Origin of the sequence: Kaistella yonginensis (assembly GCF_030409525.1) — a bacterium.
Classification (GTDB): domain Bacteria; phylum Bacteroidota; class Bacteroidia; order Flavobacteriales; family Weeksellaceae; genus Kaistella; species Kaistella yonginensis.
On record NZ_JAUFQB010000011.1, the window covers coordinates 57672 to 173014 of the forward strand.

The following is a 115343-nucleotide window of genomic DNA, read 5'->3' on the forward strand; positions in this document are numbered from 1 at the left end:
ATGGATCCTGCAGCTTTTGGAGTGAATGGCGGTTGGGGTGGTCTTAGAACGACCAAAGCTTTCGTGCAAAAATTTGAAGCTAGCGATTTAAGAGGCCGTTTCTATACCAGTGGCCAATCTTTAGAAATCAATGATTTAGGGAACTTTAATGATGGATATGCTTTTATCAAGTATAAAAACATAAAAAGTACCGGAGCAGTTGGTGCACATGATAACTGGGTAGAAGCCGATATGCCAATCTACCGTTTAGCAGATATCTACTTAATGTATGCCGAGGCAGTCCTTAGAGGCGGTGGCGGTAGCATGACTACAGCAGTTGGATACATCAATGCGTTGAGAACCAGAGCAAATGCCTCTACCGTTTCATTTATTGATCTTAACTTTATCTTAGACGAAAGGTCTAGAGAATTGTCTTGGGAGAATACAAGAAGAACGGATCTAATTCGTTTTGGGAAATTCACTTCAGCTACTTATTTATGGCCTTGGAAAGGAAATGCAAAAGATGGTATTGCCGTGGGCGAGCACCGTAATTTGTTCCCAATCCCTAATAATGATTTGGTCGTAAACAAGAATCTGAAACAAAATCCTGGTTATTAATTATTAATAAAGAAACAATGAAAAATAATATATTTAAACATCTATTTTTGGCGGTTACCCTGATTTTAGGTTTGGCATCGTGCGAAGATCGCGATATCGTAACCATTGATAATCTAGCAGCGCCAATCGTGATGGATCTTTCTGCGAATAGTTTGGTCTTAGACAAAAACTTTCCAGGCAATCCTGCACTTACCGTAACATGGCAATCTGCAGCCTATTCTGTGCCAACAGAAATTACCTACCAAATTGAAATCGCTCAAGACAAAGATTTCACCACACCCTACAAATTGGCAACCGTTGGTGGCTCACAAAGAGCAACTGCTTTTACCATGTTGCAAATGAATGATGCAGCGGCAGGAATTGGTTTACCACCAAGTGTTGCCAGTAAAATGTATATGAGAGTGATTTCCTATTTAGGAGTTGGCGAATCATTGGCAGCAACGTCTAATGTGACTTCGTTGATGATTACTCCGTACGTTTTAACGTATCCTAGTTTTTACATCGTAGGTGCCGCTTCTTATGTGGGGTGGTCTCCAGACAAAGCACAACTTTTATATAAAAAAGATAACCTGTCTTATATCTACACCAATTTGCAAAGTGGCGAAAACTTTAGATTCCTGGGGCAATTGGCTTGGGATGGTAAAAACTATGCTTTGAATACGGATGGTACAAAACCAGAAAATCAGTATTTCAAACAATGGAGTGATGTTTTGGTTAAACCAGATGGCGATAATGAAAACATTAAATTCACGGGTGAAACTGGAGTGTATAAAATTACCATCAATGCTACGCTTGGTGTGCAAACCATCGAAGCAAAAAAATCACCCATTACAATGTATGATTTCCCTGAAATTTATCTTGTAGGAAATATCGCAGGCAACGGCTGGTCTCCAGAAAATGCCGTAGCAATGACCACCCTTGGTAATGGTGAATATGAATTTACTTCTTCACTTGCGGGTGATACCGAATTCAAAATTATAGGACAAAAATCTTGGGGTGACCTCGATTGGGGAAATATCTCTGCAGATGGAAATACCGGTTATGTTGGTCCTAAAGGAGATAACGGAAACATTAAATTTGCGGGTGATGGTGGTACGTACAAAATCACCGTGAACCTTAAAGCTGGAACTTATAAAATTGTAAAGTTATAATTTTTAAAGACCAAACTTTTTAATTTTTAATTAAAACAAAATGAAAAATATTTTAAAATTATTGATGGTATTTCTTTTGCCATTGCTTGTATTCAATGCGTGTAGAGACGACGCCGATCGAGACTGGACGACACCAGAGCCTTCTTTCAAACTCTACGATACTACATTGGGAGCCAACGTTCTTTATCCTACCATGGCCGCGAATCCATTTATTCTTAATTGGGACAATGCCGTAGGTGGCTCAGGAGCTTATTCAATTATGGTTTCTGCAACTCCAGATTTTCAAACGAAAGTAGAATTAGCGAAATCAGAAACTAACACGGTGAAAACAACAGTAGGTGCTTTGAATACGGCGATGCTTCAAGCAGGCTTAAATCCCTATTCCTCGCAAACTGCTTACTTAAGAATCGAAAGAGGGACTGAAGTGTCTAACACTATTTCTTTCGCAGTTACTGTTTATCCCGCAAATGGCCCTGTAATTACAAACCCAACTGCAGGTTCAAGCTTGGTTTTAGATGCGGCAAATCCAACCGTAACAGCAACCACAATCTCGTGGACTGACTACAGTTACGCTGGCGATGTGAACTATAATATAGAAATTGCAGCTTCAGGATCTTCTACTTTTTATTCCTTAGGAACAGTCAAGAATGTTAAAATGCTTGCAGTAACTAACGTAGCATTTGATCAGGCAGTTTTGAAAACAGGAGCAGTAGCAAATGTGGCCAGCAATATCGACCTTAAAGTAACTGCAACTTCCGAATCTGCGGGTGGTGTACTTGTGAAAACTTCTGATTTGGTGATGATAAAAGTAACCCCGTATCAGTTAGAATCGTTCTTGTACGCACCAGGTGCATACCAAGGGTGGAATCCACCAACAGCAGAAGCATTGCGTTCGGCTACCAGTAATGGAATTTACTTAGGGTATATTAATTTTACTGACCCAAATTCTGAATTTAAAATTACACCAGCCAGAACCTGGGACAACAGTTATGGTTCAACCGGTGGCAATAATATTACTTACAATGGCGGTGGTAATTTGGTGGCACCAAATACAGGTTACCAAAAATTAACCGTGGATACCAATGCACTTACCTACGCCTTAGAAGCCTACTCTTGGGGTGTAATTGGTAGTGCAAGTCCGGGCGGTTGGGCTGATGATACCGATATGGTTTGGAACAGTACAACCCAAGTATGGGAAATAAATATCACCCTTTCGGTGGGCGAAATTAAATTCCGATTAAACAATGGCTGGGACACCAACTTTGGTGATAATGGAAACAACGGAAGCTTAGAAGCTGGCGGTGCAAACATTCCAATTGATGAAGCTGGTAATTATAAAATTACGTTCGACGAAGAAAATCTCGTGTGGACTAAAACAAAATTATAATTCCAATTCTCTATTAATACTGAAACTGTTGCTTTTTAGCAACAGTTTTTTGTTTTTTACAGATAAATGTGAATGAAATAATTGTTTGGTACTCGCATTTTCTTTAAATTTATTGATTGTAAAAAATCATAATGAAATTGCGATTAACAAACTTTGCAACGATGCAATAATCAAGTTAGCCAATCCATATGAGCTTTGTAAAATTAATTATCAATCTATGAAAAATTTAAAAATATCCGCCCTTTTCCTTCTGATGGGAAGTTTCGTACTCAACGCTCAATCGCTTAAATCACCCGATGGAAAATTCGAAATGAACTTTCAATTAAAAGCAGGTATTCCTCACTACGACCTTAGATATCAAGGAAAACCAGTCGTCGAAAATTCTAAATTGGGTTTAAGACTTCTGCGCGATGGCAATATTCAGTTCGCGTCCGAAATTGAAAACAAAGATCAAAAGGGAAAAGATTTAGACAATGGTTTTACCAAAACAGCCGAAAAATATGATGCTAAAAACGAAAGCTGGGAGCCAATTATGGGCGAGAAGAAATCGTATCTCAATCATTATAACGAGTTGGCAGTTACTTTAAACCAAGAACAAAACGACCGATATATCATTATTAAGTTTCGTTTATTTAACGATGGTTTGGGTTTTCGATATGAATTTCCCGAGCAGAAAAATCTCAATTATTTCATTATTAAAGAAGAAGATACCGAAATTGATTTACCAACCGATATGAAAGCTTGGTGGATTGCCGGAGATTACGATTCTCAGGAATATCAAACCCAAACGACCAATCTTTCGCAAATTCCTGCAAAATGGCCCACTTCTTATGATGGAAATGCATCGCAAACTTTAATCAAAAATGCAGTGCAAACTCCGTTAATGTTAAAAAAAGAAGGAAAAGATCAATTGTATATTAATATTTCCGAAGCTGCTGTAATCAATTACCCTGCTTCTCATTTGGAGTTAGATGCAACGCATTTTAAATTTAAAACACACCTAACTCCCGATGCACAAGGAGCCAAAGGGTACATCCAAACTCCCGCAGTTTCTCCGTGGCGAACCATTATCGTTTCCCCAAAAGCGGAAGAAGTTTTGGCTTCAAAAATGATTTTTAACCTCAATGAACCTACGCGATATAAAGACACTTCTTACATCAAACCTACAAAATACATGGGCGTTTGGTGGGAAATGATTATCGGAAAATCACAATGGGCCTATTCTACCGCGAATAATGTTCACATCGGGAAAACAGATTTCACCAAATTAACGCCGAACGGAAAACATGCCGCCAACAATACCAAAGTAAAAGAATACATCGATTTCGCTTCTGCAAACGGTTTCGATGTCTTGCTCATCGAAGGTTGGAACACCGGCTGGGAAGATTGGTTCGGACACAGCAAAGAATTTGTATTCGATTTCATCACGCCGTATCCAGATTTTGATATTAAAATGCTGAACGATTATGCACATTCAAAAAATATGAAATTGATGATGCACCACGAAACTTCCGGTTCTGCTACGAATTACGAAAGATGGGCCGATGAAGCATTTAAATTGATGAACAAATATGATTATCCTTCCGTGAAAACAGGTTATGTTGGGAATATTATTCCACGCGGCGAACACCATTATTCCCAATGGACAATCAATCATTATTTAAGAATTGCCGAAAAAGCCAATAAATATAAAATTATGGTGAACTCTCACGAATCGGTTCGTCCGACAGGTTTAAGCAGAACGTATCCTAACTGGATCGCAGCCGAGGCTGCTCGTGGAACAGAATTCGAAGCATTCGGCGGAAACAATCCCGATCATCAAACCATTTTACCTTTTACCAGATTTATCGGTGGACCGATGGATTATACGCCGGGAATTTTCCAAACCAAACTCGATTATTATTTTCCAGGAGATACTAGATTTGTGAAAACCACCTTGGCAAAACAGTTGGCATTGTATGTTGTGATGTATTCCCCACTTCAAATGGCCGCTGATTTACCGGAAAATTACGCCAAACACATGGATGCTTTTCAATTCATCAAAGATGTTGCCCTGGATTGGGATGACACGGTAATTCTGGCTGCAGAACCTGGCGATTACATTCACACCGCACGTAAAACCAAAGGAAAAGACGAGTGGTTTGTCGGCGGAATCACCGATGAAAATGCCAGAAATTATACTGTAGATTTTTCTTTCTTACCTAAAGGTAAAAAATACGAAGCCACGATTTATGCTGATGGCGATGATGCCGATTATATCAACAATCCGCAGTCGTATAAAATTTACAAGAAAACCGTAACCAATAAATCCAAACTCCCTATGAAATTGGTGAGAAGTGGTGGCTACGCAATTTCTGTAACTGCTTTATAATAGGATCGAAAAGAAACAAAATGAAAGTAAATGCTTCGCAAAATTAGAATCCTTAATCAACAGAATGTTTTTCTATTTTTGCTTTTGTTGATGGTTATTTTGGGTAAAATTTTACCTTACCAAGAATCGTATCAGCAGGTTTTTAACTTGGATGCTTTTATCAATTGGGGAATTGTAGGAATCTTTTTTCTCTATGGTTTAAAACTGAATTTTAAAAGAGTCATCCAAGATATTTCCAACTGGCGCTTGCATCTTTTGGTGCAGGGTGCAACTTTCGTGTTGTTTCCTTTTTTTGTTTTTCTTTTTTACGGATTTGCAAGCAACACTCAATATTACGCAATTTGGCTTTCCGTTTTTTTTCTGGCGAGTTTACCTTCCACGGTTTCTTCTTCTGTGGTGATGGTGTCCATCGCCAAAGGAAATATTCCGTCGGCTATATTTAATGCCTCAATTTCTGGCTTGGTAGGAATTGTGATGACCCCTTTGTTGATGGGATTTTTTCTAAGACAAAGTGGGGAATCTACCTTAGATCAGTCAGAAATTGTCATGCAATTATTGCTAAAGGTTTTATTGCCCATAATTTTGGGATTATTGCTGCACCGTTTCTTTATAAAACTGGTCACCAAACACAGTAAACTCATCGCGCAATTTGATAAATTGATTATTTTGCTCATTGTATACGAAAGTTTTTCAGCGGCATTTGTACAGAATGCTTTTTCCACCGTGTCCCTACAAGTTTTCGTTGTATTGATTTTAAGCTTAATGGTGCTCTTTTTTCTAATCTATTTTATTTTAAAATTCGTTTCCAGAAAAATGAATTTTTCTCGTGAAGACACCATCACTGCTACTTTTTGTGGCTCAAAAAAATCACTTGTTCACGGCAGTTTATTTGTGTTAATATTAGGAATTCCGGCAGATCAAAAAGTTATTTTTCTTTTGCCCATTATGTTGTATCACAGTTTTCAACTTTTTTATGTGAGTTGGCTAGCGAATAAATTAGCAAAAACCGCATAAATGAAATTAAAAAATAAAATGATTTTTTTTAGAAGCTTTATCCCGTTTTGCACACTATCTTTCTTTCTCAACCTAAGTCCCGCTCCAAAGGAGACGGACTTGCAGCCGCAAAAAAAGGATGCCGTTGTAAACGTGGCTTGGGAGAAAGCACCATTGAAAATATAGATTTTTTGAAAATATTAAATGTAAAATCAGGAAAATTGGCGCTCGCTTCGCTCGCGCCACCCCATTAAAAATAGTAGAATGAAAAAATTACCGGTCTTATTTCTGTTGATTTCGATCATCAGTTTCGCTCAAATCCAAAAAGTAGAACCCGCTTTCTGGTGGAAAAATATGAAAAATCCCGACCTTCAAATCATGGTCTATGGAAATGATATTTCAAAATATGAAGTTGAAATTTCCGATCAAATTAAAATTATAGATTTAACCAAAACAGAAAACCCAAACTACGTTTTCATCACCATAAATACCGATGAGGTGAAGAATTCTTCGTTCAAAATCAATTTTAAAATTAATAAGAAAATAGTTGATTCTTATGCTTATGAACTCAAAAATAGAAATCCCAATTCTGCGAATAGAAATTCATTTTCGTCTAAAGATGTGATGTATTTAATTATGCCCGATCGTTTTGCAAACGGTGATATTTCCAATGATTCTCAACCCAATTTAATAGAAAAAGCAAACCGAAATTTACCCAGCGGAAGACACGGGGGCGATTTGCGTGGAATCATCAACAATTTAGATTATTTGCAAAACCTTGGCGTTACTGCACTTTGGCTCACACCGGCAAATGAGGATAATGAAAAACAAACTTCTTATCACGGTTATGCTCAAACCGATTTGTACAAAATCGACGGAAGATATGGAACCAACGACGAATATGTAGAACTTTCTCGTGAACTCCAAAAACGTGGAATGATGCTTATACAGGATTATGTCACCAATCATTGGGGAATATCCCATTGGCTGATTCAAGATTTGCCGACCAAAGATTGGATTCATCAATTTCCAGATGGTGAAGCAAAATATGGTTTCAAAAGATCCAATTACAGAACAACTTCCCAGTTCGACACCAATGTTTCTGAAGTGGATAAAAAGGAAGCCTTAAACGGTTGGTTCGATACTACGATGCCCGATCTTAATCAAAGCAATCCTTTGGTTTTAAAATATCTTACACAAAATGCAATTTGGTGGATCGAATATGCAGAACTCGGTGGTTTGCGCGTAGATACGTATCCGTACAATGATAAAATTGCGATGGCAAAATGGGCAAAAGCGATTACTGATGAATATCCGAAGTTCAATATTGTCGGTGAAGCTTGGATGTACAATCCGGCTCATATTTCTTATTGGCAAAAAAATTCTAAGATTGGAGCGATTGATCATTACAATTCTAATCTTCCTTCTGTGATGGATTTTACGCTGTTTACCGATTTACCAAATGCGCTAAAAGAAGAGGAAAGTTGGGATAAAGGAATGATCAAAATTTACAATTCCTTTGGCAATGATTTTCTTTATCCAGACATCAATAATATTTTGGTTTTTTTCGAAAACCACGATACAGAAAGGTTTAATGAGATTTTCAAAGGAGATGTTCGGTATTACAAAATGGCATTAACCTTAATTTCAACCGTTCGTGGGATTCCACAAATTTACTACGGCTCCGAAATCGGGATGCAGGGAAACAAACCAGAAGGCGGAGATGCCGATATTCGCAGAGATTTTCCTGGAGGTTGGAAAGGTGATAAACAAAATGCGTTTAATCCCAAAACACAAACTTCCGAACAGAAAGAATTTTACGATTTTACGCAGAAATTACTGAATTGGCGAAAAGGGAAAGAGGTTATTCATTCTGGAAAAACCAAACATTATATGCCGAAAGAAAAGGTTTATGTTTATTTCAGGTATAATGGCAATGAAAAAATAATGGTCGTCATTAATAATAATGAAAAAGAACAAACCTTTGATTTAAGTCGGTTTACAGAAGCTTTAAATGGCGTTTCAAAAGGGAAAGACGTTATTTCGGGAAAAGATTTTTCTATTTCTAATGAAAATAAAATCACGATTTCTGAAAAATCTTCGTTAATTTTAGAACTTGAATAATTTAATTTTTAAACATGAAAAAAAATATTATTTTTGCTTTTCTTACCTTGATTTTTTTCTGTTCGAACTCTCTTTATTCTCAAAAGAAAGGATTTTATGAAAATGTACAGAAAAAGCACGTTTCCAAAGTTTTAGATGATCTAAATACTTTCGCCGCAACTGCCGATTTCAAAAATTATTTCGCCCTTTACGCAGAAGAATCTACTTTCGTAGGAACCGATGCCAATGAAGTTTGGAATAAAAAAGAATTCATGGATTACGCAAAACCTCATTTCGACAAAGGAAAAGCGTGGAGTTTCACTTCATTAAAAAGAAATATCACTTTCAGTTCCGATGGAAAATACGCCTGGTTCGATGAACTGCTCGAAACGCAAATGAAACTTTGTCGGGGTAGTGGCGTTCTAGAAAAAATAGGAAACCAATGGAAAATCAGACAATATGTGCTTTCGATGACCATTCCCAATGACAACAGCAACGAAGTCATCAAAATAAAATCACCGATTGAGGACGCAATAATTTTAAATTTAAAGAAGAAATAATCAGTTTTTTAGTACTCAAATACTCAAATACTCAAACACTTAAAATAGATGGCTCAAAAAATAAAACCTAATCTTTCCCTCGCTCAAATTATCAACATGAGTATGGGATTTCTCGGTATTCAAATGGCGTTCGGTTTGCAGAACGGAAATGCAAGTAGAATTTTACAGAATTTGGGTGCCGATGTGCATGAATTATCTTGGTTCTGGCTTGTTGCTCCAATCACTGGGTTAATCGTACAACCGATTATCGGTCATATGGGCGACAATACCTGGAGTCCTTTGGGCCGAAGAAAACCCTACTTCCTTATCGGTGCGGTTCTTTGCGCTATCGGTTTGGTTCTTCTTCCAAATGCTGCTTCCATAACGCACTTAATTGCTGCCAATGTTTTATTATTAGCAGTTATTTTCTTAGCGATGATGGATGCCTCCATAAATGTTGCCATGGAACCTTTTCGAGCCTTGGTTGGGGATATGTTGCCGAAGAAGCAGGCGACTATTGGTTTTTCAGTACAAACAATTCTCATTGGAATTGGTGCGGTGATTGGTTCGAATATGCCGAGTTGGCTCACGAAATTGGGCATTTCTAATGTAGCTCCAGAAGGCTATGTAGCAGATAATGTAATTTATTCTTTCTATGTTGGTGCAGCAGTTTTGGTAATTTCAATTCTATATACAATGATTACCACAAGAGAATATTCGCCCAGTGAGTTTGCAGAGTTTGAAAACGAAAAAGACGTGGTTATTGAGCCTTCTAAGTTTACTGATATGTTCAAGGATTTTGCAAAAATTCCTGCTTTAATGAAAAAACTTGGGATGGTACAGTTCTTTTCTTGGTTTGCTTTATTTACGATGTGGGTATTCACTACGAGTGCTTTAGCTACGCATCATTTCGGACTTTCTCCAGAAGACACCAAATCATTAAAATTCAATGAAGCCGGGGATTTAACAGGCTATTTATTTGGACTTTATAATTTATTTGCTATCCCATTTGCTTTTCTTCTAACACCAATTGCCAAATCGATTGGAAAAAAGCAAACCCATGCTTTAGCCTTGTTTTGTGGGGGTTTAGGGTTGATTTCTATGTACTTTATTAAAGATATTGAAATGTTATGGATATCGATGGTCGGCTTAGGATTTGCCTGGGCCAGTATTTTGGCGATGCCATATGCGATGCTAATTGATGCAATTCCTCAAAGAAAAATGGGTGTTTACATGGGAATTTTTAATTTCTTCATCGTTATGCCACAAATTGTGAATGGTGTTTTTGGAGGACCAATTGTGAAAAATTTGTTTGGAAATATGGCGATTGATTATGTCGTCGTTGGTGGGGCCTGTATGTTAATCGCTTCTTTAATCACTATGTTTTTGATTAAGAATCAAGAAGGTGAAACACCTCAAGAATTACAACAAGATATTAAGCAAGTTCATTTTTGAAATGACCTTTTTCTTAAATTTTATCCGCCCTCGTTGGCGGATTTTTTGTTAGTAAATACAATCTTCTCTGGCAGAAAGTAGGTGGGTGTTTCTTATCTTAAATCAATGGAAGTTTCACCCGTTGTTGGTATTTTTGTAAAGTTATTAATGAGATAGCAAACTAAATTAAATCCCAAAAATATGAAAACAGTTTATCACAAATCAGATTCTAGAGGTTACGCCGATCACGGTTGGTTAAAATCCCACCATACCTTTAGTTTTGCAAATTATTACAACCCAGAGCGGATGAACTTCGGAGTTCTTAGAGTACTGAATGATGACCAGGTCTCTTCAGGAATGGGCTTCGGAACGCATCCACACCGAAATATGGAAATTGTATCAATTCCCTTAGCTGGCGATTTAGAACATAAAGATTCTATGGGAACCGTAGCGGTGATTAAAAAAGGAGAAATACAGGTCATGAGTGCGGGCACGGGTGTACAGCATAGTGAGTACAACAAGAATAAAGATGAACTCGTCAAGTTTTTGCAAATTTGGATTATTCCTAATAAAATGGATGTAGAACCCCGGTATGATCAAATCAGTATCAAAGAAGGCGAAAAATTAAACGATTTTCAACAAATTCTTTCTCCAAAAGCCGATGATGAAGGGGTTTGGATTCACCAAAATGCCTGGTTTAATATGGCCAAATTCGATCAAGGAAATTCGAAAGAATACCAATTAAATGATCCCAAAAACGGGGTATATGTCTTTGTTTTGAAAGGTTCTGCAAAAGTAGGTGATCAAACCTTAGAGACCAGAGATGGTTTTGGGATTTGGGAAACTGATAAATTTACGCTGGAAGCACTAGAAGATTCAGAAATATTACTGATGGAAGTTCCTATGGATTTGCCGCAGTAAAAATAAAATCAAGAAAGTAAAAAAAAACGGGTCGAAATCCGTTTTTTTTTATTGTATAGAATCTATCTTCTCAGAAGATTCCAAACTTTTTTGCCACCAAAAATAATAGCTATCATCATCAATCCTGCAATCATCCCATACAAAAATTGTTTTGCCATGTCTGGAACACCGGGCAATAAATGATGAACCTGGTCAATATTATGATCGAAAATACCACCTGAAACTAAAATCAAAGCGATAGTCCCGATCACTCCCAGTGATTTGATGACGATGGGTAAAGCCTTCACCAAGGTCTTTCCAACCGCATTTAAAAATCCTTTATGATTGGAATGTTTAATTAAACGATGCCCCGCATCATCCATCCTCACGATCAATGCCACGATCCCATAAACCCCGATCGTTGCAAGGATTGCCACCACGGAAACCGTTAAGATTTGAATGGTTAAAGATCTATCTAAAACCGAACCTAACGCAATAATTACAATTTCAATCGATAATATAAAATCGGTCATCACGGCTGATTTTACTTTTGTTTTTTCTTCATCTTCACCATCTTTAATTTCTGCGACAACTTCTTTGCTTTTTTTCTGTCGGTGAAAGAGGTATTCGATGATTTTTTCTACCCCCTCAAATGCTAAATATAGTCCTCCCAAAACCAGAATTACTTTAATCGCGGGCGGAAAAAGAAATTGCAATAAAAAAGCAATCGGCACAATAATTAATTTATTAATAAAGGAACCTTTCATAATAGCCAACAGCACAGGAACTTCGCGAGATGCTAGAAAACCGGTCGCTTTTTCAGCATTTACCGCTAAGTCATCACCCAGAATACCAGCAGTTTGTTTGGTTGCTACCTTTGATGCCAAAGCCACATCATCCATTAAAGCGGCGATATCATCTAGTATTGCAAAAATGCCTGAAGCCATAAGTTTATATTTTTTAAGTGGTACAAAAGTAAATATTTAAGTTTTAATTTTAGCGTTTCTTTTTTTAATCAAATTTTATGAAGAAGCATTTTCTAATTTCATTTTTAAATCCTATTTTCGCAGAACAAAATTTTTTAAAGTGAAAACGCTGAAATTACATGCACCACAAAAAAAGTTCCAAAACTTTGGAAATGTAATCGACGCTGAAAAATAAAGAAAAAGCCGACGGTCAGAATGATTGTCGGCTTTTTTGTTTTTAGTAATTAATTTTTTTAAGAATCATAATTTTAAAGAAACAAAAATGAGCAATACTTATAAATCCGCCGGAGTTGATAAAGAAGAAGGTTATAAAACCGTCGATAAAATAAAAGCTGCCGTGGCAGAAACTCATAATTCAAATGTTTTAAATAATCTAGGTAGTTTCGGTGCTTTTTATGAAATTGCGGGTTATAAAAATCCTGTTTTGGTTAGTGGAACCGATGGGGTAGGTACGAAGCTTAAAGTCGCTTTAGATGCCAAAAAGTACGATTCTATTGGCGTAGATTGTTTTGCAATGTGCGCTAATGATATCATTTGTCACGGTGCGAAACCCTTATTTTTCCTCGATTATTTAGCATGTGGAAAATTAGATTCCGAAATCGCAGCAGAAATTGTGATGGGAATGGTAAAAGCGTGCAAAGACAATAATTGTGCGCTTATTGGCGGTGAAACCGCAGAAATGCCCGGAATGTACAAACCTGGTGATTATGATGTAGCCGGTTTCTGCGTCGGCATTGTAGAGAAAGATCAAATCATTGATGGGTCGAAAATTAAGCCGGGCTGTAAAATTATTGCCTTGTCAAGTTCAGGTTTTCACTCGAATGGTTTTTCATTGGTGAGAAAAATTTTCACTGATTTTAATGAAGAGTTTGAAGGAAAACCATTATACGAAACGCTGCTTGTTCCAACAAGATTGTATTATCAACCGATCCACCAGATTTTAGAAGAAGTGGCTTTGTGTGGAATTGCGCATATTACAGGCGGTGGAATTATCGAAAATATTCCGAGAATTATTCCAGAAAATCTTTGTGCATCGATTGATGTAACTAAAATTAAAATCCCTTCTGTAATGTTGGAACTGGAAAAACGCGGAAATATTGACCGTATGGAAATGTATGGAACATTTAATATGGGAATCGGAATGGTGGTTGTTATTGATGAGGAACACGCTGAAAAAGTATTAAATCTTATTCCAGATACCTACGAAATTGGAGTGATCACCGAAGGTGCAGAGAAAATACAATTAATCTAACAATTAATCGAGGTACCAGTTTACAAACAAATAGACGTTGAATTGTTACATTTTCAAATTGTTACCTTAAAAAGAAAATGAAGAATATTGTCGTTTTAGTTTCCGGTGGTGGAACCAATTTACAACGAATTATTGACTGCATTCGCGATGGAGCAATACCCAATGCTTTAATTTCGTTGGTGGTTGCAGACAGAGACTGTTATGGATTGGAGCGGGCGAAAAATCATCAGCTACCGACGCAAATGATTTCAAAAGGGTCAACTTTTTCAACTGATTTAAAACAAATTCTTCCTGAAAATACAGATTTAATAGTTCTTGCCGGTTTTTTATCGATTTTAAATAAAGAATTCTGTGACTCTTTTACCGGAAAAATCATCAATATTCATCCTTCTTTACTGCCAAAATTTGGTGGAAAAGGAATGTGGGGTCAGCACATACATGAAGCTGTTTTGGCTGCGGGAGAAAGAGAAACTGGGGTCACTGTTCATTACGTAACTTCGAGAATTGACGAAGGTAAAATAATTCTTCAAAAGTCGTTTGAAATTTCTCCTGATGAAACCCTGCAAAGTTTGGCGGAAAAAATCCATACGATAGAATTTGAAATTCTTCCTAAAGCGATTAATGAAGTTTTGGGAATTCCCCTCTAGTAAGAGGGGTGTCCGAAGGACGGGGTGTGTACTTATTGTTATGGAAAAAAGAACATTAACTTATATTGACGGAGTTGAAATCTTTCGAAGAAAGATAGAAGTGCTTCCCAAAAATAAGGAACTTTTAAGCAGATCAAGAAGTTTAAGAAAAGGTTATGTATTGTCTGAAGTACTATTTTGGAAACAGGTTCGAAATAATGAGTTTCATAGAATTGATTTTGACAGACAAAGAATTATTGGAAATTACATTGTCGATTTTTACATTAAATCTTTGGGGGTTGTTGTAGAAATAGATGGTTTAAGTAATGATAATAAAGAAGAATATGATGAAAGAAGACAACAGTTTTTAGAGTCGTTAAATTTGATGGTTTATAGAATTCCTGATTCTAGAGTTAAGAATGATTTAAAAAATGTTATGAAAGAACTGGAAGATTTTATTATTAAACATTTTTCATAAGTAAATAAATCTAACACCCCGCCTTCGGCACCCCTCTTTCAAAAAGAGGGGAAGCACAAAAGAAATTGAAGTAAATCTAATTAAAAGTAAAAAGAAAGAAAATGTTAAAAAAAAGAGCGCTTATTTCCGTTTCCGATAAATCTGGTCTCGTAGATTTTGCAAAGTTTTTAGAAGCCAACAGTTATGAACTCATTTCCACGGGTGGCACATTTAAACATTTAAAAGAATCTGGTTTAAGTCCTATTCAAATTGATGCAGTCACCGATTTCCCCGAAATGTTGGATGGCCGGGTCAAAACATTGCACCCAAAAGTTCACGGAGGATTACTTGCGGTGCGGTCGAATGAACAACATATGAACACGGTAAAGGAACACGAAATTGGTTTAATTGACTTGGTTATTGTGAATTTGTATCCTTTTTTTGCACATGCAAATACCGATATTTCTTTAGAAGATAAAGTAGAATTTATTGATATTGGTGGTCCTTCGATGTTGCGTTCGGGAGCTAAGAATTTTCAATCTGTTGCGGTAATTACCAATGTGGAGGATTATGCTTTGGTTCAAAATGAAATCGAAGAATTGGGCAATACCACTTTAGAAACACGTAAAAAATTAGCTGGCAAAGTATTTAATCTTACCTCCGCTTACGATGCAGCAATTGCACAAATGCTCATAGAATATGATTATCCACACTATTTAAATGCTTCGTATCAAAAAGTTTCTGATCTTAGATATGGTGAAAATCCACATCAAACTGCGGCGTATTATACTTCCACAACAGGAAACGGTGCGATGAAAGATTTTGAAATTTTGGGTGGCAAAGAATTGTCATTTAATAATCTTCGTGATATGGATTTATGTTGGAAGGTGGTCAATGAATTCAAAGATGAAATGGCTTGCTGCGCGGTAAAACATTCTACCCCGTGTGGAGTTGCCATCGGAACAACGGCTGTAGAAACGTATAAAAAAACATTTGAATGTGATCCTGTATCCATTTTCGGCGGAATTATCGGCATGAACTTTAAAGTAGATTTAGCCACGGCTGAAGAACTCAACAAAACGTTTTTAGAAATTGTCATGGCTCCGGATTTTGATGATGATGCTGTAGAATTTTTAAAAAAGAAAAAAAACCTCCGCATTATTAAAATTAAAAACCCTGTTTCCGACCAGCAAACATGGGTAAAAATCGATGGCGGTATGTTGGTTCAGGATAATGACAATCAATTTTCTGATGATATCAAAACCGTAACGGTATTTAAACCGAATGCCGAGCAGGAAAAAGCTTTACTATTTGCACAAAGGGTGGTAAAATATGTAAAATCAAATGCAATTGTCGTAAGCAATGGCTTCCAGGCCTTAGGAATTGGCGGCGGTCAGGTGAATAGAATTTGGGCAACCGAACATGCCGTAGAACGCGCAAAAGAAAAATTTCAGGGAGATTTGGTTTTAGCTTCTGATGCATTTTTCCCTTTCCGTGATGTTGTAGATTTCTGTGCGAAAGAAGGCATCAAAGCCATTATACAGCCTGGTGGCAGCCTGCGTGATGAAGAAAGCATTGAGGCGGCCAATGAGCACGGAATTCCGATGATGTTTTCAGGAATGAGACACTTTTTGCATTGATTTTGCTCAGGTAAATTTAGCAGGATTTTTATCCGACTCCATTTGAAATGTATTTTCAATTGAGTATTTTTGTAAAACGCAAACAAACAAATAAATATGAAATCGCTCAATTGAACAAGCGATGGCATGGAACATAAAAAATAAGTAAATCACTACAAATGAAAATATTAATCGTAGGAAACGGTGCCAGAGAATCTGCAATCGCCCTGAAATTAAACAGCGACAAAAGAATTTCTAAAATGTATTTCGCCAAAGGAAATGCAACCACAGAAGTGCTGGGACAAAACATTTATGAAGACAGTATTGAAGGATTACGCGATTTCGTCATCAAAGAAAGAATAGACTTGACCATCGTAGGTCCAGAAGCTCCTTTGGTAGCAGGGATTGTAGATGAATTTAAGAAATATAACCTCAAGATTTTTGGACCAAGAAAAAGAACCGCAGAATTGGAAGGTAGCAAAGCCTTTTCGAAAAAATTCATGCAAACGCATAATATCAAAACTGCAAAAGCAGTGGTTTTTGAGGCGTATCAGGAGGCCATTGATTATGTAAGAACGCAGGAATTTCCTTTGGTGATAAAGGCCAGTGGCTTAGCCGGTGGAAAAGGAGTGGTCATTGCCGATGATTTGGCAGAAGCAGAAACTACCATTCACCAATTTATGATCGACCGAATTTTTGGAGATGCCGGAATTCAACTCGTGATTGAAGAATACTTGAGCGGATTTGAAGCCTCCATTATCGCTTTTTCTAACGGTGAAAAATTGTTCCCGTGTATCCCCGTAAAAGATTATAAAAAAGCCGGAAATGGCGATACAGGACCAAATACTGGCGGAATGGGTACCGCTGCACCAAGCCCAGAATTTACAGAAGCGCACCAAAAAGATTTCGAAGAAAACATTTTGAAACCGACCTTAGAAGGACTTCACTCCTCGAATATTCGTTTCAAAGGATTTATATTTTTTGGACTGATGGTTACGAATGATGGCACCTATCTGCTGGAATATAACATGAGGCTCGGCGATCCAGAAACGCAAGTAATTATGGCGTTGTTAGAAAATAATCTGTATGATGTCATCATGGATTGTTTGGAAGGTAATGAAATTGAGCTCAAATTCAGCGACCAAAAAGCGGTTTGCTTGGTGATGTGTTCTGGTGGCTATCCGCGTCAGATCGAAACAGGTTTTGAAATCAGAAATATCGATAAAGTAAAAGACAGTCAGGTCTTATTTGCAGGTGCCAAAATGAAAGGCAATCAGATTTTTACCACTGGCGGCCGGGTACTTAGCTTGGTTGCCACGGGCGACACCTTCGAAGAGGCTCGCGAAAAAGTGTACCAAGGAGCAGATGTGATTCATTACGATTACGAATATTACAGAGACGATATCGCGAAGTTTTAACTCTTAAGGCGTGGTTTTTCCACGTCTTTTTCCCTTTTTTTTAGAAGCTTTTTCCTGCTCTCCGTTACAATTCCTCATTTCGGCGCTCTCCGCCAAGGCGGCTCGCACCTCATTCCGGGATTTTCACTGCGATCAGGGCTAGGGATCAGGCATAAAAGAAAAATTTGTCTACCAAAGAAATGTTGTGAAAGAGTAAAGAGCTACGTAAAAAGTACCCCTTCAATATTAATAAAACCCAGCACCTAACACCTAAACCAAAAAATGCAAAACGGAATCATCATCCTCGACTTTGGATCACAATACAATCAACTTATCGGACGAAGAATTCGAGAAATGGGCGTGTATTCAGAAGTCCTTCCCTTCAATACGCCTTTAGCAGAGATTTTAGAACGGGCACCCTCCGGAATTATCCTTTCCGGTGGACCAAGCTCTGTGAATGCAGAACATGCACACCTGGTAGAAAAAGAACTATTTAACCAAAAAATTCCCGTGCTAGGTATTTGCTACGGAATGCAGTTAACCACTCATTTATTGGGCGGTAAAGTAAAAAAAGGAGCCAAAGGCGAATATGGCAAAGCAAAACTTGAAATCCAAAAATCAAATCAATTACTTGCCGGTGTAAGTCGTTTCTCTACCGTTTGGATGAGCCATTTTGATGAGGTAGAAACCCTGCCGGAAGGTTTTGCCATTAATGCAATGACCGATGTGATTTCCGCGATTTCTAATGAAGCCAAGAAAATCTATTGCGTACAATTTCATCCTGAGGTTTCCCATACCGACGAGGGCTCACGCATGATGGAGAACTTTGTATTCAATGTTTGTAACGCACCCAAAAACTGGAAACTCACCAATTATATCGATGAAACCATTGCAGATATCAAAGAAAAAGTGGGCGCTCAAAAAGTAATCCTCGGTCTTTCCGGTGGGGTAGATTCCTCCGTAGCAGCCGTTTTAATTCACAAAGCTATTGGCGATCAGCTGCAATGTATTTTTGTAGACACCGGACTTTTAAGAAAAGACGAAGGTAAAAAAGTCATGGAAAATTACGGCGAACATTTCAATTTAAAAATTAAAATGATCAATGCTTCCGAAAGATTCTTATCTAAGTTGGCAGGGGTTTCTGATCCCGAAGAAAAAAGAAAAGCAATTGGGAATGAATTTGTAGCTGTGTTTGATGAAGAATCTCATAAAATCGAGGGAGCCAAATTTTTAGCCCAAGGAACCATTTACCCTGATGTGATCGAAAGTCAATCGGTAAAAGGGCCTTCTTCGGTTATCAAATCCCACCATAATGTGGGCGGACTTCCCGAAGAAATGGATTTCGAATTGCTTGAGCCTTTGCGCGAACTCTTCAAAGATGAGGTTCGTAAAGTTGGAGAGGAACTCGGTATTCCTCATCATTTGGTTCACCGCCATCCGTTCCCAGGGCCAGGATTAGGTATCCGAATTTTGGGTGCAGTCGATGAAGAGAAAATCAGAATTTTACAAGAAGCAGATGATATATTTATCGAAGAATTGTACAAAAATGATTTGTATGATAAGGTTTCGCAAGCATTTGTTGTTTTACTTCCGGTGAAGTCTGTAGGCGTAATGGGCGATGAAAGAACCTACGAATACACTGCTGTGGTTCGGTCAGCCAATACCACCGATTTTATGACCGCTACTTGGAGCAGACTGCCTTACGAATTTCTAGATACGATCTCAAACAGAATCATCAATGAAGTTCGTGGAATAAACCGTGTGACTTATGATATTTCTAGCAAACCACCGGCGACGATCGAGTGGGAGTAAAAAATTAATACTGATTATTTGTAGTTTCTGCAATTAGAAAATAGGATCAATTTTAAGAATAGAGACTTCAATCCTTTTTTTGATTTTTTTAAAGGAAGTGGTTTTTTAAAGACCGAATAATCTAAATCCTCATCAACATCATCAAAATATTGCAGAGCCTTCAATGCAAGTAAAGAACTGCTTCTTGAATAAGAGAGAAAGTTTTTGGCTCAATTAGTAAAGAATCTTTATTAAAAATCAAAATAATCTGATTTTATAAATAAGAAAGCGAATTTTTTATCTTCAACTTTCAATTGTTTAAACCAGTTGAGGGTTTCCTTTACGGGAAATTATAGTGGGGTGGTTCGTAATTTTTTAAATTATTTAGCTCCGCCTTCGCTCTTTTCGACATTTGTTTTCGTGTTGTCTTTTACTTTCTGATTTCCAAAACGCTTCACCAAACTAAAGGCAACGCCATACCAATCAAATGCCGAGACATTTCGAAAACTTCCAATCGGTGCGTAAGTGGTGCGATCCGAGGATGGTTTTACGAATATATTATTAATTCGTACGGTTGCTTCCATTTGTAAAGGTTCGAAAATTTTGGTTACCGAAAAAGTATGGAAAACATTGGCCTTATTGCCAACTGAGTTCCCACTGTCCTGACTATAATATCCTACCCAAGCATTTAAATTGATGTTTTTACTAAGCAGATTGGTGTAAGATATATTTGAAGAACCGCCGATATTGCTGATGTAGTTTTTAGCTTGGAGGTTATTGCGGGTATTGAAATCACTATTGTCGGTATAATTTCCGCTTACATTTAGATTAATACTGAGCTTATTTTTAAAGAAAGATTGGTTCGTATTGAAGTTTAAGGAATATCGTTCAACCCGGCCATCAAAATTGGTCGGTTCACTGATGGTTTTTCCATCTTCTACAACGTAGGAAGTCCAGTAGTCATGGTTGCTGAAATAATAGTTGGCGGAAATAAAATACTTTTTTCGTATTCCAAACTTCAATGAAACGCGATCGCTGGGATTTGCTTGTAAGTCCATATTGCCGCGGTAGTACGTTCCATCATCACTTGGCAGAAGAAAAGGATTAAACTCTGAGTAATAAGGCCGCCAAATATTGTGGTTGTAAGTCGCACTCAAATCAAATTTATCCGAAAATGAATATTTTAAAAGCAAATCTGGTAAAAGAGTATTGTAGTTTTTAGACATTTCTACATCGCCAACATCTTGTTTTATCGTGTAAGAAAGATTCTCGAAGCGTAGTCCAATTCGGGTTTCTAGTTTCTTGAAAAACGTTTTTGAAAAATTGGCATATAACGAATTTAGCTGATCGGTGTACTGAAAATTATTGCTTCGTGAGGCATCCGGAACTAATACGCCCGAGGTTAATAGGAAATAATCAGACGGAATACTATTATTTGTAAAATTCATTTTTCCACCAAATTCCAACTGGCTCCCATCGGTGCCTATCGGTTGCGAGTAATCAAGTTTCAAATAATATTCTCTTTCCTGCGTTTTTCCCAAAATCCTGCCTCCAACCGGAATTGCAGTCGTATTAAAATGTGTTACAAAATTATTTTCATTATCAGAACCGCTGTAATTGACCCCCGCATTGAGATCTACAATTCTGTTTTTTTCTTTATCATAATATTTATAAAACAGGTTACTGCCCATGTTTTCATACTTTCCATTCGTATCCTGTTTTCTAATAAATGACTTTTCAAATTCATCCCCAATAAAATCTCGACCCTTGACCTCAGATTCTTGGTTCTGTTTAGAAGTAGCATATTCTATGATTAGTCCGATCGTGTTTTTATCAGAAAGCTCAAACTCAGAAGTTGATGAGACAGACGGGCTTCGATAGCGGCTGGTGTTTTCGGAATATATAAAACTGCGCGCTTGAGTAGCATAATAAAAATTTTCTTGATCATTTGAATATACGTTCGTATTGTCACGATAACTACCCGTAAGATTTTGTGTAAAATTGTTTTTGTGATAATTTAAATTAGAATTTACGTACTGCGAATTTTTACTGCTTTGATTATTGTTAAAGGTTGCACTTCCTTTAACACCCTCATTTTCATTTTTCTTTAAAACAATATTAATGACTTGCCCGCTTGTTTCATATTTCGCAGATGGACTTGTTATGACCTCAATTTTCATCAGGTTTTCTGCCGGAATAGTTTGTAGATACTCCTTTAATTCTTTGCCAGTAAACACCGATTTCCGATCATTTACGTAGACTGTAACACTTTCGCCTTCTGCTTTAATTACATCATTATTATCAATACTGACCAAAGGCGTCATTCGCAACACTTCCCAGGTGGTATTTCCTGCCAAAATTGAACTGTTGGCGACATTGAATACCGTGCGGTCTGCTTTGCTTTCCACTGTGGGTTTTCTTGCAATTACCGTAACTTCTTCGATGTCTTTTTGCTTAATAGTATCTTGTTTCGATTGTGCCGTAAAAATTGCTGAGCAAAAAAGAGTAGAGATATAGAGTATAGATTTCATTCAATAGTTTATATTTTTATAGACAACCCGCAGTAGAGTTTTGTTACACGGCTTTTATTTTATTTAATAAGTTAGTGTGCGGAAAAATCTAAATGTTACTTAAATGAGAATGTATATTTATTTAATTACTCCACTTTTATCCCCTTATTACTTAAGCGGAATTTTGAATAAGGCGTTTTTATTTTTAAAGTATCTGGATATTGATAATGCTGAACTTGGTTTTTATTAAAGTTAAACTCCATTTTGAAAGGAATTTTTTCATAAGAATTGCCGAGTAAAACAGCGATAGAATCTCCCTTCCAATAGGCTTCTTCCACCCAGTATGAAGGTCCAAAAAATGCAATTTGTTGGGCTTCTTTCTTTTTTAAGTCGACTAAAACGACCTGCTGATCAGGCTCAAAACCCGCACTACCATCGGGCAGTAAAGTCCATTGATAACTGTCGAAATCAAGGTATTGCGTCTTACTTTCATTAAAAATGAGAAAAGGTTTGTAGATCTCATTGAACCCTTTTTTATTAAGAACAATAACAGGTGTCTGCTGATAATTAATGCGATTTGATTCGGTAAATCGAAAGGACTTATTTTTAAAATTAGGGTTTTCTTTTTGGTAGTATTGAAACCAAGAATAGGAATCTACAGGATCTTTACGTTCTGAAACCGCAGTATTATTCGTTTTTTTTATTTCCACGGCAGCCGTTGAAACTATTTTTGTCTTTTGCTCACAGGAGAAAAAGAACAGTATAACGGGAAGAAAATAATATTTCATCCTTCCAAAATACAAAATATTCTAATCCTGTCAAAAAAACTATCTTTGCAAAATGGAAAAAATGACTTTTGCCGATTTCGATCTCCCAGAAAAAATTCTTGATGTTCTTGCTGATTCTAATTTATTTGAACCCACACCGATTCAACACAAAACACTCAGTCCCATTCTTTCAGGACGAGATGTGATGGGAATAGCCCAAACAGGAACCGGAAAAACATTGGCCTACTTGCTGCCCGTTCTTAAAACATGGAAATACAATAAAAGTGGAAACCCTACCGTGCTCATTCTTGTTCCTACCCGCGAATTGGTGGTACAGGTTGCAGGAATTGTAGAGAATTTAACACAAAATATTACCGCGAGAGTGATCGGTATTTATGGTGGAAAAAATATAAAAACCCAGAAATTATTATTTGCAAACGGCTGCGATATCTTGGTGGGAACACCGGGAAGAGTAATGGACTTGGCAATTGATAACGCGATTTCATTAAAAGAAGTTCAGAAATTAATCATCGATGAGTTTGATGAAATGCTGAATTTGGGTTTTAAAGCACAGCTCACACATATTTTTCAAATGATGAAAGAGAAAAGACAAAATATTCTTTTTTCTGCAACCATGACCGAAGCGGTTGATGCCTTATTGTTCGAGTATTTTGCAAATCCAGTGGAAATTTCCTTAGCAAAATCGGGAACTCCTCTTGAAAAAATTGAACAAATTGGTTATAAGGTAGAAAACTTTAATACGAAAATAAACCTCCTTGAAAACCTATTAAAAACAGATGCAGACTTTTCTAAAGTTCTTATTTTCTGTAATAATAAAAAACACGCAGATTTACTTTATACTAAAATTGAAGAACTTTTCCCTGATCAGTTTGATGTTATTCACTCCAATAAATCGCAGAACTATCGTTTGAATGCGATGCGAAGTTTTGAAAAAAAGGAAGTTCGCGGTTTGATTACCACCGATATTATGGCGCGTGGATTAGATATTTCAGATATTACCCATGTTATTAATTTTGAAATACCAGAAGTTCCAGAACAGTATATTCACCGAATCGGTAGAACAGGTCGTGCTGATAAAAATGGTATTGCCGTTTCTTTTGTATCTAAAAATGAAGAAAGCCAGTTGTTGGATATCGAAATTTTAATGGACAAATCCGTAATCATCAAAGAATTCCCAGCAGAAGTTAAAATTAATCCCGTAAAAATAGCCTCAGAAAAAGACGAGGTCGTGATGAAAAATGCACACACGGTTAAACTTGAAGAGGGCGGTGGCGCGTTTCATGAGAAGAAAGATAAAAATAAAAAAGAAAACTGGGGCGGTCCACATGCGAGAAAAATTCCTAAAAAAATTGGCGCGAATCGTGCGCAGGAAAAAGCAAAATCAAAAGCAAAAAGAAAAAAATAATTCTTTCGGTTCTCAACTCAGCAATTTGGCTTTAAAATAGCGTGCATTCATTTCTGCAATATTACTGATGGAGATTTCTGCGGGACATTCTACTTCACAAGCTCCCGTAAAAGTACAACTCCCGAATTGCTCCAAATCCATTTGAAAGATCATATCTAAAGTTCGCCGGTGCTCTTCTGGTTTGCCTTGTGGCAATTTATTCAGGTGATTAATTTTTGCTGAGGTAAACAAAGCAGCTGAAGCATTTTTACACGTAGCCACACAAGCTCCACATCCAATACATGCAGCAGCATCCATGGCGCTGTCGGAAATATCTTTTGGGACTAGTATAGCGTTGGCCTCTGCGGCAGTTCCAGTTTTTGCAGTGATATAACCGCCTTGCTCGATGATCCGATCAAATGCAGAGCGGTCAACAACCAAATCTTTCACCACCGGAAAAGCACCTGCTCTAAAGGGTTCTACCACAATAGTATCACCTTCTTTAAAACTGCGCATGTGAAGCTGGCAAGTAGTGGTATTGTCATGGGGCCCATGCGCCCTGCCATTAATAAAAACTCCACATTGACCGCATATTCCTTCTCTACAATCATGGTCAAAGGCGATTACTTTTTCATTTTTTAGAACGAGTGTTTCGTTTAAATGATCCAAAGCTTCTAAAAAAGACATTTCTTCACTTAGGCCTTCGCTCTCATAAGTTCGTAGCGCACCTGTTGAGTCGTGGTTCTCTTGTCTCCAAATTTTAAATGTTACTTTCATCGATATTTTATTTTTAGATGAGAAAGTTTTAGGATACGATTTATCTTTTTTTAAAACTTTCAACCTTGCAGTCTAATTATTTATAATTTCTAACAGTTGGTTTTTCAAACTCAAAAACCAAATTTTCTTTGTGAAGGAAAAAGTCGCCATCCTTATATTCCCACGCTGAAACGTAGGCAAACTCCTCATCATTTCTTAATGCTTCTCCCTCTTCCGTTTGATATTCTTCCCGAAAATGAGCACCGCAGGATTCATTGCGTTGTAAGGCATCCACACACATCAACTCTGCCAATTCTATAAAATCTGCCAAGCGCAACGCTTTTTCCAGTTCGGGGTTCAGCTCATTTTGGTTTCCGGTAACTTTTACGTCGCTCCAATACTGTTCTTTTATCGTTTTGATTTCAACAATGGCTTTTTCCAAGCCATTTCTATTTCGGCTCATGGCACATTCTTGCCACATTACTTTTCCTAATTCACGATGGAAATCATCGACTGTTCGGGTTCCATTGATATTTAATATTTTTGTGATTTGTGCTTTAACTTCATTTTCAATTATTTTAAATTCAGAATGATCAATCCCTGGACGTTTATTTTTTAGTTCTCCAGCCAAATAATTATTAATGGTATTAGGCAAGATAAAATATCCGTCGATGCTGGCTTGCAGTAATGAATTCGCCCCGAGTCGATTCGCCCCATGATCAGAATAATTACATTCGCCAATGGCATATAAACCTGGGATCGTGGTCATTAATTCATAGTCAACCCATAGGCCACCCATAGAAAAGTGTGCAGCGGGAGAGATTTTCATTGGTTCATCGTATGCATTGATACCTGTAATTTTTTTATACATTGAAAATAGATTTCCGTATCGGTCTTCAATGACCTCTTTTCCGAGCGTTTTGATGGCATGTTTAAAATCTAAATACACCGCATTTTTCAATGGTCCAACGCCATGTCCTGCATCGATTCTTTCTTTGGCCGCACGGGAGGAAATATCTCTTGGTGCCAGGTTTCCAAAACTCGGATACCGTCTTTCCAAATAATAGTCGCGTTCTTCTTCAGGAATAGCTATGGGTTTTCGGTCATCATTTTTTTTCTTGGGCACCCAAATTCGGCCATCATTGCGTAAGGACTCAGACATTAAAGTCAATTTCGATTGTGCCTCGCTGGATTGTGGCAGAGCAGTGGGATGAATTTGTGTAAAACTGGGTGCTGCAAAATAAGCACCACGCTTATGTGCTTTCCAGATGGCACTTCCGTTGCAACCAATCGCAAGTGTTGATAATCTAAAGACGCGCGAATATCCACCAGTTGCAAGTACAACCGCATCAGCGGCGAAGCGTCTAATTTCGCCAGTTTGTAAATCTCGTACCACAACACCTTTTGCTTTACCCTCTATTACTACAATATCTAGAATTTCATGATGAGGTAGCATTTCAACTTTTTTTGCCCTGATCATTTTGGATAACTGCGCATAAGCCGCGATTAATAATTGTTGGCCGGTTTGTCCTCTGGCGTAGAAAGTTCGTTGGACCTGTACGCCACCAAAACTTCGGTTAACCAAAACGCCACCATATTCTCTGGCAAAGGGAACACCTTGCTGAACAAAATGATCGATTAATGGAGCCGACAGTTCAGCCAAACGATAGGTATTGGCTTCGCGAGATCTGAAATCTCCACCTTTTAGCGTGTCATAAAACATGCGATAAACACTGTCGCCATCGTGTTGGTAATTTTTTGCAGCGTTAATTCCACCTTGTGCAGCAACGGAATGGGCGCGCCTGGCAGAATCCTGATAGCAAAAACATTGAACCTCGTAGCCAAGTTCTGCTAAGGTTGCAGCCGCACCAGCGCCAGCTAATCCTGATCCTACGACGATTATATTTAATTTTTTTCGATTTGCTGGATTGATTAACTGAACTTTCGCCTGATAATTTTTCCATTTATCTTCTAACTTCCCTTCCGGAACTTTTGAATGTAATTTCATAGCTTTATATCATAAATTAGGTCGAAATAATACGCATCATCTCACCCCAAGCCGAGATTTAACCGTTCACGTATTATTAATCTTAAAGATAGGAAACAATTTTCGATAAGCTCTTTCAAAAGCTAATGATAAGTAGCATGAATGATTCTTATTTTCTTTGGAAGATGTTTTATTCTTTACTTATAAAAAAGTTGGAAGGTGCTGAAAAATAGTAGGTATTTTTTTATTGAGATACGACCAGTGTCTTCTAAGTTTATCAGCTAGTAATTACATTTGAAGATATGAAAAAGGTGGGCAAATATTCCCACCTTTTATTAGTTTATCAAAAATTGATATTTCTATGGTTGGGAGCCAATTTTTTCTCCCATTTTCACCGTCGTTTCAAAACCTTTGGAAGTATTCAAAAGTAGATCTTTATCAATTTCAATTTTACCTTTTTCAAATAATAAAACCACTGTGGAGCCTCCGAATTTAAAGTAGCCCTTCTCTTCACCTTTGATGGCTGAATTTCCTTTGAAAGTTTGGATCATACTTCCAACCATTGTTGCTCCCACTTCTGCCATTGTTACCTCACCAAAAATTGGATTTGAAATGAGGGCGTACTCACGCTTATTGAGCCAGAATATTTCCGCTTTTTTGCGCAATGCCAAAGGATTAACCGAGTAATAATCACCTTCAATTTTTTTATTTGGAGAGGTATTCCCGCTTACTGGAAAATGATACCGATGATAATCGGGTGGTGCGAGTCGAATAATGAGCAGTGACCCATTCTGATACTTTTTTGCAAGCTCTGGTTGATCCAAAAATGAGGTAACATCAAAGCGGTATCCTTTTATGAAAAAATCGGAATTAGAAATATTCGCGTAAGCTAAAATTTTACCATCGGCGGGTGAAACTGCAACGGTAGAATCCGGATCAATTGGTCGTACGCCTTTTTTTAATTTGCGGGTGAAAAAATCATTGAAGTTGTTGAATGTATGCTCTTGCGCAATACTCATGTCGATATTAAAGTCTTGAATAAAAGGTTCTATTTTTTCTGCTGATGAAGCGTTGTCCATCGCATTACCATAGATGGAAGAAACGATTTTTCTTTTTGCTAACGCCCATAAAGTAGCTTCACCCACAGGATTGTTGTAAAGCCAAACTAACCATTGCTCCCCAGCGACCTTTTCCGTTTTTAGTTGCCCATTGTCTCGATCGTAAAATTGAATAGGCTTTTGAGAGGGTAGCGGATAAAAGATTAGAGCAATTAACATAGCGACCAGTAATACGGTTATACGCCATCTTTTGCGTGATTTTTTTATATTCATTACTTCTTTTTCATTGAAAAGCAAATATAGCTTAAGTTCTCATATTTTTACGAATGATGACTTGTAAATAAATCATAAAAGTTCTGGTTTGTCACCATCTAATTCTTTAATTGAAAATAAAAATTACATACTCAAAATTTACATTTTTTTAAAAAAAACCGCTTATTTTTTTCTTGATCAACTCATGATCAGCAGAAACGCACCTCAGTGGGTGCGTTTTTAAATTATAATATTTTATAAAATATTTACTTCACGATTTTCATTTCGTTCAATAACCATTTTGCATCGGCATATTTATCAACAATGAAAAGAATATATTTGGTGTCTACCATGATATTTCTACTAAAACGTGGATCGAAATTAATATCGCTCATCGTTCCTTCCCATTGTCTATCGAAATTCAGACCGATTAAATTCCCATACGCATCCAGAGCTGGGCTTCCAGAATTGCCACCTGTTGTGTGGTTGGTTGCCGTAAAGTTTACAGGGACATCACCGGTTTTATCTTTGTAAATTCCGTAATCTTTGGTGTTGTATAGGTTGACAAGTTTTGCAGGCACATCAAATTCATAATCACCAGGCACGTATTTTTCCATCACGCCTTCCAGGTGTGTTTGATAGCCGTACGAAACAGCATCTCTTGGGTTTGAACCTTTAACCTGGCCATATGTTACACGAAGCGTCGAATTGGCATCTGGGAAAAATTTACGGTCTTTATCTGTTTCCATTTGTTGCGCCATAAATTTCTTTTGAAGCACATCAATTTGGTTTTGAAGTTCTGTATATTTTCCTTCTGTAGTCGTCATATACGAATTTTTCATCGCAGAAGCCCATTGCATGATAGGATCGCTTTTTAGTGTTTTTATTAACTCAGCTGGATTTTCAAATACTTTATCTATATCAGTGAGAACAGTTGCCCCATTATACATTCCTCTCCCCGTAATGACTGAAGCTTTAGACCAACCTTCTACCAGGTCGATGTTTCTATTCACCTCTTTCAGTTGATCGAAATTTGCAGGAAGAAATTGCGCCGGCGTTTTTTCTGCATAAAGTGCTAGCAATTGTGCGGTTACTTTTGCATCCAATTCACCGTTGTAATTTTGGTAAATTCCAGCTAATCTGTTTTTAAAAGCAGTTAATGTTTGATCATTAATTTTCCCCGCTTCATAACTTTGCATAAAATTCAAATACTGATTTGCCAATGACAAAGTTTCTGCATTTCTCACTACTTCTGAATAATAAGAACGGTTTAAAGAGTACGGAGATTGCTCATTATACAGATTATTCAATTGATCAATTGTTGGTTTGATCTGCGGATTTTTTGCAATTAAAGTTTGCTCATATTTTTTCTTTTTACCAACGGCATCAGATTTTTTTAAACCTTCAACTTCACCAATCCACTTTTTCCAGTAATTGGCTACCGATGCATATTTAGAAGCATATTTGATTCTGGTTTCAGCATCAGTACGCATTTTTTCATTTAATGTTTTCAATGCAACCTCTCGCACGCTAATCATTGCAGGATCAATTTCTGTCATTACTTTTTCAACAGCAATAGCAGGTAAATATTCGGTCGTTCTTCCAGGGAAGCCAAAGACGAACGTGAAATCATTTTCTTTTTTATCTTTAATGGAAACTGGCAAGAAATATTTCGGGGTGTAAGGAATATTGTCTTTTGAATATTCTGCAGGTTTATTGTTTTTATCCGCATAAATACGGAACATCGAAAAATCTCCCGTATGTCTCGGCCAAACCCAGTTATCAGTATCAGATCCGAATTTGCCGATGGAACTTGGTGGTGCGCCGACCAACCGAATATCTTTGTAGGTTTCGATGATGTAGGCGTAATATTTGTTGCCGTAATACACCGGTTTAATCACTACTTTTTGCCATGGCTCCAGCTTAAAACCAGCCTTTACCGTTTCCATATTTTTTGCGATAAGTGCTTCTGATGCTTTTGTATCTAAGCTTTGCGTTCCCGCCAAGATTGGGCCGGTAACTTCTTTAATATCTGCGATGAAATCTACCGTTACGCCAGGATTAGGTAATTCACCATTCAGGTCTTTAGCCCAAAAACCATCCGTTAAATAATCGTTTTGAACAGAAGAATGTTTCTGAATCTGACCGTAACCACAGTGATGATTGGTTAATAGTAAACCTTGTGGCGAAATGATTTCTGCCGTACAACCACCGTTGAATTGAACCACCGCGTCTTTTATACTCGGTTTTGAAGGATCGAAAATCTGTTTTGCAGAAATTTTCATTCCCAAATCTTTCATTTCCTTTTCATTGAGTTCTGTGGGAATCCACATTCCACCGTATTGTTGAGCAAATGCCATCACCGCTGGAAAAAGTATTGCAGACAGCAATATATTTTTTCTTGTCATTTTTAAAAATTTGCCTTAAAAATAAGAAAATTTTAATTGATGAAGCCGTGTTGTTTTAATTAAAGTGATGGCAGCCTTAAATTTCAGTGATTTCGTTTTTAACCAAAGCTGCTTTTTTGGCCAATTCTTTCGGATCTTCTTGTGTGTCATAATACAGCCATTCAATTGCGCGGGGGAATTCTTGCGACCAATAAAATTCCTGATGCTTTCCTTCGTGATTAATGCTGGTTTTGAATTCAAATTGCATCGAGGTAGCATCTTCCCAACCTTCCATGGTTTTCTCAAATAGCTGAATTCTTTCCGTCATTTCCGAACCTTCTTGTTCGCCACCGTAGAGATACACTTTGATGTCGTACGGGTTTTTAAAATTCATCTGAGGAAAATTATTCTCCGGATTGAGCCACAATGAGGGCGAGAAAATCAATAATTTAGAATACACTTCTGGATAAAGAAAACCACTGTAAATACTGATTAATCCACCCAATGAGCTCCCGCCAATTCCAGTGAATTCCCGTTCGGGTTTTGTACGGTAAACAGAGTCAACATAGGGCTTTAACGTGTCTGCCAAAAAGCGAACGTATTTTTTCCCTTCTGCATTTTCAGTGATCGAATTATAGTCTAAAACGTATTCTTTAATTCGGTCTTCACTGCCGTTTTCAATGGCGATGATGATTACATCGCCGCGACCATATTCTGCGAGAATCGACATTTTTTTATCGATTTCCCAATTGCCGAAAGTTGAACCCTCATTAAAAAGATTTTGGGCATCCTGCAAATAAAGAACAGGATATGTTTTGTTTGTTTGGTTATAATTGAAAGGCAAAAGTGCCCAAATTTTACGCGTCTTGTTGAGTTGCGGGATGAAGAATTTTTCAGAAATAATTTCAACAATGGGAAAGAATTCCTGCTTGAATGGACCCCAATTAATTCGCCAACGTTCCACTTCATCTGCAGTTTCTAATTTCTCTTTATCAATTTTTCGATTCGGGGTAATATTTCCAAATCGGTCGATTTCAACATTTCCCCAACCACCTCTTGTAAATTTATATTCAATAGCATCCGAAAGTTTTTCATCGGCAATGTCAATGAAATATTTATTGTCTGAAATCTTTACCAATTCAAATGCTAAATCTCTTGGATTCCATTTGTTGAAATTTCCTGTGATATAAACGGGCCTGTCATCGTTTTCCTTCGATTTTAACGTAAATTTCATGCAGCGGTTTCTATTTTTAAAAAGCTAAAAGTAGGAAATTTATTTAAATGGTTTGAGCTTAAATTTTCCGAGCTAGAATTTTTGTAGTAAGTTCATATTGATCAGCGTCAAACATTCCTCCATGAATCAAACATTTACAGGATATATTCCTCATTTTACCTTTATTTTAAATATATTTGATGGAGGAAATACAAAATGTAGATTTCGTATTTTTTGTTCAATTTATTCACTCGAAAATTCTATTGACATGGCAAATGTGCTTTCTCATTCTTTGTTTACCGACCATGATATTTATCTTTTTAAGGAAGGAAATCATTATCAACTCTATGAGAAGTTCGGCGCTCATTCCATGGTGCTCAATGGAGTAGAAGGCGTGTATTTTGCCGTTTGGGCACCTTTTGCCAAAGAAGTCTCTGTTATTGGGAATTTCAATCAATGGCATTCTGAAACCCACAAACTCTTACCAAGATGGGATGAGTCTGGAATTTGGGAAGGATTTATCGCTGGAATGAAATGGGGTGATGTGTACAAATACGGAATCCGAACCAATGCAGGAATTTTACTCGAAAAAGGAGATCCCTTTGCGTTGAGCTGGGAACAAAGTCTGCAAGCTGGCTCATTGGTTTCTACCACTTGGTTTGAGTGGAATGACAAAGAATGGATGTCTCAAAGAATCCATAAAAACACCATCAAAGCTCCCATTTCTGTCTACGAAATGCATTTAGGCTCGTGGATGCGCGGCCTTGATGATCCCGAACGATTCTTTAATTATAGAGAAATAGCAGAACGACTGGTGCCCTATATAAAAGAAATGGGTTTTACCCATGTGGAATTTATGCCGGTGATGGAGTATCCGTATGATCCAAGTTGGGGATACCAGGTAACTGGCTTTTTTGCAGCAACCTCTCGTTTTGGGTCACCCCAGGATTTAATGTTTTTAATTAATGAATTGCACACCAATGAAATCGGCGTTATTTTAGATTGGGTGCCGTCTCATTTTCCCGGCGATGCTAATGGTTTGCATTTTTTTGATGGAACCTATTTGTACGAACATGAAGATCCTCGAAAAGGTTTTCACCCAGAATGGAAATCCCATATTTTCAATTATGGCAGACCGGAAGTGAAATCATTTTTGATTAGTAATGCCCTGTTTTGGCTCGATCGATACCATGCCGATGGACTTCGCGTAGATGCCGTAACCTCAATGCTACATTTGGATTATGCCAGAAATGAAGGCGAATGGGAGTCCAATGTTGAGGGTGGAAATGTAAATTTAGAAGCCAAGAAATTTTTGCAGGATTTTAATAAGGCCGTTTATAAAAATTTTCCAGATACCATGACCATTGCTGAAGAAAGTTCAGACTTTCCGATGATTACCAAACCCGTTTACGACGGCGGAATCGGTTTCGGCATGAAATGGATGATGGGTTGGATGCACGATACGTTGAAATATTTTAAAGAAGATCCAATTCATCGAAAATACCATCATAACAAATTAACTTTCGGGTCGATGTACGTGTTTAATGAAAACTATATGATGCCCCTTTCCCATGACGAAGTCGTGCATGGAAAAGCCAGTATGATTTACAAAATGCCGGGTGACGAATGGCAGAAGTTTGCAAATCTTCGAGCGCTGTATTTGTACATGTTTACCCACCCAGGTGCAAAATTATTATTTATGGGCAATGAATTTGCACAAACACACGAGTGGGATTTTACCCAAAGTCTAGATTGGCATTTGCTCGAATATCCTGTTCATAAAGGAATGCAGGAATTCGTAAAAAAATTAAATCATTTATATCGAACCGAAACAGCCCTTTTTGAAAACAATTTTTCTCCCGACGGAATGGAATGGGTAGAAGCTAATGATATTAAAAATTCCATCTATATTTATCTCAGAAAAGGAAAAAGTGAAAAGGAGGTGTTAATGGTTGTTTTAAATTTAACACCCAATGTTTTTGATTATAAAATTGGTGTTGACGAAGGAACAAATTGGGAAGTAATTCTGAACTCAGACAATCATGAATTTGCTGGGAGTGGCGTTCAGGCAGAGATTATTGATGAAGAAGACGATGAATGGATGTACAAACCCAACGCAATTATTCTGAAATTACCCCCACTTGCTGGAGTGATTTTAAGGCAGAAAAAAAAGATAAAGAAAACAACTGTCATTAAAAAAACAACTGTTACAGAGAAATCAAATGCTGGAAAAACAATTGTAAGAAAGCCGAAAACCGCCAAAAAAAGTTCAGCAGTCAAAAAAAGTACGAAAAAGTAATATCCCATAAAATCAGAATTTTACCATGAAAATTTTCAACCTTTCGATCGAATGTTATCCTGTCGCTAAAGTGGGCGGACTTGCCGATGTGGTAGGAGCATTGCCCAAATATCTGAACAAAATTGAAGGCGTTGAAGCCAGTGTAATTATGCCTTGGTACAATAAACCATTTGTGCACGATCACAGCTTCGAATTGGTTTTTGATGGGTGGATTCATCAGCATGATCAAACATTTCAGGTGATGGTTATGAAAGAAAGATCGAAAATTTTGGGATTCGATTTGTATTTGGTAAAAATTCCCGGACTGCTAGATCGCGAAAATCCTTATGGTTATTGGGATGAAAGTCAACAGTTCTTAGCTTTTCAACATGGAGTTTTACATTGGTTGACCGCCATGAAGATTCGCCCGGATATTTTACACTGCCATGATTACCACACCGGTTTAGTTCCTTTTATGATCGAAAATTGTCCGGAGTTTAATTTTTTAAAAGGCGTAAAAACGATTGGAACTATTCATAATGGAGAATATCAAGGACAGATGAGATGGGAAATGGCCAAGTATTTCCCTTGGTTTTATGGCGAAAATTGGGGCTTACTCGATTGGAACGGTTACATCAATCCCTTAGCCACCATGATTAAATGCTGCCATGCATTCAACGCTGTTTCTGGGGGTTATATGGATGAGCTTTTTGAAAATTTCAGGGGCTTAGAAATATTAGTCCGACAAGAACATGCCAAAGCAAATGGTATTATTAATGGAATTGATACCGAAATCTGGGATCCAAAAATTGATCCTTTTCTCGACTTTAATTACGGAAAAGAAGATGCTGGCATTGGAAAATGGAACAATAAAAAAGAATTGTGTAGTACATATGGTCTAAATCCCGACTTGCCACTTTTTAGTTTTATCGGTAGGTTTGCTGGTGAAAAAGGAGCTGATTTCTTACCGGAGATCGTTGAAAAAAGCATACAAGAAACCCGTGGCTCGTTGAATATTATTATTCTTGGCTCAGGAGATAAAAATATTGAAAATCAGTTAAGTACGCTTTCTTCCAAGTACTCCAACTTTGCAGTTGATTTGGGATATAAAGAATATTTATCTCATCAAATCTATGCATCGTCTGATTTTTTGTTAATGCCGTCAAGAGTTGAACCTTGCGGATTAAATCAAATGTACGCCATGCGTTATGGTACGATTCCCATCGTGCGTTATACGGGTGGTTTGCGCGATACGGTAGAAGATATTTCCACCGGTGGAAGTGGCCTTAACTTTGGGGAAGCCAGTGCCAATGGAGCCGTTCATGCCGTTCACCGTGCTTTATCGATCTATCATGAAGAGGGTTTAATGGATCAATTGGTTCAGTCGAATATGAATTATGATTTTTCATGGGAGAAATCTGCACAGAAATATTGGGATTTATATAAAAAATAATACGATAAAACTTTTTATAAACTCCTTTATTGATGGCACTTTTATTGCAAAGAATCAGCCTACTTAAAATAAACCATGCTTACAATTTTTCAAAAAAAAACACTCCGTTTCATGGCGTTTCTATTGATGATTTCCCTTGTTGTTCAATGTGAAAAGGGAAAAGCGAGCAATCAAAAGGAGATTCAAATCAAAAAGAATGACTCTTTGGCTGTGGTCAAAAAAGACTCCTTAATTCAAGATTCTATAAAGCGAAATACCATAATCTATCAATCCTTTATTTTCCCTAAAAAAAAGAAAGATTCTGCCATGTCTGTTTTTAATAAAGAGTTTACCAAAGATGAGCAAGCGGTTATTTTAGCGTTAAACCGTTTGGATATGAAAAATAAGTGGCGCGCAGATACCTTGATGATTCCCGATAAAATGGATGCTAGTTTAATGTCTTATACGCCATTTCCAAGAGTTTTAGAAAAATTGAAAGCGGTTAAAAAAATTGTATTTTTCTCCTATCCAATTCAAGCGTATGCTTTATATGAAAATGGAAAGTTGATTAAATGGGGACCTACGAGTATGGGAAAAAAAACGGCTGAAACAAAACGGGGTCTCATGTTTGCAAACTGGAAAAAAGAACTGGCAATTTCCACCGTAGATAGCGATTGGAAACTTCCTTATAACTTCAATGTGCACAACACCTTGGGCATTGGCTGGCATCAATATGATTTGCCAGGATACCCAGCCTCACATTCTTGTTTAAGATTATCTTTAGATGATGCCAAATATCTTTATCAATGGGCAGATCAGTGGGTTTTAAATAAAGGCGGAGCAACTGTAAAAGCCAACGGAACGCCAGTGATTGTTTTCGGTGATTATCAGTGGGGCGGTAAAAAACCATGGAAAAATCTACATGCAGATTCAAAATCAAATGATATTTCTGTGGAAGAAATGAATGAAATTATTGAACCTTATCTTACGAAAATTTTAGAAGAACAAGCAAAAAGAGAAACCGTAAAAGCCACGCAAACGATTGCTCAATCGGCAGCTTGATAGGTTTCAAACTTTCGGATGGACTCTTCGGCAAACTCGCGAAGCTGCTGCATTTGCTTTCTGCCTTTCCATTTTCCAATTCTGGCTGCAGTGAAGGTGAGCGCCAAGCATACCAACATGGCCATTGAAAAAGTGAAAGCCCACGGAAAATCATTGCTCTTAATTTGTTTTTCTACATACCAAATGGTAATGGCCACCATCCACATGATCCCAAAAATAAAATTCAGAAACATGAAAAATGTCCAGACCGATGCCGAGGGTCCAAATATTCCTCGAACAACGGTTTTGTTTTGCTCAGAATCTGTTTCGGTACGCAAAGCCAGATTGGGCTTCCAGTAATTCTCCTCGGGAGTTTTTACAGTGATTTCTGAAACTTCATTGTTGATATTGCCAGTAAATTGGTCTTCCCGTTCTTTCAGAAAACTTTTTAAATAAATGGTGTATTCTTCGCGTGAAATTTCTGTGAAAATTTTAAATCTTGGTCGGGAACGTATATGGTCGATGACGGTTTCTTCAACTTTCATTTTTGGTAGGGAATAGGATCCTCTAAAGTAAGGATTATATTTAGAATCTGATCATTTCTTTCTATTTCTAAATAGATTTTTTTTCCATCGTCCTCCTTGAAATAATCATTGATTCTCTGCATGCTCATATCGCCCACCGTTTTTTTATTAATAGAAATAAGCTGATCGTTTTTCCGAATTCCCGCTACAAAACACGGCGAATCTTTTCTACATCCCGCCACTGTGAATTTTGGTTTGAGCACAAAATTATATCGAAACTTCTCAGGAGAATCAGAGATTGGTTTTCCTTCATCATTTCTACTATTTTTTTTAGTTTCAATCATCACCAGGTCTTTTTCCCAAGTCATTCCATCTTGTTGAATGTCGAGCCCGCTGCTGTTAAATTGAAAAGGATCATCGAAATGTTTATTCTTTTTCAAAAGAATTTTTTGGTCTGGATAATTAAAAATCACCGTAAATCGCCTTAGGATGTCGCTACCGATGGAACCTTTCCGATTGGGTACCAATTTTAAATTTTGAATAGAATACTCTTCAGGCATCGCTGTGAGAGGTTGTTGAAAAGCAAATTTTCCTAAGTATAATGCATGGATTCTGCTGCGCTTGCCAAAGATGTCGCCATTAAAACCACGTCCTAAATAATCATCAATGTTTGGGCGGTTGTATTGGAAGTTTTCAATCAGTTTAGGGAATAGCCAAACCGCATCACTATTGCCTAAATCGATCAGAAGTTTAGAAGGAGTTTTGATTGTAGTGATTTCTACATCGGCCATCATATAAGGTTTATTACCTTCTATGGTTATTGGGAATTTAGTAAATTTTTTCTGCTTTCTGTTGTAAATTTTCTCATTATTAAAAATGGTAATTTTTTGGGTACTGTAGTTAATTTCAATCGGGTGATCTTTAAAAAAATGATAACCGATAATTCCATTAACAGGGATGCCAACATGAGATGAAAAATTGATGCTTTCATCTAAAATAATAAATACCGTGTGATGATCATCTTTGTAGTCGTGACCGATATTGACGGTGTTGTTCTCTGATTTTAAACCCTCGATATCCAGGCTTTCGCCTAAGCCTGAAAATTTAATCTTTTCGACCTCATTAAAGTTAACTTCTTTTTGATCTAAACTAAAGAGAATCGTTTCATTTACCCCAGAATCCAGTAAAAAAGTTAAATCGGCACCATTGATATTTACAGGGACAAATACCAAGTTATTGATTAATTGAAAAGGAATAACCGTTTTCTTTGGATTTGTAATTTTGAATGCAGCTTCCTGTGAAAAAGCGCCTAGGAAAAAGAAGAGAAAAATTATTTTAAGAAATTTCATCCATTGAAGATACAAATTTCAATGGAAAGTAGCGTTTTTTTTATTTCGCTTTTAAATGCTTTAAGAAATAAAAAATCTTAAATTTGTTAGATGCTACACGAAGAAAAAAAAGAAAAATTCCGCCAATTGGTCGAGAATAAATTTCAAATTTACAACTCTCTTTTTATGAGTTTGCCCTATGATAAAATGTCGAATATCGGGATGTTATTGCCTTTTCTCTATGAGGAAAGTAAAGCAGGTTATGAGGCGGGGAAAAGTCCTGAGCAAATTGTAGAAGAGTTTTTCAGTAAACACACCGAGCTCAATACAGAAGAGCAGAAAACCGAATTGCTTTTTAAAATTATTCAGTATATCGAGCGACAGGTCGTACTTTATGACAGCATTGAAGATGCCGCTTTTCCGCAATTGCATTCGGAGAGTGATGCGGGCACCGTTTTCCAACTTCATGAGCGGGCCTTGCAAGAGCATCAGTTGGATGCAACCCGAAAGAAATTGAAGGATTTTGCGATTAAAGTCGTCTTTACCGCACACCCCACGCAGTTTTATCCCAACTCTGTTCAACGGATCTTGCACGATTTACGCACGGCGATTACGAACGATTCGATTACGGAAATCGATATGCTACTACAACAACTGGGAAAAACACCTTTCCTTAATAAAGAAAAACCATCACCACTGGATGAAGCGCTGAGTATTATATTTTATCTGCGTTACGTTTATTATGACACGATTGGTGAGCTTTACAAGAAAATAAAAAACTCTTTCGGGACCCAAAATTTCACACCGACCCAAAATTTGATTCAAATGGGCTTTTGGCCAGGTGGTGACCGAGATGGAAATCCGTTTGTGACTGCTGAAATCACCCAGCAAGTTGCTCAGGAACTTCATCTGTCGATTTTAAAATCCTACTATGCGCATTTGAAAAAACTGAGAAGAAGACTTAGTTTCCGCGGAGTTGCAAAAATTTTAGACCAGCTTAGCGACCATTTATACGACGCTATTTTTAAAGAAGAAGTTGATATTTCTAGCATAGAAATTTTAAATAAAGTAAAAGAAGCCCAGAAAATTCTGGTGGAACAGCACAACGGACTTTTTAAAAATCTTTTGGAAGATTTTAAAGATCGGGTGATGATTTTCGGTACGCATTTCGCCACTTTAGATATTCGTCAAGACAGCCGGATTCATCAACAAGTAATTGATGAAATTGTGCAAATAAAATCAAATTTAAATATTGAAACCAGTTCTGACCAAGAGAAATTAGATTGGCTTTTAAGTACGGATGTCATTCTTCAGCCCAATGATTTTCAAGGTATTACCAGAGATACTTTGCAAAATGTATGTAACATTAAAGATATTCAGCAGAAAAATGGAGAACGTGGAATGAACCGGTATATCATTTCAAATTCAGAAGCCACCAAAGATGTTTTAAATGTTTTTGCACTGTTCAGATTATGTGGTTATCCTGAAGCAGAAATTAATGTAGATATTGTACCTCTTTTTGAAACCATGGAAGGATTGGATCTTGCGCAAAATGTGATGAAAGACCTTTATGAATTACCCATTTATAAAAGACATTTAGACCGAAGAAAAGAGGCGCAAACCATAATGCTTGGCTTTTCAGATGGTACAAAAGATGGCGGTTATCTGAAGGCCAACTGGGAAATCTATGAAACGAAAGAACAGTTAACCAAGGTTTCCGATGATTTTGGAATTAAAGTGATTTTCTTTGATGGTCGAGGTGGCCCACCCGCAAGAGGTGGTGGTAAAACCCATGATTTCTATGCTTCCCAAGGAAAAACAATCGCCAATCATCAAATTGAATTAACGGTGCAGGGACAAACAATCACCAGTGTTTTCGGTAATAAAGATCAGGCAAAATATAATTTCGAACAATTGCTAACTGCTGGAATTGAAAACGACGTCTTTAAAAATGCTAAAAAAGATCTGACGGCTAATGAAAGAAAACTAATTGAAGAATTGGCGGAAATTAGTTATAAGAAATATTCGGATTTGAAAGCTCATGCGCGATTTGTACCTTATTTGCAAGAGATGAGTACGCTAGAATATTATGGTAAAACAAACATCGGCAGCCGTCCTACGAAGCGAGGTGCAGGTGGGGAACTGAAATTTGAAGATTTGCGTGCAATTCCATTTGTAGGCTCTTGGAGTCAGCTCAAGCAAAATGTTCCAGGATTCTTCGGCTTTGGTTTTGCGCTGCAAGATTTAAAAAATCAGGGTCGATTTGATGAGGTTAGGAGCATGTACAAAGGATCTGATTTCTTTAAAACACTTGTTCATAACTCAATGATGAGCATGAATAAATCATATTTTCCCTTAACTTCTTATATGAAAAACAACGAAAGGTTTGGCGAATTTTGGACCATCCTTTTTGATGAATATCAACTTTCAAAAGAATTGATGTTGGAGCTTACGGGTTTTCAAGAATTAATGGAAGAGGAACCGCTGTCGAAAATGTCGGTGAAAATTAGAGAGAAGATCGTGTTGCCGCTGCTGAGTATTCAGCAATATGCTTTAATTAAAATTCAGAAAGAAGAAGGAAACCGTGATGCGTATGAAAAACTGGTTATGCGCTCGCTCTTTGGTAATATTAATGCGAGTCGAAACTCAGCCTAAATAAAAAGACCTTCTGAAAATGAAGGTCTTTTTTATAAAGAAAGCTTAGGCGTGTACTATTCCTTAATCAATTTTTCAATGTATTGATTTTTATCAGTCTGTACTTTTACAAAATATACGCCGCTGGATAAGCGCTCAATATTATGCGTCGGTTCATTTTTCAAATACTGCATTTTTCTGCCTAAAGTATCATACAACTCCACTGAAATTATTTTTTCATCCGTCTTAATGGTAAATGTTTTGACCACAGGATTTGGATAAATTTGCAAGACTGATTTTTTTCCACTGCTTGCAGTTGCCAAGGTTGCGCTATTCCATGATTTTCCAAAATTTAAGATTCCGTATCCTTTTTGAGCATCGCTGCTCGGATATAGGGAAGCGTTTTCTCGCAGAAGATTGCTAATTTCATCCACCGTTTTTGTGGGCAAAGCTTCGATCAGGCAAGCTACACCACCGGCTGCTAGCGGCGTGGCAAAAGAGGTTCCGTTGCTGGTTGTTACGGAATTGTTGTAACCCATATAAGTTGAAGATCCTCTAGCGACTCCATCAGGTTTGATCTGTCCGACCGCATTTGGACCAAACGATGAAAATGAAGAACTGCTTCCCGTGGAAGTAACCCCACCTATGGTAAAAACTTTTTCGTTGTCGGCAGGAGTAATGATGTAATGCCAAGGTTTTTGCGCCTCATTTCCAGCGGCTGCCAAAACGAATATTCCTTTTTCGGTAGCGATTTGGGCGGTTCTTGCGATGAAAGAAGAAGTTCCCGTCATATCGCCATACACCATATTATAGCGCGGATCATCATAATCATAATAACCCAAGGAAGTTGTAATTAAATCAACTCCTTTTCGGTCGGCTTCTTCCGCAGCTTCTGTCCAGTAAAGTTGTTCTTCCGGGATTTCATTCACTGCATCTTCGGTCGCATATAAATAAAAATCTGCATCGGGTGCGGTACCTACAAAACTATTTTCTACATACGCGGCAATTGTGCCTAAACAATACGAACCATGGTTGTTTAAGGAGGTGTTATAAATGTCGGTACTTTTATTGATAAAGTTATAGCCGCCTTTTATTTGTCCGTTATCTCTGATTCTTGCGTACACAGAGCCCGTATTTACTCTCGGAAATCCCGTGTCGATCACTGCGATGGTAACCCCGGTTCCGGTAAATCCAGCGATGTGTAACGGACGTAGATTTACCTGATTGACTTGTGCCAGTCCTGAGCCATAATTAAAGGTTGTTTTGCCTAATGTATTATTAAATTCCTCGAATTTATTTACTTTTTTTATAGGTATTTTCCCACCGTCAGGGTGTTTTATAAACCGTTCTACCGCCTGAACGTATTGTTGCGATTCAAGAGTTGTGATTTGTGCTGGTGTTGCATTCACCGCGACGCCATTCATCCATTTAGAATAATCGTTAACAGTGAAACCTAGGTTGGTAATATTTTGAATATAAGTGGGTTCAATCGGAGCATCTTGATCATTCAAAGCGATGCCAAATTTTGTTCTTCGATCCAGTGATTTCTGAGTTAGTTCCGAAAGTGGATTCGCATAAAAAACGGCTTTATTCGGCTTGTCTTTAAAGAAAACAAAGACGAGCTCAGTCTGTGCATTTGTAAAAGCAAAGACCATCAGTATAAAAATGGAGAGGTGTTTTTTCATATTAATTAAATTTATGTTAGTAAATATAATGAAATGCAAAAAAATAGATTGAGTTTTTTTAGTTTTATTTTGTTTTTCTTATGAAATCGCTTCTTCTTTTGTCAGTTTGATGGATTTCTACACGATAGTACAGATTTATTTTTTAAAAAATCTCTTTTTCCTTATTTTTAAAATAAAGGTTTTCGTAGTTTTGATTATTAAATTAAAAAGCATCAATGAAAAATCCAGATTTAAATATCCAAATGATTGATTTTGATGAGTTTGCAAAAAAATTACAAACCAAAGGTGAAAGCAAAGAAACCTACCTGAAATTGCTCCAAACTTCAATTGATGAATTGCCCAACTTTGCGATTGGTCCCTATTTTTGGTTCATTCCAGACAATACCGATATATCTATTATTGATAGCAGCGACAATATCCATGAAATCACTTCCTACAAAAAAGACGAATGGAAAAAACATTATCCCAATTTTTTTGCAAAGATAATGCCTGCGGAAGATCATAATTATTTTATGGGTTGCACTACAATGATGCTCGATTTTTTGGAAAAAACGCCCATTAAAGAAAGAAAAAATTACAAATTCAGTATTTATTGTAGAATGGAAGATAAAAATAGAAAATTGAGATGGACCTTAATCCAATTTCCAAAAATCATTTTTAATGAAGAAGGACGCGGCGTTTCTGCAATTGTGATGGTCACAGATTTGGGAATTTTTGAAGTCATCAACAAACCAAGAATGACGATAATGAATATTTCTAATGTAAAACACCCTTATTTTTTGGCGATTTTGCATCAGAATAAAATTGAAAATTTAACGATTCCAAATATTACGAGAAGAGAAAGAGAAATTTTAACCTGCATTATTAACGGATTGAAAACACCTGAAATTGCAGAAAAATTATTTATTTCTTATCACACTGTAGAAAATCACAAGAGAAATCTTCGGGTAAAAACGGGGACTAAAACCGCCGCTGAATTGGTGAATTTTGTGTTGCAGAATCAGTTGATGTGATTTTCAATTAATAAATCTCCCATTCAAAATCAATATCAATTAAACCGTGGATAATGTTATCAATCTGTTTATCTGGGAATTGTTGCCAAGTTCCTGGTGTGAAATTGGTGGAAAGTAAGGTGAGATTATCATCACTCATCGGTAATTTTTTGAAAAAAAGTTCGTAATAATAGTAATTGGTCGCATTGAAAGAAATGGTGTACGTTCTTCCTTTTTCGACTTTAAAATTGAGGAGGTTTTTTTGGTAAAATTTATCGGAATCGGTTCGGTATTCAAAACTTGTGATTAACATTCTGTTGTTGGTGTCCCAAATAGAAACTCGTTTGTTGCCCAATTCTGGGTTTTTGATGTTGATTGATTTTATCACGCCATTTTTGTGCGCCACAAAAGTTAGCCCCAATTCCCAAGGTCCGGTTGTGGAATATTTCAATGGCAATCCTGTTCCATCAAGCGCATTTTCAAAATAATTTTCCGTAGAACTGTAAGAAATTCCTGGTCCAATTGCAGTGCATTGCACCAAAAGCAGCAAGGTGAGAATGAACCCTGCAATTTTCAGAAGTTTAAATTTAGTTTTCACTGCGTTTCTTATTTTTTCTTAATGGTGAAGCCCAACCAAATCCTGTGGGTATCATCAGAATTACCACCATTGATCCCTTCTGCTTCACCCTCTGTTGTTTTAACTATATTCGAATGACCATTGGTAATTACCGACACAGTCTCTTCTTTAGTAGGCAAATCTTCTAAGTAAAAAATGGTTGAAGTAGATGAACTCATTCTCAAAATATCATAGGAAGCAAAATCATTGTCTTTATGTGCAGTTTTAAGTTGAACTTCTACTCTTGCCACAATTCGCCTGTTTTTAACCATATTTTCCGAGACTCTGACTGATATCCGTTTGATATATTCATTATTGCTAATTCCAATTCTATCCTGGTAATAACTTTTAGACCTAAATGGCGCATTTCGTCCAATAACTTTTTCAAAAAAAGAATCTTGGTTAAGATCTGAAGGAATACTTTTACTCATATCTATCTGCCCATTTGCATCTAATTCATAGAATTTAATTCTGATACTTCCCCATGTACTTCTACAATCATTATTATCAATCGTATTTCTCCCGGCTTCTGCCACAGAAATTTGATCTAATGAAATTTCATAGGAAACGATATTATCTTTTTGAATATCATCTTTAGAAGAAATTTTCTTTTTCTTTAAATCAATAACTTTAGTTGTTACAACTTGTGAATAGTAAATTGATTGAGATAGCAAAAAGATAATTAATACAAGTAATTTTTTCATAGTTTAGATTTTAATATTTAAATTTTGCAATATTTATATTTTTAATCGGTCATTTCATTGCTGCACTTTATACTTGTAATGTTTACTTTTTCAAAGCGAATATCCTTTAAAACAAATGCTTTTAGTACTTTTATTGGTTTAGAATTTGCCAAAGTTACCGCCACAATTTCTTCGTTTGGATAAGGGTTTTTTCTTGTGCAACCTGAAATTCTAATATCTTGATTTTTCAAAATTTTCGATAGTTTCAAAACCTCGATGATTGCTTTTTCATTTTTATCCCTATCGATATTTTTTTCTAATAGTACGACTGCGGTATTTCCTTTTTTAAAAACTTCCAAAGCCGAAAAATACGGTGCATTTGTAAGAATTTCTCCCAAAACTTTTCCTTGTTGGTATTTGAAAGTTTTCAATTCTGGCAAATCTTTTTCAGTAATGAATTTTTCACCTATCAATGTAGAAAATTCTCCGGCAAATTTCCCTTGAGCAGAGAAAATTTGGTTAAAAAAAAGGAAAATGATAAAGATTGTTTTCATTAGGAATTTTTTAATTTTAAAAAAATAAGTTGCATTCTAAACTTCAATTTTAATAATTTCTTTATCGTCCATCTTTTAGGCGTTGTTCTTCTGCTTGCCTCTGATTTTTTCATCATCAATTCTTTTTTCGTCTTTCAAACGACGCTGTTCATCATCTGCTCTTTTTTTATCATCAATGCGCTTTTCTGCTTTTACTCTTTCCGCTTCTCGTCTTTCCTGTTGCACTCTTTCGCGTTCTGCACGTTGTCTTTCCCTGTTTCTGGCTCTTTCTGCCTGCAACCTTTCTCTTTCCTCTCGCTGGATTCGTTCTCTATTCGCTTTTTCTTCCCTGTTTGCTCGTCCTTCTTCGGCTCGTCGCGCATTTTCTCTTTCCCTATATTGTTTCACGCAATCCACATATCTTCTGGTATCTGCATTCACTTGCGCAGAAGTTTGTCCTGCAGAATATTTTGGTGGCGGACAAGCAGATTCTTGCGTAGTTTGTGCAAAAGATATTTGACTTGCAAAAAATAAGGTCGAGATTATTGTTAACTTTTTCATTTTAAGGTTTTTATTAAAATTATTCGCTTATCAAATGTCCATTGAGGTATAAATTGAACGTTTGACTTGTGGTATAATAGGCGGAATGTACCATTCTAAAAATCTTTGGAGCCACTATATAAAGATCAAATGAACCAGAACCTGATGCTTTCCAACTGGAATTGCTACTATTCATAGGTACAAAAGGCCCTGCACTTAATGATTCAGTGATACCCTCTCCAAAATAGACAACGTAATCCGGGTAATTGGCAGGATTTGTAGCAGTTGCTGCAGTAATATTCAGCGAATAATCAAAATGGTATAATCCTGTTTTATTAATGGTAAAAGTATTTACGCCCACAGATACGTTCGTCGTATTTAGATTATAGGGAATACTCAGAACATCTAGAACTCCACTTGATCCAAATTCCCTAAATCGGATTTTAAATCTGGTATTGTTATTAAACGCTCCATTTTTCCAAGCCATGGTTCCATCGCCATTACTGGTAAGAGTTTGCCCAATTAAGCCGGCTGTTCCATTTGGTTTAATTTCTTTGTTCATAGAAATTCCAGTATTGGTAAGGCGCATATTTTCTACATTATTTCTTTTGAACACCAAATCTTCATCATTGGTTGTTCCCAGAAATTCTCCGCTTCCTGCAACGTTTCCGGCTTTATCCCAACCATTGGCACTTTTTTCGGCGTAGAAGGCATAAGGAACATAAAAAAATTGGGAAGTATTGGCGATGGAATAAGAAGTTCCACCAGTTGGATCGGTTTCGGTTTTTAGAAAATACGAATCTGAACCCCAATCAATTGATAACAAATCGCCAGAAACCAAAGTTCCTTGTCCGATGACGAAAGTTGCCAAACCATTCGCATTCGTAGTTGGAGTATGCGTTTCCGAGAAAACAACGGGTCCAGTTGCAGAAGTTTTTAAAACACTTATTTTCACACCTATTGGTAAATTCGCGACCAAAGCATTGGTACTGTTTCGTACGACCGATTGGTAAGTCATTCCTGCATTGGATTGTGCAAAAACATTCAATGTAAAAGAAATTAAGGCAAAAATAATTGCCGATTTTTTTATTAAAGTTATCATGGTTATTAGTTTTTATTTTTTAATAATTTTAAATATTTTCGAAATTTTTCCATCATTGATGATTTGAAGCAAATAAGTAGAACTGGGGAAATCTTGAAGATTAATTTTCGTTTCCGCAGTTTTGATACTTTCCGTTTTCACCAATTTTCCAGATAAATCGTACAACCTGAACTGCATATTTTTAAAGGAAATTTTCTCTATTTTCAAATTTAAAATATCCGAAACTGGATTTGGATAAACCTGCATTTCCAACTGGATTTCAGAATTCTCTACACCCAAAGTAGCGGTAATCTCAAACGGTTGCTGCATTCCTTGGATGATGGAGCCACCAGTTCCAATTGCTTGTTGATAGGCAATTTGCCCGATGCTGTAACTTACACTTCCACTTGCTGAAACGGCATTTCCGCCGGAAGAAACTGGTTGTTGCTGACTAAAAATTTTCAGTGCAGAAAAGAGGAATATTAACAGAATTAATTTTTTCATCTCAATTATGGATTAGGGTTTTGTTTGATGAAATGCACCCGAAAATCTTTGTAAATTCCACCAGAAGCCAAAACGGTATTGTCTGGACTTCCTTCTGCGCGAAAGGGTCCAATGTTGAAGAAAGTTCCCAATTCTGCATAAGGAAGTCTGATGTATTCTTTTTTATTCATTTTCACGTTGGAAGAGAAATCTGACGCAGCATCACCAGATTTGTGTGCAGAATGCAAATCAATTTCAAATTCTACATAAATTCTATTTTCAAGAACTGCATTATAATTCACCAAAAACAAATCGCCAATATTTGCAGTTGCAGAAAATCTCACAGGAGTTGTAATTTCCGGAACAGGATTATTGCTGAAAACATAGTTCTGCAAAGGATTTCGTGAACTTAAATTTGGAACATTAAAAATGGTTGCTTCTTTATTCAAGGGTTCTTCTGGATTTTGAATTCTTTTATTAGTGATTTTCACCGGGCAATAAATAAACTCATTATTTGCCAGTTTTTCTAGCACTTTCACTTTTATAACTCCGAAAAATCTTTTGCAATCGTTGTTTTCAATATTGGTAGAAATTCCGCCAAAACCTAAAACAACTTCTCCTGCAGGAACTACTTTTATAGAAATAATTTTCATGTTGCCCAATCTTTGATAAAAATTAGCATTATCTCCCCAAAAAATTACGGGACTTCCAAATTCATCATTAAATGTAATGTAGGCAATGTGACCCGGTGAAACTTTCATCGAAACATATTTCGGATCTGCAAAAGGCATCACAAAATTGGGAACATTTTGCGCATATCTTGCCTCTCTTCCAGAAAAACCATTTTGCTCGTAAAATGCAATATAATCTTGGCGCGTAGTTGTGGGCAAATTCATTTTTATTAATGGGTCAATTTTGGGGTTCCTAATAATATTTGTAGTTGCTCCGGGTTTCAATTGTGCCATTGTAAATTGGGAGAATAAAAGTCCCAAAAACGCGAATAGTATTTTTTTCATCTTGTATAATTTTTGTGTTTAATTGAAATTTAAAATTACATTAGTTAATTATTTTTATTAAAGTTGTGAGAATTCAACAAAAATAATATCAGCACTTGTATTGTATTTTAAGTAATAGTAAAATCCCCCCCCCTAATAAATGGCAAAAAAAATAGTAGATATCTGTCATTTTTTATCATTTAAGAAAATTGAACTTAAAAAAATGAAAATATTTTCCGTAATTTATAAATCTCGAAAAACTTTGAAGTCTTTTAATTTTCTTAAATTTGAACAAATATTATTATGAAATCGCGGGTAAAAAATTCCATCCAACAGATAACGAAGTTGGCGATTACATAAGACCAAAAAAAATAAATAACGACTTATGAAAAAAATTCAAATGGTTGACTTACAAAGTCAATACTACAAGATAAAACCTGATGTAGATAATGCTATTTTGAGTGTGATGAATTCCGCTACATTCATCAATGGACCCGAAGTGAAATCTTTTCAAACAGAGTTGGAGCAATATTTAGACGTAAAACACGTAATTCCTTGTGCAAACGGAACCGATGCTTTGCAAATTGCTTTGATGGCATTGAATTTACAGGAAGGCGATGAAGTAATTACCGCAGATTTTACTTTTGCAGCGACCGTAGAAGTCATTCATTTATTGAAGTTGAAAGCCGTTTTAGTCGATGTAGATTACGATACATTTACCATGGATACGGATAAGTTGAAGGCTGCTATCACCTCAAAAACGAAAGCGATTATTCCGGTGCATCTTTTTGGGCAATGTTCCAATATGGAAGCGATTTTAAATATCGCGAAAGCCCAGAACCTTCATGTCATCGAAGATAATGCCCAAGCAATTGGCTCCGAATTTACTTTTTCTGATGGAACGGTGAAGAAGGCGGGAACGATGGGAATTCTTGGAACTACTTCTTTTTTTCCATCAAAAAATCTAGGGTGTTATGGTGATGGTGGAGCAATTTTCACCAATGATGATGGACTCGCACACAAGATTAGAGGCATCGTAAATCATGGAATGTACGAAAGATATTACCACGATGAGGTGGGTGTGAACTCCCGCTTAGACAGTATTCAAGCCACAGTTTTAAGAAAAAAACTGCCGCTTCTCGATACGTATAACGAAGCCCGAAGAAAAGCAGCCGATTATTATGACGAAGCTTTTGCGGGAAATCCCAATATTTTAACACCGAAAAGAGCCGAAAATTCCACCCACGTTTTTCACCAATATACTGTAAGAATAACCAACGGAAAAAGAAACGAACTGCAACAATTCCTCACCGAAAAAGAAATTCCGGCCATGATTTATTACCCAGTAGCATTGCGAAAACAGAAAGCCTATTTCCAAGAAAGTAATGATGCAGATTTTGTAAATACTGATAAATTATTGAAAGAAGTCATTTCTTTACCGATGCACACCGAATTGGATGAAGAGCAGTTGAAATATATTTCGGATGCGGTTTTGGAGTTTATGAGTTAAGTTTTACAAGTTGTACTTACTTTACTTTGTCAAAGTTTTATGAAATGTGATAGTTACTTTGACAAAGTTTTGTGAAGTATTTTCGTTGTTTTGACAGCGTTTCCTTTATGTGATTTACTTTGTCAAAGTTTTTTGCAGTATGATAGTTACTTTGACAAAGTTTCGTAATAAAATAGTTTTGCTTTATGGAAATAAGAACAGATCGATTAGAGCCCGATTTTTTTTATCACATTTATAACCGAGGAATAAATGGAACTAAAATTTTTGATACTGAAGAAAATTATCTATATTTCTTAAGAAGATTGAAAGTTTTTATTTCTCCCGTTTGCCAATTTTATGCATTTTGTTTAATGCCCAATCATTTTCATTTCGTTATAAGAATAAAGTCCGAAAAAGAGATAAATGAATTTTTACTTGAAAATAATAAGAAAATTAATTTTAAAGAAGATGGATTACATTCTTACGACGCTATAATTAGCAAACAATTTGCAAAATTTTTAAGTTCTTATTCTCAAGCATTTAATAGATTTAATAAATTTAGAACCGGACCATTGCTGGAATCTCCTTTTAAAAGAATAAGAATTGAGAATGAAGAATATTTAAGAAAATTAATCGTTTATGTTCATCAAAATCCTAAAGATTTTGTGAATAGATTAGAAGATTATCCATTTTCATCATTTAAAACTTTAATTTCAAGTGATTCAACTTTTTTGAAAAGAGAAGAGGTTATGGAAATTTTTGGTGATATAGAAAATTTCATATTTTGTCATCAAAAAGAAGAATTTTTAGATTAAAAAGTCAGATGCAAAACTTTGTCAAAGTATACAAAAATGCTTCTGAAAACTTTGACAAAGTGCAAATCGCAAAAAATTTAAACAAAGACCAATAAAAGCGAAATTACCAAAATAGGAAAACCACAATAAAAATCACTCATTACCCATCACTCATTACCCATCATTCATTACCCCTAAAAAAAATGACCATACTCGTTACCGGCGGACTCGGCTACATCGGATCCCACACCGTGGTAGAACTTTTAAAAAATAATTTTCAAGTTATTATAGTAGATGACTTATCCAATTCGGAGAAATTTATTCTCGATAATATTGAAAAAGTAGCAGGTAAAAGGCCGGTTTTTTTTCCTTTTGATTTGAGACGAAAGGAATTGCTTTATCAGGTTTTTGAAGCTTATGAAATCGATGGCTGTATTAATTTCGCGGCTTTCAAAGCAGTAGGAGAGAGCCAGGAAAAACCGTTGGATTACTATGAAAATAATTTATTTTCTTTAATTAATATCCTTCAGGAATTTAAAAATAGAAATCTAACAAATTTTATTTTCAGTTCTTCTTGTACGGTTTACGGGCAAGCCGATCAACAACCAATCGACGAAAATACGCCTTTGAAAACACCAGAATCTTCTTACGGAAAAACCAAGCAAATGGGCGAGGAAATCCTGAAAGATTTTGCCACAGCATATCAAAAAAAAGTTTCTTTACTACGATATTTTAATCCAATTGGTTCGCATCCTTCAGCGCTGTTAGGTGAATTACCCATCGGAATTCCCAATAATTTGGTTCCATTTGTCACACAAACAGCAGCCGGAATTCGGGAAAGACTTTCGATCTTCGGAAATGACTATCCAACCGAAGATGGTACTGCGGTTCGTGATTATATTTACGTGGTCGATTTAGCAAAAGCACACGTAAAAGCGCTACAGAAATTAATAAACGAAACTGCTGAAACCGTCATCGATATTTACAATCTAGGAACTGGAAAAGGATCATCAGTTTTAGAAGTGGTTGAATCGTTTGAAAGAGCCAATAAGGTAAAAGTTCCCTATCAAATCTGCGAACGAAGAGCAGGCGACATTACTGTTGCTTATGCCAATGCAGACAAAGCCGAAAGAGAACTCGGTTGGAAAGCTGAAACGCCTTTGGATGAGGCATTACGAACCACTTGGGAATGGCAAAAATATTTGGCAAAAAAAGAATTTTAATTTTTCGCGCAGATTTATAAAACTCCTCTCCTTTGGAGCGGGATTTAGCGTTAGGGAATCAAAATAAAATCCTGAAAATTAATTTTCAGGATTTTATTTTTTATTTGGCTCTTTTCTTACATTGGTGGGCCTTGATCATCACCACCTTGGCTGTTAGAATTAATATCTTTTTTACGTTTTGGTGCATCTACTTTTTCACCTTGTTTGAAACGGTAAGTCAAAGAAACAGTGAAACTTCTTGGGTTCCAGCGCATGTAGGAATCTTTTTCGTAGCTTGGGCCAAAACTGGTTGTTTTTCTACCTCTAGTTCCCAAAATATCTTGGATGTTGAAGGCGATGGTTCCATTGTTTTTCCAGATGGTTTTATTGGCGCCGAAATTTAAGACATACATATCTTTGCTTTCGCTGGAAGCCGTTTTCTGTCCACCTCGGTAAAAACCTTGAACTTGCATACTCAATGTTTTATCGATTTTAAAACTGTTGGTTAAACGAACTCTTGACGATACTCCTGAACCATCAAAAGAAAGTGGTTTTGTCATTCTGGTGGGGTCGAAATAAGAACCATCTGATTGATAACCAAAAAGATCGACACTGGCCATAATTTTGTACCACGAGAAAAGATCGGCTGTTAAATTTAGATCTAAACCATAGCTTGTCTCATTTCCTACATTATAAGGACTGGTGACCAAAACATCTGAACCAACGGCTTCGCTGAGTACAACAAATTTCACATCACCCGTAGTTTTTCTATAATATAAGGTTGGATTAATAGTGAATTTTTTCTTCTGAATCGCGTAACCCAATTCAAAGGAATCGATGTAAGATGGATCTAAATCTTCATTTCCACGGAACAAATTCTGGCGGTTTGCCAAGGAAGTTGGGTAGGGAATCATAAACCAAGAACGCGGTCTGTTAATCCTTCTGGAATAGTTCAATAACAATTGATTATGGGTACTTCCTAAATCATAACTTAAGAAAACACTTGGGAAAAATTCGGTGTAATCTTTCTTTTTATTAGAGGTATTTCCGCTTAAACTTTGATATTCAATATTGATTAATGAGTTTTCTGCTCTTATCCCAAGTTGGTAACCGATTTTATCAAATTTACTTTTAAATTGAGCATATCCGGCATTAATGGTTTCGTCATAAATAGTATTTCCACTGTATGCATTGACAATGCCGTAGTTTAAGCCAGCATCTGTTTCGCGATTTAGGAAATCGTAATCATTCACATTATTATCAATTCGATAACCTGCTTCTATTTTTGATTTTTCGCCGATTGGCAATTCATAATCAACTTTACCGATTACTGATTTGTTGATGGTATTATTGTTTCCGATACTGCCATATTCGAACACCGATTCATCGAATTCTTTTGAATCTTCGGTGGATTTATTGTCACTTTTTTGTAAACTTAAGGAAAGGTAAATGTTATGACCGCTATCATTAAACTTATGATCCAAACCGATATCACCTTGCAAGGAAAGGTTTTCGCTGTCTCCTAAAGCCGTTGTTTGCGAATAGTTGGTGAGCATTCTGCTGGCATCATAACTAAAGTTATCTACTTTGTTATTACTATTGCTGGAGAAATTCCGAACCATTCCCGATAAATTGAATGATGTTTTCTCCGTTAAATCAACCGCAAATCCGCCCGTCGCATTATAAAAATTACTTTCACTTTTATTTTTAGAGTTTTGCTCAAAATATCTGGTCGTTGCAAGTGTTGTGGGATCAAAGAATCGCGTATCGCTATCACTTTTTCCTTCACCTTCTCGGTAACCGCCACCGCCATTAACAAACCAGGTCCAGTTTCCTTTTTTCCAGCTGAGGTTGGTGTTTAAGTTGGTGCTTGGTAAATAGCCTACACTTCCGCTCACGCTACCATTGAAGCCCATCCCTTTGGTTTTCTTTAAAATAATATTTAAGATTCCGGCCGTGCCACTCGCTTCAAATTTTGAGGAAGGATTGGTAATCACCTCAATTCTTTCGATTTGGTCTGCTGGGATCGATTGCAAGGCATTGGCGCCACTGTCGATTCCTAGAAGAGCAGAAGGTTTTCCGTTAATCAGGAATTTTACGTTGGAGTTTCCACGCATGGATACCGTCCCATCTGTTTCTACGGAGACCGATGGAACATTGCCCAAAACATCTTGTAGATTTCCTCCTTTGCTAATGATGTCAGTGGAAGGATCGTAGACTTTTTTGTCTAACTCAACACGGTAGGGTTTTACTGCAGTGGCAGTGATGGTAACGCCCTCAATATCCTTGGTTCTACCGTTGGTCATGGTTCCTTCTGGATCGACGGTGAAGTTACCCAGACTTCCGCCTGCTGAAATTTGTTTGTTTAAAGTTGCTTTTTTATAATCAATCGCTTCGATCGAAATGTCGTAATTTCCAGGAGTAAGCGCAAGCTTGTATTCCCCCTTTTCATCACTTAAAGCTGCATCGCTGAACAGTTTGTTCGCTTTGTTGCTGAAGGTAATTGATGCGTAAGGAACGGCATTGTTTTGTTTGTCTACAATTTTCCCGCTTACATTTACTTTCTGCTGTGCAAACGCTAAACTGGCTGCACCCAAAACGAACGCAAGTCCTAAAGTTCGTTTTTTAATAATTGATGAAATCTCAATTTTGTTCGTCATAATTTTAGTTTAAACTATACTGATTGTTTTTTTTAACAAAAGTTAAATTAAATGTTTGTTTAATATTTTCTTTTCTAAAAATCCCAGGTTTAAAACATAGGATTATTTAATTTCGATTTATTTAATGTTTTTAGAATTCAACCAATCCTGATATTTTTTAGCATTAACCGCATGTTCAGCCGCACTTGCTGTAAATTTGTGAAATCCAAAGCGTGCCGGATCCGCGCACATATAAATAAACTCATTGTTTTCTGAATCTAAAACAGCGTCAACCGAATTTTTATCAACCATACAAATAGGCCCGGGCGGAATTCCCGCAGAAAAATAGGTATTGTAAGGAGAGGGTTCCCGCAGATGTTTGTAAAAAACCCTTCTGATCGGATCTCCCTGAAAATTATTGGCTTTGCTTACCGCATAAATTACGGTAGGATCGCTTTGCAGTTTCATCCCTTTTCGATGTCGGTTCAGATATAATCCAGCTACGGTTTTCATTTCATCAGGTTTGCCACCTGTTTCTTTGTAAACTAAAGAAGCCAAAGCGTAGATTTGATCACGACTTAATTCTAAACTTTGTTGTTTGGCTTTTCTTTCTGCGTTCCAAAAATTATCATATTGATTTTCAAATTTCTTAAAGAATTCCTCTGGAGTTACCGTCCAGAAAAAATTATAAGTATCGATGAAGAAATATTTTTTCAGGTCTTCTGCATTGTTATAACCTTTTGCAGTAGCGATTTTATTTAAATCGGTAGCGAATTTTAGGGAATCCAATTCTGTTTTTTTTACCACTTTCCCAACCATTTGATAAACGGTGAAAAAATCACCGATTCTAAAAGTGTTTTCGGTTTGATTTCCTGCTTTAATCATGTTGACCAAATCGGTATTGTTGGTTCCAGATTTAATTCGGTAGCGGCCTGCATGAAAAAATTTAGTAAGGTTTTTGCTTGTTGCAACTTCCGCAAATTGTTCTTTATTTTTTAAATAAGGCGAAATAGAATCAAGAATAGCGGTAAAATTTGCGGAATGTGGAATCAAAATATAGCCTTCTTTTTCTACGTTATTCCCATAAAATTTTTGGTAATATTGATAGCCAAAGAAACTTCCGATTGCAAAAATCAGAAATACAATTATGGAAATAATTCCAACATTTTTTTTCATGTCTAAATAAAAAATCTATTAAAAATTAAATTTCCCTTTGAAAACCTGTTTCGCTGGTCCTTCTAACCAAATGTTTTTGAAGCTTTTTCCGTCTTGTTCTGCATATACTTTTAGATTTCCACCCAGAACTTTTACTTTTACGCAAGAAATTTTTTTATCTTTCAAAAAAACCAGAGCCGCAGCGGTTGCTCCTGTTCCGCAGCTGAAAGTTTCATCTTCAACGCCTCTTTCATACGTTCTAAGGAATATTTCATCTTCAGCAATTTCTTCTATAAAATTAACGTTGATTCCTTCTTCACAATAAGACGCAGAATTTCTAATTTTGTTACCATGGTCGAAAACTTTATAATCCTTTAACTTTTCTACGAAGGATACGTAATGCGGCGAACCGGTATTCAGCTCAAAGTTTCCCCCGATATTTTTTATGAACGGTACATCGATCATTTTGAGTTTAATGATGCCATTGTTGATTTCGGCCTCATGTAAACCGTCAATGGCGGTAAAGGTTGTTTGGTCTTCGAATATATCAAGAAAATGGGCAAAAGCGACCAAACACCTGCCACCATTTCCACACATGGTGCTTTCATTTCCGTCGGAATTATAATAGACCATTTTGAAATCAGCTGCCGGATCATTTTCTAGCAAAATTAACCCATCACCACCGATACCGAAACGGCGGTCGCATAATTTTTCAATAATTTCTTGTTCTTTGGGAAACTGCAAATCACGATTGTCAATCATGACGAAATCATTTCCGGTTCCTTGATATTTATAAAATCTGAGGGTGTTTTGCATAAGAAAAAGGTTTTTATCGCTTGTGATTTTGGGATTGCAAAGATACTTAATTCTTTAGCAATCAAAGCGTGGGTCAAGATAGACTGCATCAGTTACTGTTATTGATAAGACGGTCTTTTTTCCATTCAAAATAACCAATAATTGCCATCACGGTGAAAACTAAAAATTGAATAGAAGTAATTCCGAGTCCTTTGTAAATCATCATAGGAATACAAATGATATCTCCGATAATCCAGAATATCCAGTTTTCGATGCGTCTCTTCGCCATTAACCACATTCCGACGAGAAAAATTGCAGTGGTTAGAATATCTAACCAATTTGCCCAATCGAGATGGTATAAACCGAGTTCAACATTAATCATCGAAAAATGATTATCAATAAAAGGTTTATAATAATAAACCATCGTAACTAAATTTAAACTCAAAATAAATAAAATGGTGGCGAAAATCCATTCTTTTTTGGTTGCCCAAGAAACTTCTACATGAACGTGATCTTCGGAATGTTTGGACCATAAAATCCAGCCGTAAATACTCATTACCGAATAATAAAAATTAATCATCATATCGCCAAGAAGCCCGAAAACAAAGAGAATATAAACATAAAGTACGGTGGAAATAATACCTGTCGGATAAACCCAAATGTTTTTTTTAATTGAAAAATAAACGCTTAGAATGCCGAAAGTCATTGCAATTGTTTCTAAAACAATTTGATATGTTTCGTAGGATGCGTACGGTTTTAGGAATAATTCATAAAAATTCATAAGTTCAAAGATAGGAATTTCAGGGAAAAAGCAGATGTGTGACTTGGGTCACAAAGGTTCTTAGATAGACTGCCTATCTTTGAGCAAATAAGAGTCATGAAAAAAGTTTTTTTATTAAGTTCAGTTGCATTATTTTTTATGCAGTGTGGTACCAAAGTAACAACACCAGAAATGTCGGGCGACACCGTTGTTGTTGAGAAAGCATCAATCAGCTCAGATTCATTGAAAAGTTTTGCAACGGAAACCAAGAAACTTTTAATGAAAAATGTAGGCGAACAAATGCAGAAAGGAGGACCAGAATCGGCCTTAGAGTTTTGTAATATCGAAGCTATGCCTTTAACACAATCGATGTCTGAAAAACATGGCTTAGAAATTTCTAGAGTTTCTGATAAAATGCGTAATCCTAAAAACGTAGCCAATGCAGAAGAGTTAAAGCTGATCGAACAATATAAAAAACAACTTTTAGCGGGTGAACTTTTAAAGCCAGTTCGTACCGAGACGCATTATTATGAACCGTTAGTGACCAATGCAATGTGTTTGCAATGCCATGGTGAACCGGGAAAAAATATAAAACCAAATGTTTCCGCAAAAATCGCAGAATTGTATCCGGGCGATTTAGCAATGGGTTACAAAGAAAACGAAGTCCGCGGATTGATTGTTATTAAAACTAAGTAGTTTATTTCCATATTTTTATTTGTTAAGATAGACCGTCGCCTGGTGCGGCGGTTTATTTTTTGATGATTCAACTTGGTCAAGCTTATTTCTAGCCGAATGGTTTTTCTAAGTGATTTTACCAAAAAAAATCCCTGCAAAATGATTTGCGGGGATTTGTTCTTTTAAAAAGTTATGGACTAAACTCCACAGGAGCCTCCTTCATTGGTGTAGCCCATTTTCATTAACATTTTGTCGAGCAAACACCAATTGGTCAGTGAGGATTGTAGTAGATTAACTCCTACAAAACCAGTCAGCCACAAAAAGTTTTGGCTTACGTAAATGGATAAAAGGATGCTTACCAAAATCATGGTTCCAGCAAATGCGTGTATTATTCTATTTCTCATATCTAGTTATTTATTATTTTTAAAAGGGGATATGCAATCGTCCAAGTTCAAAAGTATTAGTTTATAAACTTTTTTATGTCGATTTCATAATTATTTATTGAAATTTTAAAATTGTTGTTCCAAAGCGACCAGCGCAATATGAATATTTGAAAGGCTTTCTTGCTCATTGTTGAATTTTGTAATTTTTTCAATGATTTGGGCAGTGTGTTCCTCTAAGACAAAAACGGTGAAGAGCAAAGACTCGGTCTCTGAATAGGAAGTGGCAAACCAGCTGTCGGTAACAATACGATTGGTTTCGTTTTTAAAACCGTTTACCTCATTGTAGGTAAATGATTTTGCACCCGATTTTACCAATATGTTTTTCACATCATTTTCAAATTCCTTGATGGCCGTGATAAGTAAAAGTTTCATAATGAGATTTTTATTGTTTTTATTTTGTCTTACGCGCTCGCCTGAATTCTTCTATTTTTAATTAAAATATTTGTTAATGGCGATTTCATAATTTAATTTTTTAAAATTCTCTGTCGAAAAGCAATTTCGACAGAGAACGTGGTTCATTAATCCTGAATATCTTCTTCAATATAAACAGGTTCTACCGGTTCATTCTGGATCCATTTGTCTTTTTCAGACATATAATAAATCAGTGGAATTACAATCAGCGTGAGTAATGTGGAGATTATTGCTCCAAATACAAGTGAAATTGCCAAACCTTGGAAAATGGGATCGAAAAGAATTACGACTGCTCCGATTACAACTGCTCCAGTTGTTAATAAAATTGGAGTTGTTCTCACTGCTCCTGCTTCTATGATTGCTCTTTTTATAGGTGCTCCTTCTCTCAAACGAATTTCTATAAAATCGATTAATAAAATGGAATTCCGCACCATTATTCCCGCTAAAGCAATCATTCCGATAAATGAAGTTGCCGTAAAGAAAGCGTCTAATAACCAGTGTCCAAGTACAATTCCGATCAAGGAAAGCGGTATCGCAATCATCATCATAATTGGGGTTTTGAAATTTTGAAACCAACCGACAATCAACATATAAATAATGATAATTACGACTAAAAATGCAATCCCTAAATCCCGGAAAACTTCCAAGGTAATTTGCCATTCTCCGTCCCATTTCACGGTGTAGTTGGATTCATCTTTTGGCGAGTTCATGTACAATTCGTTCAATTCATATCCTGCTGGAAGTTTGATGTTTTTCAGTTTTTCATCCATTCCCAAAATTGCATAAGCCGGACTTTCTAATCCTCCTGCCATATCTGCCAAAATATAAACCACGCGTTTTTGGTCTTTTCTGTAAATGGATTTTTCTAAAGTTTCTCGCTGAACTTTCACCAAATCACTTACAGGAACCATTCCGGCTGCACCTTTTACCTTTAAATCGGTAATGTCGGAAATGCTGGTTTTTTCTCCATCTTTTAATTTCATCACAATATCAACAGCGTCGTTGGATTTTGGATCATATAAATTTCCGATGGAATGTTCACCAATCAAATAGGTTAAATTTCCTACAATTTGTTGTGGCGCAACTCCGTTCAACATTGCTTTTTCTTTATCTGTAACAATTTTGAATTCGGTTTGTGGCGCTTCAACCATCCAATCTACATCTACAACATCATCGGTATTGATGAGGATTTTCTGCACGTCATCCGCAATTCTTATTTGCTCATTATAATCTGGTCCATAAACTTCTGCAACAATGGTAGATAAAACGGGTGGTCCAGGTGGAACTTCTACAATTTTTACATTCGCACCGTATTTTTTGGCAATCTTATGAATTTCTGGACGAATCACTTTTGCGACATCGTGACTTTGCAAATCTCGATTTTCTTTGTGCAAAAGATTGACCTGTATATCCGCAGTATTGCTGCTTCCACGCATGTCGTAATGACGAACCAATCCATTAAAAGTAATCGGAGAAGCAGAACCAATATAAGATTGATAATTCACCACTTCCGGAACGGTTTTCAAATATTGTGCAATATCTTGTGTTGCAGCCGCAGTTCTTTCTAAAGTTGCTCCTTCTGGTAAATCGATTACGACTTGCACTTCATTTTTGTTATCAAAAGGTAGCATTTTTACAGCCACCCATTTTGCCGGAAAAGCAAACATAGAAATCATTAATAATACAAAAGTAACTCCGAGCATCGTCCATCTTTTTTTACTACTATCCAATAATGGCTGCTCAATTTTTTTGTAAATTTTAAAAATGAAACCGGTTTCCAGACCTTGTTCTTCTTTATGTTCTTCGGAATCTTTTACTTTTAATAAATGGAATCCTAAATACGGCGTAATCGTTAAAGCAATAAATAAGGAAAGCAACATCGCAATCGACGCTCCAATAGGCATCGGCGACATATAAGGTCCCATCATTCCAGAAACAAATGCCATTGGTAAAATTGCTGCAATTACCGTAAATGTTGCTAAAATTGTAGGATTTCCTACTTCATTAATGGCGAAAATTGCGGCTTGCTTGAACGGTAATTTCTTCATGTGGAAATGCCGGTGCATATTTTCTGCGATGATAATACTGTCATCCACGACAATTCCCACCACGAAAACCAAGGCGAAAAGTGTAATTCTATTCAGCGTATATCCCAACATATAATAGGAAAATAGCGTGAGTGCAAAAGTTAAAGGAACGGATAGAAAAACCACCAATCCACCTCTCCATCCCATTGCAAGCATTACCAAAATGGTTACCGCAACAATCGCAATTCCAAGATGTCCCATTAATTCTGAAACTTTATGAGATGCAGTTTCACCATAATTTCTGGTAACTTCTACGTGAACATCATTCGGAATTAAAGTTTTCTTTAAAGTTTCTACTTTTGTTAAAATCTCCTCGGAAATTTTCATCGCATCTGCACCTTTCACTTTCGAAACTGAAAGGGTAACTGCAGGATATTCTGATAAAAAACTCTTGCCTTTTTCAGTAGCGTTTCCGTAGCCGAAATTCACATAATTGGTGGAAGAAGAAGCACCATCTTCAATTTTTGCGACTTGTTTTAGATAAACCGGCATATTCTGCGAAGTTCCGATGACGAGATTTCCAACATCTTCTGCAGAACTCAAAAATTCTCCAGTGGTCAGTAAATATTCTGCGTCATTGCTCGTAAAACTTCCTGATTGGGAACTTCCGTTATTGGCTTGTATCATTTGCATAATTCCCAATGCATCTACATTGGATTCTGCCATTTTATCTTTGTCAACAATTACTTTTAGTTGTCGGCTTCTTCCGCCAATCACGTTGGTTAGGGAAACATCTTTTATTTTTTTTACTTCAGAAGAAAGTTCTTCGGTAATTTGTCTTAATTGAAAATCATTATAATTTTCGCTCCAAAGTGTGAGTCCCAACATCGGAACATCGTCTATGGAACGGGTTTTTATCAATGGTTCATAAACTCCTTTTGGGAAGATGTTTTTATTTTTCATCATCTCATCATAGAGTTTCACGTAAGAACGTTCTGTATCTTCGCCCACGTAAAATTGTACGATAATCATGGCTTTTCCGTTCATCGCCATACTGTGAACGTGCTCTACACCTTTGATGTTGGAAATTATTTTTTCCAAAGGTTTCACCACACGATTTTCTACTTCCGTAGGATTTGCACCTGGATAACCGACCATTACGTCTGCCATCGGAACAATAATTTGTGGCTCTTCTTCTCTTGGTATTAAGGTTGAACTGTACGCGCCAATCACCATCAAAGCAACCATCAAAAGTATGGTGAGTTTTGAATTGATGAAAACCGAGGCAATTTTTCCTGATATTCCGTCTTGCATAATTTTATTTTTTTAATTTAACAATGTATCAATGTAGCAGTTTACCAATTTTGTGTACTGTCATTGCACATTGTTATATTATTACATTGTTACACTGATACATTTTTACACTGATACACTGTTACATTGTTACATTATTTTGTTACTTTCGCTCCGTTATACAATTTTCCTTGTGCAGAAACGATGTACGGTTCTTTCGCATTCAAACCAGATAAAATCTCCACTTGATCACCGAAATTTTTCCCAACTTTCACCCAACGAAGAATCGCGGTGTTGCTTGAACTTACTGTGTAAACTCCCGTTAATTGTCCGTTTTCTACCAAAGCAGATTTTGGAATTACCACACCTTCTTGAAAATCTTGGTTGGATTTTCCTGTATTTTTAAAAGGAAATTGTACATTTACAAACATTCCTGATAAGAGATTTTTGCTGTCGGAAACATTTATTTTCACCATATATTGTCCACCAGTATTTGCAGAAGATTTGCTAATTTCTGCAACCGTTCCAGTTAAAACTTGGTTGGTAGATTTCAACGTAATTTTCACCGGCATTCCTTGTTGAACGAGGATAATATTTTGTTCGGAAACCAAAACTTGCGCTTGCAAAGCCGAGGGAGATTCAATCGTTAAAATCGGCATTCCTGGACTTGCCATATCGCCTTGTTCTGCATATTTCGCAGTGATTACTCCAGAAATTGGAGCCGTTACATTGGTGTATCTGTATTGTGCATTCACTTCACTTTTCATTGCTTGAGCTGCGTCTAATCCTGCTTTAGCCATTTCGTATCGCGCTCTCATATCATCGAGTTCTTTTTGAGAAGCACTTTGACTTTTATATAAATTAGAGAAACGATCGTAATCTTTTTTAGCAATATTAAAATTGGCTTGTGCTTGTGAAATTTGCGCATTTGCTTGTCCACCTTTTGCTTGAATATCGGTGGAATTGATGCTTACCAACAATTGACCTGCACTCACATTTTGCCCAACTTCTGCGCGCAATCCAGTGATGTAGCCCATCATTCTTGTGCTTACATTCACAGAATTTTTGGAAACTAATTTCCCACTTGCGGTTGCAAAAGCACCTTCAGAATTAGATTCTGGTTGATTGACGGTTACTTGAATTGGTTTTTGCGTAAGTGTTGCATCTTTTTCATCTGCGGAACAACTCATCGATAAACCTAAAAGTAGGACGGAGTAAACTAATATTTTCATAATTTTATATTTTGAGATAATAGACTGATAGATAATAGACTGATAGACTTTAGACAAGGAGATGTGAGATTAGAATAGGTCTCAAATCTCGTGTCTCTTAATCTCACGTCTATTTTAAAAATTTAAAGTATTCTAAAGCCGAGTTATATTCATAAATTGCTTGTTGATATTCCAACTCTTTTTGGGACATTTGGGTTTCTGCAGAAAGTAAATCTGATGATTTTTCTAAACCTTGATCGTATCTATTTTTTCTAATTCTGTACGCTTCTGCACTTTGATCCCAAGATAATTTGGTTAATGAAACTTTTCGGTCTGCATCCAAAACCTGTCTATAAGATTTGTTGAGTTCTAACTGATTTTGCTTTTGATATTGCAAAATTTCAGTTTTTGCTTTAGAAAGATCTGCTTTGTATTTTTCTTGTTCGCTTTTTGCTTTGTAACCATCAAAAACATTCCAAGACAATTGTAAACCAACCAAATATCCGTTTGCATCAAATTGATAAGGTTTGTTATCATACATTTCGAAACTTCCAAACGCATTTAATTTCGGTAAAGATTTCGCTTTGGAAGATTTGATGAGGTAATCATAAGCATCTAAAGATTTTTCGTACGCTTGTAAATCTTTTCTGTTCACATTCAGTTGCGGATTTTCTTCTAAAATATTTTCGTGGTAAGAAAATTCATCTTGAGGTTGGAACACTTTATTTTCAGAATCTTCATTCAGCAAAAAATAGAGATAATCTGAAGCATTTCTCACATTGGATTTCGCATATTGAATTTGACTTTCGATTTCAGAAACACGCACATTCATATACAAAACTTCAGATTTTTGAATCATACCGTTTTTGTAATAATTGTCGATTACTTTTTTGTTGGCAAGCGTTGTTTTTTTTGCTTCTTCCAAAACTTTCACCACTTTATACGCCATTTGCAATTGCAAATACGCTTTGTTCAAATCAAATTGAAGGTATTCTTTGGTTCGTTCTGCTTTAATTTTCAAAACATCTACTTGAACTTCTCCTGCTTTTTTCTTGTAAACCGCATCTTTATTAAAAATCGGTTGCTGAACTTCTAATTTTGTAGCGAAATTGAAAATATTATCTGGACTATTCAACCTTGTAGGATCAAAATCCATCATCGTAATTCTTTCTTGGTTGAGTTTAGAACCAAATGCCATCAAAGGATTATTGGTGGAAATTCCTGTGTAGGAAGCGGTTATATTTGGCAAATACATCGCTCTGGTTTCCAGCAAACTCGCTTTTGCAGAATTTACCTCATCATTGGCTAATTTTACCGATAAATTTTGCCCTTCAATTTTGGCTTCCAAATCTTTCTTGGAAACCTGAATGGTATCTTGACCAAAAACTTGGACAGAAATAAGGAATAGGAATAATAGTTTTTTCATTAATATTAATTTGATGACAAAAGTAGGGTAGTAAAAAATCTTGTACAGTGATGTTTATCACATAGCCGATGAATAAAGAAATTTTGGAAAAATTTTTCTTTGCAGTTATTATCTTTGAAAATCTGTGTACCAAATAAAATAGAACCCCGAAAAAAAATCGAGGTTCTATTTTTATTATTAATGTTAATTTATTTTAACCTACAATAATATTCGTATTCATCGTCACTTTCGATTTGATGGAATTTGAAATCAAACAATGTTGTTCTGATTTTTGCAAAACGCGTTCTGCTTTTTCGCGATCGTTTTCGTTTACGATGGTTACAGTTGGTTCCAAAATGATTTCCGTCATTAGAAATTTTCCGTCCACTTGTTCTAATTTTCCGCTGGATTTACAAGAAAAACCAGTGAATTCTAATTTAGAATTTTCAGCAATAGAAAGAAAAGTCGTCATCAAACAACTTGAAACGGCAGAAGTGAAAAGATGTTCCGGAGACCAAATTCCTTCGACCCCTTTCGGAAATTGCGGTGGAGTTGCAATTTCTACCGTTGTAGAAAGTTCTGGCGAAGACATTTCGCCTTGTCGGTCTTTGGTCCAAGCGATATTTACGTTATATAAATGTGCATCCATCATATTAAATTTTAGAGTTTAAACTTGCCCAACCGCCACCATTGTGAACATCGGTATAGCCATTATTTAAAAGAATAGTTTTTGCAGAACCACTTCTCATTCCCGAAGCACAGCACGTAATGATGGTTTTATTTTTATCTTTTAATCTTGCTAAATTGTTTGAAAGTTGATCTACCGGAATGTTGATGGAGTTTTTCACATGACCACTAGCAAATTCTCCTTTACTGCGAACATCAAGAACGATGGCACCTTTTTTTACCAGGTCAGCGTAATCTGTTTTTGTGAATCCGAAAAATTGATTAATAGTGTCTAACATAAATTTGTGATTTTTATTGATTTAATACTGCAAATTTAGGTCAGTTGAAATTCCGTTACAGTAACTTACATCACAGAACGCACATTTCTTTTAACCACAAAAGAAACAAAAGCACACTGTAAATAATTAGTTATTCAAAAGTATGCAAAAGCGAAATGCTTTTCATAATGCTTTTTTGCCCCGAAATTTCGGGATTGATTAACTTAAAAATGATAAAACTGTTGTGCCTTCTGTGGCTAAATTTTTTGCGTAAGAACTCACAGAAGTTCAATTTTATTTCTGGAAAGTTTTACAAGATGTTCTTTTTCCATTTGTTTTAAAACGCGGCTGGTTGCTTCTCTTGTAATGCCCAATTCATCGGCTAATTGCTGATGCGTAACCGAAATTTCTTTGGATTGATAGAGTTGGGTTTTTTGTTTGATGAGGTGTAAAAGTCGGGTATCAATTTTTTGAAATGCCACAGAATTTACCACATCAAGCAATTCTTCAAAACGTTTTTGATAGAGATTAAAAATAAAGTCGGTCCAATCTGGATAATTTTTCACCCATTCTTTGGCTTTATCTGCGGGAATAAGCATCAGTTCTGCATCTTCTTCTACAATTGCTTTTATTTTTGAGGTTTCATTTTTCATTCCTGCCAAAATCGAAACGATGCAACTTTCACCTGGAGTTAAATAATAGAGTAGAATTTCTCGACCGTCTTCTTCGGTTCTGATCACCTTAATACTGCCCGACACAACGACCGGAATATTCTTAATATAAGAATCCATGTTGACGATAACTTCACCTGCAGCAAAATGTTTTAGGTTTCCGGACTCTTCAATTTCTTTTACTAAATCCGACTGGAAAATATCTTTTAAAATCATGGGTTAAAGTTAATGAGAATTAGTCTTCAATTTCAAATAATTGCGGTTGTTTTTCATTATTAAAAGATTAGAATTTGATTGATAACTCATTTCTAAATTATTCTTATTTATATTTTTTTATTTCCCCACTTTTGAGTCTTCTCAAGTAGCTGGCAAGGTCTTTCCGAACTTCACCAGATAGGAAATACATACCGATAATATTTGGTACTGCCATGGCGAGGATCATCATGTCTGAAAAATCCATTACAACACCTAAACTTGATGAAGCTCCGATGACGGTAAAAATCAGGAATAATATTTTATAGGTATTTTCCATAAACTTGTTATTCCCAAAAAGGTAAGTCCACGCTTTCATTCCATAATAAGACCAAGAAATCATGGTGGAAAAAGCAAAAAGAATGATTGCGACAAGTAAGACATATCTAAACCAAGGAAGAACGCTGCTGAATGCTCTTGAGGTTAAGGCAGAACCTTCTAATCCATTTGTATCTTGGGCAAATCCTGTGAATATTAAAACCAATGCCGTCATGGTACAGATAATCACTGTGTCGATAAATGGTTCTAGTAAAGCTACGAAACCTTCGGAAATTGGTTCGTCTGTTTTTACTGCCGAGTGGGCAATAGCAGCTGACCCAACACCAGCTTCATTGGAAAAGGCAGCCCTACGGAATCCCATAATTAGCACGCCCATAAATCCGCCCGCAATTCCATCTGGCGAGAACGCTCCATTCCAAATCTGCGCAAACGCAGACCCCAGGTTGTGAATCTCGGCACCGATAATGACTAGACATGAAACGACATAGATAACTACCATGAAAGGAACAATTTTATCCGTTACACTTGCAATTTTTTTAATTCCACCAATGATTACTGCTCCCACAAAAATAGCGATGACCATTCCATACCAAAATCCTTTCCCTTCAAATACGGGAAAAATATTGACCACCTGTGCAAAACTCTGATTGGCTTGAAACATATTTCCACCACCAAAAGAGCCGCCTACACAGAGCAGCGCAAATAAAATAGCTAAAACTTTTCCGCTATTCTTAAAACCTTTTCGTGCTAAGCCTTCTGATAGGTAGTACATCGGTCCACCGGAAACTTCTCCTTTCTCATTAATTTTTCTATATTTAACACCAAGCGTACATTCCACAAACTTAGAAGACATTCCAATAATTCCAGCTACGATCATCCAAAACGTCGCACCAGCGCCGCCTAAACTTACCGCAACTGCAACGCCAGCAATATTCCCTAAGCCTACCGTTCCCGAGAGCGCAGTTACCAAGGCTTGAAAGTGGGAGACTTCTCCCGGTTCATTGGGATCGTCATACTTTCCCCGGATTAATTCTAAAGCATGTTTGACTCCCGTGAAATTGATGAAGTTAAACCGAACGGTAAAGAATACCGCACCGATGATGAGCCACAGCACAATAAAAGGCATCTCGAAACCAAGAAACGCAAAGGGTTCAAAGAAAATAATAATACTGAAAAAATTAACAATTGGCTCGAAAACCGCATTGATTTTTTTATCGAGACTTTCAGTTTTGGTTTGTGCAGTAAGGTAAAATAATGGTAACATGAGAAATAGTACCGCGTAGAATTTTGATCGCATAAAAAATTGTTATTTTTATAATATTCAGCAATATGCACAAAAAAAAATAAAAAGATGGTTTTTCAACATAATTTATTCTGAAATTTTATTACTTTCGTAGTCTTTTAACAGACTTTACAACATTAAAATCTAAACAAATAAAATGTCAAATCTTTGGAAAACAAAATCTCTTAGCCAACTTTTGCAAAATGCAGATGATTCGGAAAAGGGACTTAAACGAACATTGAGTGCAACTTCGCTTGTGGCTTTAGGAATTGGAGCCATCATTGGAGCTGGTTTATTTTCATTAACGGGTATTGCTTCTGCAGAAAATGCTGGGCCTGCCGTAGTTTATTCTTTTATTCTTGCTGCCTTGGGTTGTGCTTTTGCGGGACTATGTTACGCGGAATTCGCATCGATGATTCCGGTGGCCGGGAGCGCCTATACTTACTCGTATGCAACAATGGGAGAATTTATGGCATGGATTATTGGTTGGGATTTGGTGCTTGAATATGCTCTGGGTGCTGCTACTGTTGCCTCTTCTTGGTCTCAATATGTTGCAAAGTTTATGTTGAGTTTTGGTATTACCTTACCAAATTCCTTATTGCATGGTCCTTGGGACGAAACGTCAGGGTATGTAAATCTTCCCGCAATTTTAATTATCTGCTTACTTTCTTTATTATTAATAAAAGGGACTAAAGAATCAGCGCTGATCAATAATATATTGGTTATTCTGAAGGTAACTGTTGTTTTAGTATTTATCGCGCTTGGATGGGGTTTCATTAATCCTGAAAATCACCAACCATTTATCCCAGTGAACGAAGGTGAGGTGTTGATGGGGCAAGGTAAAATGGGCTTTTTTGAATTCTTCCAGAGTGATTATTTTGGTCATTACGGATGGAGTGGAATTCTGAGAGGTGCCGGCGTTGTTTTCTTCGCTTTCATCGGATTTGATGCGGTAAGTACCGCTGCCCAAGAAGCGAAAAATCCACAAAAAGGAATGCCTATAGGAATCATTGGTTCATTGATTATCTGTACCATATTGTATGTACTTTTTTCTTATGTATTAACAGGGCTGGAAAATTATGTAAACTTCAAAGGTGATGCTAGTCCAGTAACAACTGCATTTGCGAAGACCGGTTATACTTTTCTAAACTCTGCCCTTACCATCGCAATTATTGCCGGATATACGTCGGTGATGTTGGTGATGTTGATGGGGCAAAGTCGTGTATTTTATAGCATGAGTGTTGATGGGTTGCTTCCTAAATTCTTCAGTGATGTACATCCCAAAACCAGCACGCCTTGGAAAACAAATATTATCTTCATGATCTTTGTGAGTTTATTTGCAGGATTTGTTCCCGTGTCCGACTTGGGTCACATGGTCAGTATCGGAACTCTATTTGCCTTCTCGCTGGTATGTATCGGTGTGGTAGTGATGAGAAAGACGAATCCAGATGCGGTTCGTGGTTTCCGAGTTCCTTTAGTTCCCTTGGTGCCTATTTTAGGAGTGATTATATGTGTCGCTTTGATGGCAGGTTTACCGATTGAAAGTTGGGAGAGACTTGGGATCTGGTTAGCTTTAGGTTTGGTGATCTACTTTGTTTATGGAAAAAAACATTCTAAAATAAATAATCAGCAATAAAATAAAATCCCGTATTTGAGGCGGTATTTTTGTTGCGATCAATTTCTTATTATTAAAACAAATCAATAAAAAGGGTATTGCATTCTGTTCAATACCCTTTCTGTAGGAAAATATAGTGCTTAATTCAAAGGTGATTGCTGCTGCTTAAAATGCTATTTATTACTCAATTTGACGTTAATCACCGCCAATGCAGATTTTACATCACGCATTTTTTCCATGGATTCGGCATCGATTTCAATATCAAAAACTTCTTCCACATCAAGTATAACATCAACTAAATTAGCGGAGTTAATATTTAAATCATTGATGAAATCTGTGTTTTCATTGATGTTTTCTAACGCTTCCTCATTTCTGACATAAGGTTTTACGATTTCTTTGAGTTTTTTCAGAGCCTCTTCCTTGTTCATATTTTTGTTTTAAATTTATTAAGAATATTTTTTAATGATAATACAACCATTCACATCGCCAAAACCAAAACTTACTTTTGCCGCAATATTTATTTCTTTATTTAACAATATTTGTGGAATACACTTAGCATCGATGATTGCGGTAATTTCTGGATTCAAATCTTCGCAATTCTTATTGGGAGCTACAAAATTTTCAGTCAGTTGCAAGATGGTTGCAACCGTTTCGATACTTCCCGCTGCGGAAAGACAATGTCCAGTCAAAGCTTTAAGAGAATTGATGTATGGGAAATTTTTCGCCGAACGGTTTAAAGCTTCGGCTAAATTTTGAATTTCAGTAGCATCTTTTGAAGTTGCAGTTAAATGTCCGCTGATATAATCAATATCTTTTGCTTCAATTCCAGCATCCAGAATTGCATCTTTCACACATTTTTGTACTGCAGTGGAATTGGGCGCAGTCATACTGCCACCACCACGTTGCCCGCCAGAATTAAGATTTCCACCCAGTATTTCGCAATATATTTTTGCATTTCTTGCTAAGGCAGATTCCAGATCTTCGATGACCAAAGCGCCGGCGCCACTTCCAGGCACAAACCCTGCAGCAGAAGCACTCATCGGTCGGGAGGCTTTTTCTGGATCATTATTGAATTTGTAATTACATACTTTTATCGCATCAAAACCCGCCCAAATATAAGGGCCAGAATCACTCGTGCTTCCGGCTAAAATACGTTTTGCTTTTCCAGATTTTATGCGGTCAAACGCCATTAAAATACTTTCTGTTCCGGTGGTGCAAGCGGACGAATTCGTGGTGACTTGGTTTCCCAAGCCTAATTTCCCGCCTAAGTAAGCAGAAATTCCACTATTCATGGTTTGTGAAACGGCGGTGCTGCCCAATCGCCGAGTTTGCAGGGCATCGATTTTATAAATACTTTCACGGAATTTTTCAATCCCTGAAGTTCCTGTTCCGAATATCGTTCCGCTATCCCAATCAGGATTTTTACCTTCTGAAATTTGTAAACCAGCATCTTTCCAAGCTTCTAAACCCGCGATAACACCGTACATAATTCCGGTCGAATTGAAATTCCTTAATTCTAAATCGGTAAAATACTCGTCTACATTATTTTTGTCAATGGGCGGAGTCCCGGAAACCTGACAGGAAAATTTCAGGTCAGCTAATTGTTGATCAAACTGAATTCCAGAACGGCCTTCTTTTAAAGCTGATTTAAAATCTTCTAAACCAACTCCATTGGGAGCAACGACTCCTAATCCGGTGATGACAACTCTTCTTTCCATTTTAATTAACTTTAATAATTCCAGCAATTGTTCCTTCACAAACGATTTCTGATTTTTCATTCATCATTTTTACTTTGCATTTCAGTTTATTAAATCGAAAATATATTTTTTCTGAAATCACCGTCACTTTTTCACCCGGAAAAACGGGTTTTATAAATTCAATGTCGGTTGAAGTTAAACCAATTTGGCTTTCTTCAGTCAAATCACTTCCAACCAGAAAAATTCCCAAACAAACCAAGCCGATTTGCGCCATTGTTTCGGTTAAAATAACTTCAGGAGTAATTGGATTGTTGACAAAATGACCTTTGTAGAAATCTAAATCTTCTTTAAAAGTGAAAGTTCCGGTCACACCATTTTCGTCAACGCTCACCAAATCATCCACGAATAAAAATGGAGTATTGTAAGGCAGATTTTTAATTATTTCTTCTATAATCATTGATTAGTTAAATGTAATTTAAAATTTAAAATCTATCTCAAATGTTCACCACCATCTACTGGTATTACACCACCATTAATCCAAGCGGCTTCATCTTGACAAAGTAAACCAACCACATTAGCTACCTCTTCCGGCGTGGTTAATCTTTTAAATGGATTTCTTTTTTTTGAATATTCTTTTATTTCTTCACTTCCGGGAATCATTTGCAGAGATCGTGTATCTGTCACTCCAGCCTGAATACAATTGGAACGTAAACCAAAAGGAGCAAATTCCAAAGCGATACTTCTTGAGATGGCTTCCAATGAGGCCTTTGCAGCCGAAACTGCGGCGTAATTATCAATGGGTTTCTTACTTCCTTCACTGGTAAAAGCAAGAATTCTGGCATCTTCAGCAAATAAATTTTCATTAAAAATTAATTTTGTCCAATCATATAAACTCGTCGACATGGCTTGCAAAGTAATGGAGAAGTCATCGGTGGAAAGACTTTCGTTTTCTGAGCCAATCATTGGTTTTAAATTTCCTTTGGCAATACTATGCAATAGACAACGGATTTTTCCATCTGTTCCCAACGCTAATTTTATTTCTGCTAAAACATCCTTTTGATGTTGCAGATTTAAAACGTCTTTATTTAAACTTAAAAACTGAATATTTTGATTTTTAATTAAAGTAAATCCTTCATTGATACTTTCCATTTCTGCACGGGAATTACGGTGAATAATACAAATATTCATTCCTTCTAAAGCTAATTTTTTTGCAGAAGCTAATCCCAATCCTGAACTTCCGCCCAAGATTAAAGTCCAGTAATTTGTATTTTCAAATCTTCTTACCATTGTAGTAAAACTCTTTGTGCAGAAAAGCCGGGCCCGAAACTGAGCATCAAACCTCTCTCATCTTTCTGCGGTTTTTGATTCATGATTTCTTCTAAAACATACAAAACGGTCGCACTCGACATATTTCCGTAGAGTCGCAAAACCTCTTTTGTCGTATCAATGTTTTTACCCAATTCTGAAAATAAACCTTCCACCATTTGGACGATTTTTTTTCCGCCCGGATGAAATATGAGGTGATCAATATCTTTAATTTCTAAATTTTGTTTCGCTAAAAACGGATGGATGATATTTGGGAAATGTGCTCCAATCGTGTCTGGGACTTCAATATCCAGGATCATTTGTAAGCCAGAATTGGTGAGTTTGAAACCCATCATATGTTCATTATTATAAAAATGATACATTTCTTCCGCAAGAATCTCCGGACCTTCCGCATCTTCATCAGAAGAAAGTAGAACACAAGCCGCACCGTCACCAAAAATTGCGGCACTTACAATATTTGCTATAGAAAAATCTTCCAGTTGAAAAGTGGCGGTTGGACTTTCCACTGCAATGACAGCGGCGCGTTTACCCGGATTTGCTTGAAGAAAATTTTTCGCGTAAATAATTCCGGAAACGCCCGCCGCACAACCCATTTCGGTTACCGGCAAACGAACAATATCTTGGCGTAAATTTAATCGATTAATCAGATAGGCATCTAGAGACGGAATCATAATTCCAGTGCAACTTACGGTGATAATATAATCCAGAGATTGCGGTTTCCAATTGGCTTTTTTTAAAGCTTTGTCCAAAACTTGCTCGCCCAAAATAACGACTTCGCGGGCATAAATGTTATTTTTTTCTTCGAAAGAAGTGGCGGTAAAAACTTCTGCTGGATCCATAATTGAATATCTTTCATCCACTGCAGCGCCTTCAAATATTTTTTTGACTTTACGAATAAACCGACTTTCCTGACCTTCTAACCAGAGATCGAGGAAAGGCAAGACTTCGGAAGTTTTTCGGGAATATTTTGGGAGTTGCTTTGCAACGGTAACTATTTTTACACTCATTAATTGAATATTTTTTAACCACAAAGTCACAAAAGTTTTATTGAAAATATTTACTGTAAAAGTTCACATAAGTTAAAAATCTATAGATTTTTAGTTTCTTTTGTGGTTCATATTAATAATCTTCATTTTTTTTTTACAGTAAATCTTTGTGCCTTTTGTGGTTTAATATTATTTTTTTATTTGCTGTTTATTTTTCAATAATCCATTGGTATCGGAAAGCCCATTTCCATTTGATGCTGTATTTCTTTAAACCTAAATCTTTTGAAAATTTTTCTAAATCTTTTCTTTTGAAACCTCTTAAAATAGAAATTAAGCCATCATTCGCGGTCATTTTTTCTAATCTGAAAATAAAGATAAGCATTTGGAACAAACGATAAGCCAGTTTACTTCGCTGCAAATCATTAACAACGATTCCTTTTTTGATGATGTTATAGATCACCTTCATTATTTTGATGATTTCATCATTTTTAAAGTGATGTAAAGTGAGCGTTATCAGGGCAATATCAATATTATATTTTGAGAAATCGTAGAGAAAAATATCTTCAGCCAAATAGGTGATATTGTCAAAATCAGCGGAGCATTTTTCTGCATGTCGAATGGTGGCTTCGTTGGCATCGATTCCAATTAAAACAAATTTTAGATTATTTTCAGCTCCAAATTTTGAGAGCATTCGCAGCATGTCACCGCCTCCACAACCGAAATCCATAATCGTGATGCTCTGATCTTTTGGATAGTTTTTAATTAATTCTTTAACTCCATTTAATGTTACTGCATTTCCGCCGAGCAACTGATTGATTCGAGCAATGTCATCCAAAGCGGTCACCAAATCATTGCTATCCATCGAAAAATCATCCATTGATTCTTCGAGATCTGTCCTGTACTTGGTATCTAAAGCCATTAATTTTGAGTCATTGTGATTTCTTTTCCGTGCGTTTTTTTAATGATAATCGGAAGTAGGAAAGGAAGATGGGTTGTTAAATTTGTCAGAACTTCTGAAAGTTTTGAATGTTCTAAAATCATGCCTAAAATTCGGCCATACCATAATCTTTGTTTGAAATTTTTATTCCAGTTTAAAGAATAATTCTTTTCCATTTCCTGACGGGAAGTTTGGTTTTTTAAAAAATCAATCGTTTGTTCCGAAGCCAGTTTTGCACTGTGAATTGCCATTGCCATTCCATTTCCACATAAAGGATGTATTAATCCTGCAGTGTCACCCATCATCAAAATATGATCTTCTACATTCTTTTTTTTCTCAAAACAAATCTGACTGATGGTCAAAGGTTTTTCAAAAACAGAAGTTGCATTTTCTAAAATATTTTTCAAATGTGGGTTTTGAGCGACAACTTTTTCCTGGAACTCTTCAATATTTTTATATTTTTTAAAGGATTTAAAACTGGTTAAATAACAGACATTAAGAACATTACTTTCAACTTTCGATACACCGCAATAACCACCTTTAAAATTATGTAAACCCACAACATCATCCGGAAAATTTCCTTTGTAATGAGATTTAACGGCTAACCAAGGAGATGTTTGTTCGATGAAACCACGCTTCATTTTCACATCTAAATTGGAGCGTTTTCCAAACCCACCTAAAACCACTTTCGAGGTCAAAGTTTTTCCGGAAGCCAGCTGAATTTTAAAGAGATCATCTTTAAAATGAACGTTATTGACCTGATCTTCGATAATCACGCAATTTTGTGAAAGCGCTTTTAAAAAAAGTGCATGGTCCAAAGTGTACCGGCTGATCCCAAAACCACCGAGTGGAAGTTTGGTTTCAATGGTTCGTCCGGACTCTGATGAAAATTGTAAAGACTTAATATGAGTGGGTTTTAACTCTTCAATATCGACGTTAAGCCATTTGAAATAGGGTAGGACTTCATTGGAAATATATTCGCCGCAGACTTTATGTTTTGGGTAAGAATTCTTTTCAATAATAATTACTTTACAACCCTTTTTCGTGAGATGGATCGCACTTGTTAAACCTGCCAAACCGCCGCCAATGATAAGAACTTCGGAATCATATTTTGAATCGTCCAATTTTTTATTTAAATGTAGTAATTTTTTAAACCACATAAGTCACAAAAGTTTTATAATAATTCTTCTTTATTTTTAAACACATAAGTTTTAAGTGGAAGAGAGATGCGTGGAAAAGAGCACGTTTATTGTCAATTTCTCTGGGTAATCTTAATTATCTGAATTCCTTAACCAAAAACTTAATGGTAAATTTTTGCATCATTCTTTTGCAATCTTTTGAATTTCTAAATTTCCATCCACATTTCTTTTTTTTCTTTTGCGGTAAAAAAAACCTTACGTTCCCGCAAGGTTCTATAATTAATTGTAAAATTGTAAACATCCATCTTCAGACATCCATCATCCAACAATCTTAAATTTTCTCATTCTTAATCTCCTCCACAATCTCCGGATTCAAAAGGGTAGAAGTGTCGCCGAAATTTGCAAAATCACCTTCCGCAATTTTTCTTAAAATACGTCGCATGATTTTCCCCGAACGGGTTTTTGGCAATGCGGACACAAACTGAATTTTATCCAGCTTCGCAATCGGTCCAATCGTATCGGAAATCACATTATTGATTTCTTTTCTTAAATTGTCTCTATCACGATTTTCGCCACTGTCTTTCAACATGACAAAACCATACAGCGCACTTCCTTTCACATCGTGTGGATAACCAACAATCGCAGATTCTGCCACGGCTGGATGTAAATTCACGCTGTCTTCAATAGGTGCAGTTCCCAGATTATGTCCAGAAACAATGATCACGTCATCAACCCGACCTGTAATTCTATAGTAGCCAACTTCATCTCTCAAAGCGCCATCTCCGGTGAAATATTTTCCAGGGAAAGCCGTGAAATAAGTTTCTTTATATCTTTGATGATCACCCCAAATTGTTCTTGCAATTCCAGGCCATGGAAAACGAATACATAGATTTCCATCGACTTGATTTCCGGTGATTTCATTTCTTTTATCATCCATTAACACGGGCTGAATTCCCGGCAAAGGCAAAGTTGCGTAGGTCGGTTTCGTTGGGGTGATAAATGGCAATGGTGAAATCATAATTCCTCCGGTTTCCGTTTGCCACCAAGTATCCACAATGGGGCATTTTTTCTTACCAACATGATCATTATACCAATGCCACGCTTCATCGTTGATCGGTTCACCTACGGACCCTATGACTCGTAAACTCGACAAATCATGTTTCTCTACCCATTCGTAAGATTCTTTTGCCAAGGCACGAATTGCAGTTGGAGCCGTGTAAAATTGAGTGACTTTATGTTTTTCAATCACTTCCCAAAAACGATCTGGTTCAGGATACGTTGGAACTCCTTCAAAAATGACGGTCGTTGCGCCATTCGCAAGTGGACCGTACAAAATATAAGAATGTCCTGTAATCCAGCCGATGTCTGCCGTACACCAGTAAATATCGTTCTCTTTATAATTAAAAACATTCTTAAAAGTATAAGCCGTAAACACCATGAAACCCGCAGTAGTATGCAACATTCCTTTCGGTTTTCCGGTAGAACCTGAGGTGTACAAAATAAACAGCGGATCCTCTGCATCCATGATCACCGAAATAAAATCAGCGGGTGCTTTGTCATACAATGGAGCCAACCAAAGATCACGTCCTTCCTTCATTTTCACTTCGCCACCCGTTCTTTTCACCACCAAAACTTTTTCCACGGTCGGACATTTTTCAACGGCTTCATCAATGATTCCTTTTAGATCGATCGATTTTGTACCTCTGTAACTTCCATCAGAACAGATGATCATTTTTGCGCCACAATCGTTTACTCTTGACTCCACAGCGTTTGCAGAAAATCCTGCAAAGATCACCGAGTGAATTGCACCCAATCTTGCACAAGCCAACATGGTAACTGCTAATTCCGGAATCATCGGCAGATAAATACAAACACGATCGCCTTTCTCTACGCCTAAATCACGCAGCACATTTGCCATTTTACAAACTTTTGCGTGCAAATCTCTGTAGGAAATATGTTGTGCCTCTTCTTTCGGATCATTCGGTTCAAAGATAATCGCCGTTTTGTCGCCACGTTCATTCAAATGCCGATCGATACAGTTTTTGGTGATGTTAAGTTTGGCATTTTTAAACCATTCAATTTTTGCATTTTCCATATCGTAGGAAACCACTTTCGACCATCGTTGATACCAGACGAAATTCTCATCGGCTACTTTATCCCAGAATTTTTTCGGGTTTTTAATCGATTTTTTGTACTGTTTAAAATAGTCCGGTAAATCGTCTATCACGTAATTTTTCATAATATTTAATTTTTTTTAATTCTAATTTTATTTAGGAGCCAGGAACCTGCTATCCGCTCATACTCCTCACGCCAAGGTTTTTCCCAACGCTAGTTCCGGGGTAACCGCTTCTATCAGGGCTAGTTACGACCCGTTTTATTTATTCCAATTTTGGTTTAAATGTAAATTTATTTTTTTATTCATAGATTCATAGGGCTACACCCTATGCTATTGATTTCGCCACTTCGTGGCTGAGTTAAGAACTTTTAAACTTTGCTGAGTGAAATGCCTTTGCGTCAATGTTTTATTTATTTATTTAAGGAATTGGCGAACCTTTCGGTTTGCGTCCGTAATTTTATGCAGTATTATTAATATATTCTTTGCGTCTTTGCGTTAAAAAAAGTTCCATTAAAAGACACAACAATTTACAAATACTTCTTTTTATATTCATCCATTTTCAACTGCAATTCCTCCACAACACTTTCATCATCAATCGTCGACGGCATCTGGTATTCCTTTCCATCCAACATCGTCCGAATTAGTTTTCGTAATATTTTCCCTGAACGCGTTTTTGGTAAACGATGCACCACCAAAGCATTTTTCATACACGCCACAGCGCCAATTTTTTCCCTTACCAACAAAACGAGGTCTTTTTCCAAAGTTTTTTCATCCACAGCCGAACCTGACTTCAGCACAGCGATCGCAAACGGAATTTGACCTTTCAAATCATCATCAATTCCAACCACGCAACATTCTGCAACTTCTTTATGAGCCGCCACAACCTCTTCCATTTCCGCCGTAGAAAGTCGATGTCCTGCAACATTGATCACATCATCCACTCTGCCGGTCACGAAAACATAACCATCTTCATCCTTAATCGCACCATCACCGGAGAAATAATATCCAGGAAATTTCGCTAGATATCCAAATTTAAAACGCTCCGGATCACCCCAAATTCCCATCATCGCTCCTGGAGCTAAAGGAAGTTTGATGACCAAATACCCTTCATGATGTGCTTCCAACTCATAACCTTCTTCACTGAAAATTTTAATATCATAACCCGGAATTGGTTTGCCGGCCGAAGCTCTTTTGATTTTTACGTCTTCAACTCCCGGCATTAAGCCCAACATTGGCCAACCTGATTCGGTTTGCCACCAGTGGTCGATGGCTGGAACTCCGACAAATTCTTCATACCAATCCAGCGTAGCAACGTCACATCTTTCACCAGCCAAAAATTGAGTCCTTAAAGAAGATATATCGTATTTTTTTACCAATTTCCCTTCTGGATCTTCTTTTTTAATGGCACGAATTGCAGTTGGAGCAGTAAACATGGCGACCACCTTATGTTCTTCAATCACGCGCCAGAATGTTCCTGCATCTGGAGTTCCGATCGGTTTTCCTTCAAAAATAATCGTTGTATTTCTGTTAATTAATGGACCATAAACCGAATAACTGTGTCCAACTGCCCAACCAATATCGGATGCTGCCCAGAAGGTTTCTCCTTCGTTAATGCCGTAAATATTCTGCATGGAGAATCTCATCGCCACAGCATGACCACCATGATCTCGCACAACTCCTTTCGGTTTACCGGTCGTTCCAGAAGTGTACAAAATATACAAAGGATGGGTAGATTCGACAGAAACGCAATCGGTCGGCACTGACTCGGTCATTAACTTTTCAAAATCAACCAAGGAAGAATCGTTTTTAAAATCAACTCGATTTCCTAATAATTTTCTATCGAAAGCCACGATGTGTTCAGGTTGATGTGTAGACATCGAAACTGCTTCTTTCACAAAAGGCAAATACGGAATTCTTCTCGAAACTTCCATTCCGGAACTTGCGGTAATAATCGTTTTTGGGTTACAGTCATCAATTCTGATGGCCAATTCCTGTGGAGCAAATCCACCAAAAACCACGGAATGCGTAACGCCTAATCTTGCACAAGCCAACATGGCGAAAACCGATTCGGGAATCATCGGCATATAAATAATAGCGGTATCTCCTTTTTCTAAACCTAACTTTTTTAGTCCACCAGCAAGTTTTGAAACGTGTTCTAAAACTTGACTGTAAGAATATTTAATGATTCTATTCGTGACTGGTGAATCGTAAATGATTGCTATTTGATCGCCAAAGCCGTCTTTGACATGTTTGTCAACCGCTAAGAAACAGGTGTTCAATTGGCCATCTGCAAACCAAGTTGGATAATTTTCGCCGTCATCGGTCAATATTTTTACAGGCTTTTTAAACCAATCAATTTTATCTGCTTGTTCCGCCCAAAATTTCTCTTTGTGAGCAATACTTTCTTTAAAAATTTGATCTGCATTCATGATATTTAGGTTTTAGATAGTGGGTTTTAGGTCTAAAGTCTAAATTCCCAAAATTGAATTTTATTTATTGCTAGTTATTGAATACTTATTGCTTGTCTGTCAAAAGTTCTTCAACTCTTTCCGTCAGTTTTTTAATGGAATAAGGTTTGGTCACATAGTCGTCGGCACCGAGTTCCATTCCTTTTTTTATATCTGCTTCGCCCGTTTTAGCGGAGAGTAAAATGACTTTAATGCCGCTCAGGTTTTTATCTTTTTTAATTTCAGCAAGCGTGGTATAACCATCGATATTCGGCATCATAATATCGAGTAAAATCATATCGGGAATTTCGTTTTTTAACAGTTCTAAAACTTCAGAACCGTCGCGCGCAATAAAAACCTCATAACCGGCCTTTTTAAAAGCGTACTCTAAAGTCATGATTATTTTGTGTTCGTCGTCTGCGATGAGTATCTTTTTCATATCTCTTTTATAATCTAGTTTTCTGTAATTTTTACAGATTTGTTTTCATTAATCGGTAAATAAATCTCAAATGTTACCCCGATCTCTTTGTTTTTAACTTCGATATCGCCCTGCTGGGCAATCATTATTTTTTTACAAATGGCTAAACCAAGTCCGCTACCAACTGGTTTTCGGAGATTTTGATTTTTCGATTGATAAAATTTTTCGAATATAAATTCTAAATCTTCTTCTGGAATGGTCTTTCCGGTATTAAATATTGAGATTTTTAATTGATCGTCTTTCTGCTGAAATTTAATTTGAATCATTCCTTGGTCGTTGGTAAATTTCAAAGCATTTCCCAAGATATTTTGAAAAACCTGAATCATTCGCTGTTCGTCATATTCAAAGATTTCACGTTCTAAAAGGTGAACTTCAGAATGGTGAAGATTTCTTTTTTCAAACAGATGACTTAACGGTTTTAAGGCTTTATGAAAGGTTTGCACAATATTATTTTCCTTGATATTTAATGAAATGGTACCCGTTTCTAATTTATCCAAATACAGTATATCATTAATAATTTCCGATAATCGGTCGGACTCTGAAATGATATTTTCCAGAAAATCCTTTTTCAGTTCTGCCGGCATATCTTCATCATCAAGCAGGATTTCACCCGTGGCACGAATGGCCGTAAGTGGTGTGCGAAGTTCGTGGGCAACACTGTCTAGAAATTCATCTTTTTGCTGATCTTTTACAATTAAATGTTGGTTTGCGTTTTGAAGCTCATCAGATAACTTTAATAATTGATGAGACTGTTCGCTCAACTGTTTATTGATGGTAATGTTTTCTTTGGATTCTTCTAAAATTTTCAAAACTTCTGGCAGCGAAATTTTATCTTCTTGAGCGACCCCTTCAATTAAAATTTTTGCTGATGCTGTACCGATTCGTCCGCTTAAAAGGTTTTCGGAAAATTTGATGAATCTAGAATCCGCTGTGTCACTATCATCGGTAATTTTGTATTTTAAATTAAAGATTTTAAGTGCTTGCTCGGTTTTTTTCTCTCCTAAAAAACGAACTAATATTTTTTGAATATCAGAAACATGGGCCGTACCTTTCCAAATGTAGGCATTCTCATGGTTTTGAATATAATCGTTGATGTCGACATAAATTTCCGCATAATTTCTCTCGCGATAATCAGACAAGGTATTCGTAGAAATGAGCGTAAACAAAAGCCCATTGACGAAAATACTCCAGAAAAAAATCTGCGGGATTGGTGCTAGATAAGGGATATTAAAAAAGCTAAAATAACCGCTGTTGTAGAAATTGCTTTGCTGAAAACTGTCAGAAAAACTTGGTAAAACCAATCCCAAATAACAAATGAGTACGCCTGAAATAATCCCTATGACAGATCCCAAATAGGTGCCACGGCGCCAGAAAATAGCCCCGAAAAATGAAGGAGATAATTGCGCAATTAAGACAAAAGAAACCAAGCCAATGCTGTATAAACTTTTGCCCAAAATTAAATATTTATAGAAGATAAAACTTGTTAGAATAAGCAAGAAAATATTTATTTTCCTAATATTCACAATGTTTTTAGTATTGTCTGTTTCTGAACTGAATTTGAATTTATCGAGCCAGCCATAGGGAATGATGATATTATTTGAAAGCATAATAGACAATGAAATACTCGAAATAATAATCATCGAAATACTGGCACTTAAACCGCCGAAAAAAACCATGGCTGCAATCACTGTGTTTCCAAATTTCTGTGGAATTAAAATGGAGTAGAGCTCTGGGTTTACATTTTCGCCGAAGAATAAAATTTTCCCGCCCCAAGCAATGGGGAAAACGAAGAGATTAAAAATTAAAAGGTATAGCGGAAAAAGCCAAATTGCCGTTTTGATGTGTTTTTCTTTACGATTTTCGATAATCGCAGTATGAAATTGCCGGGGTAAAAGAAAAATCGCTGACATTGAAAGCATCGAAAGCAGGAACCAATTGAAACCACCTTCTAATCCATTAAATGTATTTTTTGAGGCGAAATCAGGGAGTTTTTCTGCTTGGCTGTAAATATCATCAAAACCATTAAAAACGCCGTAAACCACGAATATGCCAAGGATGATAAAGAAGATTAATTTTAAAAAACTTTCAACTGCGACTGCAGAGATAATTCCTAATCTTTTTTCGGAGGCATCCACATATTTTGTGCCGTAATAAGAGGAGAATAAAGCGATGATCAAAACAACATAAGTTGCCGAATCAAAAAATACATTGGCTGTTTGATCGGTTTCGGTAATCAGATGAAAAGTTTCTGAAATCGCCTTGATCTGCAAACCGATGTATGGTATAATTGCAAACATACAAACCACTGCTATAAGTGCGCTAAGCGAACGGCTGTTGCCATAACGCAAGGAGATAAAATCTGCAATACTGCTGATTTTATTGACCCGGGAAATTCGGATAATTTTTGTGTTAATATAAATCCATGCAGGAATAATAATAATGGGTCCGATATAGATTGTCATATATTCTAAACCTTGATTTGCAGCTACGCCAATGCTACCGTAGTAGGTCCACGCTGAGCAATAAACTGCGAGTGAAAGTGCATAAACATAGGGATTGTTTACCCAGAAACTACTTTTTCGTTTCTCTGCGAAATAAGCAATGAAGAATAGAAGTCCCAGATAGACTATAACCAACGCAAAAAGTAAATAACTATTCATCGAATTTTTTGAAAATAATAAATGAAGTGATACACGATGCACCCCAAACGCCGAAGAGATAAACATAAATGACTGGCATCCCAATCAATATTTGCGAACTGTTAAACAACAGTAAAATAGGTGCATTCAATAAGATAAACAATACAATGCTTAAAATAACCAGTTTTTGTTGATGTCTTTTTTTCATAATCTAAATAATAGAAAACAACGGGAAACGAATTTCCCGTTGTCTTTTCATCATCATTTGTCCTTACATTTTATCATCGGAATATTCTCCTGTAAAAGAATACCACCCGAAAATACCTAACCCACCGACAATAATCGGCATGAGTACGGTGAGGATAATCCAACCGAAAACGTTGTCCTCTTGTTTGTCGGACATTACTTTGGGTATACCGAACATCGATAATCCGTAGTAAGCCACTACCACTGCCAGAAGAATCCAGACTACTCCTAATATTTTTTTTACTTGATCCATTTTTTTGTTTTTTAAAGTTACTGAAAAATTTGAAAGAAAATTGGGTTGAATTAAATTTTATACCACAGGGTTTTCAATCGGTGTTTCTACAAATTCATCTTCGGTTAAACTTTTGTTTTTTGTTTTTAAATAGAGGGTTCCGATAACCAAACAAACTCCGGCAACTACAATAGGATACCATAACCCTTCCAGGTACCACTCCGCATGACCTGCTTCTTTTCCAGAAGTTACAAGATAGGTAGCCACGGCAGGAAGCAGTCCTCCAAAAACACCATTTCCGATATGATAAGGCAATGACATGGAGGTGTAGCGGATTTTCAATGGGAACATTTCTACCAGGAAGGCGGCAATCGGTCCGTAAACCATCGTTACGAAAACAACCTGAATAAATACCAATAAAATCAATAACCATCTGGTGTCAGGATTTACGGTAATGGCTTGTTTGATTAACGGAGCTTCGGCTTTACCATTAACCATAATTGGTCCGGCTGCTGCCCAATGTACAATGCTGTCTTTTTTCATTAAAGTACCATCGGTAAACATTTTTTCCTGATGGAAGGTGATAATACTGTCAGTTGGGTTTTTCTCATGAACTTTTACTGTTCTTTTTTCGGTTAAACCATTTTTAGCAATGACTTTACTTTCAATGTTTACAGAGTTGTACATGACTTTGTATATTGGTCGATAGGCGATAATTGCCAGCAACATCCCGATCATCATAATGGGTTTACGACCCACCTTATCAGAAAGCCACCCGAAGAGAACGAATAGGGGAGTTGCCACGAAAAGTGCTAAAGCCATCATGGTATCTACTTGTGAGGATTCTATATTCATCACTTTCTGCATAAAGCTCATTGCATAAAACTGGCCAGTATACCAAATTACCCCTTGTCCCATTACGGCACCAAATAAAGCCAGCAAAACGAATTTGAAATTAAACTTATTGCCGAAACTTTCTTTTAATGGATTTTTAGAGGTCTTTCCTTCTTTTTTTGCTTGCGCAAAAAGGGGAGATTCTGCCATATTTCTTCGGATAATGTATGAAACACCGACCATTAAGATAGAAATCCAGAACGGAATCCTCCAACCCCAACTATCAAATTCTTCGGCAGAAAGTGAAGTTTTAGTAACGAGAATTACAATCAGTGAAATAAATAAACCTGAAGTTGCCGTTGTTTGAATCCAGGAAGTCCAGTAGCCACGTCGATGAGGTTGCGAATACTCAGCGACATAGGTTGCGGCTCCACCATATTCTCCACCCAAAGCCAAACCTTGAAGAAGTCTTAGAATTAAAACCAAAATTGGTGCAGCGTATCCGATGGTTTCATATTCTGGCACGCAACCGATTAAGAAGGTTGAGAATCCCATGATGAGAAGCGTCACCAAGAACGTGTATTTTCTACCGATGATATCTCCTAATCTTCCGAAGAATAATGCACCAAATGGTCTAACCACAAATCCGGCAGCAAAAGTTGCCAAGGTAGATAAGAAGGCAGCAGTTGGGTTATCTGCTGGGAAAAACTTGGTGGCTAAAACCACGGCTAAACTTCCGAAAATATAGAAGTCATACCACTCAATCAAAGTTCCGAGTGAGGAGGCCATGATGACGCCCCAAATCGTTTTATTCTTTTTTTTCTCTGCAACATAAGCATCGTGCTCTTGCTGACTGTTAAATTTTCTGGCCATAATTTATCTGTTTTTGTTTTTTAAAAATTTAAAGATGTTATTTGCTATAATTTGATTTAAAAAGAATACATTACCCTCACCATTCCGCGGAAATTCCCAACGTCTTTGAGGTTGTTTTCTGCTTTTCCTTTTGCATTCATATCACCCCATTTTGCTGCGGTATATTCGATTTCGGGAGAGATATTAAATTTATTCTGCTTAAAATCTACTCTGGCAGATGCACGCCAAACCGCATCCAAAACCCTCGCTCCAGAAGCTCCTCTGATGTAAAGATTTTTATATCCAGCCTCAACACCGGAATTTTTGGTATATCCAAAGAAAACTCCGGGAGCAACTTTCGGATTTGCACTTGCAACATCTACCCAGAAAGCAGAAGTTTTAGTTGGTTTGTAAGATTCCTGACTGTTCGGTTCTGTGTAGCCAGCGAAACCTCCTAGCATAACCAAATGGTGAAGGTTTCCACCAGTGATTCCATATAATTTGGTGATGATTTTGTCGTTGGCATATTTAAAATAGCCGAAGTACATATCAGAATTTACCGTTTCATCTGAAACTAATCCTACTGATTCAATAACCGGTTTCAAAGACTGATATTCTGCGCCAGCTCCTGCCGTTACTGTTTTTGTTTTATATTGTAATTGTCCGTGCAAAGTCGGAATAGAAGAATTGAATGTCGCACTGTTGACAGAAGCACCTATAGCATTTGCAGTTTGGAATTCCCGGTCTTTATAAGCGACAAGAGTTAAAGTTAGTTCAGGAGTTAGTTTTTGAGCAACTTTCACTTGACCTGCCCAACCAAATGGATTAAATATAATTCCTGAATTAAAGTTGGCAACACCTGGGAAAACATCTGCAACAACAGATGGATACCAAGTTTGTCCGAAAGTAACTGCAGTTTTTGGCCACGCTAAAGTAGCAGTTGCATGTCGAAGTCTCATTAAACCAATACTTCCACTTCCGCCAGATGATTTATTGAGTTCCGTATTTCCAAAAAAATCGGCCTCAATATTTCCACTGGCTTTTGCGCCCCAAACATCTGGACCTTTAAATCGAATTCCGACTCTGGAAGTGATTGCTAGAAAGTTACTTGCTCCAGCATCATTAATATCTTTTCCATTGGCATCTAATTTTTCATCCAGCGGATAAAGGTTCAAATTATATTCTCGGGCATAGGCAGATTGCCTGCTATCGAAATTGTATTCCGTGCGAACCCAGCCATATAATGAGGCATCCCATTCTTTGGGTTTATTTTTCTCGGCTTCCAAGACTTCAATTCTTTTCAAAAGATCGGCAGTGGTGGGCGTATCCTGCGCCAAGGCAAAATGTGAAAAACACAGAGATGAAAGAATTCCTAATGAAACAGTAAATTTCTTCATGGATTAATATTTTTTAGTTTGTTTTTTTGTCGAAACGAAATTGAAACTAAAAATTTAATTGAAGAAATTTAATATATATCAATGTAATAAATGTAGGTAGTGAAAATTGTAATGATAAATTTGGAAAAATTGACCGAAATTATTTTTTAAAACGTTCCCACTTTATCATCATGTATTTATCGCCAAACTCAGTGATCACTAGGCCGGAACCTTTTAAGTTCTCTTCCTTTGACATGTATTCGATGAGTTCATTTTGCTTGAAAACTTTGTATACCGGATGAAAATCTGAATGGGGCGGTCGTGTGATGTTGTATTTTTTAATCCAGGCACTTATTGAATTGTGCGAAACCCCAATGATTCTTTCGATCTCACGGTAACTTAAACCTTCCAAGTAAAGTTGCAGCGCTTTGGTAACTACATAGTCGTCAATTTGTTTGCCTAATTTTTTTACGGTAAAATAGTATTTACAGTCTTTGCATAAAAACCTTTGCCGTTCGTTGATGATACCACTCTTAATAACATTTTTCTGATTGCATTTGGGACAGGAATTCGGCATAACTATATCTTTTTAGCAAATATATAATAAATTAGCAAAGTTGTAAAATTTTTTATGATAGTTTTCTTTAAATATTGTGCCTTTTGAAATTAAATTATATCTTTGCACCTAATGAAAAGAATATTTCCATTAGACGATTTACACAAAGGCAGCAATGCCGATAATCACGATATTTATTAACAACGAAGTCATTTTGGCTTCGTTTTTTTTTGATTTAAAAACTAAAGTTATGCTAAAAACATCCGATTTATCCATTGAAAAAATCAACAATTTACTACAAGACGCTGATGATTTTTCAAAAGGTAAAGTACTAAAGGCCAAAGACGAAGTCTATGTGGCCAACCTGTTTTTTGAAGACAGCACCCGGACCAAAACAAGCTTCGACGTGGCTGAAAGAAAGTTGGGTTTAAAGGTAGTTCCATTTGATATTTCCGTAAGTTCTGTAAATAAAGGAGAATCTTTATATGATACTGTAAAAACGTTGAAAAGTTTAGGAATTGACCTTTGTGTCATTCGGCACAAAAAAGAAAAATTCTATGATGAGTTCAAAGGAATAGACATCGCAGTTATTAATGGTGGTGATGGAACGGGAAATCATCCCTCACAAAATATATTAGATTTAATGACTATTCAGCAGGAATTCGGAAAATTTGAAGGATTGAAAATAGGAATTGTTGGCGATGTAAAACACAGCCGAGTTGCCAATTCGAACGCTGAAGTTTTAAGGAAGTTGGGTGCAAAAGTATATTTTTCCGGTCCTGAACAATGGTTTGATGAAGGAACTATTATTAACGGAACATATGTATCCATTGATGATTTGGTAAAAGAAGTCGATGTTTTAATGTTGTTGAGGATTCAACATGAACGACACGAAAATGACGAAAAAATGAAACTTTCTGCAGAAAAATATCACCGACAATTTGGTTTAACCAAAGAGCGCGAAAAGACCATGAAGAAAAATGCCATCATCATGCATCCTGCGCCAATAAATAGAGGGGTTGAGATTGCTGATGAATTGGTAGAATGCAAACGCTCCCGAATTTTCAAACAAATGGAAAACGGTGTTTTTGCCAGAATGGCAATTCTAAAAACGGCGTTGGAAGAGCGAGGTTTTGAGTTTATGTAGAATGTAAAGTTGTACATAGTATTACGTATAATGTACCAAAATAAAGCAGAATTTAATTTAAATAAGAATAAAATACATTGTACTTTTTACACAGTACATCGTACAAAAAAGAATAAATGAAAAAGAAATTAATATTGGAATCCGGCGAAGTGTTCCACGGCAAAGGTTTTGGAGCCAATCAGGATATTGATGGTGAAGTTGTTTTCAATACCAGTATGACAGGTTACCAGGAACTTATTTCCGATCCTTCTTATTGCGGACAAATTGTTTGCATGACGTATCCACTGATTGGAAATTACGGAATTAATCGCGATGATTTTGAAAGTATCGAACCTGCAATTAAAGGTTTAATCGTCAAAGAAGTTTGTGATTATCCCTCGAATTTTAGAAATCAAATGACTTTAAATGAATTTTTCGAAAAAAGAAACCTATCTGGAATTTCTGGAATTGATACACGAAGGTTAACCAGAGTTCTTAGAAATTCAGGCGTCGTGAAAGGAAAAATCGTGAATGCGGAGGCAGATGAAAACTCAGTAATCATCACATTAAAATCAACGAAATTACCCACCAATCAGGTTGCTCAGGTTTCTACCAAAACCTCATATGCCAATCCGGGAAGAGGTTTGAAAGTGGTTCTGGTAGATTACGGGTCGAAACTCGGTATTTTGCGCGAATTGGCACAAAGAGATTGCGATGTCATTGTTGTTTCTCATGATACAACAGCAGAGGAAATACTATTGATCAATCCAGATGGCGTCATGCTTTCCAACGGTCCCGGCGATCCTGTAGACGTAAAAGGAGCCACCGAAATGATTCAAAAATTATTAGGGAAAATTCCAATTTTTGGGATTTGTCTTGGTCATCAATTGATTGGAATTGCTTGTGGCGCAAAAACTTTTAAATTAAAATTTGGACATCGTGGTGGAAATCATCCTGTTTTAGATTTAAAGAAAAATAAAGTTGCCATTACTTCCCAAAATCACGGTTACGCTGTAGATCAAGAATCTATAAAAAGTACCGATTTAGAAGAAACACACATCGCTTTGAATGACAAAACGAATGAAGGTTTGAAACACAAAATCCATCCTTGTTTTTCTGTACAATATCATCCAGAAGCAAGTCCTGGACCAGAAGATGCAAATTACTTGTTTGATGAGTTTATTGGTCTAATGTACCAATTTAAAAATGTAACAGTGTAACAATTAATTAGTCTAGAAATTTAACAATAGAAAAAAATAACTTTATATAAATTTAATATGATAAATTTTGAAGGGAATCCATTAATTGAAAAAACAGTTAAATTTTCATTAGACATTATTGATTTTTGTGAACTTTTAGAAGAAAAAAGAAAATATGTAGTTGCAAGACAATTATTACGTTGCGGTACTAGCATTGGCGCAAACTCTTTTGAGGCGCAAAATCCAGCAACTAAAAAGGATTTTATTAATAAAATAAAAATTGCAGCGAAGGAACTCGAAGAAACAAAATATTGGCTTTTTCTCTGCAAGCATTCAAAATCATACCCATTTGATGAAGAGTTAGAAGAACAGATTATCGTAATTGGAAAAATTATTTATAAAATATTATCAACCAGTTTAGTCAAAGAAAATCCAACCCCAGAATTATAATTTAGCAATAAGAACTGCCATTTAAATCGGCAAATTTTTACATTGTTAAATTGGTAAACTGCTACATTGATACATCGTTACATTTAAAACTTATGAAAAGAACTGACATAAAAACAATTTTAGTAATCGGCTCCGGTCCAATAATCATCGGACAAGCCGCAGAATTTGATTACGCGGGAACTCAAGCGTGTTTGGCTTTGAGAGAAGAAGGTTATAGCGTGATCCTCATCAATTCCAATCCGGCAACAATAATGACCGATGTAGAAATTGCAGACAAAGTTTACATTGAACCAATTTCTCTCGAATTCGTAAGTCATATCATCAGAAAAGAACGTCCAGATGCGCTTTTGCCAACTTTGGGTGGGCAAACGGGATTGAATATGGCGGTAGAATTGCAAAATTCTGGAATTCTCGAAGAATGTAAAGTGGAGGTTTTAGGAACCAAACTTTCAGCCATCAATCAAGCAGAAGATCGGGATTTGTTCCGAAATTTAATGAACGAATTAAACGAACCTGTTCCAGATTCCGACATCGTGAATACCGTACAAGCCGCTTTAGAATTCGCTCACAATATCGGTTATCCCGTGATTGTTCGTCCCGCTTTTACAATGGGTGGAACTGGCGGTGGAATTGCCAATAACGACGATGAACTCAAGGAAATTACCAGTTTTGGGTTAAAATACAGCCCGGTTCGCCAATGTTTAATTGAACGTTCCATTGCAGGTTATAAAGAAATTGAGTACGAAGTAATGCGCGACAAAAATGACAACGCGATTGTGGTTTGCAATATGGAAAACATCGATGCAGTTGGAGTTCACACCGGAGATTCGATTGTTGTGGCACCTTCGCAAACACTTTCGGACAGAGAATATCAAATGTTGAGAAATTCATCATTAAAAATTATTCGCGCTTTAGGAATTGAAGGTGGTTGTAATGTTCAACTGGCTTTGGATCCGCATTCTTTTAATTATTATATCATCGAAGTGAATCCAAGAGTTTCGCGTTCATCGGCTTTGGCGAGTAAAGCAACGGGTTATCCGATTGCGAAAATTGCAGCAAAAATTGCAGTCGGTTTGACTTTAGATGAAATTATGAATCCCGTAACTGGAACTTCTTACGCTTGTTTTGAACCGGCATTGGATTATGTGGTAACCAAATTTCCACGTTTCCCTTTTGATAAATTTGAAACTGCAGACAGAAGACTTTCAACCCAAATGAAAGCAACTGGAGAAGTGATGGCGATCGGTAGAAATTTTGAGGAATCTTTGCAAAAAGCGATTCGTTCTTTGGAAACTGGTTTAAGACATATTGGTTTAAAATCGAAAGATGCTGCAGCATTAACCGACGAGGAAATTGAAAGAAGAATAAAAGTTTGTGATGATGAACGATTATTCATTATTGGTGATGCTTTGCGAAGAGGTTACGATTGGGAAAAAATTGTAGAATGGAGCAAGATCGATAAATTTTTCATCTGGAAAATCAAGAAACTGGTTGATTTTGAAAAGACAATCTCTGAAAATAAATTTAATAAAGAAATTCTTCTTGACGCCAAAAGACTTGGTTTTTCTGATATGAATATTGGTCATCTTTGGGGAATTTCTCAACATGAAGTTTTCAATTTTAGAAAAGAAAACAACGTGATGCCAGTTTACAAAATGGTCGATACTTGCGCCGCCGAATTTGAAAGTGAAACACCATATTTCTACGGAACTTATGAAGAAGAAAACGAAAGTATTCCTTCCAATAAAGAGAAAATCGTCGTTCTTGGTTCTGGACCAATCAGAATTGGACAAGGTGTTGAGTTCGATTACGCCACAGTTCATTCAGTTTGGGCGATTAAAGAATTGGGTTACGAAGCGATTATCATTAATAATAATCCTGAAACAGTTTCCACAGATTTTTCAATTTCGGATAAATTGTATTTCGAACCTTTAACGGAGGAAGATGTGATGAACATTATCGAATTGGAAAAACCAAAAGGTGTTGTTGTGCAGTTTGGAGGACAAACCGCCATCAATTTAGCCGATAAATTAGAAGCACACGGCGTAAAAATTTTGGGAACAACGCTTGAAGATCTAGACCGCGCCGAAAATAGAAATAAATTCGAAGCCGCTTTGCAAGAAATGGGAATTCCACAACCTTTGGGAAAAACCTGTTTTACGAAAGAAGAAGCATTGGTTATCGCGAATGAGATCGGTTTCCCGGTTTTGGTTCGTCCGAGTTATGTTTTGGGAGGAAGAGCGATGGAAATCGTTTATGACGATGCGGAACTCGCTCATTATATGACGAATGCGGTGAAAGAAAACTCTGAACATCCGATTTTAATTGACAGATATTTAACCGGAAAAGAAGTAGAAGTTGATGCCATTTCTGATGGTGAAACCGTTGTAATTCCAGGAATTATGGAACATATCGAAAGAGCCGGAGTTCATTCTGGAGATTCTATCGCGGTTTATCCACCTCAAAATATTACCGAAAAACAAATCGCGACTTTGGTAGATTACACCGAAAGATTGGCGAAAGGGTTGAACATCATTGGTTTAATGAATATTCAATACGTATTATTTGAAGGTGAAGTTTATGTGATTGAAGTGAATCCAAGATCAAGTAGAACCGTTCCTTTTTTATCTAAAATTACAGAAATTCCGATGGCAAAATTGGCTACGAAAGCCATTCTTGGTAAAAAATTAAAAGATTTAGGTTACAAAAACGGTTTGGCTCCCGTGAAAGAAGGCGTTTTCGTGAAAGTTCCTGTGTTCTCTTTTTCAAAATTAACCAGAGTGGATATTTCTCTCGGGCCAGAAATGAAATCCACTGGAGAAGTAATGGGGAAAGATTCTACCCTGGAAAAAGCGCTGTACAAAGGTTTAATCGGATCTGGTAGAAAAGTTCCGCTTCATGGTTCAATCCTTTTCACAGTCGCAGATAAACACAAACCTGAAGCGTGCGAATTGGCAAGAAGATTTCAAGAAATTGGTTTTCAAATTTGGGCAACAGAAGGAACTTCAAAATATTTTGAAGAAAATGGAGTTCGCACCAAAATCGGTTACAAAATTGAAGAAAATCCAGAAATTAATTTAATAGATTTAATTCAAACTGGAAAAGTCCAATACATTGTAAACACCATGACCAAAGGAAAACAATCTGAAAGAGACGGTTTCCAAATCCGCCGAACTTCCGTAGAAAATGGCGTTCCTTGTTTAACATCGATGGATACAGTGGAAGCAATTTTGAAAGTGATTGAAAGCATGAGTTTTAAGATGGAGCAAATGTAGAAATAGATATGAGACGGATAGATGTGAGATTATAGACATTTCCTTTTTTTATTTGCTGAAATTGCCACAGAGTGGCAAAATCATTAACATAGGGTGAAGCCCTATGAATAAATGAAAAGTATATAATGCAAAGCCCTGAAAGGGCGAAATCTATCAAGATTAACTTAAAAGTAAAAAGGTAATATATTGAAAACGAGGGAAAAATTTCTCTCGTTTTTTTGTTGAAAAAGTTTACAATATTTTTTTAGGAGAAATAGTATCATTTTCAATGCAAAGATATTCTTGTGTAGTTTTTAAAACATCAATAAAGATGATGTTATTTTGAAAAGTTATGTAAGGTTTTTTGCTATGTCCAATTACGTGTACCACCTTTTCCAATGCGTCTTTTTGCAAACTTTCTGGGCGAACCCAAATTGGAGATTGGTAGATATTATTCCCGTTGGATTTGGAATCTTTTAATTGACGGAATTCAAAAACTTGAGGATTTTCGTACAACAAATTGTTGATATTTTCTACTAAATTATCATCATTTTCAAGACCAATATTTTCCAACCAAGTTTTGGTAATTCCGGCGTGGCTGAAAAGGTAATGCTCGTATTGAAAGCACATTTGAAACAATTTTTCGTCCATCGCCAATTCTACAACTTCATCGATAAGGGTGTGAAAATCAAAATTATATCTGCTGTACTTTTGTTTTGTGGAATTCAAATAGTGAAAATCATGGTTGCCGAAAAGCAAGATCACTTTCTCTGGAAATTTCTTTTTGAAATTGATGATTTTGTTGAAATTAGCAATCTCTTCTTCAGCAGAAATGTCTTCATAAGGATCAAAATAATCGCCGATAAATATAAAATAATCAAAATTTTCAGTAGAAATTTTCTCCCAAGTATTTCTTCCGTGAATATCTCCGATGGCAATCACTTTCATGCTTCTAAACTTTATGTAAAGTTAAAATAAACGCATTACAATATATCATATTTGTGACATCAAGAAGTTGAAAATTAAAAAAAGCGAAGAAAAATCCTCGCTTTTAAATTTATTTTCTAAATAGGTCCCATTACATACATTTCCTCCATCGTTGGCGTAGGACTTCCACCTTCTTTTTCCAAGGTTATTGCAAAAGCTTGAGGTTTCGAAACCGTTTTCATTTCTTGAACCAATGATTTGTTATTAGGATCATACATTCCCATATCTACAGGTTTTCCGTCGACAATCGCCCAAAGTTGATATTGCTTTCCTGTTGGAGCTGCAGGTAAGTTTTTCGGGTTAAGAAATACTTGATTATTTTCATTCCAAAACACTTCTGCAAGGAGATTGGGATGTTTTTCCACGCCTTTTAGTTCTATTTTTTTCGAATTCATTAAAACGGAATTCATACGTTCTAACGACGTGATTTTTGTAGAAAGCGTTGTGTTATTTTCAGCGAATTTTTCAATCTGCGCACTTTTTGAACCCACTTCATAGATCAAATATCCTAATCCAAATAAAACAGCTACAGAAGCGGCTTTCATCCAAACAGGAATGGTTAGGTTGGTGTCTTTTTCAGAATTGTTGATATTCAAAGGAATAATTTTTCCAGAAGTTTTCTCTGGATTTCCAAATTCTATTTTCTTCAGAATACCCGCTTTCAAATGAGAAGGAGGTTCTATGGCTTGTGCGGTTGCGAGATTTTCAAAAGTTTGTTGCATTTCTAAAACGGCGGCCTGTACTTCCGCATTATTTTTCATCACACATTCCAAGATTGAAGATTCTTCGCTGGAAAGATTTCCCAACGCATATGCTTCAATGACGCCTGATGATATGTAGGTTTTTATATCCACTTTTATTTAAATAAAAAAAATAAAATAATAAATTTAAATTCTTTTAAAATTTCTCTTAATTCTATTAATGCAGCTCTTGTTCTGGTTTTTACCGTACCGAGCGGAATTTGTAATTCTTCGGCTATTTCTTCTTGGGTGAGTCCTCCGAAATAGGCTTTGTTAATCACTATTTTGTAATCGTCTCGTAATTTATTAACCTGTTGCTGAACTTCATTAAATTCATGGGATTGTTCTGTAGAAAGTCCCATACCCTCACTTACGAAATCGGGAATGCTTTGGTTTTGTAAATCGTTTTGAAATGATTTAGATTTTAGTCGGTCGATGGCAGAATTTCTTGCGATATTCAGCATCCACGTATATAATGAAGCTTTAGTTGCATCGAAACTTTTTACAGAATTCCAGATTTTCACAAAAACATCTTGTAAAACTTCATTGGCTTCTTCTTCATAGCGAACAATCCGAATAATCACTCCATATAAAGCACCCGAATAATTATCGTAGAGATAATTAAAACCCTTTTCATCTCTACTTAATAGCAAAGATAAAATTTGATCTGGAGTAAGGGTTTCTTTTGCCAATTTTTTTATTCGTGTTCAAAAGTAGTTTTTTTATTTAAGATACAAAACCAAATCTGCAAGTTTTACGTATATGAGTTTATAATCACCATTACATGCAAAATCTATTTAAAATAGCTGCCATCTTATTATTAGGAACCTGCAGTGTCCAAAATATGAAGGCCCAAAAAATTCAAAAACTCAACGGCAAAAATGTCATCAATCCGTACTACTCCCGAACAGATACTAAGGTTTTAAAAATCCCAAATTCTGCCTGGAAAAAGGTTCTCAACACCAATCTTTATTTGGTTTCTCGGTTGAATGAAACAGAAATGGCCAACACCGGCAAGTACAATACATTTGATGGAATAGGAACCTACTATTGCGCTGCCTGCGGAAATGCACTCTTTAGATCTGATACAAAATTCGCCAGTTCTTGTGGATGGCCAAGTTTTTTTGAAACCATTCGTCCAAAATCGGTCATTTATAAAAGAGATGAGTCTTATAATATGGTCAGAACTGAAGTTCGTTGTGGCAGATGCGATGCACACTTAGGTCATTTGTTTGATGATGGACCTACCGCCAATAAAAAAAGATATTGCATGAATTCCATCTCGCTTGAATTTGAGCCCATTATAAAAAAATCAAAATAATTTATTAAAAATAAATCCAAACCTAATCGCATCTCGTAACTGATACTAACACAAACTATAATATATCACCTTAAAAAATTATCAAAATGAACATTTTAAAAATCACAACAGCAGCTTTAGCGCTAATGATGACTTTATCCCTCGGAAACAATGCCAACGCGCAAAAAATCGCAATGAAAGAAAAAACAGTAATGGTTGGTGGAGCGCCCATGTATCCTTCTAAAAATATCGTAGAAAATGCAGTAAATTCAAAAGACCATACAACTTTAGTTGCCGCTGTAAAAGCCGCTGACTTGGTTGAAACTTTATCAGGCAAAGGACCATTCACCGTTTTTGCACCAACCAATGCAGCGTTTGCCAAATTACCTGCCGGTACTGTAGAAACTTTAGTCATGCCGGAAAATAAAGAAATGCTAAAAACAATTTTAACCTATCATGTAGTTCCTGGAAAAATTTCTGCCAAAGAGTTAATGACTTGGATCAAGAAAAATGACGGAAAATACATGGCCAAAACAGTTCAGGGTGAACAATTAACATTCTGGGTCAAAGCGCAAAAATTATATGTAACAGATGCAAAGAATAATTCAGCCCAAATTACCATTGCAGATGTTAACCAGTCAAATGGCGTAATTCATGTGATCGACACGGTCTTAATGCCATAGTTTCATAGTTTTATTTTTAATGGTGCCACTTAGATTTCGGTCTAAGTGGTTTTTTTAATTCATTTCAATCATCAAAATAACTCCCAAATTTTCATATCTTTAATCCTTATTAAATCCAATCTATTAAACCTAAATTTCAGCTTCTATGAAAAAACTAATCGTTACCGTATTTTTATCATTTTCTTTGTGGGGATTTTCGCAATATAGTATTCCTACTGCAAGTCCTCGGCAGAAAGTAGAACAACAATTCTCCATGACCAAAATCTCGGTAGACTACGGGCGACCTGGCGTGAAAGGGCGAACCGTTTTTGGCGACCTCGTTCCTTATGGAAAAATTTGGCGCGCCGGTGCAAATTCTGCAACCAAAATTACCTTTGAACAAAATGTTAATTTCGGAGGCAAAGAAGTGAAGGCAGGTTCTTACGCCCTTTTTATAATTCCGTCGGAAAATCAGTGGAAAGTATATTTAAATAAAGATGCCAACCAATGGGGAGCTTATGCCTATGATGAAAAACTCAATATCGTAGAAATTACGCTCCCTGTTCAGAAATTAGCTGAAAAACAAGAGTGGTTTGACATCGCCGTCAATCCTGTTGACGTTCATTCGGCAGAGATTATCATCAAGTGGGATCTAACCAAAGTGGTCATTCCGGTAAAAGAAGCTAAACCAGAAACGGTAGCGAAAATAATCGATAAACTCAATGAAATTAAGCAAATCGAAAAAGAAGCTGCTCCTAAAAAATAACTCAAAGTGAACTTCGGTTCACTTTTTTTGTGTTCTGTTCATTTTAATTTGGGCGTCATTATCCGTCTTCCATTCCCGCTTTTTTATAGCGCTGGCTTCGGCTTCGCTCAACCACCACTATAAAAAGAGCTTCATTCAAGCCGGGACGCGAGATTCGTACCCGCAAGAAATTGTCGGTAGTCGAAGCGAGTCCTCCACTTAAAAAAATAGTTGTCGATTTTCCGGTTGTCAGTCACTTTAAATTCAAATAAATTTGCTTTAAATTTACGAAATGGAACTCACCAATGAAATTATGTACCAAGCCTCTTTTACTAAAAACCCAGAGTTCGAAGGCGTTTTTTGGATGGGCGTAAAAACTACCGGAATATTTTGCAGACCAACCTGTACCGCCAGAAAACCAAAACCAGAAAACGTGGAATTTTTTAGCAATACCAAAGATGCTATTCTGAGCGGCTATCGCCCGTGTAAAGTGTGCAAACCCCTTGAAAATCCTGCAGAAACACCCGACTATATTCAAAAAATTTTAGAAGAGTTACGGGAAGATCCAACTTTGAAATTTAAAGATTACGATTTGGTTAAAAGAGGAATAGAACCCGCAACCGTCCGAAGATGGTTTCAAAAAAATCATGGAATGACTTTTCATGCATTTCAAAGAATGTTTCGGTTGAATACGGCATTCAAAAAAATTCAGCAAGGTGAAAATGTTATCGAAACTGCTTATGAAAGCGGTTTCGAGAGTTTGAGCGGTTTTACTGAAAGTTTCAAAACCATCTTTGGCGTTTCCCCAAAAAACTCGAAAACCCAACGAATAATCGACCTAAAGAGAATCGAAACTCCCATCGGAACAATGTACGCCGCCGCTGTGGAAGAGGGGATTTGTATGCTCGAATTTACCGATCGTAAAATGCTCGAAACCGAATTCAAAGATTTAGCAAAATCACTAAATGCAACGATTGTTCAAGGTGAAAATCCGCATTTTAAAACTTTAGAAAAAGAGCTTTCAGAATATTTTCAGGGCAACAGAAAAACATTCACCATTCCACTTTCTCCTGTTGGTACAGCATTTCAGAAAAGTGTCTGGAAGGTTTTAGAGAAAATTCCCTACGGCGAAACCTGGACGTATCGCCAACAGTCAGAAATCTTGGGTGATGCTAAAAAAGTGCGGGCAGTAGCCAATGCAAATGGGATGAATAAAATCTCAATCCTCATTCCTTGTCATCGCGTGATCGGCAGCAACGGAACACTAACTGGCTACGGTGGCGGTATTTGGCGCAAACAAAAACTATTAGCGTTAGAAAAAGCGATTCTTTTTTAAAATCAATTTTTTTGATATTGATCGGTGTTATTTTTTTCTTGATGGGAACTTATTTTTATCTTTGAAAAAACATCATCTATGAAATTCTCCATTCAACCCAAGTTAGAGAACGATTCTTTGCAATTGCTGCCCTTAGCAGAAAGTGATTTTGAGCGATTATTCAATGTGGCTTCTGACCCCGAAGTGTGGGCCATGCATCCCAACAAAGAAAGATATAAGAGAGACATTTTTCAAAATTTTTTCAAAGGTGCATTACAAAGTAAAGGTGCTTTTTTAATTATTGATAAAGAAACAACAGCGGTTTTAGGAAGCACCCGATTTTACGATTATGATGAAAACGATGAAAGCATTTTAATTGGTTATACTTTTTACGGAACCAAATTCTGGGGAAAAAACATCAATGCAAGCGTAAAGAAAATGATGCTGGATTATATTTTTCAATTTGTTGAAAAAGTAATTTTTCATGTGGGAAAAGACAATATTCGCTCCATAAAAGCAATGACCAAACTTGGCGCAGAAAATCTTGGCGAAACAGAAGTTGCGTATTTCGGGGAAACTCCAAAAATCAATGTTGTTTTTCAAATCAAAAAGGACGAGTGGCAAAGAAAGCAGAATATTCCTTGAAATCATTTTGCGCTGCAATCCTGAAATAATTCTGCACCAAAATAAAAGATAAAAAGCCAGGCAATTCCTTTCACGGTGAAAAAGATGAGCCCACCAATTCCAACACGCTTAAACCATTTTTTGAATTTTGAATTGTTACCTTCAGGTTGTAAATTTTCCATGGAGAACTTTTTTCAAAATTAAGACTATAATTTCAATTCGGAAAATTTCTGGTTAAAATTTCTGCCTCTAAATCGGGAAATATTATATTGCCCATCGTACTTGCAGTATTGTTTCCGAATTCCCAAAATCCTTTAAAATTTAATAAAACTACCGTAAAACTTTTCTGATTTCAGTAATTTTTCTATCTTTAAGGACAATTCAAAATAAAATTATGTCCCATACAAATCAGGATTTTGGAATCGAAAAATCCCTTTCTAATTTAGGTATTAAAAAAGACAATAAAGGTGTTTCGTCCGGCGGCAGTTACTTTGCCCACGGCAAGCTTATCGAAAGTTTCTCTCCTACTGATGGAAAACTTATCGCAAGAGTAACCATGGCCAACGACAGCGATTACGATCAAGTGATCAATACCGCGAAAAAAGCATTTCTCGAATTTCGGCAGATTCCAGCACCCAAAAGAGGAGAGTTGGTTCGGCAATTCGGCTTAAAATTAAGAGCATATAAAGACGATCTAGGAAAACTCGTTTCCTATGAAATGGGAAAATCTTTGCAGGAAGGTTTGGGTGAAGTACAGGAAATGATCGACATCTGTGATTTCGCCGTAGGATTATCACGCCAACTGCACGGTTATACCATGCATTCCGAAAGACCCGGACACCGAATGTACGAGCAATATCATCCACTGGGAGTGGTTGGGATTATTTCAGCCTTTAACTTCCCAGTAGCCGTTTGGTCTTGGAATACCGCACTCGCCTGGATTTGTGGCAATGTAACCATTTGGAAACCTTCCGAAAAGGCACCACTTTGTGGGATTGCCTGTCAAAATATTATCTCCGAAGTCTTAAAAGAAAACAATCTCCCCGAAGGAATTTCTACCATGATTGTGGGTGACCACACCATTGGAGATCGCATGGTCAATGACAAAAATGTGGCTTTAATTTCATTTACGGGCTCAACTAAAGTAGGCAGGCTCGTCGGAACCAACGTCGCGCAAAGATTCGGTAAATCAATTCTGGAATTGGGGGGCAATAACGCTATTATTTTTACAGAAAATGCCGATTTAAATATGTCGATTATCGGAGCAGTATTTGGCGCCGTAGGAACCGCCGGGCAAAGATGTACGTCTACCAGAAGATTAATTATTCACGAATCGATTTTCGACGACGTGAAAAACCGTTTGGTAAAAGCCTACGAGCAATTAAAAATCGGAAACCCATTGGATGAAAATAACCACGTTGGCCCGTTAATCGACCAGCAAGCCGTTCAGCAATATCTGGATTCCATTGAAAAATGTAAAAAAGAAGGCGGCAAATTTGTTGTCGAAGGTGGCGTTTTGTCTGGCAAAAACTACGAATCCGGCTGTTATGTGAAACCATGTATCGCTGAGGTCGAAAATTCTTATGCCATTGTTCAGCATGAAACATTTGCACCCATTTTGTATATTATGAAATACCAAACCTTAGACGAAGCCATCGCAATGCAGAACGATGTTCCACAAGGTTTAAGCTCCGCCATTATGACGACCGATATGCGTCAGGCAGAATTATTTTTATCGCAACTAGGCTCAGATTGTGGGATTGCCAATGTGAATATCGGAACTTCCGGGGCAGAAATCGGCGGTGCTTTTGGAGGCGAAAAAGAAACCGGCGGCGGTCGAGAATCCGGCTCCGATGTCTGGAAATATTACATGAGAAGACAAACCAATACCATTAATTATACCGACAGTTTACCACTCGCACAGGGAATTAAATTCGATTTGTAAGGAAAATATTTATTTGGGCAACTGATCCGTCCTCCGTTCCCGCTTTTTTGTTCCGCTGCGCTGCACAAAAAGAGCTCCACTCAGGCCGGGTTGCAAAAATGGCTACCCAACAAAAATTTTTTAAACGATTAAATAGCGTAATAATTTTTAACCTTGAACCTTTAACTTCCAACAACTAACATCTAACTTCCAACTTCAAAAAATATGAACAACGCAATAGCATCTCACCCAGAACCAACCAATACCGTAAAGCAAACACTGTCCAGGCATATGCTAGCCGATGGTTTCGATTTCGTAATGGATTTTGAAAAATCCCAAGGTTCTTGGATTCATGACCGACTTTCTGGCAAAAAATTCCTCGATATGTTCTCGATGTTTGCCTCGGCCTCGATCGGTTATAATCACCCTTATTTGATGGAGAAATCTGCTTGGTTAGGGAAAATGGCCGTCAATAAACCAACCTTAGCCGATGTTTATTCCCAGGAATTTGCCGATTTTATGACTGTTTTCGAGCGGGTCGCCATTCCCAAAGAATTGCAATATTGCTTCTTCATCGAAGGTGGAACAATGGGTGTTGAAAACGCAATGAAGGCTTGTTTCGATTGGAAAACACGTAAGAATTTTGAAAAAGGACTTAATCTGGAAGCGGGAGTATGTATACATTTCAAACAGGCTTTCCATGGTAGAAGTGGTTATACGCTAAGTTTAACCAATACTTCTGATCCTAGAAAATACCAATATTTCCCGAAATTTGATTGGCCAAGAATCCTCAATCCACATTTGAATTTCCCAATTACCGACGACAATTTAGAAGAAACCATTAAAAACGAAAATCTTGCCCTCCTTAATATTGAAGAAGCGATTCTCTCTAATCCAAATAAAGTGGCGTGTATCATCATCGAACCGATTCAAGCGGAAGGCGGCGACAACCATTTCCGAAACGAATTTTTTATTGGATTAAGGGAACTTTGTGACCAAAATGAAGTTTTACTGATTTTTGATGAAGTGCAAACAGGAATTGGCCTTACCGGAAAAATGTGGGCATTTGAACATTTTAGCGCAAAACCAGATATTATTTCATTTGGTAAAAAAGCGCAGGTTTGCGGGGTTTTAGCCAATAAAGAAAAGTTTGATGAAATTCCTAATAATGTCTTCCGCGAAAGCTCCAGAATCAACTCTACTTTTGGGGGAAACTTTATCGATATTCTGCGATTTCAACTAATTTTAGAAGTGATTGAAAAAGAAAATTTGGTAGAAAATGCTAGAGTTGTGGGGGAATTTCTGCTTCAAGGTTTACAGAACTTGGCTCAAAAATATCCAACTAAAATTTCAAATCCTAGAGGAAGAGGGCTCATGTGTGCGATGGATTTGCCAAGCGGTACAGAACGCGATCAGTTGCAATCTTTACTGTATGATGAGCAGGTGATTATTTTGTCTTGCGGCAATCAGTCGATTCGTTTTCGCCCGCACTTAAACGTAAGCACCGACGAAATTCAGCAGGCTTTAGATAAAATTGAAGTTTGTCTCGCTAAAATGTAATTATAAAAGAAAATTCAGGCGGTTTTCCCCGGAGAATCGCTTGATAATTGAATGTATTTTATGTTTTAATGAATAAAATACAATTATTTTTTGTACCTTCAACTTTCAAAATTGAAATGAATTATGGAAAGAGAAACAAGAGTAGCCGTATTTGAAAGTGAAAAACCAGCGGAAATTCAATTGGTAAAATCAAAATTAGAAGCAGAAAGTATCTCGACTTTTTTGAATGATAAGTACATGTCTTTTACAACAACACCAACGGCCAGTACGGTACGATTGATGGTTAATTTAAGAGAAGAAAAAAAAGCTTTGGAAATCATCGATAAGATGCTCAAGGAAACAGAATTTAATCCACTAAACAACTAAAACGATCTCATATTTTTAAATTTTACGTTTTTACAGAAGTCGAAATCTTTACGAAAGGTTTCGACTTTTTTATGGGCGTGCTTTTTTACAAATGAGGGAAAGATACGCTTCGAAATCTTTAAAAAAAAGAGGATTGCCAGCTTTTTACATATTATCTTTCAACATTTTGATAAATACAGATGGTTTTAAATCGAATTTCCTGCGGAAATGATCTGAAAAATTTTCAGTATTTGAAAATCCTGCAATCGCAGCCAGTTCTTTTACATCCTTATTGATGTATTTTACATCATTTTTAAGATGATCGATGATGTAATCCAAACGCAAATCACTGATATAAAGTACGAAATTTTTCCCTTTGTAAGTATTGATAATTTTTGAGAAATAAGTAGAGTTGGTTCCTAAATCTTCACTAAGCGATTTTTGGGAAACCTGTGGATCTAGAAATTTGTTTTCATGCTCAAAAATTGCCAATTGGTTCAAGATGTTTTCTACAAAAATAGGATTAAGGCCTGGTATTTTATTATAAAAATCATAATCAAATTTTTGCTGCCCTTCATATTGAGCAGAATCGCCACTTAATTTTTCTGTGGAACTTAATTTATTTTGTTGTGCAATAATTTCTTCAAATCTCTTTTTATACGTTTGTTTTTCTTTGTGAATGCGGAAACCAAAATATAAAAAACCACCGAGGAACAAAATAAACAAGACAATAAAAAATACTCTTTGGGTTTTCAGGGTATATTCAATTCTATTTTTTTCGGCTATTAGTTTTTTGGTATCGTATTCCTTTACAATCCTTCCATAAAGATATTTGTAGTTTTTTTCATACGATCGGTCTAAAACCATCAGCTTGTTAATATATTCTAATTGTTTTTCGGTGTTGCCGGTCGAATTATAATATTTAATGAGGATTTCATATGCAGATCGAAATTGTGGATCTAGTTTTTTTGTTTTCTCATAATGTTTATCAATTTCCTCCAGGTATTTTATGGCTAATTTTTTTTTACCAACATGCCAGTAAGAAAGACCTAAATAGAAAATTTCCGTATTGTGCTGCCATTGATCATTATACAATCGTATGGCTTCCGAAAGTTTAGAAATTGCGGTCTCATAATCTTTGGCGTAATAGGCGTTGGTTCCTTCCGACGAAATAAAGTAGGGAATATATTGTTGGAGTTTATTTTCTTCCAGATAGTTGAACGCTTCTTTTAAAAGTATTTTGTTTTCATTGAACTTGCTGAGCTTTGTTTGAGAATCAATAAGACTCATGAGGGAATAAATATAATATACTTCATAATTTTTACCCAGCGGAGTTTTGTTTTGTAAATTATCTTTAAAAAAATTCAAGCAAATTCGAAGCTCTTTTGCAGCATCTTCGTATTGTCCGAGATAAATTTTATTTTGTGCGATATAATAAATCGTTTTATTAAAAATATAATCATTGCCAGCTTCCTGTGAGAGTTTGTTTGCAACCAAAATATCATCAAGTGCTTTTTGGTAAAACTCTTCGGCCATATTGATATTGCCTCTATTAAGGTAGGCATCGAGTACGATTTTTTTAATCTTCGATTTTTTTGCTGTCACCAATGCACTATCTGCATATTTTATATTTAGAGGATATTTACTGGTTATACTGGCGTAGCGGTAAGCATAAAACAACGCTTCATTATCAAAGTTTTTTTTTGATTTTTGAATGTAAAAATTAATGAGTTTCCACATTTTTATTGGATTGTTACTGTTCTCATCTATTTTTTTTTCAATTTGTTCATTACTTAAATTCGAATCATAAGTGGTTTGAGCATGAATTTTTAAAGAAATGACGATAAAAAATAAAACGACATAAGAAAAAATGGATTTCAATTGCATGATATTATAACAACTTGATTATTAGTTATATAAATTATTTTTTATTTATGGGTTTACAATAATACTGTAATTTTTTTTAAAAAACCACACATTATTTATAATAATCTTGTGATTTTTTATAAACTAACGGTTGTCTTTTTTGCACGTTTAATGGCTAAGGCAATATATTTGTAAAAATTAAAAGCATGAAAAAATTAGCACTTATCGCCGCCGTAGTTTTTACTACCCTTACTTTAAATTCTTGTAGACAATCAGACGATGTATTATCACCAGAAGAATATGAAACTTTAAAAAGAGCACAAGATTCCTCTACGGTAATATTAGATAATAATGCTACTGTGAATCCGGAACAAGGGGACAATCCTGTTTCAGCTATTGATGGAGAGATTGTACCACCTCCTAAAAAATAACCTAATTTAAAATATTTTTTTTTTCATCATTTGTGTTGGTTCTTCCGCGGATTTATTCGCGGAAGAATCTTTTTTGGGCAACCTTAAATATTTGGATTAATATTATGTTTGAGCTCTATAAAAGATTGGTAGTTTACTTTTGACTTGCCCTAAAATAGGTAGTTTATTGATCTGTACAGTCACCCATTTAAAGAGTAAAATGGAAGTTGAACTGTGTTTGAAAAAAGCCAATCAGTCGTTGAATATGATGGAACTTGCTTTTTGCTTAGCGCATCCTGCGATGTTACGAAGAATGATGCTTACAGTGGCAGAATTAGAAGGTTGGTCAGACTATGCTTACGCTTACGGGATCGCGACCAGTGCTTCCTACAGAGGAGATTTATACGTAGATAAAATTTTCAGCAGAGAAGTTCCCAATGCTCAAGCCGTAGCTTGGGTAATCCAACAATTGAAGAATTTCGGCGTAAAAATAATGAGTTAATGGTTTAAAAATATATTACAATGCCACAAAAAATAACCCCACAACAGAACCAAGCCAACACGCAAAATCCCAATAAAGGAAAGAATGGCGTTAATCAGCAAAATGCGAAAGCAAACGGAAATCGAGGTAAACCACTGAACCCAAACCAAAAAAAGAAATAAATAAATAGTTTATCCTCAGGTTAGCACTGGGGATTTTTTTTAGGTCTTCAATTATCCCATTTTTCTAAAGATAAAAGGGCAGTCCATTGTTCCAGCCTTGCAATCTGGAGCTTTAGTTTATAAATAAAAAACGAGGCTTTATCGAGGGAATCATATCTTAGAAAAAATTTCTACCTTTGAAAAAACAGTTGTCCCTATGAAAATTAAAAGCACTATTCTCTTTATTCTTCTTTCCTTAACGCCACTTTTTGGGCAGATCGAAGAAAAAAAACTCGATGTTCTGATTCAAAATACCTTAAAAACATTTGATGTGCCGGGCATTTCGGTGGGGATCATTAAAGATGGAAAAGTAGTGTACTCCAAAGGTTTTGGTCTCAGTTCCCTAACAACGAAGCAAAAAATGACGGATGAAACCTTGGTTGGCATCGCCTCAAACTCCAAGGGTTTTACCGGAACTGCCCTGGCCATGTTGGTTGATGAAGGTAAGCTGAAGTTTGATGATAAAGTGAGCCAGTATATTCCCGAATTTAAAATGAACGATGCATATGTTTCGCAGGAAGTGACCATCAAAGATTTAATCACCCACCGCGCCGGACTCGGTTTAGGGCAGGGAGACCTAATGTTTTTTCCAGAGGGCGGCCCACTTACGGTCAACGACATCATCCATAATGTGCGTTATTTAAAACCAGAAAACCCCTTCCGAACTACTTTAGATTATAACAACATCATGTTCATCGTCGCCGGTGAGGTGATTCACCGTGTTTCCGGGCTTTCTTGGGCAGAATTTATTGAACAAAGAATTTTGAAGCCAGTGGGCATGACCTCCAGCTACGGCAGTTACAGCCGAGCAAAAGCCGCCAATGTTTTCAATATCATCGATGCGCATGCACCCGTGGATGGCAAAGTGATCCAGGTGCCACACGATTGGAATGAGACGGCCAATGCGGCGGGTGGTATTATGAGTACGGTTAAAGATATGAATCTGTGGGCACAGTTTTTAATTAATGGTTTTACAACCAAAGACGGTAAAAAATTGGTGTCGGATAAGCAAATTCAACAGTTGTGGAATTTACAGATTTCAACGCCAGTACCCTTAAAAAATACGTATAACTCTAATTTCGGGGGCTATGGTTTGGGTTGGTTTTTAACCGATGTAAAAGGACATAAACAAGTCTATCACACGGGAGGCTTAATTGGAACCGTCACCCAGTTCACGCTGATTCCTGAGTTGAACCTCGGTATTGTGGTGCTAACCAATCAACAGAGTGGGGCGGCCTTTAGTGCTATTACCAATTCGATCAAAGATTCCTACTTGGGGATGCCTGAAAAAGATTGGGTAAAAGCGTATGGAGATCGCATGCTGACCATCAACGCTGAATATGCCAAAGGGAAAAAAGAAGTTTTTGAAAAATCAGAAAACTTTAGAAAAGATAAAAACAGCCAGCTCAAAACAGAGCAGATCGCAGGGACTTATACCGATCCTTGGTTTGGCGACGTGGTCATTTCGGCTGACGGAAAAGGATTCCGTATTTTCTGTAAAAATTCACCACGCTTAAAAGGCGAGCTTTTGCCGTACTCGCCCAATGTGATGATTGCCAAATGGGACGACCGCAGTTATGATGCCGATGCGTTTGTCAATTTTGATTTGGATGAAAATGGGAAAGCACAAGGGATGAAACTCAAACCGATTTCAGAAATTACTGATTTTAGTTTCGATTTTGAAGACTTGGATTTGAAGAAAAAGAAATAGTTGTTTTTGGGAGCTCATGCACACCAATACCTAGCGCCATCATTTTTTGTGACGGTGCGGTTTTAAAATAAAATATTTTAAATAGTCTTGGGTTCATAAAAGAAGACCAATTTTTTCTTGGCATCATGGAAGTCAGTCCAGGTCTCACAGTCGATTTCAAAACCAGCGACGCCGCAGGTGGGGAACATAAATACATCTTCAGACATGCTGTTGGCAAAGTTAGAAATGCCGTTGTTATGAGAAAACATGGCCACGTGGGTTAGGCCATCATCTAACCCGAGGGTAATATTTTCGAAATGGGTATCAGAGGCATTGTACAGCTTTTGAATGGTTTCAATTTCGATCTGGTATTCTTTATTGAAAATTTCACACGTAGCAAAGGCGCGCAAGGCGGGGCTTGAAAAAAACTTCTCGATGGCGTGGTGGTTTGACTTTAAAAAGTGAGCCATCTTTTCAGCATCGTGGATGCCCTTTTCGGCAAGAGGCCGGTTGAAATCATCGGTGTTTTCTGGCCAATCACTTTTTGCGTGTCTTACGAGAATTAATGTTTTCATGCGTAACTTTTTTGAAACATTAAAATTATAAATTATTTTGGTAAGAACTTGAAAAAAAGAATTTAAACCTGCACAAAATCATTTCAACAAAATTTTATTAAATTTGCACACGATGTCACAAATACTAGCGATTGATTATGGAAAAGCCCGGTGCGGAATTGCCGTTACCGATGAAATGCAAATCATTGCAAGTGGTTTAGAGACCGTTCCCACCAAAGAAATATTTGTATTTTTAAAAAAGTATTTCAGTGAAAACACGGTGGATCAAATTGTGGTTGGTTTGCCAACGGATTTAAAAGGGAATGTAAATGACATTGAAACTGATATTTTGAAGTTTTTAGAAAAGTTCAAATTGCAGTTTCCAATCGTAGGAGTGGCAAGATTTGATGAACGTTTTACCTCGAAGATGGCCTCTTTTTTTATCTCCCAAAGTGGAAAGACAAAGAAAAAGCGAGAAGAAAAAGGATTAATTGATAAGGTGAGTGCAACCCTTATTTTGCAAAATTATTTAGAGCAAATACAGAAATGATATTACCGATTAGAGCATTTGGAGATGCCGTCTTAAGAAAACACTGCCATGAAATTAACCCAGATTACCCTGAGTTAAAATCCTTGGTTGAAAATATGTTCGAAACCATGCACAGCGCAAACGGTATCGGTTTGGCAGCGCCGCAAATTGGCCTGGATATTCGACTATTTATCGTAGATGTTTCTCCGCTGGCAGAAGATGAAGATTATGAAGATATTGCCCACGAGCTGAAAGATTTTAAGAAAGTCTTCATCAATGCAAAAATTCTGGAGGAGACTGGCGAAGAATGGAAATTCAATGAAGGTTGCCTCTCTATTCCCGATGTACGCGAAGATGTGAAAAGAAAAGAAACCATCCTGATCGAATATTATGATGAAAATTTCGTAAAGCATACCGACACGTTTTCAGACATGAGAGCGCGTGTTATTCAGCATGAATACGATCACATCGAAGGGATTTTGTTTACAGATCACCTCAGTTCTTTAAAGAAAAAATTAGTCAAAGGAAAGCTTATGAAAATTTCGCAAGGCGATGTATCTGTGACCTACAAAATGAGATTTCCGAAATAAAGGAAAATATCCTATTAAAAATTAAATTCAAACAAATAATATAAAAATGAAGTTAGAAAAAATTATATCAATTTCGGGAAAGCCAGGGCTTTATAAATTGATTTCGCAGTTGAAAAACGGGTTCATCGTAGAAGATGTATTGACCAAGAAAAAAGCCAGTATATCTAATTCTTCACAGGTTAGTTTGCTTGATAATATCGCGATGTTTACTTTTGATAAAGAAGTTCCTTTGTTCGATGTTTTCGAAAATGTGGCTAAAAACTTTGAGTACAAAGAAACCATTTCTCACAAATCCACCGACGCAGAATTGAGAACATTCATGACGCAGTCTTTACCTGAATACGATCATGACCGCGTGTATGTATCTGATATCAAGAAATTGGCGCAATGGTACAATATTCTACACAAAGCAGGCTATATCACGCCAGACAGTTTTGTAAAATCGGAAGAAACCACGGAAGAAGAGCCGGCCATCGCAGAAAAAAAAGACACAAAAAAAGCGGCTCCAAAAACTGAAAAAGCTTCGACTCCCAAAGCGAAAGCGTCAACTTCCTCTGCAAAAGGAGCTCCAAAGAGTACGCATAGAAAAATGGGTTAAGCAATAAATAGTTCATAAAAAGCAATAGCTAATCAATCATGATCTACACTTGCTTTTCTTACTAAATCCATCGACTTCGGCAAAGAGTTTTATTTTTGCCGAAGTTTTTATTTAAAGTAAATTTGAGCGAGATAGAAGCTCGAATTTAGAAATTACAAATAGAAGCGAGAAATAACCACCCAACACCCAACACTCACACATGAATTCCAGACAAGAACAGCTCGAGGCTTTTAGCCGACTTTTAGATATTATGGATGATCTGCGGGAGAAATGTCCCTGGGATCAGAAACAAACCCTGCAAACGCTTAGGCATTTGACTTTGGAGGAGGTTTATGAGCTTTCTGATGCGTTGCTGGAAGAAGATTTACCGGAAATCAAAAAAGAGCTTGGCGATGTTTTGCTGCATTTGGTTTTTTATGCAAAAATTGCCTCCGAGAAAGGAAGTTTTGACATCGCCGATGTGATTACTTCTTTGAATGAAAAATTGATTTTCCGGCATCCTCATATTTATGGGGATGTGGAGGTTAAAGATGAAGAAGAGGTGAAGCACAATTGGGAAAAACTGAAGCTGAAAGAGGGGAACAAGTCGGTACTTTCTGGGGTAACCAAAGGTACGCCGAGTATGGTAAAAGCCTACCGAATTCAGGACAAAGTAAAAGGGATCGGGTTTGAATTTGCCAATGCGGAAGATGCCTGGCAAAAGGTGGAGGAAGAGTTGAAAGAGTTTCATGCCGAGACTGATCCGGCAAAGAGAGAACAAGAATTGGGCGATGTCTTTTTTTCGCTTATTAATTATGCAAGAATTTCGGGAATTAATCCAGACTCCGCTTTAGAAAGAACAAATAGTAAATTTATCAAGCGATTTCAACACATGGAGACGCTCGCCGCTGCTGAAAATATGAAGGTGGCAGATTTAAGTTTAAGCCAAATGGATGCGCTTTGGGAAGAAGCCAAGAAAAATGAATAAACCTTCAGTTGAGCTGAAGGTTTAAGGATAAGTTGAGGTTAATAAATGATTGCTTAGTTGAAAAACTCGTGGTATTTTACAATTGATTCTTTCAGTTCTCCCACAATTTTATTGCCATCTTCTTTATTGTCTGCTTTTTTTAATTTGTCGATTTCTTCCATGTGTGGCAGCAACCAAGCATGTAAAACATCGTGAGGTGTTCCTTTGATGGTACAGCTTTTTAGGAGGTTATCATTGGTTGCGCTGAGGTTTTGTCCTAAAGTTTTATAGTCATCAGTCTCTGGTTTAAAGGCATTAAGCTGCGTTTCCATTTCATTGATGAAAGGTTTCATTTCTGCGTTCATGGTCCATTTTTCGCCATTGTTGAGTTCTAATTTTACATTCTCATCGTGTTCGTCGGTTGTTGCATGTTCGTCATGAGAGGCGTGATCGTCTGTGGCTGTTTGCTCTGTAGTCATGTGTTCTGCATGTTCATCGGTTTTTTTCTCACAAGAGATTACGACTGCTAAGCCTAACAAGGCTGATAAAATAATTTTCTTCATTTTTTAAATAATTTAGTAGTTATAAATAATAGTATTGCTGTAATTCCCAGTCGGAAAGCCATGGCTCCTACGGTTTTTGTTTCGTATAATCCGCCATTATTAATATGAATAAATAAGCCGACGTAGGCAAGAATTAAAATAAGGAGCGCTATGGTAAGCGGAAACCTGACCCAAATTTGATTTCGGATAATTCCGTACGCAGCGATTAAATAAAGAAGGCTGCAAATTAAATTTGCCCAGACGATACCGCCTACGTAATTCCCTTCTTTTTCCCTAATCCCAAACCAGTCGAAAATGACCGAGCTGCTCATGAATAAAGTCACAACTCCAATTAGAAGAAGAGAACCAAGAACCAGTGTTTTTTTCATAATGGTAAAAATTAGATTTTAAATATAGAGTTTATTAAGGAACTTTCGTATGATTTAAGTCAGATGAAAAAGTTTTTACCATGGTTTAAATGGACGGACTAGTTTGTTTTCTGATAGCGTAAAACCGCCCACGTATTAACCACTATTCCCAAGCCTATAATGAACCCAAAGTGCGGCAGCAAATCCATAAAACCGCTGTCTTTCAACATAATCAACCGAACGCCGTCTACGCCGTATGTTACCGGATTTACGTAGGCGATGTATTTTGCCCACTCGGTCATGCTTTCAGTCGGTGTGAAAAGTCCGCTCATTAAGATGAAAATCATCATGAAGAAAAAGACCATAAACATCGATTGCTGTTGTGTATCACTATAAACCGAAGCCAGAAGTCCCATTCCCAAAATGGTCACGAGGTAGACTGAAATGAAGGCATACAACAGTAAAAAACTGCCCTGCATTTGAATTCCATACACAAAAATGGTGACTATCAATCCGATGCTGAAGGCTAACATCGATAAGATCCAGAAGGGAATCAGTTTTCCCAAGATGAAATCACTTTTTTTAATCGGCGACACGTTGATTTGCTCGATGGTTCCGATTTCTTTTTCTTCTACAATATTCAAAGCGGTTAAATAACCCCCAATTAAGGTGACCAAAAAGGCCAGAATTCCGGGAACTAAAGCCAGACGGTAATTATAAGTTTCATTAAACCAGAACTTCGGTACGATATTCAACCCAGAAATTTTCTTGGCACTTTCTAATTCGGGGCTTATTTCTAATTGAACCTGCTGATTGTAATCCTGTAAGATTTGGGCGATATAAGAGCCAGAAAGGCCAGCTTTTGTTCCGTTGATCGCATTGATGGCGAGCAGCACTTTTTCATTACGGTCACGTAGTAAATTCTTTTCGAAGTTATTGGGGATTTCTAATATTAAATCGATCCTGTCCATCTCAACTTCGTGATAAGCTTCCTTGTAATTCTCGCCGTAGTCTAGGATTTTAAAATATCCAGAAGCGGTAATTTTCCGAATAAGTTCACGTGATTCAGTTGATTTATCATGGTCGATCACTGCGATTTTAATATCCTTAATCTCGTAGCTTGCCGCCAAAGGAAGAACGACCAACTGAATAACGGGCATTACAAAAATAATGGCTAAGATCGACTTGTTCCTGAATATTTGCAGGAATTCTTTTTTGATTAATATGCCTAAAGTTCTGAACATTTTTTTGTACTATGTATAATATATGATGTAAAATTTCTAATTGCTAAAGTTTTCTCTATTCTAAGCGGATTTTAAATCTTTTAACGGCAATCGCAAAAAGAACCAGCATCATTCCGATGAGAACTAAAACGTGTTTCCAGACTACTTCTAGGCCGGTTCCTTTGATCATGATGTTTTTTACGATTTCATAATACCATTTTGCGGGGATTGCATTGCCCACCACTTGTAAAGGAACAGGCATGTTTTCTACGGGAAACATAAAACCACTCAGCATCAAGGTTGGGAGCATGGTGCCAACTAACGCGATTAGCATAGCGGTTTGTTGACTATCGGTGACGATCGAAATAACAATTCCGAAGAGCAGATTGGTGATGATGAAGATGATGCTTATTCCAAAGAGTAATGGCATGCTGCCTTTGATCGGCAGATCGAGCACGGTGACACTTAAAATAAGAATCGAAACCAAAATAATCATCGACAAAATAAAGTAAGGGATGGCTTTTGCCAAAATAATAATATAGGGTTTCATGGGTGAAACAAGCAGTATTTCCATGGTACCGGTTTCTTTTTCGCGCACGATCGCGATGGCGGTCATCAACACACAAATAATGAGCAGGATTAAAGCCATTACTCCGGGTACAAAATTGGGTGCGCCTTTGAGTTGGGGATTATAGAGCATTCTGATTTCGGGCTGAACACCAGAACTTTGTTGCAGAGTTTGTTGGCCATAAAAATCCAGAATAATATTCGACATGAAATTATAGATTTGGTTCGCCATGTTAATGTCGGTTCCATCGGTGATGAGCTGTAATTGCGCTTTCTTACCACTGGTCAGATTTTGGGTAAACTGGGCAGGAATCACCAAAATCATTTTTATTTTTCCACCCTTGAATGCGTCTTCAGCCTGGTTGATGGATTTTAAATCTTGTTGTATATCAAAATATTGATTGGCCGCAATTTTTGCAACCAAGTCTATTGAGCTCTGTGATTTTTCCTGATCCAAAATCCCAATTCGCGTATCTTTAACTTCAGTACTCAAGGCGAAACCAAAGAGCAGAACTTGTACAACGGGCATCCCGAAAAGAAC

At 36.7% G+C, this 115343-nt stretch carries 103 protein-coding genes (2 of these 103 cut by a window edge); 46 read left to right on the plus strand and 57 right to left on the minus strand.

Translation table 11 applies throughout. The features are described 5' to 3' along the window. The 9 genes from QWY78_RS04705 to QWY78_RS04745 all read left to right on the plus strand — a co-directional run. A protein-coding gene (locus QWY78_RS04705) for a RagB/SusD family nutrient uptake outer membrane protein (protein WP_290217099.1) crosses the window boundary here: on the plus strand, positions 1 to 597 show its 3' end. It extends 966 nt beyond the left edge of the window; the window shows 597 of its 1563 coding nt (coding positions 967-1563); the start codon falls outside the window, past its left edge; the stop codon is at positions 595 to 597. Positions 598 to 614: 17 nt separating this feature from the next. Then, entirely contained in the window at positions 615 to 1748 is a 1134-nt protein-coding gene (locus tag QWY78_RS04710; RefSeq protein ID WP_290217101.1) for a SusE domain-containing protein, read from the plus strand. 40 nt (positions 1749 to 1788) lie between these two features. Beyond that, a complete protein-coding gene (locus QWY78_RS04715; protein WP_290217103.1) occupies positions 1789 to 3135 on the plus strand; it encodes a SusE domain-containing protein in 1347 nt (448 codons plus the stop codon). Positions 3136 to 3352: 217 nt separating this feature from the next. Further along, a complete protein-coding gene (locus QWY78_RS04720) occupies positions 3353 to 5506 on the plus strand; it encodes a glycoside hydrolase family 97 protein (protein ID WP_290217106.1) in 2154 nt (717 codons plus the stop codon). 30 nt (positions 5507 to 5536) lie between these two features. Continuing rightward, positions 5537 to 6520 carry a bile acid:sodium symporter gene (locus QWY78_RS04725; RefSeq protein WP_290217108.1) on the plus strand — a complete coding sequence of 328 codons (984 nt, stop codon included), beginning with the start codon at positions 5537 to 5539 and terminating at the stop codon, positions 6518 to 6520. A gap of 243 nt (positions 6521 to 6763) precedes the next feature. Further along, a complete protein-coding gene (locus QWY78_RS04730; protein WP_290217110.1) occupies positions 6764 to 8623 on the plus strand; it encodes a glycoside hydrolase family 13 protein in 1860 nt (619 codons plus the stop codon). Between the two features lie 14 nt (positions 8624 to 8637). Beyond that, positions 8638 to 9162: a nuclear transport factor 2 family protein gene (locus tag QWY78_RS04735; RefSeq protein WP_290217112.1), complete on the plus strand. Its 525-nt coding sequence runs from the start codon at positions 8638 to 8640 to the stop codon at positions 9160 to 9162. Positions 9163 to 9210: 48 nt separating this feature from the next. Further along, positions 9211 to 10596 (plus strand): MFS transporter, encoded by a 1386-nt coding sequence (locus QWY78_RS04740; protein ID WP_290217113.1) that lies wholly within the window; start codon positions 9211 to 9213, stop codon positions 10594 to 10596. A 180-nt stretch (positions 10597 to 10776) separates the two neighbouring features. After that, positions 10777 to 11496 (plus strand): pirin family protein, encoded by a 720-nt coding sequence (locus tag QWY78_RS04745; protein ID WP_290217115.1) that lies wholly within the window; start codon positions 10777 to 10779, stop codon positions 11494 to 11496. A gap of 62 nt (positions 11497 to 11558) precedes the next feature. On the opposite strand, the gene QWY78_RS04750 is transcribed toward QWY78_RS04745, so the two are convergent. Next, positions 11559 to 12422 (minus strand): DUF808 family protein, encoded by an 864-nt coding sequence (locus QWY78_RS04750; RefSeq protein ID WP_290217117.1) that lies wholly within the window; start codon positions 12420 to 12422, stop codon positions 11559 to 11561. Positions 12423 to 12723: 301 nt separating this feature from the next. Between QWY78_RS04750 and purM the strand changes: the two genes are divergently transcribed. From purM to guaA, 6 genes are all read left to right on the plus strand, one after another. Beyond that, positions 12724 to 13713 (plus strand): phosphoribosylformylglycinamidine cyclo-ligase, encoded by a 990-nt coding sequence (purM, locus tag QWY78_RS04755; RefSeq protein WP_290217118.1) that lies wholly within the window; start codon positions 12724 to 12726, stop codon positions 13711 to 13713. Between the two features lie 77 nt (positions 13714 to 13790). Continuing rightward, on the plus strand, positions 13791 to 14360 hold the full coding sequence (gene purN / locus QWY78_RS04760) for a phosphoribosylglycinamide formyltransferase (protein ID WP_290217120.1): 570 nt from the start codon (positions 13791 to 13793) through the stop codon (positions 14358 to 14360). 40 nt (positions 14361 to 14400) lie between these two features. Further along, entirely contained in the window at positions 14401 to 14817 is a 417-nt protein-coding gene (locus QWY78_RS04765) for an endonuclease domain-containing protein (RefSeq protein ID WP_290217122.1), read from the plus strand. A 101-nt stretch (positions 14818 to 14918) separates the two neighbouring features. Further along, a complete protein-coding gene (purH, locus tag QWY78_RS04770) occupies positions 14919 to 16436 on the plus strand; it encodes a bifunctional phosphoribosylaminoimidazolecarboxamide formyltransferase/IMP cyclohydrolase (RefSeq protein ID WP_290217125.1) in 1518 nt (505 codons plus the stop codon). 158 nt (positions 16437 to 16594) lie between these two features. Further along, positions 16595 to 17833, plus strand: a complete 1239-nt coding sequence (purD, locus tag QWY78_RS04775; protein WP_290217127.1) for a phosphoribosylamine--glycine ligase — start codon at positions 16595 to 16597, stop codon at positions 17831 to 17833. Between the two features lie 261 nt (positions 17834 to 18094). After that, a complete protein-coding gene (guaA, locus tag QWY78_RS04780) occupies positions 18095 to 19624 on the plus strand; it encodes a glutamine-hydrolyzing GMP synthase (protein ID WP_290217129.1) in 1530 nt (509 codons plus the stop codon). 359 nt (positions 19625 to 19983) lie between these two features. Here the strand turns inward: guaA and QWY78_RS04785 are convergent, their stop codons facing one another. Continuing rightward, entirely contained in the window at positions 19984 to 22134 is a 2151-nt protein-coding gene (locus QWY78_RS04785; protein WP_290217131.1) for an outer membrane beta-barrel family protein, read from the minus strand. Between the two features lie 125 nt (positions 22135 to 22259). Next, the gene (locus tag QWY78_RS04790; protein ID WP_290217133.1) at positions 22260 to 22823 is read right to left on the minus strand and encodes a hypothetical protein; all 564 of its coding nucleotides are present in this window, start codon (positions 22821 to 22823) and stop codon (positions 22260 to 22262) included. A 130-nt stretch (positions 22824 to 22953) separates the two neighbouring features. Here QWY78_RS04790 and QWY78_RS04795 point away from each other — a divergent pair, with 130 nt between their 5' ends. Continuing rightward, positions 22954 to 24306, plus strand: a complete 1353-nt coding sequence (locus tag QWY78_RS04795) for a DEAD/DEAH box helicase (RefSeq protein ID WP_290217135.1) — start codon at positions 22954 to 22956, stop codon at positions 24304 to 24306. A gap of 12 nt (positions 24307 to 24318) precedes the next feature. On the opposite strand, the gene QWY78_RS04800 is transcribed toward QWY78_RS04795, so the two are convergent. The 5 genes from QWY78_RS04800 to QWY78_RS04820 all read right to left on the minus strand — a co-directional run bounded on the left by QWY78_RS04800 (position 24319) and on the right by QWY78_RS04820 (position 31959). Continuing rightward, positions 24319 to 25062: a succinate dehydrogenase/fumarate reductase iron-sulfur subunit gene (locus QWY78_RS04800; RefSeq protein WP_290217137.1), complete on the minus strand. Its 744-nt coding sequence runs from the start codon at positions 25060 to 25062 to the stop codon at positions 24319 to 24321. Between the two features lie 76 nt (positions 25063 to 25138). After that, a complete protein-coding gene (locus QWY78_RS04805; RefSeq protein WP_290217138.1) occupies positions 25139 to 27049 on the minus strand; it encodes a fumarate reductase/succinate dehydrogenase flavoprotein subunit in 1911 nt (636 codons plus the stop codon). Between the two features lie 338 nt (positions 27050 to 27387). Further along, positions 27388 to 28359, minus strand: a complete 972-nt coding sequence (locus tag QWY78_RS04810) for a phosphatidylserine decarboxylase (RefSeq protein ID WP_290217140.1) — start codon at positions 28357 to 28359, stop codon at positions 27388 to 27390. A gap of 245 nt (positions 28360 to 28604) precedes the next feature. Continuing rightward, entirely contained in the window at positions 28605 to 30746 is a 2142-nt protein-coding gene (locus QWY78_RS04815) for a S46 family peptidase (protein WP_290217142.1), read from the minus strand. Positions 30747 to 30822: 76 nt separating this feature from the next. Next, positions 30823 to 31959, minus strand: a complete 1137-nt coding sequence (locus QWY78_RS04820; RefSeq protein ID WP_290217144.1) for an alpha/beta hydrolase-fold protein — start codon at positions 31957 to 31959, stop codon at positions 30823 to 30825. Between the two features lie 247 nt (positions 31960 to 32206). On the opposite strand from QWY78_RS04820, the gene glgB reads away from it, so the two are divergent. The 3 genes from glgB (at position 32207) to QWY78_RS04835 (ending at position 36710) form a co-directional block, all read left to right on the plus strand. Continuing rightward, positions 32207 to 34237 (plus strand): 1,4-alpha-glucan branching protein GlgB, encoded by a 2031-nt coding sequence (glgB, locus tag QWY78_RS04825; protein ID WP_290217338.1) that lies wholly within the window; start codon positions 32207 to 32209, stop codon positions 34235 to 34237. A gap of 25 nt (positions 34238 to 34262) precedes the next feature. Further along, positions 34263 to 35669 (plus strand): glycogen synthase, encoded by a 1407-nt coding sequence (locus tag QWY78_RS04830; protein ID WP_290217146.1) that lies wholly within the window; start codon positions 34263 to 34265, stop codon positions 35667 to 35669. 75 nt (positions 35670 to 35744) lie between these two features. Next, positions 35745 to 36710: a L,D-transpeptidase family protein gene (locus QWY78_RS04835; RefSeq protein ID WP_290217148.1), complete on the plus strand. Its 966-nt coding sequence runs from the start codon at positions 35745 to 35747 to the stop codon at positions 36708 to 36710. Here the strand turns inward: QWY78_RS04835 and QWY78_RS04840 are convergent. Further along, on the minus strand, positions 36695 to 37234 hold the full coding sequence (locus tag QWY78_RS04840) for a hypothetical protein (RefSeq protein WP_290217149.1): 540 nt from the start codon (positions 37232 to 37234) through the stop codon (positions 36695 to 36697). The two genes, QWY78_RS04835 and QWY78_RS04840, sit on opposite strands and share 16 nt — an antisense overlap. Next, positions 37231 to 38562 (minus strand): PDZ domain-containing protein, encoded by a 1332-nt coding sequence (locus QWY78_RS04845; RefSeq protein ID WP_290217151.1) that lies wholly within the window; start codon positions 38560 to 38562, stop codon positions 37231 to 37233. The genes QWY78_RS04840 and QWY78_RS04845 overlap by 4 nt, the downstream gene beginning before the upstream one ends. A gap of 90 nt (positions 38563 to 38652) precedes the next feature. On the opposite strand from QWY78_RS04845, the gene QWY78_RS04850 reads away from it, so the two are divergent. Further along, a complete protein-coding gene (locus tag QWY78_RS04850; protein ID WP_290217153.1) occupies positions 38653 to 41196 on the plus strand; it encodes a phosphoenolpyruvate carboxylase in 2544 nt (847 codons plus the stop codon). 56 nt (positions 41197 to 41252) lie between these two features. Here QWY78_RS04850 and QWY78_RS04855 read toward each other — a convergent pair whose 3' ends face one another. Next, a complete protein-coding gene (locus tag QWY78_RS04855) occupies positions 41253 to 42860 on the minus strand; it encodes a S8 family peptidase (RefSeq protein WP_290217154.1) in 1608 nt (535 codons plus the stop codon). 215 nt (positions 42861 to 43075) lie between these two features. Between QWY78_RS04855 and QWY78_RS04860 the strand changes: the two genes are divergently transcribed. Further along, positions 43076 to 43873, plus strand: a complete 798-nt coding sequence (locus QWY78_RS04860; protein WP_290217156.1) for a response regulator transcription factor — start codon at positions 43076 to 43078, stop codon at positions 43871 to 43873. A 7-nt stretch (positions 43874 to 43880) separates the two neighbouring features. Here QWY78_RS04860 and QWY78_RS04865 read toward each other — a convergent pair whose 3' ends face one another. From QWY78_RS04865 to QWY78_RS04895, 7 genes are all read right to left on the minus strand, one after another. Beyond that, on the minus strand, positions 43881 to 44450 hold the full coding sequence (locus tag QWY78_RS04865; RefSeq protein ID WP_290217158.1) for a DUF4082 domain-containing protein: 570 nt from the start codon (positions 44448 to 44450) through the stop codon (positions 43881 to 43883). A gap of 8 nt (positions 44451 to 44458) precedes the next feature. Beyond that, positions 44459 to 45172 (minus strand): hypothetical protein, encoded by a 714-nt coding sequence (locus QWY78_RS04870; protein WP_290217160.1) that lies wholly within the window; start codon positions 45170 to 45172, stop codon positions 44459 to 44461. A gap of 41 nt (positions 45173 to 45213) precedes the next feature. Continuing rightward, positions 45214 to 45705 (minus strand): hypothetical protein, encoded by a 492-nt coding sequence (locus QWY78_RS04875; protein ID WP_290217162.1) that lies wholly within the window; start codon positions 45703 to 45705, stop codon positions 45214 to 45216. Positions 45706 to 45780: 75 nt separating this feature from the next. Continuing rightward, positions 45781 to 46245, minus strand: a complete 465-nt coding sequence (locus QWY78_RS04880) for a hypothetical protein (protein ID WP_290217163.1) — start codon at positions 46243 to 46245, stop codon at positions 45781 to 45783. Between the two features lie 19 nt (positions 46246 to 46264). Next, positions 46265 to 47326, minus strand: a complete 1062-nt coding sequence (locus QWY78_RS04885) for a DUF8740 domain-containing protein (RefSeq protein WP_290217165.1) — start codon at positions 47324 to 47326, stop codon at positions 46265 to 46267. 12 nt (positions 47327 to 47338) lie between these two features. After that, positions 47339 to 47809 (minus strand): T9SS type A sorting domain-containing protein, encoded by a 471-nt coding sequence (locus tag QWY78_RS04890; protein ID WP_290217167.1) that lies wholly within the window; start codon positions 47807 to 47809, stop codon positions 47339 to 47341. Positions 47810 to 47814: 5 nt separating this feature from the next. Beyond that, complete coding sequence (locus QWY78_RS04895) at positions 47815 to 48804, minus strand: hypothetical protein (protein ID WP_290217170.1); 990 nt, start codon at positions 48802 to 48804, stop codon at positions 47815 to 47817. Between the two features lie 364 nt (positions 48805 to 49168). Here QWY78_RS04895 and QWY78_RS04900 point away from each other — a divergent pair, with 364 nt between their 5' ends. From QWY78_RS04900 to galE, 3 genes are all read left to right on the plus strand, one after another. Next, on the plus strand, positions 49169 to 50293 hold the full coding sequence (locus QWY78_RS04900) for a DegT/DnrJ/EryC1/StrS family aminotransferase (RefSeq protein ID WP_290217172.1): 1125 nt from the start codon (positions 49169 to 49171) through the stop codon (positions 50291 to 50293). A gap of 185 nt (positions 50294 to 50478) precedes the next feature. Then, complete coding sequence (locus QWY78_RS04905) at positions 50479 to 51087, plus strand: hypothetical protein (protein ID WP_290217173.1); 609 nt, start codon at positions 50479 to 50481, stop codon at positions 51085 to 51087. A gap of 182 nt (positions 51088 to 51269) precedes the next feature. Continuing rightward, a complete protein-coding gene (gene galE / locus QWY78_RS04910; protein ID WP_290217175.1) occupies positions 51270 to 52289 on the plus strand; it encodes a UDP-glucose 4-epimerase GalE in 1020 nt (339 codons plus the stop codon). Positions 52290 to 52405: 116 nt separating this feature from the next. On the opposite strand, the gene QWY78_RS04915 is transcribed toward galE, so the two are convergent. The 4 genes from QWY78_RS04915 to pnuC all read right to left on the minus strand — a co-directional run bounded on the left by QWY78_RS04915 (position 52406) and on the right by pnuC (position 57638). Then, positions 52406 to 54928, minus strand: a complete 2523-nt coding sequence (locus QWY78_RS04915) for a TonB-dependent receptor (protein WP_290217177.1) — start codon at positions 54926 to 54928, stop codon at positions 52406 to 52408. Positions 54929 to 55045: 117 nt separating this feature from the next. Beyond that, positions 55046 to 56083 carry an endolytic transglycosylase MltG gene (gene mltG / locus QWY78_RS04920; protein ID WP_290217179.1) on the minus strand — a complete coding sequence of 346 codons (1038 nt, stop codon included), beginning with the start codon at positions 56081 to 56083 and terminating at the stop codon, positions 55046 to 55048. An 18-nt stretch (positions 56084 to 56101) separates the two neighbouring features. After that, complete coding sequence (dapF, locus tag QWY78_RS04925; RefSeq protein WP_290217180.1) at positions 56102 to 56878, minus strand: diaminopimelate epimerase; 777 nt, start codon at positions 56876 to 56878, stop codon at positions 56102 to 56104. 88 nt (positions 56879 to 56966) lie between these two features. After that, positions 56967 to 57638, minus strand: coding sequence for a nicotinamide riboside transporter PnuC (gene pnuC, locus QWY78_RS04930; protein ID WP_290217182.1), 672 nt, complete (start codon positions 57636 to 57638; stop codon positions 56967 to 56969). 96 nt (positions 57639 to 57734) lie between these two features. On the opposite strand from pnuC, the gene QWY78_RS04935 reads away from it, so the two are divergent. After that, a complete protein-coding gene (locus QWY78_RS04935) occupies positions 57735 to 58313 on the plus strand; it encodes a Tll0287-like domain-containing protein (RefSeq protein ID WP_290217184.1) in 579 nt (192 codons plus the stop codon). Positions 58314 to 58489: 176 nt separating this feature from the next. Here the strand turns inward: QWY78_RS04935 and QWY78_RS04940 are convergent, their stop codons facing one another. The 9 genes from QWY78_RS04940 to QWY78_RS04980 all read right to left on the minus strand — a co-directional run bounded on the left by QWY78_RS04940 (position 58490) and on the right by QWY78_RS04980 (position 68525). Beyond that, complete coding sequence (locus QWY78_RS04940) at positions 58490 to 58696, minus strand: YgaP family membrane protein (protein WP_290217186.1); 207 nt, start codon at positions 58694 to 58696, stop codon at positions 58490 to 58492. Positions 58697 to 58801: 105 nt separating this feature from the next. After that, on the minus strand, positions 58802 to 59107 hold the full coding sequence (locus tag QWY78_RS04945; RefSeq protein ID WP_290217188.1) for a P-II family nitrogen regulator: 306 nt from the start codon (positions 59105 to 59107) through the stop codon (positions 58802 to 58804). A gap of 146 nt (positions 59108 to 59253) precedes the next feature. Further along, positions 59254 to 62487 (minus strand): efflux RND transporter permease subunit, encoded by a 3234-nt coding sequence (locus QWY78_RS04950; RefSeq protein WP_290217189.1) that lies wholly within the window; start codon positions 62485 to 62487, stop codon positions 59254 to 59256. Between the two features lie 134 nt (positions 62488 to 62621). After that, on the minus strand, positions 62622 to 63698 hold the full coding sequence (locus QWY78_RS04955) for an efflux RND transporter periplasmic adaptor subunit (protein ID WP_290217191.1): 1077 nt from the start codon (positions 63696 to 63698) through the stop codon (positions 62622 to 62624). A gap of 109 nt (positions 63699 to 63807) precedes the next feature. Continuing rightward, on the minus strand, positions 63808 to 65103 hold the full coding sequence (locus QWY78_RS04960; protein ID WP_290217193.1) for a TolC family protein: 1296 nt from the start codon (positions 65101 to 65103) through the stop codon (positions 63808 to 63810). A gap of 193 nt (positions 65104 to 65296) precedes the next feature. Then, a complete protein-coding gene (locus tag QWY78_RS04965) occupies positions 65297 to 65734 on the minus strand; it encodes an OsmC family protein (RefSeq protein WP_290217195.1) in 438 nt (145 codons plus the stop codon). Between the two features lies 1 nt (position 65735). Next, positions 65736 to 66047, minus strand: a complete 312-nt coding sequence (locus QWY78_RS04970) for a rhodanese-like domain-containing protein (protein ID WP_290217197.1) — start codon at positions 66045 to 66047, stop codon at positions 65736 to 65738. A gap of 257 nt (positions 66048 to 66304) precedes the next feature. Further along, a complete protein-coding gene (locus QWY78_RS04975) occupies positions 66305 to 66913 on the minus strand; it encodes a Crp/Fnr family transcriptional regulator (RefSeq protein WP_290217199.1) in 609 nt (202 codons plus the stop codon). A gap of 103 nt (positions 66914 to 67016) precedes the next feature. After that, the gene (locus QWY78_RS04980; RefSeq protein ID WP_435389049.1) at positions 67017 to 68525 is read right to left on the minus strand and encodes an alanine/glycine:cation symporter family protein; all 1509 of its coding nucleotides are present in this window, start codon (positions 68523 to 68525) and stop codon (positions 67017 to 67019) included. Between the two features lie 142 nt (positions 68526 to 68667). Here QWY78_RS04980 and QWY78_RS04985 point away from each other — a divergent pair, with 142 nt between their 5' ends. Next, positions 68668 to 70146, plus strand: a complete 1479-nt coding sequence (locus QWY78_RS04985; RefSeq protein ID WP_290217202.1) for an amino acid permease — start codon at positions 68668 to 68670, stop codon at positions 70144 to 70146. A gap of 152 nt (positions 70147 to 70298) precedes the next feature. On the opposite strand, the gene QWY78_RS04990 is transcribed toward QWY78_RS04985, so the two are convergent. The 16 genes from QWY78_RS04990 to QWY78_RS05065 form a co-directional block, all read right to left on the minus strand. Next, positions 70299 to 70553, minus strand: a complete 255-nt coding sequence (locus tag QWY78_RS04990) for an acyl carrier protein (RefSeq protein ID WP_290217204.1) — start codon at positions 70551 to 70553, stop codon at positions 70299 to 70301. Between the two features lie 18 nt (positions 70554 to 70571). Further along, entirely contained in the window at positions 70572 to 71843 is a 1272-nt protein-coding gene (locus QWY78_RS04995) for a beta-ketoacyl-[acyl-carrier-protein] synthase family protein (protein ID WP_290217339.1), read from the minus strand. A 1-nt stretch (position 71844) separates the two neighbouring features. Further along, the gene (locus QWY78_RS05000; RefSeq protein ID WP_290217206.1) at positions 71845 to 72279 is read right to left on the minus strand and encodes a 3-hydroxyacyl-ACP dehydratase FabZ family protein; all 435 of its coding nucleotides are present in this window, start codon (positions 72277 to 72279) and stop codon (positions 71845 to 71847) included. Between the two features lie 32 nt (positions 72280 to 72311). Next, entirely contained in the window at positions 72312 to 73109 is a 798-nt protein-coding gene (locus tag QWY78_RS05005) for an SDR family oxidoreductase (protein WP_290217208.1), read from the minus strand. Then, a complete protein-coding gene (locus tag QWY78_RS05010) occupies positions 73103 to 74155 on the minus strand; it encodes a type III polyketide synthase (RefSeq protein WP_290217210.1) in 1053 nt (350 codons plus the stop codon). Before QWY78_RS05010 ends, QWY78_RS05005 begins: the two co-directional genes overlap by 7 nt. Before the next feature lie 187 nt (positions 74156 to 74342). Beyond that, entirely contained in the window at positions 74343 to 75053 is a 711-nt protein-coding gene (locus QWY78_RS05015; RefSeq protein ID WP_290217212.1) for a methyltransferase domain-containing protein, read from the minus strand. Beyond that, positions 75053 to 76195, minus strand: a complete 1143-nt coding sequence (locus QWY78_RS05020; protein WP_290217214.1) for an NAD(P)/FAD-dependent oxidoreductase — start codon at positions 76193 to 76195, stop codon at positions 75053 to 75055. Before QWY78_RS05020 ends, QWY78_RS05015 begins: the two co-directional genes overlap by 1 nt. A gap of 346 nt (positions 76196 to 76541) precedes the next feature. After that, positions 76542 to 78449: an acetate--CoA ligase gene (acs, locus tag QWY78_RS05025; RefSeq protein WP_290217216.1), complete on the minus strand. Its 1908-nt coding sequence runs from the start codon at positions 78447 to 78449 to the stop codon at positions 76542 to 76544. 404 nt (positions 78450 to 78853) lie between these two features. Beyond that, complete coding sequence (locus tag QWY78_RS05030; RefSeq protein WP_290217218.1) at positions 78854 to 80755, minus strand: AMP-binding protein; 1902 nt, start codon at positions 80753 to 80755, stop codon at positions 78854 to 78856. An 85-nt stretch (positions 80756 to 80840) separates the two neighbouring features. Then, on the minus strand, positions 80841 to 81212 hold the full coding sequence (locus QWY78_RS05035; RefSeq protein ID WP_290217220.1) for a response regulator transcription factor: 372 nt from the start codon (positions 81210 to 81212) through the stop codon (positions 80841 to 80843). Positions 81213 to 81226: 14 nt separating this feature from the next. Then, a complete protein-coding gene (locus QWY78_RS05040) occupies positions 81227 to 83911 on the minus strand; it encodes an ATP-binding protein (protein ID WP_290217222.1) in 2685 nt (894 codons plus the stop codon). Next, on the minus strand, positions 83904 to 84098 hold the full coding sequence (locus QWY78_RS05045) for a hypothetical protein (protein WP_290217223.1): 195 nt from the start codon (positions 84096 to 84098) through the stop codon (positions 83904 to 83906). The genes QWY78_RS05040 and QWY78_RS05045 overlap by 8 nt, the downstream gene beginning before the upstream one ends. 63 nt (positions 84099 to 84161) lie before the next feature. Then, the gene (locus QWY78_RS05050; RefSeq protein WP_290217225.1) at positions 84162 to 84389 is read right to left on the minus strand and encodes a DUF6814 family protein; all 228 of its coding nucleotides are present in this window, start codon (positions 84387 to 84389) and stop codon (positions 84162 to 84164) included. Positions 84390 to 84446: 57 nt separating this feature from the next. Beyond that, a complete protein-coding gene (locus QWY78_RS05055) occupies positions 84447 to 86075 on the minus strand; it encodes an MFS transporter (RefSeq protein ID WP_290217227.1) in 1629 nt (542 codons plus the stop codon). Between the two features lie 56 nt (positions 86076 to 86131). Then, a complete protein-coding gene (locus tag QWY78_RS05060; RefSeq protein ID WP_290217229.1) occupies positions 86132 to 87451 on the minus strand; it encodes a hypothetical protein in 1320 nt (439 codons plus the stop codon). Between the two features lie 139 nt (positions 87452 to 87590). After that, entirely contained in the window at positions 87591 to 88007 is a 417-nt protein-coding gene (locus QWY78_RS05065) for an IS1/IS1595 family N-terminal zinc-binding domain-containing protein (RefSeq protein ID WP_290217230.1), read from the minus strand. 229 nt (positions 88008 to 88236) lie between these two features. Between QWY78_RS05065 and QWY78_RS05070 the strand changes: the two genes are divergently transcribed. The 4 genes from QWY78_RS05070 (at position 88237) to carB (ending at position 94036) form a co-directional block, all read left to right on the plus strand. After that, positions 88237 to 89133 (plus strand): aspartate carbamoyltransferase catalytic subunit, encoded by an 897-nt coding sequence (locus QWY78_RS05070; protein WP_290217232.1) that lies wholly within the window; start codon positions 88237 to 88239, stop codon positions 89131 to 89133. A 116-nt stretch (positions 89134 to 89249) separates the two neighbouring features. Beyond that, positions 89250 to 90332 carry a carbamoyl phosphate synthase small subunit gene (locus QWY78_RS05075; protein ID WP_290217234.1) on the plus strand — a complete coding sequence of 361 codons (1083 nt, stop codon included), beginning with the start codon at positions 89250 to 89252 and terminating at the stop codon, positions 90330 to 90332. A gap of 57 nt (positions 90333 to 90389) precedes the next feature. Beyond that, positions 90390 to 90761: a four helix bundle protein gene (locus QWY78_RS05080; protein ID WP_290217236.1), complete on the plus strand. Its 372-nt coding sequence runs from the start codon at positions 90390 to 90392 to the stop codon at positions 90759 to 90761. A gap of 92 nt (positions 90762 to 90853) precedes the next feature. Next, entirely contained in the window at positions 90854 to 94036 is a 3183-nt protein-coding gene (gene carB, locus QWY78_RS05085; RefSeq protein ID WP_290217238.1) for a carbamoyl-phosphate synthase large subunit, read from the plus strand. Positions 94037 to 94267: 231 nt separating this feature from the next. Here carB and QWY78_RS05090 read toward each other — a convergent pair whose 3' ends face one another. From QWY78_RS05090 to QWY78_RS05100, 3 genes are all read right to left on the minus strand, one after another. Then, a complete protein-coding gene (locus tag QWY78_RS05090) occupies positions 94268 to 94963 on the minus strand; it encodes a metallophosphoesterase (protein WP_290217240.1) in 696 nt (231 codons plus the stop codon). 116 nt (positions 94964 to 95079) lie between these two features. After that, positions 95080 to 95856, minus strand: coding sequence for an anti-sigma factor (locus tag QWY78_RS05095; RefSeq protein WP_290217242.1), 777 nt, complete (start codon positions 95854 to 95856; stop codon positions 95080 to 95082). A gap of 2 nt (positions 95857 to 95858) precedes the next feature. Continuing rightward, the gene (locus QWY78_RS05100; RefSeq protein ID WP_290217244.1) at positions 95859 to 96434 is read right to left on the minus strand and encodes an RNA polymerase sigma factor; all 576 of its coding nucleotides are present in this window, start codon (positions 96432 to 96434) and stop codon (positions 95859 to 95861) included. Between the two features lie 92 nt (positions 96435 to 96526). Here QWY78_RS05100 and msrB point away from each other — a divergent pair, with 92 nt between their 5' ends. The 5 genes from msrB (at position 96527) to QWY78_RS05130 (ending at position 100409) form a co-directional block, all read left to right on the plus strand. Then, a complete protein-coding gene (gene msrB / locus QWY78_RS05105) occupies positions 96527 to 97063 on the plus strand; it encodes a peptide-methionine (R)-S-oxide reductase MsrB (RefSeq protein ID WP_435389050.1) in 537 nt (178 codons plus the stop codon). A gap of 86 nt (positions 97064 to 97149) precedes the next feature. Next, positions 97150 to 97725, plus strand: coding sequence for a fasciclin domain-containing protein (locus tag QWY78_RS05110; protein WP_435389051.1), 576 nt, complete (start codon positions 97150 to 97152; stop codon positions 97723 to 97725). Positions 97726 to 97870: 145 nt separating this feature from the next. Continuing rightward, complete coding sequence (locus QWY78_RS05115) at positions 97871 to 98470, plus strand: DUF2911 domain-containing protein (protein WP_290217246.1); 600 nt, start codon at positions 97871 to 97873, stop codon at positions 98468 to 98470. Positions 98471 to 98741: 271 nt separating this feature from the next. Next, positions 98742 to 99785: a bifunctional transcriptional activator/DNA repair enzyme AdaA gene (locus QWY78_RS14840; protein WP_353960520.1), complete on the plus strand. Its 1044-nt coding sequence runs from the start codon at positions 98742 to 98744 to the stop codon at positions 99783 to 99785. A gap of 78 nt (positions 99786 to 99863) precedes the next feature. Beyond that, on the plus strand, positions 99864 to 100409 hold the full coding sequence (locus QWY78_RS05130; RefSeq protein ID WP_290217247.1) for a GNAT family N-acetyltransferase: 546 nt from the start codon (positions 99864 to 99866) through the stop codon (positions 100407 to 100409). A 2-nt stretch (positions 100410 to 100411) separates the two neighbouring features. Here QWY78_RS05130 and QWY78_RS05135 read toward each other — a convergent pair whose 3' ends face one another. Next, positions 100412 to 100570 (minus strand): hypothetical protein, encoded by a 159-nt coding sequence (locus QWY78_RS05135; RefSeq protein WP_290217249.1) that lies wholly within the window; start codon positions 100568 to 100570, stop codon positions 100412 to 100414. Between the two features lie 212 nt (positions 100571 to 100782). On the opposite strand from QWY78_RS05135, the gene amaB reads away from it, so the two are divergent. The 3 genes from amaB to QWY78_RS05150 all read left to right on the plus strand — a co-directional run bounded on the left by amaB (position 100783) and on the right by QWY78_RS05150 (position 104238). Then, a complete protein-coding gene (gene amaB / locus QWY78_RS05140) occupies positions 100783 to 102333 on the plus strand; it encodes an L-piperidine-6-carboxylate dehydrogenase (RefSeq protein ID WP_290217251.1) in 1551 nt (516 codons plus the stop codon). A 204-nt stretch (positions 102334 to 102537) separates the two neighbouring features. Next, a complete protein-coding gene (gene lat, locus QWY78_RS05145; protein WP_290217254.1) occupies positions 102538 to 103872 on the plus strand; it encodes an L-lysine 6-transaminase in 1335 nt (444 codons plus the stop codon). A 123-nt stretch (positions 103873 to 103995) separates the two neighbouring features. After that, positions 103996 to 104238 (plus strand): putative signal transducing protein, encoded by a 243-nt coding sequence (locus QWY78_RS05150; protein WP_290217255.1) that lies wholly within the window; start codon positions 103996 to 103998, stop codon positions 104236 to 104238. A gap of 144 nt (positions 104239 to 104382) precedes the next feature. Here the strand turns inward: QWY78_RS05150 and QWY78_RS05155 are convergent, their stop codons facing one another. Next, entirely contained in the window at positions 104383 to 106098 is a 1716-nt protein-coding gene (locus QWY78_RS05155; protein ID WP_290217258.1) for a helix-turn-helix domain-containing protein, read from the minus strand. A gap of 191 nt (positions 106099 to 106289) precedes the next feature. On the opposite strand from QWY78_RS05155, the gene QWY78_RS05160 reads away from it, so the two are divergent. The 4 genes from QWY78_RS05160 (at position 106290) to QWY78_RS05175 (ending at position 108906) form a co-directional block, all read left to right on the plus strand. Further along, positions 106290 to 106514, plus strand: coding sequence for a hypothetical protein (locus QWY78_RS05160; protein ID WP_290217259.1), 225 nt, complete (start codon positions 106290 to 106292; stop codon positions 106512 to 106514). A 199-nt stretch (positions 106515 to 106713) separates the two neighbouring features. Beyond that, complete coding sequence (locus tag QWY78_RS05165) at positions 106714 to 106995, plus strand: DUF7192 family protein (protein WP_290217261.1); 282 nt, start codon at positions 106714 to 106716, stop codon at positions 106993 to 106995. Between the two features lie 20 nt (positions 106996 to 107015). Next, positions 107016 to 107156, plus strand: a complete 141-nt coding sequence (locus QWY78_RS05170) for a hypothetical protein (RefSeq protein WP_290217262.1) — start codon at positions 107016 to 107018, stop codon at positions 107154 to 107156. A 196-nt stretch (positions 107157 to 107352) separates the two neighbouring features. Continuing rightward, the gene (locus QWY78_RS05175; protein WP_290217264.1) at positions 107353 to 108906 is read left to right on the plus strand and encodes a serine hydrolase; all 1554 of its coding nucleotides are present in this window, start codon (positions 107353 to 107355) and stop codon (positions 108904 to 108906) included. Positions 108907 to 108983: 77 nt separating this feature from the next. Here the strand turns inward: QWY78_RS05175 and QWY78_RS05180 are convergent, their stop codons facing one another. Next, positions 108984 to 109460, minus strand: a complete 477-nt coding sequence (locus QWY78_RS05180) for a SixA phosphatase family protein (RefSeq protein ID WP_290217266.1) — start codon at positions 109458 to 109460, stop codon at positions 108984 to 108986. 112 nt (positions 109461 to 109572) lie between these two features. On the opposite strand from QWY78_RS05180, the gene ruvX reads away from it, so the two are divergent. From ruvX to mazG, 4 genes are all read left to right on the plus strand, one after another. Beyond that, positions 109573 to 109989, plus strand: a complete 417-nt coding sequence (gene ruvX / locus QWY78_RS05185; protein WP_290217268.1) for a Holliday junction resolvase RuvX — start codon at positions 109573 to 109575, stop codon at positions 109987 to 109989. Next, positions 109986 to 110558 (plus strand): peptide deformylase, encoded by a 573-nt coding sequence (gene def / locus QWY78_RS05190; RefSeq protein ID WP_290217269.1) that lies wholly within the window; start codon positions 109986 to 109988, stop codon positions 110556 to 110558. The genes ruvX and def overlap by 4 nt, the downstream gene beginning before the upstream one ends. A gap of 46 nt (positions 110559 to 110604) precedes the next feature. Then, the gene (locus tag QWY78_RS05195; protein ID WP_290217270.1) at positions 110605 to 111156 is read left to right on the plus strand and encodes a DUF5606 family protein; all 552 of its coding nucleotides are present in this window, start codon (positions 110605 to 110607) and stop codon (positions 111154 to 111156) included. Between the two features lie 199 nt (positions 111157 to 111355). Continuing rightward, the gene (gene mazG, locus QWY78_RS05200; protein WP_290217272.1) at positions 111356 to 112123 is read left to right on the plus strand and encodes a nucleoside triphosphate pyrophosphohydrolase; all 768 of its coding nucleotides are present in this window, start codon (positions 111356 to 111358) and stop codon (positions 112121 to 112123) included. Between the two features lie 53 nt (positions 112124 to 112176). Here mazG and QWY78_RS05205 read toward each other — a convergent pair whose 3' ends face one another. The 4 genes from QWY78_RS05205 to QWY78_RS05220 form a co-directional block, all read right to left on the minus strand. After that, a complete protein-coding gene (locus QWY78_RS05205; protein ID WP_290217274.1) occupies positions 112177 to 112665 on the minus strand; it encodes a hypothetical protein in 489 nt (162 codons plus the stop codon). Then, the gene (locus QWY78_RS05210; protein WP_290217276.1) at positions 112662 to 113033 is read right to left on the minus strand and encodes a hypothetical protein; all 372 of its coding nucleotides are present in this window, start codon (positions 113031 to 113033) and stop codon (positions 112662 to 112664) included. The genes QWY78_RS05205 and QWY78_RS05210 overlap by 4 nt, the downstream gene beginning before the upstream one ends. Before the next feature lie 98 nt (positions 113034 to 113131). Then, complete coding sequence (locus tag QWY78_RS05215; RefSeq protein ID WP_290217277.1) at positions 113132 to 114256, minus strand: ABC transporter permease; 1125 nt, start codon at positions 114254 to 114256, stop codon at positions 113132 to 113134. Positions 114257 to 114311: 55 nt separating this feature from the next. Continuing rightward, positions 114312 to 115343, minus strand: partial view of an ABC transporter permease gene (locus tag QWY78_RS05220; protein WP_290217280.1) — the 3' portion only. 69 nt of this gene lie beyond the right edge of the window; the window shows 1032 of its 1101 coding nt (coding positions 70-1101); the start codon falls outside the window, past its right edge; its stop codon occupies positions 114312 to 114314.

Bases quoted from the DNA above. Each gene is read 5' to 3' on its own strand.
- msrB (WP_435389050.1), top strand. From the start codon at position 96,527: ATGCAAAATCTATTTAAAATAGCTGCCATCTTATTATTAGGAACCTGC.
- QWY78_RS05135 (WP_290217249.1), bottom strand. From the start codon at position 100,570: ATGGAAAATTTACAACCTGAAGGTAACAATTCAAAATTCAAAAAATGG.
- QWY78_RS04715 (WP_290217103.1), top strand. From the start codon at position 1,789: ATGAAAAATATTTTAAAATTATTGATGGTATTTCTTTTGCCATTGCTT.
- QWY78_RS04855 (WP_290217154.1), bottom strand. From the start codon at position 42,860: ATGAAAAAACACCTCTCCATTTTTATACTGATGGTCTTTGCTTTTACA.
- QWY78_RS05115 (WP_290217246.1), top strand. From the start codon at position 97,871: ATGAAAAAACTAATCGTTACCGTATTTTTATCATTTTCTTTGTGGGGA.
- QWY78_RS05205 (WP_290217274.1), bottom strand. From the start codon at position 112,665: ATGAAGAAAATTATTTTATCAGCCTTGTTAGGCTTAGCAGTCGTAATC.
- QWY78_RS05030 (WP_290217218.1), bottom strand. From the start codon at position 80,755: ATGAATGCAGATCAAATTTTTAAAGAAAGTATTGCTCACAAAGAGAAA.
- lat (WP_290217254.1), top strand. From the start codon at position 102,538: ATGAACAACGCAATAGCATCTCACCCAGAACCAACCAATACCGTAAAG.
- QWY78_RS05070 (WP_290217232.1), top strand. From the start codon at position 88,237: ATGCTAAAAACATCCGATTTATCCATTGAAAAAATCAACAATTTACTA.
- QWY78_RS05035 (WP_290217220.1), bottom strand. From the start codon at position 81,212: ATGAAAAAGATACTCATCGCAGACGACGAACACAAAATAATCATGACT.
- purM (WP_290217118.1), top strand. From the start codon at position 12,724: ATGAGCAATACTTATAAATCCGCCGGAGTTGATAAAGAAGAAGGTTAT.
- def (WP_290217269.1), top strand. From the start codon at position 109,986: ATGATATTACCGATTAGAGCATTTGGAGATGCCGTCTTAAGAAAACAC.
- purH (WP_290217125.1), top strand. From the start codon at position 14,919: ATGTTAAAAAAAAGAGCGCTTATTTCCGTTTCCGATAAATCTGGTCTC.
- QWY78_RS04730 (WP_290217110.1), top strand. From the start codon at position 6,764: ATGAAAAAATTACCGGTCTTATTTCTGTTGATTTCGATCATCAGTTTC.
- ruvX (WP_290217268.1), top strand. From the start codon at position 109,573: ATGTCACAAATACTAGCGATTGATTATGGAAAAGCCCGGTGCGGAATT.
- guaA (WP_290217129.1), top strand. From the start codon at position 18,095: ATGCAAAACGGAATCATCATCCTCGACTTTGGATCACAATACAATCAA.
- QWY78_RS04990 (WP_290217204.1), bottom strand. From the start codon at position 70,553: ATGAACAAGGAAGAGGCTCTGAAAAAACTCAAAGAAATCGTAAAACCT.
- QWY78_RS04950 (WP_290217189.1), bottom strand. From the start codon at position 62,487: ATGCAAGACGGAATATCAGGAAAAATTGCCTCGGTTTTCATCAATTCA.
- QWY78_RS04965 (WP_290217195.1), bottom strand. From the start codon at position 65,734: ATGATGGATGCACATTTATATAACGTAAATATCGCTTGGACCAAAGAC.
- carB (WP_290217238.1), top strand. From the start codon at position 90,854: ATGAAAAGAACTGACATAAAAACAATTTTAGTAATCGGCTCCGGTCCA.
- QWY78_RS04805 (WP_290217138.1), bottom strand. From the start codon at position 27,049: ATGAAATTACATTCAAAAGTTCCGGAAGGGAAGTTAGAAGATAAATGG.
- QWY78_RS04985 (WP_290217202.1), top strand. From the start codon at position 68,668: ATGTCAAATCTTTGGAAAACAAAATCTCTTAGCCAACTTTTGCAAAAT.
- QWY78_RS04980 (WP_435389049.1), bottom strand. From the start codon at position 68,525: ATGCGATCAAAATTCTACGCGGTACTATTTCTCATGTTACCATTATTT.
- dapF (WP_290217180.1), bottom strand. From the start codon at position 56,878: ATGCAAAACACCCTCAGATTTTATAAATATCAAGGAACCGGAAATGAT.
- QWY78_RS04975 (WP_290217199.1), bottom strand. From the start codon at position 66,913: ATGATTTTAAAAGATATTTTCCAGTCGGATTTAGTAAAAGAAATTGAA.
- purD (WP_290217127.1), top strand. From the start codon at position 16,595: ATGAAAATATTAATCGTAGGAAACGGTGCCAGAGAATCTGCAATCGCC.
- QWY78_RS04720 (WP_290217106.1), top strand. From the start codon at position 3,353: ATGAAAAATTTAAAAATATCCGCCCTTTTCCTTCTGATGGGAAGTTTC.
- QWY78_RS04995 (WP_290217339.1), bottom strand. From the start codon at position 71,843: ATGGAAAGAAGAGTTGTCATCACCGGATTAGGAGTCGTTGCTCCCAAT.
- amaB (WP_290217251.1), top strand. From the start codon at position 100,783: ATGTCCCATACAAATCAGGATTTTGGAATCGAAAAATCCCTTTCTAAT.
- QWY78_RS05000 (WP_290217206.1), bottom strand. From the start codon at position 72,279: ATGATTATAGAAGAAATAATTAAAAATCTGCCTTACAATACTCCATTT.
- QWY78_RS14840 (WP_353960520.1), top strand. From the start codon at position 98,742: ATGGAACTCACCAATGAAATTATGTACCAAGCCTCTTTTACTAAAAAC.
- QWY78_RS04970 (WP_290217197.1), bottom strand. From the start codon at position 66,047: ATGTTAGACACTATTAATCAATTTTTCGGATTCACAAAAACAGATTAC.
- QWY78_RS05160 (WP_290217259.1), top strand. From the start codon at position 106,290: ATGAAAAAATTAGCACTTATCGCCGCCGTAGTTTTTACTACCCTTACT.
- QWY78_RS04810 (WP_290217140.1), bottom strand. From the start codon at position 28,359: ATGAATATAAAAAAATCACGCAAAAGATGGCGTATAACCGTATTACTG.
- QWY78_RS05110 (WP_435389051.1), top strand. From the start codon at position 97,150: ATGAACATTTTAAAAATCACAACAGCAGCTTTAGCGCTAATGATGACT.
- QWY78_RS04765 (WP_290217122.1), top strand. From the start codon at position 14,401: ATGGAAAAAAGAACATTAACTTATATTGACGGAGTTGAAATCTTTCGA.
- QWY78_RS04725 (WP_290217108.1), top strand. From the start codon at position 5,537: ATGCTTCGCAAAATTAGAATCCTTAATCAACAGAATGTTTTTCTATTT.
- QWY78_RS05050 (WP_290217225.1), bottom strand. From the start codon at position 84,389: ATGGATCAAGTAAAAAAAATATTAGGAGTAGTCTGGATTCTTCTGGCA.
- QWY78_RS04890 (WP_290217167.1), bottom strand. From the start codon at position 47,809: ATGAAAAAATTAATTCTGTTAATATTCCTCTTTTCTGCACTGAAAATT.
- QWY78_RS05080 (WP_290217236.1), top strand. From the start codon at position 90,390: ATGATAAATTTTGAAGGGAATCCATTAATTGAAAAAACAGTTAAATTT.
- QWY78_RS04785 (WP_290217131.1), bottom strand. From the start codon at position 22,134: ATGAAATCTATACTCTATATCTCTACTCTTTTTTGCTCAGCAATTTTT.
- QWY78_RS05005 (WP_290217208.1), bottom strand. From the start codon at position 73,109: ATGGTAAGAAGATTTGAAAATACAAATTACTGGACTTTAATCTTGGGC.
- QWY78_RS05045 (WP_290217223.1), bottom strand. From the start codon at position 84,098: ATGAAAAAAAGACATCAACAAAAACTGGTTATTTTAAGCATTGTATTG.
- QWY78_RS04745 (WP_290217115.1), top strand. From the start codon at position 10,777: ATGAAAACAGTTTATCACAAATCAGATTCTAGAGGTTACGCCGATCAC.
- QWY78_RS05180 (WP_290217266.1), bottom strand. From the start codon at position 109,460: ATGAAAACATTAATTCTCGTAAGACACGCAAAAAGTGATTGGCCAGAA.
- QWY78_RS04850 (WP_290217153.1), top strand. From the start codon at position 38,653: ATGCTACACGAAGAAAAAAAAGAAAAATTCCGCCAATTGGTCGAGAAT.
- QWY78_RS04875 (WP_290217162.1), bottom strand. From the start codon at position 45,705: ATGAAAACAATCTTTATCATTTTCCTTTTTTTTAACCAAATTTTCTCT.
- QWY78_RS04750 (WP_290217117.1), bottom strand. From the start codon at position 12,422: ATGGCTTCAGGCATTTTTGCAATACTAGATGATATCGCCGCTTTAATG.
- QWY78_RS04870 (WP_290217160.1), bottom strand. From the start codon at position 45,172: ATGAAAAAATTACTTGTATTAATTATCTTTTTGCTATCTCAATCAATT.
- QWY78_RS04735 (WP_290217112.1), top strand. From the start codon at position 8,638: ATGAAAAAAAATATTATTTTTGCTTTTCTTACCTTGATTTTTTTCTGT.
- QWY78_RS04845 (WP_290217151.1), bottom strand. From the start codon at position 38,562: ATGAAATTTCTTAAAATAATTTTTCTCTTCTTTTTCCTAGGCGCTTTT.
- QWY78_RS05195 (WP_290217270.1), top strand. From the start codon at position 110,605: ATGAAGTTAGAAAAAATTATATCAATTTCGGGAAAGCCAGGGCTTTAT.
- QWY78_RS04740 (WP_290217113.1), top strand. From the start codon at position 9,211: ATGGCTCAAAAAATAAAACCTAATCTTTCCCTCGCTCAAATTATCAAC.
- QWY78_RS04710 (WP_290217101.1), top strand. From the start codon at position 615: ATGAAAAATAATATATTTAAACATCTATTTTTGGCGGTTACCCTGATT.
- QWY78_RS04885 (WP_290217165.1), bottom strand. From the start codon at position 47,326: ATGATAACTTTAATAAAAAAATCGGCAATTATTTTTGCCTTAATTTCT.
- QWY78_RS05150 (WP_290217255.1), top strand. From the start codon at position 103,996: ATGGAAAGAGAAACAAGAGTAGCCGTATTTGAAAGTGAAAAACCAGCG.
- QWY78_RS05065 (WP_290217230.1), bottom strand. From the start codon at position 88,007: ATGCCGAATTCCTGTCCCAAATGCAATCAGAAAAATGTTATTAAGAGT.
- QWY78_RS05040 (WP_290217222.1), bottom strand. From the start codon at position 83,911: ATGAATAGTTATTTACTTTTTGCGTTGGTTATAGTCTATCTGGGACTT.
- QWY78_RS05210 (WP_290217276.1), bottom strand. From the start codon at position 113,033: ATGAAAAAAACACTGGTTCTTGGTTCTCTTCTTCTAATTGGAGTTGTG.
- QWY78_RS04960 (WP_290217193.1), bottom strand. From the start codon at position 65,103: ATGAAAAAACTATTATTCCTATTCCTTATTTCTGTCCAAGTTTTTGGT.
- QWY78_RS04815 (WP_290217142.1), bottom strand. From the start codon at position 30,746: ATGACAAGAAAAAATATATTGCTGTCTGCAATACTTTTTCCAGCGGTG.
- QWY78_RS04880 (WP_290217163.1), bottom strand. From the start codon at position 46,245: ATGAAAAAGTTAACAATAATCTCGACCTTATTTTTTGCAAGTCAAATA.
- QWY78_RS05170 (WP_290217262.1), top strand. From the start codon at position 107,016: ATGCCACAAAAAATAACCCCACAACAGAACCAAGCCAACACGCAAAAT.
- QWY78_RS04895 (WP_290217170.1), bottom strand. From the start codon at position 48,804: ATGAAAAAAATACTATTCGCGTTTTTGGGACTTTTATTCTCCCAATTT.
- QWY78_RS05060 (WP_290217229.1), bottom strand. From the start codon at position 87,451: ATGAAGAAATTTACTGTTTCATTAGGAATTCTTTCATCTCTGTGTTTT.
- QWY78_RS04860 (WP_290217156.1), top strand. From the start codon at position 43,076: ATGAAAAATCCAGATTTAAATATCCAAATGATTGATTTTGATGAGTTT.
- QWY78_RS05075 (WP_290217234.1), top strand. From the start codon at position 89,250: ATGAAAAAGAAATTAATATTGGAATCCGGCGAAGTGTTCCACGGCAAA.
- QWY78_RS04935 (WP_290217184.1), top strand. From the start codon at position 57,735: ATGAAAAAAGTTTTTTTATTAAGTTCAGTTGCATTATTTTTTATGCAG.
- purN (WP_290217120.1), top strand. From the start codon at position 13,791: ATGAAGAATATTGTCGTTTTAGTTTCCGGTGGTGGAACCAATTTACAA.
- QWY78_RS05090 (WP_290217240.1), bottom strand. From the start codon at position 94,963: ATGAAAGTGATTGCCATCGGAGATATTCACGGAAGAAATACTTGGGAG.
- QWY78_RS05055 (WP_290217227.1), bottom strand. From the start codon at position 86,075: ATGGCCAGAAAATTTAACAGTCAGCAAGAGCACGATGCTTATGTTGCA.
- QWY78_RS04820 (WP_290217144.1), bottom strand. From the start codon at position 31,959: ATGAAATTTACGTTAAAATCGAAGGAAAACGATGACAGGCCCGTTTAT.
- pnuC (WP_290217182.1), bottom strand. From the start codon at position 57,638: ATGAATTTTTATGAATTATTCCTAAAACCGTACGCATCCTACGAAACA.
- QWY78_RS05215 (WP_290217277.1), bottom strand. From the start codon at position 114,256: ATGTTCAGAACTTTAGGCATATTAATCAAAAAAGAATTCCTGCAAATA.
- QWY78_RS05175 (WP_290217264.1), top strand. From the start codon at position 107,353: ATGAAAATTAAAAGCACTATTCTCTTTATTCTTCTTTCCTTAACGCCA.
- acs (WP_290217216.1), bottom strand. From the start codon at position 78,449: ATGAAAAATTACGTGATAGACGATTTACCGGACTATTTTAAACAGTAC.
- glgB (WP_290217338.1), top strand. From the start codon at position 32,207: ATGGCAAATGTGCTTTCTCATTCTTTGTTTACCGACCATGATATTTAT.
- QWY78_RS05165 (WP_290217261.1), top strand. From the start codon at position 106,714: ATGGAAGTTGAACTGTGTTTGAAAAAAGCCAATCAGTCGTTGAATATG.
- QWY78_RS05015 (WP_290217212.1), bottom strand. From the start codon at position 75,053: ATGGCTTTAGATACCAAGTACAGGACAGATCTCGAAGAATCAATGGAT.
- mltG (WP_290217179.1), bottom strand. From the start codon at position 56,083: ATGAAAAAAAATGTTGGAATTATTTCCATAATTGTATTTCTGATTTTT.
- QWY78_RS04955 (WP_290217191.1), bottom strand. From the start codon at position 63,698: ATGAAAATATTAGTTTACTCCGTCCTACTTTTAGGTTTATCGATGAGT.
- galE (WP_290217175.1), top strand. From the start codon at position 51,270: ATGACCATACTCGTTACCGGCGGACTCGGCTACATCGGATCCCACACC.
- QWY78_RS04900 (WP_290217172.1), top strand. From the start codon at position 49,169: ATGAAAAAAATTCAAATGGTTGACTTACAAAGTCAATACTACAAGATA.
- QWY78_RS05010 (WP_290217210.1), bottom strand. From the start codon at position 74,155: ATGAGTGTAAAAATAGTTACCGTTGCAAAGCAACTCCCAAAATATTCC.
- QWY78_RS04840 (WP_290217149.1), bottom strand. From the start codon at position 37,234: ATGAAAGTTGAAGAAACCGTCATCGACCATATACGTTCCCGACCAAGA.
- QWY78_RS05130 (WP_290217247.1), top strand. From the start codon at position 99,864: ATGAAATTCTCCATTCAACCCAAGTTAGAGAACGATTCTTTGCAATTG.
- QWY78_RS04905 (WP_290217173.1), top strand. From the start codon at position 50,479: ATGGAAATAAGAACAGATCGATTAGAGCCCGATTTTTTTTATCACATT.
- QWY78_RS04795 (WP_290217135.1), top strand. From the start codon at position 22,954: ATGGAAAAAATGACTTTTGCCGATTTCGATCTCCCAGAAAAAATTCTT.
- QWY78_RS04835 (WP_290217148.1), top strand. From the start codon at position 35,745: ATGCTTACAATTTTTCAAAAAAAAACACTCCGTTTCATGGCGTTTCTA.
- mazG (WP_290217272.1), top strand. From the start codon at position 111,356: ATGAATTCCAGACAAGAACAGCTCGAGGCTTTTAGCCGACTTTTAGAT.
- QWY78_RS04830 (WP_290217146.1), top strand. From the start codon at position 34,263: ATGAAAATTTTCAACCTTTCGATCGAATGTTATCCTGTCGCTAAAGTG.
- QWY78_RS04945 (WP_290217188.1), bottom strand. From the start codon at position 59,107: ATGAAACTTTTACTTATCACGGCCATCAAGGAATTTGAAAATGATGTG.
- QWY78_RS04915 (WP_290217177.1), bottom strand. From the start codon at position 54,928: ATGACGAACAAAATTGAGATTTCATCAATTATTAAAAAACGAACTTTA.
- QWY78_RS04940 (WP_290217186.1), bottom strand. From the start codon at position 58,696: ATGAGAAATAGAATAATACACGCATTTGCTGGAACCATGATTTTGGTA.
- QWY78_RS04800 (WP_290217137.1), bottom strand. From the start codon at position 25,062: ATGAAAGTAACATTTAAAATTTGGAGACAAGAGAACCACGACTCAACA.